Origin of the sequence: Bacillus vallismortis, assembly GCF_004116955.1 — a bacterium.
GTDB lineage: Bacteria > Bacillota > Bacilli > Bacillales > Bacillaceae > Bacillus > Bacillus vallismortis.
On the sequence record NZ_CP026362.1, the window covers coordinates 1,724,814 to 1,840,156 of the forward strand.

Sequence of the window (115,343 nt, forward strand, 5' to 3'; positions counted from 1 at the left end):
GAAAGAATACTTGAAAGTACGCCTTGGTTTGTTGTGAATCCTGATTGAAATACAAGCGCCGCCTCCGTTTTTTTAAAGGCTGCGAGCTTTCTCTCAAGCTCTTGGTGCATGGTAAATGTGCCTGCAATTGTTCTCACTGATCCGGTGCCGGCTCCAAATTGCTGAACGGCCTCCTGCGCAGCTTTGATGAGTCTTGGATGTGAAGTAAAACCGAGGTAATTATTAGAAGAAAGCTGAATGACGTTTTTATGATTGACTGTGACAGAGGGCCCCTGCATTGATTCAAGCTGTTTTATGTCTTGCCATGTATGGTTTTCTCTCATTCTATCAAGCTCTGTTTTTAAAAACTCAAATTCCTTCGTCATGTTTATCCCCCTTTTGTGGAATTAAAATCACTTTTCCGCACTGGCCGCTTCTCATCAGCTCGAACCCTTTCTCAAACTCCTCTAACGGAAACTGATGGGTAATAACAGGTGAAAGATCGAGCACGTTTGAGCTGAGCAATTGAGATACCTGCCGCCATGTCGAAAACATTTTTCTTCCTGTGATTCCTTTGATCGTTAGTCCTTTAAATACCACTTTATTCGTCAAATCAATTGTCACCGGATGTTCCGGCAAGCTAAGAATATGGAATTTTCCGCCATTCGCAGCCATCGCCAAACCTTGCGCGATAGCAGAGGGGTGGCCCGACATCTCGCAAACGAGATCCGCTCCTTCTCCATCGGTTAAAGCGCTTACAATTTTGAGCGGATCTTCTTTTTCAATAGAAACAGTACGTGTGGCACCCATTTGTTTGGCAAGCGCCAATCGGTATTCATTTTTATCAACCGCTATTACTTGGGAAGCACCTGCTGCTTTTGCAACTGCAACAGCCATAAGACCAATCGGTCCGCATCCGATGACTGCAGTTGTTCCTCCTGCGGGCTGGCTCTCGAGCACTGTATGAACCGCATTTCCTAAAGGCTCTTGAATGGATGCAACCGCCGGGTTCATATCAGCGGGATTCTTCCAAACGTTATCAGCCGGAACTTTCACATACTCCGCAAAACAGCCTGCCGTGTCTACCCCGATAATAGCTGTATGGGTGCAAACATGAGCTTTTCCGGTTACGCAAGGCACACATTTACCGCAGACGATATGCGTTTCCGCAGACACATATTCTCCCACTTTTACATTCCTGGCATTCTCTCCTACAGCTTCAACAATGCCGCTGAACTCGTGGCCGAAAACATAGGGAGTTTTGATTCTCTGGCGTGCCCATTGATCCCAATTATAAATGTGCACATCCGTGCCGCATATGGAAGCAGCTTTCACTTTTATGAGGACTTCATGTTTATCGATCTCAGGAATGGGAACTTCAGTCAGCACAGCACCGAACGTCCCGTCCTTTTTCATTAGAGCTTTCATCTTTCCACCCTGCATGTACAATCCTCCTTAACAAATTCTTGTTACATTCGGATTGTACCATGATATGGAATAAGCGTAAACAGCACTGTCTTTCTGACGAAGACAAAAGTGTTCGTCTTGAAAAATGGGCGTAATTTTTTTCTGAATCGTTCTACGTTATTCCTTACTTTTGTATATTCATCATTTATATGTCGAAAATATTATCGGAAGAAAATATCACAACAAATGAAAAACAACCTGTCTGCATGACGCAAACAGGTTGAGAATGCTTTATTTGTTTTTAGCGAGGCTCCACGATTAATTTAATCGCCGTTCTTTCTTCCCCATCGATCTGAATATCTGTAAAAGCAGGAATACAAATCAAATCAACGCCGCTTGGCGCCACAAATCCCCTGGCAATCGCCACAGCTTTTACAGCCTGGTTTAATGCACCCGCTCCAATCGCTTGAATCTCGGCGGCTCCTCGTTCTCTTAACACGCCTGCAAGCGCACCTGCCACTGAATTTGGACTCGATTTTGCTGAAACTTTTAAGATTTCCATTTCTGCTCCCCCTTAGTTTTACAATGGATAAGTGAGTGTTCATTAGAACAATCATTATTAGATGTTGCTATCCAAAAAGCCATCCCCACAATGCTTTTCAAAAATAGCGGGCTACCTTCCATTTTTACTATATTCACTAAGGAGTCGCTATATTCCTGCTTTTCTTTTTAATATTTTTATAAAATAACCACATGCTCAATTATTCAAAGAACATGTGATCATCATTGATCAAAATCCGCTCAATTTTGACAGCCTTTTTGGTTTGGTCGTCGATGTCAATCACTACTCCGCTTAATGTTGTTTTTCCTTCAGCGACAGTAAATCGTACTGGAAGGTTCGTTTTGAATCGCTTAATAATCGTTTCTCTGTCCATCCCCAGTATACCATCATATGGGCCAGTCATTCCTACATCAGTAATATATGCCGTCCCCTTCGGCAAAATGCGGTTATCCGCTGTTTGCACGTGTGTATGAGTTCCGACGACTGCGGACGCCCGTCCATCCGTGTACCAGCCGAGTGCAAGCTTTTCACTTGTCGCCTCGGCATGGAAGTCGATAAAAATGTACGGTGTTCTTTTTGCAGCTTCGGCAATTAACTCATCCGCTTTTAAAAACGGATCATCAAGCGGCGGTAAAAACGTGCGTCCTTGTAAATTAATAACAGCAAGCTCTTTGCCGTTTGCTTTCACATATGTGATCCCTTTTCCCGGTGTTCCTTCAGGAAAGTTTGCAGGACGAACCAAGTTCGGAACGTCATCTATAAAATCAAAAATTTCTTTTTTGTCCCATGTGTGGTTTCCCATCGTGATTGCATCGGCGCCAGCCTGGATTAAACTGTGATAAATTTTTTCCGTGAGCCCTTTCCCATGTGCGGCGTTTTCACCATTAATAATGGTAAAGTGCGGCTTATATTTTGTTTTTAGCTTTGGCACATATTCTTTTACCATGTCACGGCCTGGTGAACCGACAACATCTCCAATAAATAACATTCTCATTTTGTAAATCCCTTCTATTCTTAAAATTCTTTCGCCGTCAAAAAAATAAAGTGATGCTTAGCGCATCACTTTATTTTGCATACTCAACGGCTCGAGTTTCTCTGATTACTGTCACTTTAATATGACCTGGATAATCGAGCTCGTCCTCAATTCGCTTACGGATATCTCGCGCCAGTCGATGAGCTTCAAGATCATTAATTGAATCCGGCTTCACCATAATACGCACTTCGCGTCCAGCCTGAATGGCAAATGATTTTTCAACACCTTCATAGGACTCAGAAATTTCTTCGAGCTTTTCAAGTCTTCGAATATAATTCTCGAGCGTCTCACTTCTCGCGCCTGGTCTAGCAGCGGAAAGCGCATCAGCTGCCGCTACCAACACAGCGATAATGGAAGTAGGCTCCTCGTCCCCATGGTGTGATGCAATACTGTTAATCACGACTGGGTGCTCTTTATATTTAGTCGCAAGCTCTACCCCGATTTCAACGTGGCTTCCTTCTACTTCATGGTCAATTGCTTTTCCGATGTCGTGAAGAAGGCCCGCACGTTTAGCAAGCTTTGCGTCTTCTCCAAGCTCCGATGCCATTAGACCGGCCAAGAATGCGACTTCCATGGAATGCTTAAGCACATTTTGACCATAGCTTGTACGGAACTTTAAGCGGCCGAGGATCTTGATGAGATCTGGGTGGAGACCGTGAACGCCAACCTCAAATGTCGTTTGCTCACCCATCTCACGAATATAGTCATCGACCTCGCGGCGAGATTTTTCAACCATTTCTTCAATCCGTGCCGGATGAATACGGCCATCCTGAACGAGTTTGTCTAGAGCGATCCTTGCTGTCTCACGTCTGATCGGATCAAATCCGGAAAGAATGACAGCTTCAGGGGTATCATCAATAATCAGGTCAATTCCTGTCAGCGTTTCAAGCGTACGAATATTACGCCCTTCCCGCCCAATGATACGTCCTTTCATCTCATCATTTGGAAGATTAACAACTGATACCGTTGTTTCAGCAACGTGGTCCGCTGCGCAACGCTGTAAGGCGAGTGAAAGAATGTTTTTCGCTTTCTTATCCGCCTCTTCTTTCGCGCGGTTTTCAGTTTCTTTTGTCATGATGGCGATGTCATGTGAAAGCTCGTTTTCAACCCGTTCAAGAATGATTTGTTTTGCTTCATCGCGAGTCAGGCTCGAAATTCGTTCCAACTCTGACTGCTGCATACGAATCATCTCATCCACTTTGCTTTCCATCTCTTCAATATGTTGTTGTCGTTCATTCAGAGAATGATCTTTCTTCTCCAACATCGCTTCCCGTTTATCAATTCCCTCATGTTTGCGATCAAGGTTTTCCTCCTTTTGGAGTAAACGGTTTTCTTGTTTTTGAAGCTCATTTCGTCTTTCACGAACTTCCTGTTCAGCATCTATTCGAAGTGTGTGGATTTCATCCTTTGCTTCAAGCAGAGCTTCTTTTTTCAGTGCTTCAGCATCACGCTTTGCATCTTCAAGAATTTGCTCGGCTGCACCGCGTGCGCCCGCAATTTTCGCTTCGGCAATGGTTTTACGAACAAAGTAGCCAACAACTAAACCGAGTAGAATCAGCAAAATGGAGATGAGAACCATCATAATTGGGGTCATACTTTCACCTCCTCTTGCTATGAACTTGGTTGTTGCTTCATTAAGTGTCGGCATGTACATTGTCTAGTTTTCTCAACATACAGAACCTTCACAGGGAATGAGTATTTTCATCGCCCTTGTCAAGTTTAAATGGTTTAACAATCATGTTAAAAAAACAATGTTACAACTTCATTGTAAATGTGTCGGAAATACTTGTCAAGCTTGCCATCTTAACGTTTGCAGAGCCGACGTCTTATCCCGTGCCGAATGCAATTCATCCAAAAGAAGATCATGAATCATTCTTGATTCAGAAGCTGGTATATTCTATTGTTCACTTGGCCCAGTTTAGCGTTATTTTGAATGTTTGACAACAAAATTACAATGGTTTGCCCAGATTTACTAAAGCTGTTTAAGATGTTGAAGCCCGGCATGACACCATGGTTTGAGTAGCTTCCGGGAGCAATATAAAATCCCATACCGTATGTGGAGCTGCTTCCCGGCGTAAACATCTTTTTATAGCTTTTTTGCGAATACAGTTTGCCGTCTATCAGCGCTTGGTCAAATTTGTACATATCTGAAGCGCTCATATAAATATCACCGGCCCCATACAGCTGGGATAAATCGGGCATATACGGTGTAATCGGCTTGCCGCCCTTCAGCTTATAACCGACAGCCGGATAAGGTTCTTTATGATATGTTTTGTAAAAGCCTGCATGCGTCATTTTCGCTGGTTTAAAAATATGATTCGTTATGTATTGTTCATATGACTCACCGCTTACTTCAGCAACAATATAAGCGAGAACGGAATAATTGGAATCCTGATAGTCCCATACGCCTGGCTGACGTTTGATTCCCTGACGTTCTATGTCTTTTATTAAATCGTCCGGAGTGATTGCACCGTTTCCTTCAACATGCCCGTGTATTCCCGATGTATGTGTGAGCAGGTTTTTCAAAGTAATCGTTTGCCCGTTAGGGAATTGAGGTAAATACGCGCTTACCGGATCACTTGTCTGAAGTTTTCCCTTTTCCTCTAGCTGCAAAATAGCGGTTGCAATCAGCGCTTTTTGTGACGAACCGACATAAAAAGAGGTCAATGGATTATTAGGGATGTGATATTTACGATCGGCATAACCAAAACCTTTATGTGTTACGATTTCTCCATTTCTGACAATCATGGCTGTTCCGCTGAAGCCGATCTCATTTAAATAATGGCTGATTTTTTGATTACGGTCCACTGTTTTGATTTGTTCCTCTGTTTTTTCGGCGGTTTTCTTTATAACCTCTTTTTTCTGACCGCTATCTGAAGCTGCTGCAGTTTCTTGAGATGGCTCGTTCCCTTCACTATCTCGGTGAAGCGCATTCCAAATCGTAAAGCAAATCATCGCTGCTAAAAAACCAAGCAAAAGTTTGCCTCTTTTATTTAGTTTTCTCCGTCTGCGTTTCGCAGTTCGTCTGCTGGCTGGGCTTGTCATTCAGTTTTTCCTCCCAAAATAAATTCCATTTTGCACACGTTTTGTTAGACGAATGAAGCACCGAAAAAGTTGTCAAAAAAAGCAATATTTTTTATCATTTTTTGCAAAAATAAAAAGACTGAGTTTTTCACCCAGCCTTTTGTATCATTTCAAACTGATTTTATTTTTATTCTTCAAATTCAAGTTCTTCTTGTGCACCTTCAGCTTGCTGCTGAGCTGCTCCGTGATTATCCAAGCCGTAATGTTCGCGAATTTGTTCCTGGATCATTAGCATGATATCTTTATTTTCTTTCAAGAATTGTTTTGCATTTTCACGGCCTTGTCCGAGGCGCTCTTCTTCATAAGAGTACCATGAACCGCTTTTTTGCACGATATCAAGTTCAGTTCCAAGATCAATGATTTCGCCTTCTTTTGAAATGCCTTCTCCATACATAATATCAACCTCGGCTGTACGGAACGGCGGTGCCACCTTGTTTTTGACGACTTTGATTTTCGTTTTATTCCCCATTACGTCGTTTCCTTGTTTCAGCTGTTCAGCACGGCGCACTTCTAGACGTACGGAAGAGTAGAATTTCAGCGCGCGGCCGCCAGGAGTTGTTTCCGGATTCCCGAACATAACGCCGACTTTTTCACGAATTTGGTTAATGAAAATCGCGATTGTCTTCGATTTGTTAATGGCGCCTGAAAGCTTACGGAGCGCTTGGGACATTAAGCGTGCCTGTAAACCAACATGCGAATCTCCCATGTCGCCTTCAATTTCCGCTTTCGGAACGAGAGCTGCCACAGAGTCAACAACAACAATGTCAACTGCACCGCTTCGAACCAATGCCTCCGCAATTTCAAGCGCCTGCTCGCCCGTGTCAGGCTGAGACAGTAAAAGCTCTTCGATGTTGACACCAAGCTTTTGTGCGTATACCGGATCTAATGCATGCTCTGCATCAATAAATGCGGCTTGTCCGCCCTGTTGCTGAACCTCAGCAATCGCATGAAGTGCCACAGTTGTTTTACCTGAGCTTTCAGGACCGTATACTTCAATAATCCGTCCGCGCGGATATCCGCCAATTCCTAATGCCGTATCAAGAGCGAGGGAGCCGCTTGGGACAGTAGAAATTCTTGTATCTGTCTTTTCTCCCAGTTTCATAATGGAACCTTTGCCGAACTGTTTTTCTATTTGTTTAAGAGCCATATCTAAGGCTGCCTGACGATCACTCATTCTATTTTTTCCTCCTTTATGTTACCACTACATATACTATACCCTGTTTGAAGGGATTTGCCAAGAAAAAAGCGAACGCATATTCGGATTTTTTCGTGGCGGATTTCTATCAAAATACTATCATGTATCAGAGAAATCATGTTTTTTAGGAGGATAATGTGCTGAAAATATTATTTTTGCTCTAAAAGCTTCAAGATTAAATGGCAGCCGTATTTGGCGCCACGTTTTCTGATTCCCGTTCTGGACCCCGCAAAGTGAAACTCGTGAACCTCTTCTTTTCCATTTGCTGAAATGCCGATAAACACATGTCCAGGCTCATGCCCCTCTTGAGTATCAGGACCTGCTACACCGGTAAAACTGATGCCGATATCGCTGCCAGTGAGCTGTTGAACACCCTTTGCCAGCTCTAATGCGCACTCCTTGCTGACCGCTCCAAAACGGTCTAATGTTTCCTTCTTGACGCTAAGCACATGCTCCTTCACGTCGCTTGTATAACAAACGACGCCGCCGGCAAACAATGTTGAAGCACCGCTGAGATCCGTCAGCCATTCAGAAAACAGCCCGCCGGTAAAACTTTCAGCCGCGGCAATTGTAATGCCTTTTTCCTTACATGCTTTAGAAAGCTCTTTTACTAGGGAAGTATCATCATAGCCATAGAAAAATTCCCCTACACGTTCTAAGATAACAGCCTCTGTTTCTTTTAGCAGACGCTCCGTTTCCTTTTCGTCAGCATGTTTGGCTGTCAGACGCAGCGTCACCTCTCCGTCGGCTGCCAAAGGAGCGATTGTCGGATTGGTTTGTGCATCAATAATATCTTCCAAATCAGCTTCAAGCTGAGATTCGCCGATACCAAAAAAACGAAGAACGGTTGATACAATTTTTTCATTTGAGCCCATCTTTTTCAGCAGAAGAGGCTTTGCCTCGTTTTCAAACATGGGACGCAATTCGCTTGGCGGCCCAGGAAGAAGCATATAAAAGCGCGAATCGTGCTCTAGGAGCATTCCCGGCGCCATTCCGAAGTGATTTGCCAGCACGTCAGATCCTTCGATCACAAGCGCCTGTTTTCGGTTATTAGGTGACATCGTGCGTTTGGTCCGTTTGAAATAGTCCTCAATGGATTGGAACGCCTCATCATCTAACACAAGCGGATGCCCCAGCGCATTTGCAATCGTTTCTTTCGTCAGATCATCTTTTGTCGGCCCGAGACCTCCTGAAAAAATAATGAAATCAGAGCGTTCTTCAGCAATGCGAATGACCTGCTTCAGCCGCTCCGGATTATCTCCAACTGCTGTATGATAAAATACGTTCACTCCGATGTCAGCAAGCTGTTTGCTGATAAATTGAGCATTTGTATTGGCGATTTGGCCAAGCAACAGCTCAGAACCGACCGCAATAATTTCTGCTTTCTTTGGAAATTCCATGACGTAAGTCCTTCTTTCTTAATTAGTTGTTTTTAACGCTTCCCAGTTTTTGGAGAAATATTCCCAGCCTGAGACGACAGTAAAGAAGACAGCTACCCATAGCGCCAAGTCAGCAAACGGGAATGACACAAGTTCAAACGGAAGATTATGAAGAAGCAATGCTGAAACCGCAATGATTTGTGCCCAGGTTTTAATTTTACCAAGCATATTAGCAGCCACCACTTCTCCTGTTCCGGCTAAGACAAGCCTCAAACCTGTCACGGCAAACTCCCTGCTGATAATCACAATGACCATCCAAGCTGGAGCAAGGTCAAATTGAACAAGGATAATTAATGCTGCGGATACAAGCAGTTTGTCCGCAAGCGGATCAAGAAATTTCCCGAAGTTAGTCACAAGATTCAGCTTTCGGGCATAGTACCCGTCCACCCAGTCTGTTGTGGATGCAACAATAAATAGAATGGCACCGGCCAAATGTGCGACCGGGATCGATTCGTCTCCAACTTCTAGCCTGCCCCAGTCAAACGGCGCCAGCATGATAATCATGAAGATTGGGATTAATGCGATTCTAGCTAGTGTGATTTTATTTGGTAAGTTAAACATAAAGCCCCTCCAATTTCATACTCGGACGTGAAGAAAAGTCATCTGGTAATTAAGATGACTTTTCTTCCTTTTTATTTACAATCTTAATGGTTTGTGCCATCACTTTTTTCGGATCAAGTTCATAGGAAAGAACCTTGCCGTTGATTTTTATTTTCAGATTAGGTGCATATCCGGTGCGGATCTCAACTTGTTTCTGATCAGTTATATCTTTTTTATAGGTTTCATCTTTTTTCAGCGTTCCCTCTTTTAAAGAGCTGCTGTTTTCATCACGCACCCGAATCCAAGAGCTGTCTGATGCCTTTAGTTCAAGCTCGATTTTATCAGCGCCGGACACTTCATAAGTCGTTAACGATCCTTCAGTGCCAGTTGCTTTCATCTCCAGTTTTTCACTGTCATTTTCTTCTTTTTGATCTTCATTTTCTTTTGTTTCTTTTTTAGTGTCTTCCTCTTTTTCAGAGCTGTTATTTTGATTCTCTTTTAGCGCGGAATCTTTAGGGATTTCATACTTGCTTTCACTTTGCGTAATTGATTTTTCTGAAGCTGCATTGTTATCCTCACTGCTTTTATGATTCGCAAATTGTATGATCGCGTACACAATCGCAATCACGACAATCACGCCGAGAATCACAAGTATCGTTGGCAGCAATTCCAGCGCTCTAGATGCTGGCTTTGGCATTTCCTTTTGAAGCTTCATGCCGGAGATTTTTTCAGATACATCATCATGATACGTATTCGGGATATCTTTTTTATGCTCCTCAAACAGCTGATCGGCATCAAGTCCGACGGCTTCAGCATATTGCTTAATGAATGCCCGAACATAAAACTTCCCCGGAATAATGTCATAGTTTCCTTCCTCCAAGGCGGTTAAATACCTTTTTTGAATCTTTGTTGCCGCTTGGAGATCATCCAATGACATTGCTTTTTCCTCTCTGGCCTCTTTCAGCCGGATTCCTAGTTCAGTCACAACAAACACCTTCCAATTTTAAAAATCAAAGCTTGAAAACCCGGATTGATCAAACATTTGGGGTTCTTCAGCATGTTCATATGTAATAACCTCATCGGGGCCATTTCTCAGTTCAATAATATAATCAAAGTCATCTAGTGTATACTCTGTGTTTTGAACGAATATGTCCGGATGCTCCACCACTTTTGTTGCAGGCAGCCTCATGATTTCTCTGACCAGCTGGAGATGGCGTTCTGATCCTCTTCTTGTTGACACAATTCCGTCAACGATAAAGACATTTTCAGTGCTGTATTCATCGGCGATCAACTGGCTTCTTATCGTCTGCTTCAGCAAAGTTGATGACACAAACAGCCACCTTTTGCTTGCACATACACTGGAGGCCACAATCGATTCCGTTTTTCCGACACGCGGCATCCCCCGGATCCCGATTAATTTATGGCCTTCTTTTTTGAACAATTCCGCCATGAAATCGACTAATAAGCCTAGCTCGTCCCGTTCAAAGCGGAACGTTTTCTTGTCATCGGCATCCCTTTGTATGTAGCGGCCGTGGCGTACCGCAAGACGGTCGCGAAGCCTCGGTTCTCGCAGCTTCGTTACTTTAATTGTTTCCATCGTTTTTAAGATTGATTCTAATCGCTTGATTTGATCTATATGGCGGCACCTGAGGAGCATTCCCCTTCTGGAAAGGTCGACGCCGTTAATCGTTACAATGTTAATAGATAGCATCCCAAGAAGAGATGAAATATCCCCGAGCAGTCCGGGGCGGTTGACCTGAATTTCATATTCAAAATACCATTCGAGCTTTGCCAAATGATATACCCCCTTCATTGTGGCAAAATTTTACCTTCCTTTATCATAAAGCATTTTTCTCTAATTAGAAAGAAGAATGTTGCTGTGACGAGGAAAACATAAAAAAGAGAGGAAAAATCTCCTCTCTTGCTAGTGCGTGCTGTTATTTTCAACAAGCTTAACCATCATATTGGCAATGGCACGCTGTTCATCTTTTGATGCTACGCTCCAAAGATCTGCCAGCACTTTTTCCTGCTCGTTCTTAGATTCCACTTCATTTGCCAAGTAACCGCCGATTTCTGTCGCAAGTTCTGTAATGGTATCCTGGCTCATGCCTTTATCTTGCGCATAGTTCAAACGGTCGCCAAGGAAGTTTTTCCAGCTATCCCAGTTTTCTAATACTGACATGCTCTTTTCCTCCATTTCATGTGAAGTTACAAGCTTATTGTGTCCTTCAGAAAAGATACTATACACCGAATATTTTCGGATCAGCAATGCCAGCCGCCATTCACCGACAGAATGTGTCCGGTGATATATGACGCTTTTTCAGACAAGAGAAAAGCTGTTGCATCCGCAATTTCTTGCGGGCGGGCCAGCCGGCCGATCGGGATATCATCAGCAATCTCTTCTTTTTCAGGCGGAGAAAATTGATTCATCATATTTGTATCAACCGCGCCCGGCGCTACGGCGTTTACTCTGATTCCGCTTGGCGCCAGCTCCTTAGCCAGTCCTTTCACAAACGAGTGTTGGGCTCCCTTTGCCATGCTGTACAACACTTCACAAGATGCTCCAGTTTCTCCCCAAATAGAGCTGACAGCAACGATTGCCCCAGATCTATTCCGGATCATGCCTGGAAGAAGGTTTCTCGTCAGCATATACGGACTCGCCACATGGAGTTGAACCATTTCCTGAACCGTTGCATTATCTACATCCGTAATTAGCCCAAAATGGCTTCTTCCGCTATTTAAAATAATGGCATCAATTGGCTGAACAATTAAATTTGTCAGCTTATCTGCTCCTTCCGGTGCGGAGAGATCGGCTTGCAAGATCTCAGCATGCACCCCATACGCCTCATTAAGTTTTTCAGCAAGCTCCGCTGCCGCGTTTTGATTTGTATGGTAATGCAGCAGCAGATTGTATCCATCTGCCGCAAGCGTTTCGCTTATGCTTTTGCCGATGCCGCCACTTGCTCCGGTAATGAGTGCTGTTTTGTTCATCCTCTTTCCTTCTTTCCGCAGAAAAACACCCCTCACACTGGAGGGATGTTTTGTTTATGATTTAGGAACAACCTTGCAGACAGTCAGTCTATCCGCAGCCATTTCCTCTTGTATGACTTGCTGGACATCTTCAAGGGTAATTTGTTCGAGAACCGATACGACATCAAACAGGCTCATATCCAAGAAAGCATAACGGGTAAATTGATTTGCAATGTACTCAGGTGAATTCAGCGCTTTTAAAAATGTACCAATCTTTTTCTTTCTGGCAAGTTCAACCTTTTCAGCAGTAATCAATTCACCGGCGCGCAGAAGCATGCTTGAAATGTCTTCAGCCAATCGATCAGGTTCCGGCGTATCGCCGCCGATCGCCGCAAAACCAAACCCATATTCAGCAGTAAAGTCAAAGCTGAACGTTTCGTCAATATACCCTTTTTCATAAAGTGATTCGTACTGGGCAGAGCTTTTGCCGAAAAGAGATTCAAGCAATAAGTTCATAGAAAGTTCATGCTTTAACAGCTCTTTGCCTAATCTATACGGGTTCTTTGATTTTAGCCCGACAAGGCATTTTGGTCCCTGCACGTTCATTTTGATCTCTTTTTCTTTGCGGAACACCGCTTCTTGTTCCTGTACTTCCTCTCGTTGGATCTCCGGCTGGTCAGTATATGGCTTTCTCTCCTGATTTTCTCTTACCTGAGAAATGATCGCTTCAGGATCTACAGGCCCTACTATGAAGAGGAGCATGTTGCTCGGGTGATAAAACGTTTCATAGCATTCATACAGAAGGTCTTTCGTGATAGGCGAAATGCTTTCCACCGTTCCGGCTATGTCAATTTTGACAGGATGTTCTTTGTACATGTTTTCAATGACCCCGAAGTAAAGCCTCCAATCAGGATTGTCGTCATACATGTTAATCTCCTGCCCGATAATCCCTTTTTCCTTCTCAACCGTTTTTTCAGTAAAATACGGATCCTGCACAAAATCAATCAGCGTCTCTAAATTGCGTTCAACATTCGATGTGCTTGAGAAAAGATAAGCCGTTCTTGTAAATGACGTAAACGCATTGGCAGAAGCGCCCTGTTTGCTGAAATCTTGAAAAACGTCTCCGTCCTCTTTTTCAAACAGCTTATGCTCAAGAAAATGGGCGATACCGTCCGGCACATGAACCATCTCATTTTTGCCTAAAGGGACAAATCGGTTATCTATAGAGCCATACTTTGTAGTAAAGACCGCATACGTCTTGTTGAAGCCTTTTTTCGGCAAAACGTAAACATCAAGGCCGTTTGGCATTTTTTCATGGTACAGTGTCTCCTGAAGCTGTTCATATTTGATTGGTTTGATCAAGATGCACCCTCCGTCCCTTTTAAGAAATAAGTCGTATCAAGCTGAATCTTTTCGCCGGCTTTCATGATATCCTCTTTTGTGACCTGATCAATATTGGCGAGAAAATCTTCAATTGGAACGTCGACTTGGGCAGCGGCCTGCTGATATAAAAATTCCGATAAACCGTACGCAGTATCAATGGTTTCCAGCACTTGATTTCGAATGACAGCCTTTGTCTGAGCGATATCCTGCTCACTAAAGTCGCCGTTTTTCATTGCTTGAAATTGCTCAGCGATAATAGAAACAGCCTGTTCATAATTTTCCACTTCAATGCCCGACATCACCATCAACAAGCCTTTAAAGCTTTCTATACGCGAAGCGGCGTAGTAAGCAAGACTGGCTTTTTCCCGAACATTGATGAAAAGCTTGGAGTGAGAGAATCCGCCAAACAGCCCGTTAAACACTTGTAAGGCAGGATAATCTCGATCCGTATAAGTGATATTGGTGCGGTAGCCAATATTCAGCTTTCCTTGTTTGACATCTTCTTCATCAATCACTTCTTTAGGCTGTGCGTTTTGCTCGGCGTGATTGTTTTCCATCGCCCCAAGGCTGCGCTCTTCTGTTTGAAAATACTTGTCGATTGACGCTTGCACTTGGTTGCTGTCCACATCGCCAACGACATAAAGATCAAGCTGGTCTTGTTGGATAGCGCTTTTGTATGTTTCATATAATTGATCAGCCGTAATGGCTTCGACATCTTCAATTTCCCCGTTGACATGGAGCGCGTAAGGCTCGTTTTTGCACATTTCCTGTATCAGCCTTAAATTTGAGTAGCGCATTTTATCATCATAAACCGCTTGGATTCTTTGTTTGAGCGTCCGTTTTTCCTGAGTCACATATTGCGATTGAAAAGCGCCTCCCTCTAGAGCAGGTGAAAAGACGATTTCTGCAAGAAGCTTCAGTCCCTTTTCAAGAAGCGGCGTTTGGTCTTTTAAATACTTTTCATTCGGGATTTCAAGCCTGAACGTAATAACGTGCCGCTCTCCTTTTTTTGAAAGATCAGCCGAAACGGACGTGCCGTACAGTTCATCTAAATAAGAACGTAATTCTGCGGTTTTCGGATGGTTTTTTGTGCCGCGAAGGAGCACATGCGGAAGCAGCGCCCTTTTGGTGACTTGCTCCTTTGTCAGCGGCGCAAGCATTTTAAAAATAAGCGAGACGGTTTTGAATTTTTCTGTTTTTACAATGTGCGCGGTTAAACCGCCGTGCTTTGTTTTGATTTCATTTACATATGACATATGGAACCTCCTTCGTTCATTTCTTATTAGTATGTATTATGACCCATTTTCAGCATACGCAGAATCACTCTTTCATGTAATTATAGCAACTGTAGGATTTATAAGGAAACAATAACCTCCGTCTGAATGAACGGAGGCTGTTAGATTAATCCATTTTTCAACTAAAAGACAGCTGTTTGCGCCTGCAGAACCACAGTTGGACATTGCAGGAGAGAGAAGATTTTCGCTAATAGCAAAAAAGACGGTTGGCTAGACCGTCCCAGATTGTTGACAAAGTCATAAAACGGTTTTTGTTTTATGACTTTGTCATCTTTTCAGCGTGATTGAAAACCCCTGAAGTCTAGGAAGGACGAGCATCGGAGCAGACTTTCACAGGATGTGATGACGGCGGTGTTTAGGCAGGATGCCTAAGCATTTAACGGCCGTTCCTTTCCTAACACGTGAGCACCGACGCGCAGGCCTGACAACGAATGCGAGGGTTTGTCGACACGCTGAGACGGTTGACTAGACCGTCCCTAAGTTTTTTTCTTCCTCTTCACTTTTTTTCGTATCCACAGTGAAGATGACTAAGAATAAAGCAACGATGCTGCAAAACGCCGATAGAATGAAAATAAGCCAGTTTGCTTTAGACATTAATGCAGCAAAAACAGGGGGGCCGAGAGCTACTCCTATAAAGCGCATGCTATTGTAAAAGGAGGAAATGGTTCCGCATTCCTCACTTTCAATCCCTTCGGTTATCAGTGCATCTAAAGCAGGAAGCGCCATCCCGATTCCAATTCCGCCAAAACTTAAAAAGACAAATAAAAAATAAAAACTGTGGTTCCACCACAAAGCTATAAACGAAAGGGTTAACATAATCATTCCTGTAACCACACAAAACTTCATTCGGCCTTTATCTTTGCCAATCTTTTTTCCAGCTATATAGGAACTGGTTGATAAAAATAAAAGCGGGATTGCCAGTAAACCGCCTTTAGCCACTCCGTCAATGGCATACTTCTTCTCCAGCGTATCTGATAAATAAAATAAGACGCCGAATAGCAAAAACATAATGACACACCCGATAATAAAGACCGTATAAAGCCAGCGTCCGTCTTGCTTAAAGATTTTTCGCACATTCTTAATAAACTCAGACACCGCGGGCGCATCTTCATCTTTTTCAGGTTTGGCCACCAGAAACAACACGAGCAAAAAGCTGATCAAACAGAAAAACGGAATAAACCAAAACGGTACAAACCAGTACCAGGTAGCCAATAGGGCCCCGAGTATGGGACTCAGTACCTTCCCTGACGTGTTGGCGGTTTCAATATCGCCAAGACCGGCACTGACCTTTTCATCGTCTCCTTCAAACAAATCGCCGATAAACGGCATGACGATAGGAGCTGCCCCTGCAGAACCGACGCCTTGAAGTACCCGTCCCGCCAAAATCATAGCGTACGGGTTTTTCATATAGGTTGAGGCAAAAGCAGCCACCGCCCCTCCCAATCCTGCAATGAGGAGACACGGAAGCAATATTTTTTTTCTCCCGAATCGATCTGACAGATACCCCGCAATCGGAATGCAAATAATTGCCACCACCGAATAGACAGTAATGATTAAAGATACTTGAAATGAAGTCACCGAGAGTTTTTTCTCCATCATAGGCAGAACGGGAATCAGCATGGAATTCCCGAGTGTCATCACAAGCGGTACGGAAGACAATGCAATAATATGTTTCATTCCATTTTTCTTTCTCAACATTTTCACCCATTCACTTTCTTGTCATCCCTTATATGTTGCGTTAACCGGAGTGAAAGTATGTACAAAGAAACATGAATCAGCGCAAATAAAAAAAACAGACCCATCACAGGCGTCCGTTTAGAATCGTTTACGTAAAACATGAAATCTGAATTTATCCGCTCTAAAATAATTTAAGGAGTAAAGCACTGGTTTATCGTGCTGATCGTAATGGGTTTGTTTTAACTGCAAAAGAGCTGTTTCCGGATCGCATTCAAGCACTGGAGAAATGGTATCATGATAGCCGATTGGCTCAATATCAGTCACAGCATAGCTGATCACGGAGCCTGAATTTTTCTCAAGCAAATCAAACATAGATTCTTGCTGATGAGAAAAAGAATTCGGCAGAATATTCATCGGAATTTTGTCTATACAATACACAATCGGCTGTCCGTTAGCTGTCCTGACTCGTTCGAGGTAAAAAAGTTCTTGTCCCTCTTCCAAGTGAAATCTCTTGATATCATCCTCAGACGGCATAAGCACTTGCGATGATAAAAAAATCGTGCCAGGCGTCATATTCGCCTGTTCTATCATCTTGGTTACACTGTTCAGCTGTTCAATGCCCGAAAGAAATAACGGCTTAGAATGGACAAAAGTGCCTACACCATGCCTTCTGATAATCACATGCTCTTCTTCAAGGATCCGCAAGGCTTCTCTTAGCGTCGCTCTGCTGACACCAAGCTTTTTGGAAAGCTCAAATTCGGAAGGCAGCTTTTCCTTCTCAGTGTAGATTCCATTTTTAATATCCTCTTTGATTCGTTCAATTACTTTTAAATACAAGTGCCGATTATCAGCTTTTGTAGACATGTTTTCCCTCCGTAAACCACTTTCGATAAAAATTATTGAACAATTGGGACAACTATATCATGTTTTGTCGAAAAAATAAATAGAAAGGTTTTAGTTTACATAATGTTATTATCGGTGACCAAAGAAAACGGAACTCCCTTCATTAAGAAGAGAGTTCATCATATTTCTCTTTGGATAATAGAACTTCCCTCGGTTTGCTGCCTTCATATGGCCCGACAACGCCTCGTTCCTCCATTGCGTCAATGAGGCGGGCCGCTCTCGTATAACCGATTCTAAATCTTCTTTGCAGCATTGAAACAGATGCCGTCTGCATGCCGACGATTAATTCAACAGCTTCATCATAAAGTTCATCGGTCACCTCGGAATGGGTTTCCGTTGTCTCCTCAGGAATCATTTCCTCCTGATATTGCGCTTTCTGCTGCGTAATCACATGGTCGACGATCTTCTCCACTTCGTCATCCGACAAAAATGCCCCCTGTACACGGACAGGTTTATTAGCCCCGACAGGCAGAAACAGCATATCGCCGCGGCCTAGCAGCTTCTCAGCACCACCCATGTCAAGAATCGTCCTTGAATCCGTCTGTGAAGATACGCTAAACGCGATTCGTGACGGAATATTCGCTTTAATAACCCCAGTGATAACGTCAACCGACGGCCGCTGTGTTGCAATAATGAGGTGGATGCCGGCAGCACGCGCCATTTGAGACAACCTTGTAATTGAATCTTCCACATCAGATGAAGCGACCATCATGAGGTCGGCAAGCTCGTCCACAATGACTACGATATAGGGCAGCTCCGGCTGCTTCGCTTCTTCTTCATTGTTAGAGCGTTTTATATAATCATTGTATCCTTCAATATTTCTTGTACCTGTATGAGAAAATAATTCGTAACGCCGCTCCATTTCATTGACAACCTTTTTCAATGCCTGTGACGCTTTTTTCGGATCGGTTACGACTGGTGCAAGCAGATGCGGAATCCCGTTGTAGACATTCAGCTCTACCATTTTAGGATCAATCATCATCATTTTCACTTCATGCGGTTTCGCGCGCATCAAAATACTCGTAATAATGCCATTGACACAAACACTCTTCCCGCTTCCGGTTGCGCCTGCGACTAAAAGGTGAGGCATCTTGTTTAACTCCGCCAGTACAGCTTCACCTGAAATATTGCGGCCGAGTCCGATTAGCAGCTTTGCATCAGGCCTGTCATTCAATTTAGACTCCAGCACTTCCTTCAGCGATACCATCGCCACTTCTGCGTTCGGAACCTCAATTCCAATCGCTGATTTCCCTGGTATAGGCGCCTCTATCCTGATATCCTTCGCAGCAAGTGCAAGCGCTAAATCATCACTTAAATTGACAATTTTGCTAACCTTCACTCCGACATCAGGATATACCTCATATTTTGTTACCGCCGGACCGAGATGAACCTGCGTGACTTTCGCCTTTACCCCAAAGCTTTGGAAGGTGCGTTCGAGCTTTCTTGCATTTTCATAAATATTCTTTTTGTCAGCCTGCTGGCCGGTATGCTTTGGATCGGCCAGTAAATCCAGTGACGGCATTTCGTAATCTTTATTTTCAAGCTCCGTAAAGGTCATTGCGGGAGCGGAAACAGCCTCTTGGTCACCTGTCTCCGTTTGGATGTCCTGAAGCGGCTCTGATACAGGTTCAGCGCGTTGTTCTACGACTGAAGAATCTTCATCTTCGTTACGATCTGAAAAGCTTGAGATAATCGGCTCTGAATGAATGAGAGGCGATACCGTTTCCGTTTCCGGGTCCTCCTCATCATCAGAAGGCTCTTGTTCCATTTGCTGTTTATTGCGGACCCGCTTTTGCTTTTTGCTAGGAGCTTTTGTTTTTTTCGATGACTTCATATTTGTTTTGACGGATTTCATATCTTCAATAAATGCAAACCATTGCTCTTTTATAAAGCGGCCAATCGGGCTCATCCACTTTTTCAGCGTTTCTTGAAGAGATCGTCCCGTGACTAAAATCATTCCGATTAAAATCATGACAATCGCCATAATCTGAGAACCGGTTGACGCAAATAAAAAGTGTGAAGCCGCAAACAGCAACGCTCCGATCATCCCTCCGCCTAAATCAGGTGAAGCGGAGCTGCCATTCATATCCATCAAAAACAATTCCCACGTGTTGCGCACCACGCTTGCGGACTCAATCGACCCCTTGTGCGTCAAGTTTTTAAACAGCTGCACGTGAGAAAGCAGCAATATGCTTGCGATAATACAATACAATCCGGCCTTTCGTCTCGTTAATAGGCTTGGCGTTTTCTTCTTCCAAAACAGCGAGACTCCTAAGACCAATAAGCCTAACAAGCATAAAATAAACCATTCTCCAGCAAAAAAGCGGAACAAATAGATAAAGGTTTGCCCGACTACCCCCAGCTGCAGAATCGCGATAATGGAAATGGCGATACACAGCAATCCGTTTAGTTCGTATTTTATATTGAGCTGTTTCGCCTGTTTTTTTCTTGATTTTCGTTTTTTCTTTGCCACACTCATCACCTTACTGCGTTAAAAAATGTAAGTTCATACATAATGAAGAAAGCAGCCGTTTACAGGCTGCGTTTTTTCTGTAGGATTCCCCTATTATAGCATATTTTGCCCTTAAAAAAGGGTTGGAATCTTATACGTTTAATTTCAGCTTTTGTCCCGGAGAAATGTCTGGGTGCAGAAAATGCATTGGATTTGTGCTCATGATTTGAATGACTTCCGCTTCATTGCCTTGCATCTCGACAAGAAGCGGCACACCTTTATACTCAATCTGCTCGTGTATGTTTGTCTCTTGGTTCTGTTCTGCAAACACAATTTCCTGCGGCATCACGGTATACAGTATCATTGAATCATCCGTCCTTCTTCTTCCCTTGCTTCCTCAATGAGCTCATTCAGTTTATTGATCGCCTGCCCGACACCGCCTGCGTGATCGATTAATCCGTATTCAACTGCATCCTTTCCCACAACATTTGTTCCGATGTCGCGTGTTAAATTTCCTTTTGAAAACATCAGCTCTTTAAACTTCTCTTCGGTTATATTGGAATGGCTAGTCACAAAATTAACAACTCTTTCTTGCATTTTGTCCAGGTATTCAAACGTTTGCGGCACACCGATTACCAATCCGGTCAGCCGAACCGGATGAATGGTCATTGTTGCTGTTTCAGCGATATAGCTGTAATCACAGGATACGGCAATCGGAACGCCGATGGAATGTCCTCCGCCAAGCACAATGGAAACGGTCGGTTTTGATAAAGATGCGAGCATTTCTGCTATTGCAAGACCCGCTTCAACATCTCCTCCGACAGTATTTAATATAATCAGCAGGCCTTCAATTTTGGGATTCTGTTCAATTGCGACAATCTGCGGGATCACATGCTCATATTTGGTTGTTTTGTTTTGCGGAGGAAGCTGAACATGGCCTTCTATTTGTCCGATAATGGTCAGACAATGAATATTTGTATCTTGAGGCAGCTGGGGGAGCGCCGTTTCACCAAGCTGCTGTATTTTATTCATAATACTGTCCTTCGCATCATTTTTTTCAGGACGCTCTTCTTCTGTGTTTTCCATACGATGATCCATTCGCTTTTCACCCTTTCCGAGTTTCTCTTTGTATTATGAACAAAGTCACTACATTCAATCCCCGGTTTACAAGGCAAAAAATAAAGACCGGAGCAACTCCGGTCTTTCGTCTGACATTATACTTCCATAATAATTGGGATGATCATCGGTTTACGTTTCGTTTTTTCATATAGGAATTGGTTCAAAGCATCCCGCATCGCTTGCTTCAGCGTTGACCATTCAACATTTGATGTTTCAGTCGCTTCTGTCACGATGGAACGGACAAGTTCAGTAGCCTGTACGATAAGGCCTTCAGACTCTCTTACATAAACAAAACCGCGTGTGATAATTTCTGGTCCTGATACAAGATGTTTCTTTTGTTTATCAAGTGTAATGACAACGATTAAGATTCCGTCCTGTGAAAGCAAGCGGCGGTCTCTCAGTACGATGTTTCCGATATCGCCGACACCTAAACCATCAATTAAAACATTGCCATACGGAACTTTATCCCCAATTTTTACGTTCTGGCCGCGAAATTCAACGACGTCTCCTTTTTCAATTAAGAAGATGTCACTGCGCTTCATGCCGGTTTCTTCAGCGATTTTCGAATGAGCTTTTTGCATTCTGTATTCACCGTTTACAGGAATTAAATAAGTTGGTTTAAGCAGATTGATCATCAGCTTTAACTCTTCTTGTGAGCCGTGGCCAGAAACATGGACACGCTTTTGGGCAAAGATGACTTGCGCTCCGGCTCTCGCAAGAAGATCTACTGTTTTCGAATAAATGAGTTCCTGTCCAGGGATTGGTGTGGACGCAATGACAACGGTATCCCCTTCTTCAATATTCAGCTGTTTGTGAGCCTTGTTTGCCATTCTTGTCAGGGCAGCTAACGGTTCACCTTGGCTGCCGGCAGTAATAATGGCCACTTCACGCTTCGGATATTTTTTAACATCCTGCACAGAAATAAACAATTCATCATCCGCTTCAATATAGCCGAGCTTTCTTGCCAGCTGCAAGATAGATTGAAGATTTTTTCCGGCGATGGCAATCTTTCTTCCATTTTGAGACGCTGCATGAATGACTTGCTGGATCCGGTTAATATTAGATGCGAAAACAGCAACAATGACCCGGTTCTCTGAATTATACAGCGCGTCCGAAATTTCTCCGCTGACAGCTGCTTCCGAAGGTGTATGTCCCGGACGTTCCGCATTTGCACTGTCAGATAGCAGGGCGAGCACGCCGCTATTTCCGATCTTGGCGATTTCGCCAATGTCGCAGATTTGATTAAGTGCAGGTGTTTGGTCAAATTTGAAGTCGCCCGTGCATACAATAGATCCAAGTGATGTTTTAAAACTCACACCTACTGAATCAGGGATGCTGTGAATTGTTCTAAAGAACGATACTTTAGTCGATTCAAATGTAATGACAGATTTGGAGTGAATTTCTCTTAAATCAGATTTTCGGTTATGTCCGTATTGTTTTAACTTTTCTCTTAATAGCGCAAGCGTCAGTTTTGTTCCATACACTGGAACGGACAGCTTGTTTAATAAGTAAAAAACGCCGCCGATATTTTCATCATGCCCATGTGTTAAAAAGATGGCCTTGACACGGTCAGCCCGTTCAATCAAATATGATATGTCAGGAATCACTACATCAATACCGAGCATTTCGTTTTCTGGATGCATAAGGCCGGCATCAACGACAAATATGTCTGAGTCAATTTCGATGACATAAAGGTTCTTCCCAATTTCTCCGACACCGCCAAGGGCGATAATTCTAACGTTTTCTGTATTTTTCTTTTTCAAAATCTATATCCTCCTAGTCTCATACCCGTCCATCATCACTTGTTCCTATTATAACTGAAAGTAAATTTAGAAAACAAGATAAAGCAGAAGGTTTAGGGAAAACCAATATGTATAAGAAACGGTCAAACTCAGCTAAATGTGAGAATGACCGCGTTTGTTCCACTGTATGAATTTTTCTTACAGTTCGCTGATCGTGCTGCTTAAGCTCAGCCGTTCATCTTCGCTTAGCGGAATAAGAGGAAGCCGCACTGATCCGACATCAAGGCCTCTCAGCTGAAGCGCTGTTTTGACAGGAGCCGGGTTAGGCGCTTTAAACAGTTCCTTCATAATCGGCAGCAGTTTCTGATGGATCAGTGCCGCATTAGCTGTTTGCCCATTCGTATAATTTTTGATCATTTGCTGCATATCAGAGCCTGCAATATGGCTCGCGACTGACACTACTCCTCTTCCTCCGACTGAGAGAATAGGAAGCGTCAAGGCGTCATCCCCTGAATAGACAGAAAAGTCTTCCGGCGTTTCCGCAACAATTTTCGTAATCGCTTCGAGGTCTCCGCTCGCTTCTTTAATCGCAACAACATTCGGAATGTCTGACGCCAAACGAATCGTTGTTTCCGGAGCGAGGGAAGCGACTGTGCGGCCCGGCACATTATACAGCATGACAGGAAGAGACGTTTCTGCCGCAATTGCTTTAAAATGCTGGTACATCCCTTCTTGAGAAGGTTTATTGTAATACGGCGTAACGAGCATGACCGCGTCAACGCCAGCTTCTTCAGCTTTTTTTGTCAGCTTAATGGAATCTTTCGTGTTGTTGCTTCCAGTACCCGCGATAACCGGCACCCGTCCGTTTACTTCTTTTACCGTATATTCAAAAAGCGCAATTTTTTCTTCAGTGGAAAGGGTTGGCGACTCCCCAGTTGTTCCCGCCACTACTAAAGAATCCGTTCCGTTTTTTAACAAGTAATCAATCAGTGTAGACAGTTTTTGAAAGTCTACGTTCCCTTTATTGTCAAAGGGTGTAATCATCGCTGTAGACACATTTCCGAAATTCATTTTATTCACCTCATCATGATTCAATCACATTTACTTGGAAAGTTCAAACACTTCATGCAAAGCGTTTACAGCAGGAACTAAATCGGCTTCATGGACAAGCACCCATATCGTCGTATGGCTGTCAGCCGATTGAAGAATCGGAATTTCTTTATCTGAAAGAGCCGAAACAATTTTTGACGTGACACCAGGAACACCCATAATGCCAGCTCCGACTGCCGATACCTTCGCGCAATTTCTCGTAACCATCGGATCATAGCCCATATCCATTAAAATGCGCTGAGCTGTTTCTGTTTTATTCCCGGCCACCGTATATACGATTTCACTAGGTGTAATGTTGAAGAAATCGACACTGATTCCCGCATTCGCCATCGCCTTGAACACTTCAGTCTGAACGTTATACTGGCCGATTTTCGCTGGCACTTTGAACTGCGTGACATCTTTGACATGGGCAATTCCCGTAATTAGCCTTTCAAAAACATCGCTTCCGACTTTGGAAGAGTGATGTGATGTCACCAGTGTGCCTTTATCTTTTGAATAAGTCGAACGGACGCGGATCGGAACCTTGGCCTGCATCGCAATCTCCACGGCCCGCGGATGAATGACCTTTGCCCCTTGATACGCCAGGTTGCAAATTTCCGTATACGTCACGACAGGAAGCGGTTTCGCATTTTCTACTACTCTTGGGTCAGCAGTCATCACACCTTCTACATCGGTGAAAATATCGATGTATTCCGCGTCAACCGCTGCGCCGAGTGCGGCTGCGGACGTATCGCTGCCCCCTCTGCCGATCGTAGTTGTATCACCCTTTTCAGTTGCGCCCTGGAACCCTGCGACGACTACAGCGTCATGATTCGCGAGCACACTGAATAAACGCTCCGGTCTCATTTCAAGGATTTTTGCATTGGTATGCTGATCATTCGTTAAAAAGCCAGCCTGAGCCCCTGTCAGCGCAGCTGCATTCACACCGCTATCAAGCAGCATGCTTGTAAAGACGACAGAGGAAATGGTTTCTCCGCATGATAAAAGCAAATCCTGCTCTCTCGGAGAAATCGCTGACTGATCGCCGTAAAGCAGCCCAAGCAAAGAATCCGTTGCGTATGGGTCTCCTTTCCGGCCCATCGCTGAAACGATAACGACAACCTTATATCCTTCACTGATTGCTTCTTTAATATGCTCTAAAGCCAGTTTCCGGCCTTTATCATCTTTTACAGATGTTCCGCCGAACTTTTGAACAATTATCTTCACTGTTTTCACTCCAAATTATTCGGACGTAACAGAAGAGAGCAGGCTGATAGCGCCTTACTCTCTTCTATTCGTCTTTGGGAAATTCAATCTTTTATACGAGGTTTAGTTTTTTCAGGCTTTCTGCAATCTGAACAGAGTTCCATGCCGCGCCTTTTAACAGGTTATCAGAAACAACCCATAAATGAAAACCGTTTGCTCTGTCCAAGTCTTTGCGAACGCGGCCAACAAACACATCATTTTTGCCGACGGCATCAGCAGGCATCGGATAAAGCTGTTGGCTTGGGTCGTCCTGAAGCGTCACGCCTGGAGCGTCTTTTAAAAGATTTTTAATATCTTCAACCGTAGCGTCATCACGGTCTACCTCGATGTAGACGGACTCTGAGTGCCCAGTTTGAATTGGCAGTCTCACACATGTAGCCGCTACTTGAAGGTCAGGCATGTGCATGATTTTTTTCGTTTCATTTATCATTTTCATTTCCTCAAACGTATAGCCGTTATCTTGGAATTTATCAATTTGCGGAATCGCGTTGAAGGCGATTTGATAGTGCTTTTTGTCACCTTTTACAGGCATGATCGCAGGCTCAATTTCTTCTTGGTCTAAAATCGCCTGTGTTTGGCTGTAAAGCTCTTTTACAGCTTCATTTCCTGCTCCTGATACCGCCTGGTACGTTGATACGATGACTTTGTTTAAACCGTATGCTTTGCGGATTGGTTCAAGGGCCGCAACCATTTGGATTGTAGAGCAGTTCGGATTGGCAATGATTCCGTTGTGTTCACGCAAGTCTGCCTCGTTCACTTCAGGCACAACAAGCGGTGTATTTTCGTCCATACGGAACGCACTCGTATTATCGATACAAATAGCGCCGCGTTTTACAGCTTCTGGTGCCAATGCCTGTGATACGCTTCCACCGGCGCTGAACAAAGCAATATTTATCCCTTCAAAGCTCTCAGGAGTAGCTTCCTGAACAGTCAGCTCTTCGCCTTTAAACGTGACTTTTGTCCCCGCAGAGCGTTTTGAAGATAGCAATGTAAGTGTGTCCATTTCAAAGTTTCTGTCTTCAAGTGTTTTCAGCATTTGTTGTCCTACAGCCCCTGTCGCTCCGACAACAGCTACGTGTAAACCTCTTCCCATCTGTAAAACTCCTTCCGCCAATCAGCCTCATTGAATTGATTTGACTATGATTTTACGTTTTATTTTACCATAGAATATGCGGGTGATGACCGAATTTTTTAGTTTGGGTAAGATTTTCTGTAAATTTAGTCATTTCCCTGATAATTCTCAACCAGGACCGGCTGAAGCTGTTGATGCATAAGCGCCTTTTCAATGGTTTGCGGAAGCAGGTCCATTTTGGCTACCATTGAATTCGGTTTTTGAAATGGATCATCTTGCCCAAATGGAATAAAATAGATGTTTTTTGTTGACATGAGCCTCATTAAGTTTGTTCCGTTTAAACCGAGAGCATCATTTGTCGAGATGCCAAGAACGACCGGCCGATTGTTCCGGATTGTCGCTTTTGCCGCCATCAGCACCGGACTGTCTGTCATGGCATTTGCAAACTTGCTCATTGAGTTTCCGGTTAAGGGAGCAATGACCATGCAGTCAAGGGGCAGCTTCGGTCCAAGGGGCTCAGCCTTTACAATCGAATCGATGGCCTCATATCCGGTCAGGTCTTCTATTTTACGAACCCATTCCGCTCCTTCGCCAAATCGGGTATTGGTGGATTTTACATTAAACGTGACAACCGGCCGGACTTCCGCCCCTTCGTTGACCAGCGCCTCGATTTGCGGAAAAACCGCTTCATATGTGCAGTGTGATCCCGTGAGTCCAAACCCGATTCTTTTTCCTTTTAATGACGACATGCTTATTTCCCCTCCTCAGCTTGTATGTCAGCCAATAGCTTGCTCAAGACGTTCGCGAGGATTTGCCCAGCTGTTTTAGGAGCGACAATTCCTGGAAGACCAGGGGCAAGAAGTGCTTTAATTCCCTGTTTTTCGGCATATTTGAAATCCGTGCCTCCGGGACGTGAGGCCAGATCCAATATTAAGGTTTTTGGTGTCATGCTAGAAAGCACCTTTTGATTTAAAATCATACTCGGTATTGTATTAATACAAATATCTATATCTTTCACATGTTCTTTCAGCTCATCGGTATGAAAAGGAACGAGTCCCATTTCAGTAATACGCGCCAGATGCGCTGAACTTCTTGCCCCCACTTTTACGTTCGCTCCGAGCGCGGCAAATGTACGGGCAATCGTCATCCCGGTGCGCCCCAGGCCGAGAACGGCCACCTGAGATCCGTGTATCGTATAATCCGTGTGCTGAATAGCCAGCATAATCGTTCCTTCTACTGTCGGAATAGAATTGTATATCGCAATGTCATCCCGCTCAAACAGCTTAACAAGTTTTCTGTTTGCTTGAGCTGCAATGCTTTCTAAATAGGCGTTAGAAATTCCTGAAAAAATGATGCAGTGTGCAGGCGTTTTGTCGAGATGCTCCTGTTTTAACACAACCTCTTCATTCGAAAATACAGTCGATACGACACCTTCTCCTGTTGTTGCTGATACTGGGAGAATAACACTGTCAATTTGCTGAAAAGGAATTTCATCAATATAGCATTTTACTGCTCCAGTAAAACCGTGATCCAATTGGTCAAAACCAACAAGATAAATATCAGCCTGCTGTTCAATGAGCTTTCTTATAATTTCGAGCTGTCTTGCGTCACCGCCGATAACTGCAATTTTCAATCCGGTTAACATGTTAAACGTTCACCTTCTTTGTATATACTGGATCTCTAGTTGTTAAGCTCCCCTTCATCTTATGATGGAAAGGAAGGACCGGTGAATTAAAACGCGCTTTTTTCACACAAAAAAAACACCGGCTGCCGAAGCCGGTGTTTCATCAGTTTACTTTAGGGCGCGCTCTACATTCTTTTGGCTTTTTCATTCACTCTTGCCGAGGAGATATTTCCTCAGGTACGTCTAATATAATCATATCGGAGCCGATTTTTTGAATATGATGCCAGGGGACACGAATGCCATGGCCTTGTTTTCTCAAACCAAACCACTTAACTGTCGGAATGAGAAGTGCCGTAATCTGTCCATCCTGTTCATTAATTTCTAAATCTGTCTGGCCTAGCACTCCCAGCCGTTCAGCTCTCTTGATGTCTACAATTTCCTTCCCTGATAATTCACTGAGCCGCATGTCTGTCACCCCCTTGTACTATGTATGATTAAAGGGGGGGAAAAATGCCTGCTCAGGTTAAACGGCAGGCATTTCAGTTGTTGACAAGATCCTCAAACCCTTTTAGTTTTAGGGTTGCATTTTTTCAGCGTGATTGAAAATGGAAAACTAGGAAAGGCGCATTGGAGCGGAGCAAATGTTCTCATTCGTGAGCGCCGCGCGTAGGCATGACAACGAATGCGAGGATTTATCCATTTGCTGAAAAGCCTGCTCCGTTATGGTGCAGGCTTTTCCTTGTTAAGACGGTATATTGCCGGAAGGGCTGATGAGCGCCAATGCATAGTCTTCAGTAAATAACTGTCTGGCAAGACCGTTCACCCGCTCTAAGTTCACGGCGTTTAATTCCTTGATGATTTCATCTAATGTTTTATGTTTGCCAAGCAGCAGTTCATTTTTCCCATTTCGGCTCATTTTGCTGTTTGTGCTTTCTAAGCTCAGCATCAAGCTTCCTTTCATTTGCTCTTTGCTGTTTTCCAGCTCTTTCGAGGTAATCCCCTCGCGTTTTAATGTGGCAAGGGTTTCTTGAATGGTTTCTGACAGCTGATGAAGCTGATTTGCACCGGTCCCGCCGTAAATGGTAAGCATTCCGCTGTCCTCATAAGAGCTGTGATAGCTGTAAACAGAATAAGCGAGCCCTTTATCTTCGCGGACATCTTGAAACAGCCGGCTGCTCATGCTGCCTCCGAGCACATTATTCAGGACGATTAAATCATAAATGCTCTCATGGCCAACCTCTAGGCCTTTAAAACCAAGGCATAAATGAGCCTGCTCTGTTTCTTTTTTTCTCGTCAGTTTTTCCGTGTAGAACTCAGGCATCGCAAGGCCTGTCGCTTTGCCTTTCGCTTCGTATGATCCGAACCATTTTTCTACATCTTTGATAAAGCTTTCAGATATATTGCCCGCTACCGAAATCACCACTCGGTCCGGTGTATAATAATCATGCATGTATTGTCTGAGAGAATCACCGTTGAAGGAATCAAGCGTTTCTTCTGTGCCTAGAATCGGATAGCCTAAAGAATGATTGCCGTAAGTGGCTTTGCTCAGTAAATCATGCACAATATCGTCCGGCGCATCTTCGTACATTTTAATCTCTTCATATACTACATTTTTTTCTTTTTTCAGCTCGTTTTCATCAAACGTTGAATGAAAGAACATATCTGCTAATACGTCCAGCGCGTAATTCGCATGCTCGTCAAGCACTTTTGCATAGTAGCACGTATATTCCTTTGAGGTAAACGCATTGACCTGACCGCCAATACGATCAAAAGATTCTGCTATCTCACGTGCAGATCTTGTGCTCGTCCCTTTAAAGAACATATGCTCTAAAAAGTGAGAAATCCCGTTTATCTCCGGTGTTTCATGCCGCGAACCTGTGCCGATCCACACGCCAATCGCAACAGAACGGACTGTCGGGTTATTTTCCAGCACAACTCTTACACCATTTTGACACGTATATCGTTTAATCAAATTTGTTCCTCCTATTCAAAGACAAGCTGCCTGCAACTGTTACTTCAACAGTCTTGTTTCATCCATTAGTTCGGTGACTGTTCCAAGCGCGTATCCTTTATCTTTTATCTTTGTAATCAGCGCTTCAAGACTTTCCGCCGTAGGGTCAGTCGGATGCATTAAAATCATGGCACCATTATGTATCTTGCTTAACACTCTCGTTTGAAGTACAGACGGAGCCGGTTTTTGCCAATCGATCGTATCAACTGTCCACATGACTGTTCCCATCTGTTTCTCAGCTGCAATGTCAACGACCGCTTTTCGAAAACTTCCGCTCGGCGGAGCAAACCACTTCGGCTTAACACCGATCGTTTTTTCTATTTGCTTATTTGTCTTGTCGAGCTGTTCGGAAATTCTTTCTGTAGTCAGTTTGCTCATATCCGGATGATTGTATGAATGATTTCCTATCTCATGTCCATCTTCCGCAATCTTCTTAGCGAGCTGTTCATTTTTCCTCACCCAATTGCCTTCTAAAAAGAACGTAGCCTTGACCTGATGCTTTTGCAAAATAGGGAGCATTTTTTCTAAACACTCATTTCCCCATGCCACATTGATTAAAAAAGACACCATCGGTTTGTCTGGATTTCCTTTATAAATAGGCTCAGGCTGAAGAGACTCAAGATGAACAGTTGGTTTTACTTGGCTGTACACTAGATCGCTTTCCCGAAACTCGCCTTGCTTTTTCATTTTTTTATATGATTTTTCAATATTGACCTTTAACCCATTGTAACCGGGTATACTTTTCCAAACCTTATCGATTCTGGCATCCTGGGGCTTCACTTCGTACTCAGGCGCTTTTTGAAGCAATTCTTCATATAACGGGTCTTTGGATGCCGTGACAGTCACCGTATCTTTTTGCATTGCCCCTATATAATCAAGTGTATACGGATTTTTCATCATCTCAAATGAAACAAAAAACAGAAATAGAAACACGGCAAACGGCACAAATTTTTTGTACATGTTCTGTCCCCCCTCACCTCACATTATGAAGGAGAAGGACAAGGTAGAACCCGCCTGCTTTTTTAAAAGCTTCAAAATAAAGAAGCCGGGTCTCCCAGGCTCCTTTTATGTTTTCATTTAAGATTGTTGTTGTTCTTCTTTTTCTTTCTCTTCACGGAGCACCGCTTTACGGGACAAATTGACTCGTCCTTGTTTATCAATTTCAGTGACCTTAACAAGGATCTCGTCCCCGATTTTCACAACATCTTCAACTTTCCCTACGCGTTCAAGCGCAAGCTCTGAGATGTGCACCAAACCGTCTTTTCCGCTGAAAATTTCAACGAAAGCCCCGAATTTTTCGATTCGTTTCACTTTACCTAGGTAAAGCTGGCCGACTTCAACCTCTCTGACAAGGTCTTCGATGATTTTTTTCGCTTTATGGTTGCTGCTTTCATCTGTTGAAGAAATAAAGATGGTGCCGTCCTGTTCAATATCAATTTTAACACCGGTTTCTTCGATGATTTTATTGATTTGTTTTCCGCTTGGCCCGATGACATCGCGGATCTTATCAGGATTAATGGCCATTGTTAAAATCTTAGGCGCGTATTGAGAAAGCTCTTTTCGTGATTCGCTTAATGTCGCAAGCATGCTGTCAAGGATTTCCATTCTTCCTTTTTTCGCCTGCTGCAGCGCTTCTTCAAGAATCTCTCTGGAAAGGCCTTCGATTTTAATATCCATTTGCAGCGCCGTTACGCCTTTATCAGTCCCGGCTACTTTAAAGTCCATATCTCCAAGCGCGTCTTCCATGCCTTGAATATCAGTCAGAACAGTGTAATGTTCGCCTGATTTAACAAGACCCATCGCAATACCTGCAACCGGGGCTTTGATCGGTACACCGGCATCCATCATTGCAAGTGTGCTTGCGCAAATACTTGCTTGAGACGTAGAACCGTTTGATTCCAGCACTTCTGACACAAGACGGACAGTGTAAGGGAAGTCTTTTTCAGACGGAATAACTGGCTCAAGCGCTCGCTCACCCAGTGCTCCGTGTCCGATTTCACGGCGTCCCGGTCCGCGCATTGGCCCTGTTTCCCCAACGCTGAATTGAGGGAAATTGTAATGATGCATAAACCGTTTCGACTCTTCCACACCTAAGCCGTCAAGGATTTGCACATCACCTAGAGCGCCTAACGTACATACGCTGAGGGCCTGTGTTTGTCCCCTTGTAAACAGCCCTGATCCGTGCGTTCTTGGCAAGAGGCCGACCTCAGAAGAAAGCGGGCGGATTTGATCGACACCGCGGCCGTCCGGTCTTACTTTCTCTTCAGTAATCAAGCGGCGAACTTCATTTTTCACCATCTTGGATAAAATCTGCTTCACTTGTTTGATTGTGTCTTCATCATGCTCTTCATCCTCGAATTTTGCCACAACGGTATTTTTCACTTCATTAATGGCATCTTCGCGGGCATGCTTTTCATGAACCTGGATAGCTTTCAGCAGATCCTCTTCTGCTAAAGCTTTTACTTTTTCACTAAGCTCTTCATCAATTTCATATAGAGCAATTTCTGATTTTTCTTTGCCGACTGCGGCTACAATTTCTTCTTGGAATGCAATCAGGCGTTTAATCTCATCATGGCCGAACATAATGGCTTCAAGCATCGTTTCCTCAGGAACCTCGTCCGCGCCTGCTTCTACCATGTTAATGGCATCTTTCGTACCGGCCACCACAAGATTGATATCGCTTTTTTCAAGCTGATCGACTGTCGGGTTAATGATAAATTTGTCATCAATGCGCCCGACAGTAACCCCTGCAATCGGCCCTTCAAACGGAATATCCGATACAGAAAGAGCAAGAGATGAACCGAACATGGCAGCCATTTCAGAAGAGCAGTCTTGGTCAACACTCATGACAATGCTGATAACTTGAACCTCATTACGGAATCCATCAGCAAACAAAGGACGGATCGGACGGTCGATTAAACGACTGGCAAGAATCGCCTTTTCGCTCGGGCGTCCTTCTCTTTTAATAAATCCGCCCGGAATTTTCCCTACCGCATATAATCTTTCCTCATAGTTTACAGTAAGCGGGAAGAAATCAAGCGGTTTTGGCTCTTTTGAAGCAGTTGCTGTACTAAGCACTGCTGTATCACCGTAACGGATCATCACAGCACCGTTTGCCTGTTTGGCAAGCTGGCCGGTTTCAACGGTAAGCGTTCTGCCGGCCCAATCTATGGTAAAGACATGTTTTTCTTGTCCCATACAATTACGAACTCCTCTCTTCGTTGTGTGAAATAATCAATTACTCCTATTATGAACGAAATGAATTGAACATATCAATGTCAAAGTAGTATGTAAAAGGATTTCAATGATTTGTTATAAGTATTTTCGCTTTAATACGATAAAAAAGCGGGAATCCTCCCGCTTTTTACGATTATCGACGTAAGCCTAGTTTGTTAATTAACTCACGGTAACGAGTTACGTCTTTATTACGCAGATACGTAAGAAGATTACGACGCTTACCTACCATTTTAAGAAGACCGCGACGTGAATGGTGGTCTTTCTTGTGAGTACGTAAATGCTCGTTCAAGTTGTTAATTGAGTCAGTTAGGATAGCGATCTGAACTTCTGGAGATCCAGTATCAGATTCGTGTGTTTTGAACTCACTGATGAGTTGGTTTTTACGCTCTTGAGTAATTGCCATCCTGTTTCACCTCCAAATCATATTTAGCCCCAGTTACCTAGCAACCGTCGGTGACTTCGGATTGCCAAGCAATGGTTTTAAGACTACGAGAACTATCATACTAAAAATCAGGCCTATATGCAAATATTTTAGAATAAAATTTGTGTCCATTGCATGTTATTTCCGCAGATTGCTGAAATAACGGATGGCTTCCTGCTTATCCTTCTCAATTTGCTCTGTTAATTCTTTGATGCCATTGAATTTCCGCTCGCTCCGAATCCGTTTATACCATTCGATTTTTATAGCGGCTCCGTATACCTCCTGATCGAAATCAAACAAATTGACCTCGATTGAAGGCTGCTCCGGACGTTTTTCATAAAACGTCGGCTTATAACCGATATTGCAAACGCCATTGTAGACTTCGCCGTTCACTTCCGCTTTTACGGCATATACACCTGTCGGCGGTACGATATAGCTATTATTTAAACCGACATTTGCTGTCGGAAACCCGATGGTCCGCCCTCTCTTATCACCGTGAATGACAATTCCTTTGATATAATAAGGCTGTCCAAGCAAGACTTTTGCCAAGTCAACATCTCCGTTTTGAAGCGCGTTGCGGATATACGTAGAACTGATTTTTTTATCCTGTTCCGTTAATTTTTCAACCATTGTGCACTCAGCTTTTCCGTCTAAATCAAGCGGCATGGTCTCCATCGTTCCCTTGCCGTATTTGCCGTACGTAAAGTCAAAGCCCGCCACTGCGTGCTGCACATTAAGGCCGATAATATACTGGTCTGCAAACTGCTTAGGAGAAAGGGCAGCAAATGCTTCATTAAATGTAACAATATACAGAATATCTGTGCCTAATTGTCCAATTTGATTAATTTTATCTTCAAGAGGCGTAATCAGATCCTTTGGCTCCCGATTCCTGCCCAATACATGAGAAGGATGAGGATGAAAGGTCATTACAGCTAATGTCAGGCCCTTTTCTTCAGCTATCTGCTTCGCTGTGCCGATTACCTTTTGATGTCCCAGATGAACGCCGTCAAAATACCCTAACGCCATCACAGACTTTGCCTGCTCCTCTTTGATTAAATGATGAGGATGTGTAATATGTATCGTCTTCACAGAACGGTCACCTTTTTTCTATTGTTCGCTTTTTTGCATCAATACTTTTGCCGGCTTTAACAGCCCTATTTTAGCAGGATGGGGGAAATAGATCGCCAAACAGCTTCCGGATTCAGTAAAGACGGCAATGCGGTCTTCACTGGTCATTTCAGAAAACTGCTCGGGCGTCTCAAGCAAAGCCCCATTTTCTACTTTCTTAGCTAATGTATCACTTATGATCCATTTCGGCAAATGATTGAGCGCGCGTTCAATAGGAACTGCATGCTCTTCCACGTTTCCGGACTGAGCCTGTGCTTCCAGTTCATCAAAGGTAAAGCATTCGTCGAGAGAAAAATCTCCGGATGCTGTACGGATTAAATGAGACATGTGAGCCGGATATCCGAGCTTTTCCCCAATCATGACCGCCAGCGTTCTTACATAGGTTCCTTTGGAGCATGTCACTGTAAAACGGAAGCTTGCGGTTTCTCCATTATGTTTAATCTCTGTCGTCAAAGCAATGTCTTCAATGGTAATCATACGTTTCGGACGTTCTACTTCAATTCCTGCCCTAGCATATTCGTATAGCTTTTTGCCGTTTACTTTGACAGCCGAATACATGGGAGGAATTTGTTCTTGTTTACCCTTTAAGCTGTTTAGAACTTTTTCAACATCTGCTTTATCAATGTCTTGATTCACAGGCTTTGTTTCAACCGTTTCTCCTGTTTGGTCCTCTGTTGTCGTAGAAAAGCCAAGTGTGATTTCCGCGTCATATGTTTTAGATTTTTCAGTTAAGTATTCGACGATTTTAGTCGCCCTTCCCACACAAATCGGAAGTACGCCTGAGACTTCTGGATCGAGCGTTCCCGTATGACCTACTTTTTTTGTTTTTAACAGTTTTCGGATTTTCATGACACAGTCGTGCGATGTCATGCCAACCGGTTTATGTAAAAGGAGAACTCCATTAACCATTTGTCTTTCACTCCTTCTTTTGAGTTTTTTCTTTAAACGAAGAAAGAGGACAGACGATATACGCCTATCCTCTCCTTTTTTATTCAGATGGTTTCTCTGAATGCAATTCGTGAATCAGCGTTTCGATTCGATTTCCGTAATCGATTGATTCATCGAACTCAAATTCAATTTCAGGCGTTTTTCGAAGTCTGATGCGGCTGCCGATTTCTGATCGGATAAACCCTTTCGCCTTTGCCAGCCCTTTCAGCGCTTCCTCCCGTTTTTTCTCGTCACCGAGAACCGAGATATACACCTTTGCAATTTGCAAATCACCTGATACACGTACATCGGTTACTGTCAGAAAACCAATTCTCGGATCTTTCAGCTTGCGGCTGATAATGTCACCGAGTTCTTTTTTCATTTGCTCGCCGACACGGTTTGCTCTCATACTCAATTCAATCACCTCTAAGTTAAAACCACTCTGTCCTAGTGATCGTCCGTTCAATTTCAGGAAAAGAATCGATAAACGCTAGGACGCGCTGCAGCTCTTTTTCTGTTTGAACGCGAGAGGAAGAAACAGCGGCGATTCCGAAGCTGGTCCTTTGCCATGTGTCCTGATAGTCAATCTCCGAAATCGAGACATTGAACTTGTTTTGAACCCTGGTTAAAACACGCTTCAGAACGGCACGCTTTTCTTTTAACGATCCTGCATCATAAATGATGCATTCACATTCCGCAAATCCGATCACTTTCTTTCAATTTCTTGCATGACAAACGCTTCAAGGATGTCACCTTCGCGAATGTCATTGTATTTCTTAATTGTAATACCACATTCATAGCCTTGTGAAACTTCTTTCACATCGTCTTTAAAGCGTTTCAGAACATCTACTTCGCCTTCGAAGATGACAACACCATCACGAATTAAACGGAGGCCGCTGTCACGCGTAATGTTTCCTTCAGTAACATATCCGCCGGCAATTGTACCGATCTTAGATACTTTGAATGTTTGGCGTACTTCTACTTGACCAATTACTTTTTCTTCATATTCAGGATCAAGCATACCTTTCATAGCAGCTTCAATCTCGTCGATGACTTTGTAAATGATACGGTGAAGTCGAATATCTACATTTTCAGCTTCAGCCGTACTCTTAGCATTTCCGTCCGGTCTCACATTAAACCCGATAACAATTGCATTGGAAGCAGATGCCAAGATAATGTCAGATTCAGTAATCGCACCAACGCCTGTATGGATGATTTTCACTTTAACGCCTTCCACTTCAATTTTTTGAAGTGCAGCGGTTAAGGCTTCTGCCGATCCTTGAACGTCAGCTTTTACGATGAGGTTGATGTCTTTTACATCACCTTGTTTAATTTGCTCGAATAAGTCATCAAGACTGAGCTTCGCTTTATCGCTGCGCTGCTCTTCAAGCTGTTTCGAAGCACGGGCTTCCCCGACAGAACGTGCTGTTTTTTCATCCTTAAAGACAAGGAATTGGTCTCCCGCTTGAGGGACATCATTCAAGCCGGTAATTTCAACCGGAGTTGACGGGCCGGCCGTTTTCACACGGCGTCCAATATCGTTTACCATTGCACGGACACGGCCAAATGTGTTGCCGACTACGATCGGATCACCGACATGCAGTGTTCCAGTCTGTACGAGCAATGTCGCAACTGACCCTCTGCCTTTATCAAGTTCCGCTTCAATAACCGTTCCTTTTGCCTGGCGTTTCGGATTCGCTTTCAGTTCCTCTACTTCACTGACAAGCAAAATCATTTCAACGAGTTCATCAATGCCTTTTCCGGTTAAAGCGGAAAGCGGAACAAAAATGGTTTCTCCGCCCCAAGCTTCAGGGACAAGTCCGTATTCCGTCAGTTCTTGCATCACACGGTCAGGATTTGCGGCTTCTTTATCAACTTTATTCACAGCAACGATAATTGGAACCTCAGCTGCTTTTGCATGGTTAATCGCTTCTACAGTTTGCGGCATTACACCGTCATCTGCAGCCACAACGAGAATCGTAATATCAGTTACTTCTGCACCACGCGCACGCATTGTCGTAAATGCGGCGTGGCCCGGAGTATCCAAGAACGTAATTTTCTTGCCGTTCTCTTCAATTTGGTAAGCACCGATATGCTGGGTGATTCCGCCTGCTTCTCCTTCAACAACCTTCGTTTTACGGATGCTGTCAAGAAGCGTCGTTTTCCCGTGGTCAACGTGACCCATGATTGTAACGACAGGAGGACGAATTTCAAGATCCTCTTCTTTATCGGGCTCTTCATATTTTTCAAGTTCTGTTTCTTCAAGCACAATGACTTCTTCTGTTTCTACACCATATTCCGATGCAATGAGTTCAATTGTATCTTTATCAAGCTCTTGGTTAATGGTTGCCATTACACCGAGAAGCATCAGCTTTTTAATGAGTTCTGATGGCTCTTTGCCAAGCTCTTCAGCCAGTGCGCCGACTGTTAATGTTCCAGAGAATGTAATTTTCTCAGGAAGCTCTTTTTTCGGCTTTACAGGCTTTTGCTGATATTGGTTTTTATTGTTATTGTGGTTGCGTTTATTTTTTTTGTTGTTGTTATTTTTCTTGTTTTTGTTAAATTGATTATTCTGCACGTCATTCTTCTTTCCGTCTCGAATTTTGTTTGGTTGATTTCCAGCTGATTGCTGATTGATCCCTTGCGGCTGTTTGTTTTTGTTCGTTTGTGCTGGCTTTTGAGATGTAGCGGCTGCGCCGCCTTTTTTAAATTTGGCATCAAGCTGTTTAATGGCCTTTTCTTCAAGCATGGCCATATGATTATTCACTTCTAAATTCATGTTTTTCAGTGCGGTCAAAATTTCCTTACTTGAAACATTTAACGCTTTTGCATATTCGTATACTCTCATTTTAGCCATTCGTTCACCCCCAAAAATATTAATCGAGCAAGCTGATCAGCTTATTCGCAAAACCTTGGTCAGTGACGGCGACAACGACACGGGCTTCTTTACCGATAGAGCGTCCAAGAACCGCGCGACTCTCGACTTTTTTATAAGGGACTTTATAATAATTGCACTTGTCGGTTACTTTTTTCGCTGTGTTAGAAGATGCATCCTCTGTAAGCAGGACAAGCTTTGCACGCGCATTCCTGATTTCTTTGATTACCAAGTCCTCGCCTGACACGACCTTACGAGCTCGATTGGCCAGACCCAGCAAGGGAAACCATTCCATTCCAGACATTTTATTTTTTCACCTTTTCCGCCAGCTCCAGCAATTCTTCGAAAATCTGGTCATCGATTTGTGATTGAAATTGATTTTGCAAAGTGTTTCTCTTTTTTGCTGCTAAGATAGACTCTTTATCCAGCGTTACATACGCACCCCGCCCGTTCTTCTTTCCGGTCGGGTCTACGGAGATTTCGCCTTCTTTCGAACGTACAACTCGGATCAGTTCCTTTTTAGGCTTCATTTCACCAGTCACTACACATTTGCGTAACGGGATCTTCTTGTGTTTATTCACCTAAGGTCACCTCTTATTCATCCGATTCAACAGTTTCAGGCTCCGTAAAGAGCGGCTCATCGTCTTCATCTTCAAGTTCTCTCGGATAGATTTCAAGTTCTCTTGCGTCCGTTTCGCTCTTAATATCAATCTTCCAGCCTGTCAGTTTAGCAGCTAAGCGTGCGTTTTGTCCTCTTTTGCCAATCGCTAGAGACAGCTGGTAATCAGGAACAACAACAGTTGTCGCTTTTTCTTCCTCATTAACGATGACATCCAGCACTTTCGAAGGACTGAGTGCATTCGCGACAAATTCTACAGGATCACTAGACCAGTTGACAATGTCAATTTTTTCACCTTTTAATTCATTGACGATCGCCTGAACACGCTGACCTTTAGGGCCTACGCATGAGCCGACAGGATCCACGTCAGGGTCGTCTGTGCGAACCGAAATTTTTGAACGGTCGCCGGCTTCTCTGGCAACAGATTTCAGCTCCACAGTTCCATCATAAATTTCAGGCACTTCGATTTCAAACAAACGCTTTAACAGGCCTGGATGTGTTCTAGATACGTAAATCTGCGGGCCCTTCGTCGTTTTTTCCACTTTTGTGATAAATACTTTAATGCGGTCATGAGGCTTATAGCTTTCATTTGGCATTTGCTCATTAACCGGCAGCAAAGCTTCTATTTTGCCCAAGGACACGTAGATAAACTTATTGTCCAGCCGCTGGACGATACCTGTCATAATATCTTCTTCACGGTCGATAAATTCAGAATAAATCACGCCGCGCTCAGCTTCCCGCACACGCTGTGTGACGACCTGCTTCGCTGTTTGAGCAGCTATGCGCCCGAAATCTTTAGGTGTTACTTCGATTTCAACGACATCGCCGACCATATATTCCGGATGGATGCCCTGCGCCTCTTCAATAGAGATCTCCAGTCTTTGGTCGTATACTTCGTCAACGACATCTTTTCTAGCAAAAACACGGATGGAGCCTGTTTCACGGTTTAAATCCACCCGTACATTTTGCGCTTGATTAAAATTCCGCTTATAAGCAGAAATTAACGCAGCTTCGATTGCTTCAATGATAATTTCTTTACTGATGCCTTTTTCTTTTTCAAGAATCGTGAGAGCATCTAATAATTCACTGCTCATTTAACGGTCTCCCCCCTTAAAGCATTTGTATTCATTAGAATGTAACAGCTAGTCTTGCATTAGCTATTTTGTCATACGGAATATTGATCCGTTTCTTTCTTGTTTTGATCGTGATCTCAACTGTCACTGTTTGTCCATCAAATTCAGCCAGTTCACCTTCAAACACTTTTGCGCCCTCAATAGGCTCATACGTCTTAATGTACACATTTTTTCCAAGTGATTTTTCAAAATCGGCTTTTTTCTTTAGCGGACGCTCAGCTCCTGGAGATGAGACTTCAAGAAAGTAATTTTGGCTGATTGGGTCTGCCTCATCAAGCTTTTCGCTTAAAGCTTCGCTTACTTTGGCACATTCCTCAATATCCACACCGTCATCGGAATCAATAAACACGCGAAGGAACCAGCTTTGACCCTCTTTGACAAATTCAATGTCGACGAGTTCCAGCTGAAGGCTGTCTACGATTGGCTGAGCCATCTCTTGAACGGTGTCAGTCACTTTTTTGCTCAATGTTCTTCCTCCTTGTGCTGTCGATCTCATATTCGTCTCGTCACTCTGCATAAAAACCCTGCTTCAAAAGAGCAGGGGGCTAAAAGTAAACGATGAACATGTCGAGACAAAATTCTCCTGTTCAATACAAAAGAGCGGGTTTCCCCACTCTTTGCCTCGGTAATCGTTAGCATTTCCAATAAAACTATACCATAACCATATTTTTATTGCAAATGGATATACGCTTACTTTCACCTAAGCAAATGACAGAGACTCTGATGTTACAATGTCACTTTTTGCGCTTATGTATACATAGAAGCAGAATTTCCAAAGAAACTCTGCTTTCCATGTTAAAACAGTGACAATTGGTTTTGATCAGGCAGTGATTCCAGACAGCCATGGCGATCTAAATACTCTAAAATCGTTTTGGACACTTTCCCTCTTTTTTGCAAATCTTCTTTAGAGAGGAATTCGCCTTCTTCACGAGCCTTTACAATATTCAGAGCTGCGTTCGTCCCTAGTCCTGGAATGGAGTTAAACGGCGGGATCAGGCTATTGCCGTCTATGATAAACTCAGCAGCGCTGGAGCGATATAAGTCGACTTTTTGGAATGAATAACCCCTCTCACACATTTCAAGCGCTAGTTCTAACACAGTGAGAAGGTTTTTTTCCTTCGGTGAAGCATCAAGTCCTTTACCGTTAATGTCCTCCATTACGGCTTTGATTGCTGTAGAGCCTTTAATCATCGTATCGATATCAAAGTCGTCTGCACGAACAGTAAAATAAGCCGCATAATACAATAGTGCGTGATGCACTTTAAAGTAAGCGATACGGACCGCCATTAATACATAAGCCGCGGCATGGGCTTTCGGGAACATGTATTTAATCTTTTTACAAGAATCAATATACCAGTCCGGGACATTGTTATTTTTCATTTCTTCTTCCCATTCAGGCGTTAATCCTTTTCCTTTACGCACAAATTCCATGATTTTAAAAGCAAGGGACGGCTCAAGGCCTTGATAGATTAAATAAACCATAATGTCATCACGGCAGCCGATCACTTCACTCAGCTCGCAGATATTATTGTGGATGAGTTCCTGCGCATTGCCGAGCCATACATCAGTTCCGTGAGACAAGCCTGAAATCTGAACGAGCTCGGAAAAAGTTGTCGGCTTTGTATCTTCAAGCATCTGCCGCACAAATCGGGTTCCGAATTCAGGGATTCCAAGAGTACCTGTTTTACAGCCAATCTGTTCTTCTGTAACACCGAGTGATTCGGTTCCCTGGAAGATCTTCATTACTTCAGGATCATCAGTTGGAATGGTTTTCGGATCGATTCCGCTTAAGTCTTGTAGCATCCGAATGACGGTCGGGTCATCGTGTCCGAGAATATCCAGCTTTAACAGGTTGTCATGGATGGAATGGAAATCAAAGTGCGTCGTTTTCCACTCTGAACCTGTGGCATCTGCCGGGAACTGAATTGGTGAAAAATCATAAATATCCATATAATCCGGAACTACGATAATACCCCCAGGGTGCTGTCCAGTCGTCCGTTTGACACCTGTACATCCCTGTACGAGCCGATCTACTTCGGCCCCGCGCATATGAAGATTATGGTCTCCGGCGTAGCCTTTTACATATCCGTAAGCTGTTTTTTCTGCAACGGTTCCTATCGTTCCCGCTCGATATACGTTGTCCTCTCCGAACAATACTTTTGTGTAATTGTGTGCTTGCGGCTGATATTCCCCTGAGAAGTTCAAATCGATATCGGGTACTTTGTCCCCTTTAAAACCTAAGAACGTTTCAAACGGAATATCATGGCCGTCTTTTTTCAGAGGCGTTCCGCAATGAGGACAGAGCTTATCAGGCAGGTCAAAACCCGAACCGACAGACCCGTCATTAAAGAACTCAGAATGCTGGCACTCAGAGCATACATAATGCGGCGGCAGCGGGTTGACCTCAGTGATCTCAGTAAGCGTCGCAACCAATGAGGAGCCTACGGAACCACGGGAACCTACGAGATATCCGTCATCCAATGAACGCTTTACAAGTTTATGAGAGATCAAATAAATAACAGCGAAGCCGTGGCCAATGATACTCTTTAATTCTTTTTCAATCCGCGCTTCCACAATGTCAGGCAGCTCTTCTCCGTAAATGCTTTTAGCACGCTGATAGCTCATTTCTCTGATCTCTTCATCAGCGCCTTCGATTTTCGGTGTGTACAAATCGTCTTTAATCGGCTTGATGTCATCGATCATAGAAGCAACCTTTTGGGTATTGGCGACAACGATTTCTTTCGCTTTTTCGTCACCTAAGAATGAAAATGCTTCAAGCATTTCGTCTGTCGTTCTGAAATGCACTTTCGGCAGTTCATGCCTGTTCAGCGGATTAGCCCCGCCTTGGGAGGAAATTAAGATCTTCCTGTAGATTTTATCCTCATCATTCAAGTAATGAACATTCCCCGTAGCCACAACCGGTTTATTAAGCTTTTCACCCAGTTTCGTGATATTGGCAATAATTTCTTTCAGCGCTTTTTCATCGCGCACCAGTTCAAGCTCCAGCAAGTGACGGTATACTTCCGGCGGCTGGACCTCAAGATAATCGTAGAATGACGCGATATCTTCCACCTCTTCAGGCGATTTTTGCATCATGCCTTCAAAAACCTCTCCCCTGTCACAGGCTGAACCGATGAGAAGTCCTTCCCTGTATTTCTCAAGCTGAGATCTTGGGATACGAGGCACTCTGTAAAAATAATGAATATGTGAAAGTGACACAAGCTTAAATAAATTTTTAAGCCCCGTGCTATTCACAGCAAGTAATGTTGCGTGATAAGGCCTCGATCTTTGATAAGCGTTGGACTGCCCCATATTTTCATTCAGCTCATCATGGTACTGAATGCCTTTTTCAGCTGCGTCCTTCAGCATTTTCAGGAGCAAATAAGCAGTGGCTTCAGTATCGTAGATCGCACGGTGATGCTGTGTGAGTTCGATATCAAACTTTTTACAAAGTGTGTTCAAACGGTGGTTCTTAAATTCAGGATAGAGAAAACGGCCAAGCTCAAGCGTATCAATGACTGGGTTTTTAGCTTTTTCGACTTCAAGAAGCCTTTTATAAGCTACGTTTAAGAATCCCATATCAAAACTCGCATTATGGGCGACAAGGATATCATCGCCGATCCATTCTCTGAAATCTCTTATGACATCTACGACGTCTGGAGCGTCGCGAAGCATATCATCGGTGATGCCGGTCAGCTCTATGATTGTGGCTGAAAGCGGACGATGCGGGTTCGCAAACGCCTCAAATTTGTCAATAATTTCTCCGTCTTTTACTTTTACTGCAGCCAGCTCAATGATCGTATCGTATACAGCAGATAGGCCAGTCGTCTCGACGTCAAACACAACATATGTTTCTTCCTCAAGCAAACGATGTGCAGCATTATAAGCGATTGGCACGCCATCATCAACGAGGTTCGCTTCCATCCCATAAATCATTTTAATTCCATGCTTTTTAGCGGCGGAATACGCATCAGGGAAGGATTGAACGACAGCATGGTCCGTCAAAGCGATGGCCTCATGACCCCATTTTTTCGCCTGTTCGACGAGTTTTCCGATACCCGTAACAGCATCCATTTGGCTCATTGGGGAATGCAAGTGCAATTCCACTCTTTTTTCTCCTTCAGGAGCCGAATCTTCACGGGTTTTCGCTTTCATTTCGTTCACGTCATTTGCGATCATAACGAGATCTCTGACAAAAGTGTCATTTTGAATGCTGCCGCGTGCTTTTACCCACATACCTTTTTTCAGAGACTTCATCAGTGCCGCATCTTCTTTTTCACGTGCAAACATTTTGATTAAAATACTATTTGTGTAGTCTGTAATTTTGAAGATACACAACGTGCGCCCGCTTTTCAGCTCTCGGGTCTCCACATCAAACACGTAACCTTGGACCGTAATTCTCCGTTCTTCGTCCATAATGCTGTCAAGTGTCCGGATTTCTTCGTTATCTTTAATTTGATAACCGATAACAAGAGGCCCGGATGGCATTTGGTCTTCATCACTTTCTTTATCTTTCTTCTCCATTTCAATCAGCGCCTGCATGGCTCGCTCTTGATCTTCCGCAAGCTTTTGCTCCCGAAACTTTTGAACTTCTTGTTCGGATACAAAGATTTCGGCATCAAGCTGAAGGTCCGGGAAACCAAATTGGCGGTAGCCGTCTTGAATCATGGAACTATATTTGCTCTTAAGAGCAGCTGCTTCCGTGTCCGTTTTTGTTTTGACAATCAGCTTATTGCCCTTCAGTTTCGGTTTTTGCTGGTTTAATAGGCTGATAATCGGCGGTGAAATGCCTTGCAGTTCTTCAATGCAGCGTGACCAGTAGTCTTGTACAATACTTTCACTGATCTCGGCATCTTGCACTTCGATTGAAGATGTCACTTTTGCTATGTGGGCAAACGATTGCGTCAGCCTCGTTGTTAATGTGTCATATATTTGAAAAGGCAGCAAAGATTTAAATTGAAAATGAAAATGCCAAGACTTTGAAGCTTTGTGTATCGCCAGCTTTTTAATCTCGCCATCTTCAAAATATGTCATGAAGGTATCATCTGTCATATTAATCTGCTGCAGAAGAATTTGAAACTGCCTTCTGTTGACTGATAACTGTTCCATTCAGACAGTATCCCTCCCTAAAAACATCATAAGTGAAGGTACCTCAGGCAATGAGGTACCTTCTATTATTTCTATTTTAACATGTTTTTTGATAAATCGTTATGGTGATTACTGCTTGCTGATAAATGCAGATAATTCGTCTACTGAAATCTCAGTTGACTCACCTGTTTTGCGGATTTTCACTTCGACAATTCCTTCGTCCGCACGTTTTCCGACTGTGATGCGGATTGGAAGGCCGATAAGATCTGAATCAGCGAATTTTACACCGGCGCGCTCAGCACGATCGTCAAAGAGCACTCCATAGCCTTCCGCTTTTAAATCGGCATACAGCTTTTCAGAAAGCTCTCTTTGCCCATCGTTTTTCATGTTCAATGCAAGAATATGAAGATCATACGGCGCAACGCTTTTTGGCCATATTAATCCTTTTTCATCGTGATGCTGTTCAGCTATAGCAGAAAGCGTTCTTGACACACCGATACCGTAACAGCCCATCAACATTGGCTGCGCGCGGCCGTTTTCATCTAGGTATGTCGCATTCATCGCTTCTGAATAGCGTGTTCCAAGCTTAAAGACTTGTCCGACTTCAATTCCTTCTGCAAAACGGATTGTGCCTTTACCATCTGGTGAAGGGTCTCCCTCTTGAATAAAACGAAGATCAGCAAACTCTTTAATGTTCGTGTCACGGTTTACATTGACATTTTTATAATGATGATCTCCTTCATTTGCACCGGCAACAGCATTGACCATAGATTTGACCGCAAGATCAGCATATACTTCAATATCTTGTTTGACACCTACAGGGCCGACAAAGCCCGGTTCTGTTCCAAGCTGCTGAATAACCTCTTCATGTGAGGCAAGCTCCACAACTTCCGCTTGAAGCAAGTTTTTCACTTTAATATCGTTAACTTCATGGTCGCCCCGTACAAGCACTATGATGAAACGATCGTCTGCTTTAAATAGGACTGACTTCATGCAGGCTTCAGCGGAAACCTGTAAAAACGCAGTCAGTTCTTCAATTGTTTTCACGTTAGGCGTGTGGACTTTCTCTAAAGCTTTAGGCTCTTCCTCAGAAGGGACTTCTTGATAAAGAACTTCAGCCATTTCGATATTAGCCGCATACTGTGATTCATCGGAATACGCAATTGTATCCTCTCCGATGGCAGAAAGCGCCATAAACTCGTGCGTATCCTTTCCTCCCATTGCGCCTGAATCTGCGATAACAGGCCTAACATTAATCCCGCAGCGGGCGAAAATATTAGAATAGGCCTCGTACATTTTTTGATACGTTTCATCCAGGCTATCTTCAGATGCATGGAAAGAATACGCATCCTTCATAATAAATTCGCGGCCTCTTAACAGGCCGAAGCGAGGACGTTTTTCATCTCTGAACTTAGATTGAATTTGATAAAGAGTCAGAGGGAGACGCTTATAAGATTTAACCTCATCGCGTACAAGTGAAGTGATAACTTCTTCATGCGTTGCCCCTAAAGCAAATTCACGGCCATGACGGTCTTGTAGCCTCATCAGCTCAGGACCATACGTATACCATCTTCCTGATTCCTGCCATGTTTCAGCCTGCTGCAATGCGGGCATAAGCATTTCCACGGCATCAATTTTCTCCATTTCTTCACGAACAATCTGCTGAATGTTTTGAATCACTTTATATGCCAGAGGCATATAGCTGTATACCCCGCTCGTATTCTGTCTGATAAATCCTGCTCTCAGAAGAAGCTGATGACTTTTTGCTTCGGCATCAGCTGGAACTTCACGGAGCGTAGGAATAAGCGTCAAACTTTGTCTCATTTCTTCGCACCTCTGATTGATTTACTTTTCGTTTACAAGAACAGCCGCTGGATATCATTCCATGTGACAACCAGCATAAGAAGCATTAGGAAAGCCACCCCGATAAACACAACAAAAGCTTCTTTTTCCCTGTTAATCGGTTTGCCCCGAATCGCTTCAATAAAGAGAAATAACAGTCTTCCACCGTCAAGTGCCGGAATCGGAAGCAGGTTGACAATCCCAAGGTTAATGCTTAAAAACGCAGCAAACTGGAATAAGTTCACTAACCCTGTTTTCGCCACCTGGTCTGTCATGTCATATATGCCGACAGGACCTGACAGCATGTCAAGTTTGAATTGGCCAGTTACTAATTTGCTTAAGTTGGTTAAAATGGCTTTAGTGACATCAACTGTTGATGTCGCGCCGTAAGCAACCGCTGAGAGAACGCCTTTTTCAGTCGGCGCATAGGAGCCGAAACGTCCGATAGTTTTTTTGTTCTCATCTTTCACTGCTTCCGGAGTCACTGAAATATGAAGCGTTTTGTTATCTCTTTTTACGGCAACATCCATTTCTTTTTCCGGATTTTCCTTTACAGCGGATACAATGTCCGTCCAAGACCTCATTTTCTCTCCGTTAATGCTTTGAATATAATCTCCTTCTTTTAGCCCTGCTTCGGCTGCCCGCCCATTGTCAGTCAGCTGTCCCAGCATAGGATCATTTGAAGGTACGCCTTGAATGAGCCCAAGCATCACTAATATGACGTAAGCTAAAATAAAGTTCATAATCGGCCCTGCAGCAATTGCTTTGATTCGCTGCCACACAGGTTTGGAACCAAATTGGCGATTATACGGCGCAATTTGCACTTCTTCTCCGTCTACAATGAAGAAGGATGTTTCGCTGACAGTGAAGCTGGAAAGTTCATCCTCTTTCCCCTGTTCATAGCCAGTAATCTTCATGTCATGCTCTAAATCAGCAGTTTCTACTTCAATGACTAGAGCATCCGGGTACTTTTCCTTTTGATTGATAATGACTTTCTCAACTTGATCGTCTTTATTAAACAAAAGCCCTACCGTGTAACCGGGTTTTACCTCAATCATTTCCGGATCTTCTCCGGCCATACGGACAAATCCGCCGACCGGTAGCAGCCTAATCGTATAAACTGTTTCATTTTTTTTGAAAGAAAAAATCTTTGGACCGAATCCGATCGCAAATTCACGGCAGAGAATTCCCGCTCTTTGGGCTAGCAATAAATGGCCCAGTTCATGGAAGAAAACGAGCGCTCCGAAAATAATGATAAACGCTATAACTGTATTCACGAACATACCACCTTATGTGAGTATTGAGTTGACGTATCCCCGGGTATCTTTGTCCACTTCTTGAATGTCCGCCAGGCTCGGTTTGCTCATTACCTGATGGCGGGATAGTGCCTTTTCGATACAGTCTTCAATAGCCAAAAACGGTATCTTGCCTGCTAAAAAGGCAGCGACAGCTACTTCATTCGTCGCATTTAGCACTGTCGGCATTGTTCCTCCTATTTTACCTGATTCAAAAGCAAATTGTAAGCAGCGGAACCTGTCAAAATCAGCTTTCTCAAAATGAAGGCTGCCGATTTCCCATAATTCAAGACTTTTCGCATTCGGTAATGGCGACCGATCCGGATAGGTGAGGGCATATTGAATTGGAACCCTCATATCGGGAGTTCCAAGCTGTGCGATCACACTTTTGTCATGAAACTCAACCATTGAATGGATGATGCTCTCTTTATGTAAAATGACATCAATTTGTTCATATGGTATATCGAAAAGCCAATGTGCCTCGATCACCTCTAATCCCTTATTCATCATTGTAGCCGAATCGATCGTAATTTTTGCACCCATTGACCAATTCGGGTGTTTTAATGCGTCCTCAACTGTTACTGATTCGAGCTCCTCCCGCGTCTTGTCCCGAAAGCTTCCGCCGGAGGCCGTAATGATGAGGCGTTCAATATTTTTTGCCTGTTCGCCTTGGAGTGCTTGAAAAATCGCCGAGTGCTCACTGTCGACAGGCAGCAGCGGAACATCATATTTCTTCGCATGTTCTTTAACTATATGCCCTGCAGTGACGAGAGTTTCCTTATTTGCAAGCGCAATTGTTTTTTTCTGTTCAATTGCCTTTAACGTCGGGACAAGGCCGACGCTTCCGAGCAAAGCGTTGACAACAATGTCAACCTCTTCGAACACCGCTGCTTCTATCAGTCCTTCTTCTCCCAGCCCAATTTGGCATTCAAAAGAAAAAGATACTTGTTTTAATTGATGATATGTATCCAGATCACCGACAGAGACAAATTTCGGCTGAAAGGTCTCTATCATCGGAACAGCCTTCTCAATATTTTTGCCAAACGACATAGATACCAGCTGAAATTGATCTTGATGCGTACGCAATACATCGAGCGTCTGTTCGCCGATTGACCCTGTTGCTCCTAAAAGACAAATATTTTTCAAAGTGCCACTACTCCTATTCTTTTTGCTGCATGATCATTCTTATATTCATATTAGACTTTTTTATGAAAAAAGGGCAAGCAGAAAGTACAAGAAAGGCATGACAAACAAGAAACTGTCAAAACGGTCCAAGATACCGCCATGCCCTGGAAGAATACTCCCGGAATCCTTAACATCGTAATGTCTTTTCAAGGCGGATTCCACTAAATCTCCAAGCTGTCCGAAAATAGATAAAAACAGCGTAATCAACAGCAGATAGATATACGGGATCGGAAGGTGTACAACAAGTTGAAAAATCGTCGCAAGTACAAGCGAGATGACAATTCCGCCTGCGAATCCTTCCACTGTTTTATTCGGACTGATTTCAGGCCACAGTTTTCGCTTACCAAGCGCTTTTCCGACAAAATATGCACCGGAATCAGTAGACCAAATCACAATACAAGCGTAGAAAATGTATATTAACCCATATTGGTCAAGATTTCTGATTTCTATAAAATAATGAAAACACATTCCGATATAAATTGCTGCAAGCGTAATAAACCCGACTTCATCAAACGTAAAGGTGTTTTTCACCAACACTGTGTAAGTCAGCAAAAGCAGTACCGCGAACAAAGCGATTTCCATTTTTGAAATACCGTGCGCCTCTAAAAACGAGTACTGGCTTGGCAATAAGAACATCCATAATAAGAAAAGACCGATCAAACCCGGCAGTGAAACCATCCTCAGCTTTTTCATCCGTAAAAGTTCAAAAAGCGCTACACTGCCCATTACATAAACTAATATGGTGAACGGCAATTTCCCGACAATAACCAAAAATAAAAATACAATTGCTGCCAGAACACCTGTCAAAATTCTTTGTTTCATGTCCACCATCCTCTAAATTCCGCCAAACCTCCGGCCCCTCTGCTGATACTCTCCTAACGCCTTTAAGAAGTGATCTTCCTTAAAGTCAGGCCACAGGACGTCAGTAAACACAAATTCGCTGTAGGCAACCTGCCATAGCATAAAATTGCTCAGTCTAATCTCGCCGCTCGTCCGAATTAAAAGTTCAGGATCCTGCAAAGATTCAGTCATTAAGTAATTAGCAAAAAGTGATTCATCAATATCTTCAATGTGCAAAGACCCGTCCTTCACTTTTTCCGCAAGCGATTTTGCAGCAGTGACAATTTCGGTACGACCACCATAATTGAGAGCAAAATTAAGGATCATCCCATCATTTTGCGCCGTATCCTGTACAGCCTTTTCAATCGCACGTAATGTGTGCGCCGGCAAAGCCGTTTCATCCCCTATAATCCGGACCTGTACATTTTCCTCAACTAGCTCTGGGAGATACGTATTTAAAAATTCTTCAGGAAGCTTCATTAAAAAATCGACTTCCATTTTCGGCCTCTTCCAGTTTTCCGTTGAAAATGCATACAAAGTCAGTACTTTGACACCAAGTTCGTTCGCAAGCTTCGTTGTCCTTTTTACCACCTTCATCCCTTCATGGTGACCTGCAATTCGGGGAAGAGAGCGTTTTTTAGCCCAACGGCCATTTCCATCCATGATAATGGCAATGTGTTCGGGAATTTCTCCCTTAAGTATGTCTTCTTTTGTATAACGTTCTAAGTTGGAAGCCGCAGTTTGCTGATTCTTCCAATTTTTGAGTATGTTGAGCATGAGATTCCTCCGTCACCCAAAAAGGTTGCATTCCCTGCTGATAACCGATGTAATCAACAGTATTAACAAAAAAACCCCCTGTAAACATGAGAGGGTCTTTTCACTATTATCTATTGTACATAGTTTTTCATTAAACTTCCATGATTTCTTTTTCTTTGTCTTTTGTGACACTGTCAATTTTTGACACATATTCATCTGTCAGTTTTTGAACGTCTTCAGTGGAAGCACGCAGTTCATCCTCAGTAATGTCTCCGTTTTTCTCAAGTTTTTTGAGATCATCGTTAGCATCACGGCGAACGTTACGGACAGCTACTTTCGCCTCTTCAGCATATTTTTTTACAACTTTCACTAATTCCTTACGTCTTTCTTCTGTTAATGCAGGAATCGCAATTCGAATCATATTTCCGTCACTTGTCGGCGTTACGCCTAAGTCAGCTTTTAAAATCGCTTTTTCAATATCACCGATAGCTGTTTTGTCATAAGGCGTTACCACAAGCATACGAGCTTCAGGCACGTTAATAGAAGACAGCTGATTTAAAGGTGTCTGTGCTCCGTAATATTCTACCGTTACTTTATCTAGCAAAGATGGATTGGCACGGCCTGCACGTACAGTAGCCAATTCGCGCTGATAAGCAGCAATTGCTTTTTCCATTTTTTCTTTTGTTTGAGTTAAGACTTCTTTTGACACGTTATTTCCCCCTCACGATCGTTCCGATTGATTCACCGATAACGGCACGTTTGATATTTCCTTCTTCCATAATAGAAAAGACGATAAGCGGAATGTCATTATCCATGCATAAAGATGATGCTGTAGAATCCATGACTTCCAGGCCGTCTTTTAGAACGTCAAGATAAGAAAGTGATTCATATTTAACAGCTGTTTCATCTTTTCTAGGATCCGCATTATACACACCGTCAACATTATTTTTAGCCATTAAAATAACGTCTGCTTCAATTTCAGCAGCCCGCAGTGCAGCTGTCGTATCAGTTGAGAAATATGGGTTTCCTGTGCCCGCAGCGAAAATAACGACACGTTTTTTCTCTAAGTGGCGTATTGCTTTTCTTCTTATGTACGGTTCAGCAACTTGTCTCATTTCAATGGATGTTTGCACTCTGGACTGGATTCCGAGTGTTTCCAAGCTGTCTTGAAGAGCAAGCGAGTTCATAACTGTCGCCAGCATTCCCATATAATCAGCAGTTGCACGGTCCATACCCAGGTCACTTCCTGTTTTTCCGCGCCATAAGTTGCCGCCGCCTACTACAACAGCCACTTCGACTTCAAGCTCAGCGATTTCTTTCACTTGCTTTGCAATGGATTGAATGACAGTTGGGTTAATTCCGTTACCCTGTTCTCCTGCCAATGCTTCTCCGCTAAGCTTTAATACGATACGTTTGTATTTTGGTTTTTCCATGATAACCTCCAAGTGTAAACATTGCCGTTTTCTATTATGCAAGAGAAAAAAAGGTTTGTAAATATAGTTTTAAAAATAGGGAACACAATTGTGTCCCCTATACTGCCTGAAAAGACGCGACTTGGCCGCGAAATCTTTTCGCCATTATTTTTTCACTTGGTTCATTACTTCTTCAGCAAAGTTTTCTTGACGTTTTTCGATGCCTTCTCCAACTTCATAGCGGACATAAGTTTGAACAGTTGCATTTTTCGCTGCGACAACTTGTTTCACTTTTTCATCTGGGTTTTTAACGAACGCTTGATCTAAAAGACAAATTTCTTCGAAGAATTTGTTCAGACGGCCTTCAACCATTTTCGCTACGATGTTTTCAGGTTTGCCTTCTTGAAGGGCTTGCTGAGTTAAGATTTGGCGCTCATGATTTCTTTCTTCTTCAGATACTTGATCACGAGAAATGTAACGAGGGTTAACCGCAGCAACGTGCATAGCGATATCTTTCGCAATTTCTTCGTCAGTTGTACCGTTCAGAACAGTTAATACACCGATGCGGCCGCCCATGTGAAGGTAAGCACCGAATGCAGAGCTGTCGTCTTTTGTAAGAACTGTAAAGCGGCGAAGAGTGATTTTCTCACCGATTTTAGCAACTGCGCTTGTGATGTACTCTTCAACAGTAGCACCATTTTCCATTTTTTGACCCATTGCTTCTTCAACATCTGCTGGAGCATTTGTAAGAAGGTGGTCAGCTAACGTGTTAAGAAGCTCTTTGAAGCCTTCGTTTTTCGCAACGAAGTCAGTTTCAGAGTTTACTTCTAGGATAACACCTTTGTTGCCGTCAGTTTTAATAATAGTAGAACCTTCCGCTGCGATACGGTCAGCTTTTTTCGCCGCTTTCGCAATTCCTTTTTCTCTTAAAAGGTCAATTGCTTTGTCCATATTTCCGTCAGTTTCAGTTAACGCTTTTTTACAATCCATCATGCCCGCGCCAGTTTTTTCGCGCAGTTCTTTTACTTGCTGTGCAGTAATTGCCATTTGTATTCCTCCTTATATGTTTAAACAAGAGTATGTATATTACACATTTTTCTTGAAAAAAGGTGATAAAAGGCAGTCCCTCTTATCACCTTTTAAATAGGTTACGCAGTTGTTGTTTCTGTTTCTGGTGCAGTTTCTTCAGCAACTTCCGCTTCTTCTTCGCCTTGCTTCGCTTCTAAGATTGCATCTGCCATTTTAGAAGTTAGAAGTTTAACAGCGCGGATAGCGTCATCGTTCGCTGGGATTACAACATCAATCTCATCAGGATCACAGTTAGTATCAACGATACCAATGATAGGGATGTTTAATTTGCGAGCTTCCGCAACAGCGATGCGCTCTTTGCGAGGATCGATGATGAATAATGCATCAGGAAGATCCTTCATATCTTTAATTCCGCCTAGGAATTTTTCAAGACGCTCTAATTCTTTTTTCAATTGAACGACTTCTTTTTTAGGAAGCACTTCAAACGTACCGTTTTCTTGCATTTTTTCAATGTCTTTAAGACGTTTAATACGTTTTTGGATTGTTTCAAAGTTTGTTAATGTACCGCCCAACCAGCGTTGGTTGACATAGTACATGCCAGAGCGCTGAGCTTCTTCTTTAACAGAATCTTGAGCTTGTTTTTTTGTTCCGACGAAAAGGATTTTTCCGCCTTCAGCAGCAAGATTTTTAGTGAAGTTGTAAGCTTCCTCTACTTTTTTGACTGTTTTTTGAAGGTCAATGATATAGATTCCGTTACGCTCCGTGAAAATGTAACGCTTCATTTTTGGGTTCCAACGGCGTGTTTGGTGACCGAAGTGAACACCAGCTTCAAGCAATTGCTTCATAGAAATGACTGACATGTTATTTCCTCCTAATATAATGGTTTTTTTCCTCCGCTTAGGTCATTTTTGTGCAGAACTGCCGCCTGCAGCACCCTCTGCATAAATCGTTAAGCGTGTGTATTTAACACCAAGACATAATATAACACAGCTTTATCCGACAATCAAGAATCCTTTACACCTTTGGAGCGAAATTTTAAAAATAGCTCAATTTCTGTCTTTCCGCTCTTCAGTTTCTGAGCGATTTGACTGGCTGAATACCCCTGCTCATATAAATCTATGACCTGGTCTTCAAAAGTTTGGACATCGCTGTTTACGCTCTCTTCCTGACGCTCAACTTCAGTAATCAGGCCTTCAATATGTTCAGGAAGATTCTCTTCTTCTTGAACTGTACTCCGCTCTGAATATGTTTTAGCGTTCTGAAGGTGTGGCATTTGGGCTTCTTCATCGGCTTGGCTTGGAAGTGAATCGGTATTTTCTATCAGTTTCTCATTTTCTTCTTTTAATTCAAGAAGAAATGCTGCCAAGGTGTTTTCTGTCTCTTCAAGTATCTTCTTTTGCTGTTTTTCTGTTTCTTTCACAGCCGCGAGCCTTGTATATAGGATCATGACAGCGTACAGAAGAACGCCGTGGAGCGCAAAGCTTAAAAGCCATAATAGTGTTGACATGTTTTTCACTCGCTAACCATGAAATTCTTTATTGAATCACTTTTTCAAGCAAATTCTTTAATTTAAATAGTGCCTTTGAATGGATTTGTGATATGCGGGACGTAGAAAGATTTAATACTTGTCCGATTTCTGTCAATGTCAACTCCTCTTTGTAGAACAAACTGACTACCAGCTGTTCTTTTTCAGAGAGTTCGTGAATTTTTTCTGCAAGCTGCGCAATCAGTTCATCCTTCATAATCTTTTCCTCAGGCGGAACATTTTTGTCATCTCTGATCATGACCTGAATGTTTTCACCATCATCTTGATCATGGAGCTTTTCATCAATTGACAGCAGATTGGCAAAAAAGCCTTCATTCATTGTTGACACTACATCCTGTACCGTCATTCCGAGTTCCTCTGCAATTTCTGCGGGCGTTACGTTCCGAAGATAGCGCTGTTCAAGCTTTTCAATTGTCGCTTCAACCTTCTTTGTTTTTTCACGTGAGGTTCTGGGCAGCCAATCTTCTTTGCGAAGCCCGTCTATGATTGCACCGCGAATTCTAAACGAGGCGTAGGTATCAAATTTTAAGTCCCGGCTGGGGTCAAATTTTTCAAGGGCATCATATAAACCAAGCATACCAAGGCTCATTAGATCGTCTTTATGCACTGATTTCGGCAGTCCGACAGAAATTCTGCCTACATGATATGTGACAAGCGGCATGTAACGGCGCATTAAATCGTCACCGGCTTTAGGATCTTTCCACTCTTTCCAGCGCGTCCAAAGCACCTGATCTTCATAATTCAAGGATTGCATCGTTATCCCCCTAATACCTTTATTAAATCGTTTTTTCACCTTGTTTAACAGTTCGAATATGCAGCATGCAGGACTTCGGTTCAAATTCTATCGTCCGGCCGCTTGAGCCGCCCGTATCTTCACTAATGATAGGAATTTTATATAAAGACAGCTGTTCCTTTATCGCTAATACATTTCTCGGTCCGATCTTCATCAAATCATTTGTTGATTTAAATTTAAACATTTCCGATCCGCCGGCTAACTTTGCTTTTAATGCAGATTTCCTGCACCCCGCTTCTACCAGCATATCAATTGTGGTCTTCACGGCAGTATCAGCGTACTTGGCCCGGTTGAGTTCGGCAGTTTTCGATAATGTTGAATCCGGCAGCATGACGTGAACAAGACCTGCTGTTTGCTTTTCTTTATCATAAAGCACCAGCCCCACACATGATCCCAAGCCAGAGGTCCGGATGGTCTCCGGGAAGCGGGCGATCTTCACATCAGCAATTCCAACCTTTACAACAACAGCCTCGGTTGTACTCATAATGATGCACCCAAGGCGACAAAGAGCTTTTCAAATGAATCATAGTCCGGCAGCATAAACATATGCGCTTTCAGCTCCTGCTGATGGCTTTGGTCAAAAATTGACGTGTCGACAACAATAGCATGTTCTCCAACCTGACTGAGCTCCATCAGCCCTTCGCTGATCACAGCGCCGAACATGTCCAATGAAACTTCAGGTACGCTTGGGTAAAGCTGGAGTTTCGTCAAATCCGCCAAGGCTGTTAAATATGACCCTGCTAAAATATTGCCCAGTTCATGCAAAGCGGATGAGCTCATTTGATCTTCACCTAAATCCTCTATATCAAATTCGGGGTTTCCAATCAGCTCTCTGATAAACTGCTCCGCCTGATAAAAAGGCATTATAAAGAACATTGAACCCGTTAAATCGCCTTCCATCCTTAAGAAGATGCTGGCAACCGGGGTATCGGCGCCGCCGAAAAAATCGACAAGTTCATCGAAAGACAGCAGCTTTGCAAACGGGACTTCCATATCTATCTTTCTATTTAACAGCTGGGCCATTGCAGAGGCGGAGTGGCCGGCGCCAATATTGCCGACTTCCCGCAAAATGTCCATCTGCTCTTCTTTGATTCCATTAAAAATACTCATGTCATAACCCCTTTAAGATTAAGCTTGATCGGGCACAGCGGACTGAGATGATTCTTTATCCAAAACCGCGTTCGCATCAATAATATTTAAGAGCCTGTTCTCTTGTTTCACAATCTGTTCGATTGCCACATCCATATCTTTCTGGACGCTTTCTGGAGCAGATTCTATTTCATTTTCGTGTACGGTAATCACATCATTAGCTTCATCTACAATCCAGCCAACTTCAATATCACGATAAGCAATAATGATAATTCGTGTTTCATCTGTAATTTGATACTCTGGCAAATTCAGGCGCTTTCTTAAATCAATAACCGGAGTCACCACCCCGCGCAAATTGATTACCCCGCAAATATATGGTTCGACGCCAGGCACTCTCGTCGGCTTTTGCCATTTTTCAATTGATTTCACCTGAGTGACGGAAATGGCATATTCTTTGCCATTTACCACAAAAACAATCATTTTTTCCCCTGTTTTAATTTCTGCAGTCATGTGAGACACCTCCTCGAATGGTTAAATAATCAGTGCATTACAATCAATAATGAGCGCTACTTCTCCGTCTCCTAAAATAGTAGCTCCGGAAATTGCAAAGACGTTTGTTAAATAATCTCCGAGTGATTTCAGCACAACTTCCTGCTGGCCAATAAAGGAGTCCACTACAAATGCAGTAGGTTTATCGCCTTTTTTCACGACAATGATATGGAGCTGTTCCGCATCTTGTCTTGTATCATTTATTTTAAACTCTTCTTTTAAATAAACGACAGGGACAATGTGCCCTCTAAAGTCAATCACTTCACGGTCATGTGTTTGTAAAATGTCTTTTCTGTTAATAACTGCTGTTTCAATGATTGAAGAAATCGGAATGGCAAATGTCTCTTCTTCCAATTTGACCAGCAGAACTGAAATAATGGACAATGTAAGCGGAAGCTGAATGCTGAATAGAGAGCCTTGGCCTTCTGCAGATTTCACACTCACTGAACCGCCAAGAGACTCCAGTTTATTTTTCACAACGTCAAGTCCGACGCCGCGGCCGGAAATGTCAGAAATTTGATCAGCAGTTGAGAACCCTGGAGCGAAGATCAATTCGTAAATTTGGTTATCTTCTAAGGTTTCAGCTTCTTTTTCCGTAACAACGCCGCGCTCAAGCGCTTTTTCAAGAATTTTTTTGCGATTAAGGCCTGCGCCGTCGTCCTCTACTTCGATAAAGACATGGTTGCCGCTGTGATAGGCTTTTAGCACAACTTTTCCTGATTCCGGTTTTCCCTTTTGCAAACGCGTTTCCGGAGACTCGATCCCGTGATCAATACTGTTTCTGATCAAGTGAACGAGAGGATCTCCGATTTCATCAATTACTGTTCGATCAAGTTCAGTTTCTGCACCGATGATCGAGAGTTCTATTTTTTTATTCAGCTCTTTTTGAAGCTGGCGAATCATTCTCGGGAACCGGTTAAAAACAGTTTCAACCGGAACCATTCTCATATTGAGAATAATCGACTGCAAATCTCCGGAAATTCTGGTCATTCGTTCAACTGTTTCAGTCAGTTCATTGTGCTCAAGCTCTTTTGCAATCTGTTCTAGACGCCCGCGGTCAATGACAAGCTCTTCAAATAAGTTCATTAAAGAATCCAGTCTGTCAATGTTGACGCGAATTGTTTTAGATCCCCCGGCGGTATGCTTCGCCTGGTCGTCATTTTTGGCAGGCTGTTTTTGTTTTTCCTGCTTTACCGATACAGGCGCTTGTGATTCCGCCGACTTAGATTCTCCCGGCTTTTCAGCTGATGTTAAAGGAGCCCCTTGAATGACTTCGACTTGCTCAATTTCTGAAACTCCATTGATTAATTGTTCAATCTCTTCAGATGATTGATGTGTTAAGAAGCAAACTTGAAAGTCAGTGCCGAAATCTTCTGTTTCAAGCACTTCCGCACTTGGGATTGTTTTAGCCACTTCTCCGACTTCATTAAGCTTTTCAAACACCATATATACCCGAACTGCTTTTAACATACAGTTTTCGTTCAGAGAAATCTTGATTTCATATCGTTTGAAACCTTGCTCCTCCGCTTCTTGTATGACAGTCCGTTCAAATTCGTCATATTCCCAATCAGGTGCTGAACTCTGTTCTTCTGCAGGCTCCGCAGAGGCAGCCGTTTCAGCATGCGTATTATTCACATCAAGCTTGGCGCTCACTTCTGAAATATCCCTTTTACCGTCTCCGCCGTCAATAATAGATTGGACCATAGCTTCCAGGTGGTCCAGAGCTTCAAACAAAATGTCAAGCCAATCTGCGGTAACTGCCATGTCTCCGTTTCGGAATGCATCCAGCACGTTTTCAAGCAGGTGGGTTAGATGTGCTAAATCTGTATAGCCCATCGTTGCGCTCATTCCTTTTAATGTATGGGCAGCCCTGAATATATCATGAACGAGCTGAAGGTCAGTCGGGTCTTTCTCTAAAAGGAGAAGCTTTTCATTACATGTTTGTAAATGTTCTTTACTCTCATCAATAAAGACATCTAAATACTGATTCATATCCATTTGAATCACACCCTCTCTTTTTTCACACAGCTTGTGATGGATGCTGCGATATCTTCCACATGTTTAATCTCATGAATGAGACCCGCTTTAACAGCAGCTTTTGGCATTCCATATACGACACAAGATTCCTCAGACTCCGCAATGGTTTTCACATTGCCGGCTGTAAGCATGTCTTTAAGGCCGGCAGTGCCGTCATTGCCCATCCCGGTCATGATAACCGCTATTTTTTCATAGTCTGCAAGCTTACCGACAGAACGGAATAAATAATCGGCTGATGGTTTATGCCGGCTTGGCGTGTCGAGATTATCAAGAACGATCTGGAGCCCTTCGCTATTTTTGATAACGGATATGTTTTTTCCGCCCGGCGCTATGTACACACAGCCGTTGAGAGCCGCTTCACCATCTTTTGCTTCTTTTACTTGAATGTCAGATAAATGATTCAGACGCTCAGCCAAAGAAGCAGTAAAACCTTCAGGCATGTGCTGCACAACAACCACCGGTGCATTCAACCCCTTCGGGAGCTTCGGTATCACCTTTTGTAACGCTCTCGGACCGCCTGTTGATGTACCGATACATACAATTTGTCTGCCTGTGCTTGTCCTCGGCTTGCTTACATCAGGCTTTACAGGACGTACGATAGGCTCAGGACTCGCTGCCTGCGAAACTGGGTGTTTTCCCTGACCGGAAAGTCCAGCCGCGAGGACACGCTCAACTAATTGTTCTTTAATTTTATACAGATCCAGAGAGATAGAACCTGATGGCTTTGTGATAAAGTCAAAGGCACCGATCTCCAAACAATTAATTGTGCACGCTTTTCCTTTCTCAGTCTGGCTTGACACCATGATGACCGGCAAGTTATAAATTTCAATAATTTTGCGCAGTGTGTCTGTCCCATTCATGACCGGCATTTCCACATCAAGCGTAATAACATCCGGTTTTAGTAACTCGATCTTCTTAAGCGCTTCTTCTCCGTTTCTCGCAGTTCCGATTACTTCAATCTGCTTTTCCTCGGTTAGAAAATCACTTATCATTTTTCTCATGAAAGCTGAATCATCAACTACAAGCACACGAATCAAATTAAGCCCTCCTCATTAAAAAAGAAGATAATTTCTCCATAAATGTCTGTTTGCCTTCTTTGTGTCTGGTTTCTTCTCTTTCAAACAAGGCGTCCGCTAATAGACGGACTGACCGGCTGGCTTTCGCCTGAGGACTTTTTATAAAAAAAGGAACCTGTTCGACAACCGCTTTGCTTACGATCGCATCATCAGAAATGGAACCCGCAAACTGAACCTGAACATCTAAAAACATATGAATCGTGCGGGAAAGGCGGGTAAAAGCGTCCAGCCCTTCCTTTTGATCTCGGCATCGATTGACAGCCACCTTCATTGAAAGCTTATTTTCTGTCAAAACTAAGTGCTTGACAGCGCTGTACGCATCCATGATGGCCGTCGGTTCGGGTGTTGTTATGATCAAAATATCTTCCGCTGATAAAATAAAGGGCAGCTGATCTTTTGATAAGCCCGCTCCCATGTCAAACAGGACATAATCGAACTGGCTTAACGCGTGAGAAAGCTCATTGGCAAAAAACGCCCATTTTCTCTGATCCAGCTGGAAAATCACATCCAGACCGGTTCCCCCAGATATATACCGCAAACCCTTTGGGCCAGTGGATAATGACTGCAGCAAAGGCTTGCGATCGGTTAATATATCGATAATTGTGGCGGATGATGAGTTTCCCATTAATATATCAATGTTCCCCATGCCGATATCAAGATCGATGAGCAATACCTTCTTACCTTTATCCTGCAGCGCAAGAGCCATGTTTAAGGTAATATTGGATTTTCCGACACCGCCCTTGCCGCTGATGACAGCAAGTGTTTTCGCTTTTTGCGAATAAACCATTGGCAGAACACGCTGACGCTTTTCCATTTTCGCCCGTAAAGTTGCTGCTTGGTCAAATCTGTTCATCTGCACAGCATCCTTACAAAATCAAGAGGTGATACAGTCTGTATATCCTCTGGCACATTCTGGCCGTTTGTCATAAATCCGACACCTATCTTGGTTTCTGAAAGTATATTAAATACAGAACCTAAGGAAGCAGTTTCATCAATTTTCGTAAAAATAAACTGATTGACAGGGACAGATGAAAACCGTTTGACAATATGCTTCATATCCTCATATTTTGCAGTCGCGGATAAAACGAGAAATGACTGAATACTGCTTTCAAAAGGGATTGTCTCTTTCAATTCATCAATGTACTGCTGCTCCTTGAAGTTTCTTCCGGCTGTATCAATAAACACATGATCATACTCAGTGAATAACTCTTTCGCCTTCTGGAATTCTTCTTTTGTATAACAAACTTCCAGAGGAGCCTGCAGCAGTTCGGCATATGTTTTCAACTGTTCAACAGCTGCAATCCGATACGTATCTGTTGTAATAAAAGCGATTTTTTTCTGTTTTTCAAGCATAGATATAGCAGCGAGCTTTGCCAGTGTTGTCGTTTTACCTGCGCCCGTTGAACCAAACAGCACGATATACTTTGAATGAATAGGCTCCTGCCACTTGTCTGATTCAGGCAATGCATTGCATAGTATATCCTCGAGTTTACCGATCACGTTATCTTCCGTCAGACCGCCAGCTTCCACAGAGCAGCGAAGCAATTTTTTCAGCGCGCTCGTCTTCATTGACTCTTTAATCCCGCTTTCTTGCAAAAGCTTTTCCGCTTTTCGCAGCGGCTCAGGAAGTACAGATTGATACGCTGAGAAATCACCAGGCTCATGCGGCGACGGAAATTGAGGGAGATATGTCCTCTCCTCTATTTTCGGACTGCTTACCGGAGTTTTTAATGTTTGTTGCGGCTCAACTTCCTTCTGAGGCGTTTTTTTATTAGGAAAGTCCTGATCCAATACAGCAATGACTTCAACAGCAGGCTTGTTGATGAGTCCAAACCACTTTCGCTTTTTAATCTTTTTTGAATTTAAGATGACGGCATCATTACCTAACTCTTTTCTGATAAGAAGTGCCGCTTCTTGCATTGAAGCAGCAGTAAATTTTTTTATTTTCATTAAATATCCACCACTCCAATGCTTTGTACCTCAACATTCGCCTCAAGTTCGTTATATGAGAGGACCGGAAGATCAGGGAAGTATCGTTCCAGAAGCTGTTTTACATACATTCTGACAGGGGGCGAGCAAAGAAGAATCGCTGTTTCCTGACGTAATGAGAGCTGTTCGGCTTCTTTAGCGACAGAGCGCACAATACTTTCTGAAATATCTGGTTCAAGCGACAAATAATTTCCGTGTTCCGTTTGCTGTACACCGTCAGCTATCGCCTTTTCTACACGACCCGAACAAGTAACAACCTTTAACACTTCATTTTCTTTTGCAAACTGGGCTGTAATTTGTTTGGCCAGCGCCTGTCTTGTATACTCTGTCAAAAGATCAGAATCTGTTGTTAACTTTCCATAATCAGCAAGCGTTTCAAAAATCGTTACTAAGTTTCGGATTGAAACTTTTTCTTTTAAAAGCTTAGCCAGCACCTTCTGAATATCACCGACAGACAACGGATTAGGCGTAACCTCTTCGACAAGAACAGGATACGTTTCTTTCAAGTGATCGATCAGCTGTTTCGTCTCCTGTCTCCCGATCAGTTCGTGGGCATACTGCTTAATCTTCTCCGTAATATGGGTGGAAACGACTGAAGCAGGATCAACAACTGTATAACCAAGCATGTCAGCTTCATCTTTTACCGATTCAGCAATCCATTTGGCCGGAAGTCCGAATGACGGTTCAACTGTTTCAATCCCTTCAATGAGATCATCTTCAGGCGTAGGCGACATCGCTAAATAATGATCAAGCAACAGCTCGCCTTTTGCTACTTCGTTCCCTTTAATTTTTAATCGGTATTCATTAGGCTGCAATGCTATATTGTCTCTGATACGCACAACAGGAATGACAAGGCCGAGTTCCAGGGCCAATTGACGGCGAATCATCACAATTCTGTCTAATAAATCACCGCCTTGATTGGCATCAGCAAGCGGAATCAAACCATATCCAAACTCAAATTCTATCGGATCGATGTGCAGAAGCTGCACAACGCTTTCAGGACTTTTAAGGTCGTCGACCTCAGCCTCTTCCTCGAGAATCTCATCCACTTCTTCTTTTTCCTTACCTGATTTAGATAGCATATATGCGCCGAAAGCAAGCAGCCCTGCAAGCGGGCCCGTCAGAAAAATGCCAATCGGAGTGAAAATACCAAGAAGCAAAATCGTAGATGCTGCGACGTATAAAAGCTTTGGATAAGCAAAAAGCTGACCTGTAATGTCATGCCCTAAGTTTCCTTCAGAGGCAGCTCTTGTCACGACAATACCCGTAGCTGTAGAAATTAACAGGGCTGGAATTTGCGAAACAATTCCATCTCCTACGGTCAGCATCGTAAATTTTGAAGCTGCCTCTTGAATGGACATGTCCTGCTGAAGCATTCCGATTACGATACCGAAGATAATATTGATCATGACAATGATGATTCCGGCAATCGCGTCACCTTTTACAAATTTACTTGCACCGTCCATCGCTCCATAAAAGTCAGCCTCTCTTGCCACTTTTTCGCGGCGGTGCTTCGCATCCTGTTCGGTAATCATCCCTGCGTTTAAATCAGCATCAATACTCATTTGCTTCCCCGGCATTGCGTCCAGCGTAAATCTTGCTGCAACCTCGGAAACACGTTCAGAACCTTTCGTAATGACGATAAACTGAATAATAATCAGGATGATAAATACAACAAGTCCAACTAATACATTTCCGCCGACAACGAAATTTCCGAACGTCTCGACGACTTTTCCGCCTTCACCATGTGAAAGAATTGAACGGGTCGTTGAGACGTTCAAGCCCAAACGAAATAGGGTTAAAAGCAGCAACAGTGACGGGAAAATCGAAAACTGCAGCGCTTCCTGCATATTCATTGTGGTGAGAAGCACGATCAACGCAAGAGAAATATTAATAATGATCAAAATACTTAACAGCCATGGAGGAAATGGAATCACCAGCATCGCCACAATGAGGACAACACTTATTAAAACGGATAAATCTCTTGTTGACATGCTGTTTTTTCTCTCCTTTTAAATCGAAAAATTCAATATACTTTTTGTTTTGTTTTATATACGTAAGCCAGAATTTCAGCCAGTACTTTAAAAAATTCTTCCGGCACAGCCTGATCAATTTCTACCTGATCATATAACGCACGGGCAAGCGGTCTGTTTTCGACCATCGTGACATCATGCTCTTTCGCAATTTTCCTGATTTTTAACGCGAGGTGGTCAACACCTTTTGCAACAATATAAGGCGCGTCCATTTTTTCTTCGTCATACTTCAGGGCAATCGCATAGTGAGTCGGGTTTGTGATAATGACATCTGCTTTTGGAACTTCCTGCATCATCCGCCTCATTGCCATTTCCCGCTGCCTTTGTTTAATTTTAGACTTGATAATCGGGTCTCCTTCAGACTTTTTGTATTCATCTTTTATATCCTGCTTTGACATTTTGATGTTTTTCTCATGGTCAAACTTTTGATATAAATAATCGAGACCAGCAAGAATCAACAAAGCCCCTGCACCGCTCAGCCCCATCCACAGGGTGAGTTTTGAAACAAAAGAAAGTGCTTCTTCGGGTGTCAGAAGCGGGAGCCGGAGAATTTCTCCATAATGCAGCCAAAGTACAGCAAAAGCAGCAAAACCGACTACAGTGATTTTCAAAATGGATTTAAGCAGTTCTACTATGGCCCGCATGCTGTAAATTCGTTTAAAGCCTTTAATCGGGTCCAGTTTTTCAAGCTTAGGCTTTATGACCTCTGTAGAAAATAAGAAGCCCACTTGCATATAGTTGCTGGCGACCCCTGCGACAAGAGCGACAAGCATAATCGGCGCAAGCACAAAGGCCGTATCTTTTAATAAGCTGATAAACAGCATATGAACATTTGATTCTGAGAGCTTCATTAAGAGCGACTTGGTATAAAATGTTTCTATAAATGACAGTAGCCTGTCCCTCATAAAAGGCCCAATCGCAATGAGTGAAAGGAATATCACTAATAAAGAAACGGCAGTATTAACATCAGCACTTTTGGCAACCTGTCCTTTTTTTCGCGTATCCTGCCGTTTTTTTGGAGTGGCTTTTTCTGTTTTCTCTCCCGCAAAAAACTGCAGGTCAACTCTAAGCTTCATTAAGAAACACCGACCAATGCTAAAAGATTCCGCATCGTTTCAATCGTTAAACTGAAGACATTTCGCACAACGACGAAGATAACAGACATACACACAATAAGCATGATAAAACTGACAGCGATCTTTAAAGGCAGGCCGACCACAAATACATTTAATTGCGGAACAGTTCGAGCCACAATGCCTAATGCTAAGTCAACCAGAAACAAACTGGCCACAACAGGCGCTGACATTTGAAAAGCGATAATAAACATCGCATTAAAGCTTTTGGCGATAAAATAAGCAAACTTCTCATCGCCGAAATTCGGAAATGCCTGATCAATTGAAATATACTGAAAGCTGTAGTAAATACCGTCGAGCAGCAAATGATGGGCATTGACACTGAGCATAAACAAAAGTGCCATTGTATAAATAAACTGGCCAATTAGCGGACTTTGTGCCCCGGTTTGCGGATCAATAACGTTCGCAATTGAAAAACCCATTTGAAAATCAATAAACGAGCCGGCAATTTGAACTGCGGCAATCATCATATAAGCAATTAATCCCAGACAGAGACCAACCAAAGCTTCTTTAAACGCCAGGAGCATATATTGCCCATCTATCTCTAAAGAGGGAGGCTTATCAATGGTGCTGAAACAAATGACCGCGAGAAAAAAAGCAAATCCAATTCGATGAACAGCTGGTACATTTCGGTGTCCGAATAGCGGAATCGTTACAAAAAAAGCAGAAATTCTAATAAAAACCAATAAAAAAGCAGGAAATAAATCAATAATCGAATTCATCTCTACACTACCCTGCAAAACGATTTAAATTAGAAAACAACTCTGTTGTAAATGAAAGAATGATAGACAGCATCCATGGGCCAAAAAAAATCAGGGCCAGGAGAACTGCCACGATTTTCGGAATAAACGCCAAAGTCTGTTCCTGGATTTGAGTTGTCGCCTGAAATATGCTGACGATTAAACCGACCAGTAAAGCAATAGCCAATAATGGCCCACTGATCATCAGCGTTACGTATACGGCTTTTTCCGCCATAGAAATTACAAATTCTGAACTCACGTTTAGCACCTACCCTAAAAGCTCTGAAGCAAAGATTTCACAATTAAATACCAGCCGTCTACTAAAACAAAAAGTAATATTTTAAAGGGCAGAGAAATCATAACTGGAGGGAGCATCATCATTCCCATTGACATTAAGACGCTCGCTACGACCATATCTATAATTAAAAATGGAATAAAAATCATAAAACCTATTTGAAACGCTGTTTTGAGCTCCGATATGGCAAAAGCGGGAACCATTGTTGTTAGCGGGATATCCTTTAATGATTCAGGTTTATCCATATTCGCGTAATTCATAAACAATGCCAGATCCTTCTGCCTTGTGTGTTTACTCATAAATTCTTTAATCGGTTCCTCAGCTTTCGTATACGCTTCGTCCAAACTGATTTTGTTGTCCATCAATGGCGTCAGCGCCTCTTTATTAATCTCTGAAAAAGTAGGAGCCATAATAAAAAACGTTAAAAACAGCGCCAGCCCGATCAGAACCTGGTTTGGCGGCATAGATTGTGTCGCCAGTGAAGTCCTGACAAATGATAGAACAATGACGATGCGAGTAAAACAAGTCATAAGAATCAATATTCCAGGCGCCACTGAAAATACAGTTAACAATAATAGTAATTTAACAGATGAACTTACGTTTTCCGGATCGCTTGAACTGAAAATATTTATAAACTCATTCATGATGACGTGGGCCTTTCTTCTTTCCTTCAGAACGATTTTGTTTTAACTCTTCAAGCTGCTCTTTTAACGCTTTTGAAAATGAAGGCAGTTTTTGCTGCGGCTGATGTTCAGCACCCTTCAGCGGCTTCACTAACTTTGTCCACTCTATTTTGCTTGACATTGCCTCTTCATGCTGGCTGAGAATAACCTCAATCTCTTTTTCATCTTCAATTTCTTTCAGCAGCTGGATCGTCTCTCCTACACCAACGACGAGCACATTGTTTCCGACTTTGATCAATTGGATGGATCTATTTTGCCCGACCGATGTGCCGCCAATATTTTCAACATATTGAAAAGGCTTGAGGAGCCGATTTCTTTTGTTCATAAGCTTTACCAGCCCGTAAATCAGTACGACAACAAACAGTAAAGCGAAAATCATCTTCACGAAATCAAAAGCTGAGACAGAAGGAGCAGCCGCCCCCTCCGTCTCATCAGCAGTTTGTGTTGTTTTTTCTTCCTTTTGCTCTGGCTTATCTGCAGTTTTTTCATCTTTCTTTTGAAACCATTCGTTTACAGTTGAATTGTCAGAGTCTGCCGCGGCAGCCGCAATCGGATGTACACTGAATAAAACGAAAAAACAAGTAAAAACGATGAAATATAGACTCTTTTTCAACAGTCGTACACCCTTTAACTTAATGTTTTGTTGATTGCTTCAAGCACACGGTCTGCCTGGAAAGGTTTTACGATAAAATCCTTGGCACCGGCCTGGATGGCATCGATAACCATTGATTGTTGTCCCATAGCTGAACACATGATGATTCTAGCCTGTGCATCAATTTCTTTAATTTCTTTTAATGCTGTTATGCCGTCCATTTCCGGCATCGTGATATCCATAGTAACAAGATCAGGAGTAAGCTCTTTATATTTTTCTACTGCTTGCGCTCCATTTTCAGCTTCCGCTACTACTTCAAAACCGTTTTTTACCAAAATGTCTTTAATCATCATTCGCATAAATGCTGCGTCATCTACAATTAAAATTCTGTGTGCCATAATCTATCTCTCTCCTTGTGTTTCGTTATTTTAAATTATTAATGCGCTCTGCCTGGCTTAAAATGTCAGTGACTCTTACACCGAAGTTTTCTTCAATGACAACGACTTCGCCTTTGGCAACGATACGCCGATTCACTAAAATATCTACCGGCTCACCGGCTAATTTATCAAGCTCAATAATACTTCCGGCAGAAAGCTCCAAAATCTCTTTTACACTTCTCTTCGTTCTGCCAAGCTCAACAGTGATTGAAAGCGGAATGTCCAAAAGCATATCCAGGTTGTTTACAGGGGCCTGAGAAGCCTCATTGGGATCAAACGCGGAAAATTCCACTGGCGAAACCTGAACTGGTGCTGCTTTTTTTGGTGTTCCCTGCCTTTTTGGCTGTTGCTGCTGTTGCTGCTGCGGTTCCATACGCGGCTCTGGCGTCACAGGCGCTTTCGGCTGCTCATATGTAACATCAGGCTGCGGCGCTGTTTCTTCCTCTGCACTTTCTGTGTTCATCAGATTTGCAATTAAATCTTTTGCAAATGACAGCGGGTACAGCTGCATAATACTGGAATCTATTAAATCTCCCACCTTTAAGTTGAAAGACACTTTCACCAGCATTTCATCATCAGGTATGCGGTCTGTTCCCTTTTCTTCAGTAACATCGAGCAATTCAACCCGAGGCGGTGAAATATCAATTTTTTTGCTGAATACAGTAGACATTGATGTGGCGGCTGATCCCATCATTTGGTTCATTGCTTCTTGAACCGCGCTTAAATGGATTTCACCCAGTGAAGGGTCCGCGCCTTTTCCGTCTCCTCCCATCATTAAGTCAGCGATAATTGCCGCGTCATTTTGTTCCACGACCAGCAGGTTGCTGCCGCTGAAGCCCTCCGTATAATTCACTTCAATCGCTACGTACGGTTCAGGAAATGCATCGCTGATTTTACTTTTAGGAATGACAGCTACACTCGGAGTCGTAATATCGACTTTTTGATTTAAAAGCGTTGACAAGGCTGTCGCAGAACTGCCGAATGAAATATTCCCGATTTCACCGATCGCATCACGCTCCATTTCCGATAAGTCATGTACTTCCGGAGCCTCTGGCTCATCCGGCGTACTGCCAGTACCGTTAAGAAGCGCGTCAATCTCATCTTGAGATAATCTATTATTCTCCATCTTGTTCACCTCTTAGGTCGTGATCTAAAATTTGCACTGCCTGCTTTCGATTCACCCGGCCGGCTTGTCCTAAAAATTTCGGCTTATCTCCGACCAATACAGTAAGAGGATCCGTGACTGAATTGTCCAAAGTTATGCAGTCTCCGACTTCTAAACTTAAAAACTCTTCTATTGTCAGTTCAGATGTGCCGAGTTCGGCCACGACAGGTATTTGTGCTGTCATGATACGTTTTTCAAGCGACTTTGTTTCCTCAGGCTTCGGCTCGTTTCTATCTGATTGCATCCAATAGTGGACCGAAAGCTTCGGTATGAGCGGCTCGAGGACAATGTGCGGGATACAAAGATTAATGACACCACTGATTTCACCGATTTGGGTATTGAGTGAGATCACCACGACCGTTTCATTAGGAGACACCATCTGAACGAATTGCGGATTCACCTCAAACTCAGTCATTTCCGGTTCAATATCAGCAATTGACTGCCAAGCTTCTTTATAATTTCCCAGTGCATTTTCAAATAAATTAGAAATGATTTTTGTTTCAATTTCTGTCAAGCTGTCTACCTTATTATGACTGAGTCCAATACCGCCCATTACTCGATCCATCATCGTATAAGCGATAGTCGGATTAACCTCCATCATAACTCTGCCTTCCATTGGATGGACGTCAAACAGATTCAGGATCGTCATATTCGGTATTGACCTGATAAATTCCTCATACGGGACCTGGTCAACTGAACTGACAGATATATGAATATAGGTTCTGAGCTGAGCAGAAAAGTGAGTCGTTAAAAGTCTTGCAAAATTGTCATGTATTCTCGTTAAACTGCGGATCTGATCCTTAGAAAACCGCAGCGCACGTTTGAAATCATAGACCTTCACTTTCTTCTCTTTTTCTTCTTTTTTCAGCTCTTCAGCGTCCATTTCACCAGTTGATATTGCGGAAAGCAGTGCATCTATTTCATTTTGGGAGAGAACTTCTCCTGACATCTTCCTCACCTCCGTATTCTGTCAAATGATGGTTTATTGCAGATTAAAGGAGGTAATATACACTTTTTCTACTTTTCCTTCTTGGAGGTAGCTATTGATTTTATCTTTTAGTTCCTTCTTAAAGGCTTCTTTTCCCTTGTCTCCCTCAATCGCATTAGCATTCGTATCAGCCAGCAATGATATTACAGCGTCCTTCACTTGAAAATCACGTTTCTCAAGTTCTTCTTTTGATTTATCAGAATCAGTTTCAAGCTTAATAGCAAGTCGGATAATGTTATCGGACTTTAAATTGGTTGTAATCTCTTCTACATCGACAGAAGATGCAACGATTTCGTCAATACTTTTTTCCGCTTTACTATCTTCGGACTCACCGCCTAGCACAAAATAAGCTGCCGCCCCAAGAGCACCAATTACGATAAGCATAATTAGTAAAATGATCATTAATTTATTCTTCATTCTGGTTCCTCTATTCCTTGATCCATTGAAAATATTTGTATTTTTCGGTAGAAAGATGCGATCTTTTCCATAACAGCTTCTTCATCTTCTTTTACGACAAACTTCTTGCCATTTGAAAGAGTGATAGTCGTATCCGGAAAGCATTCAATCTGTTCTATAAACAGCGCATTCAGTGTAAAGGGCTGCCCATTTAAACGGGTTACTTTAATCATAAAACAGCGGAGAAGCGATTATCGCCTCCCCTCCCTCCTTAACGTTTAAGGTTAACCAGTTCCTGAAGGATTTCATCTGATGTTGTAATAATTTTTGAGTTTGATTGGAATCCGCGCTGGGCAACAATCATTTCAGTAAATTCGTCAGTTAAATCAACGTTAGACATTTCGAGAAATCCTGACTTAAGAGAACCTGTTCCGCCATCGCCAGGCTGGTTGGCTGCACTGGCCGCTCCAGAGTTTAGAGATTCACGGTATAAATTGTTTCCGATTTTATCTAAACCATCGCTGTTTGCAAAAGTAACAACCCCGATTTGTCCGCCATCTTGTGTTTGGCCGCCTGCATCAACGATTGATACGTTTCCATCAGAACCGATGCTGAAGCTTTGTGCATCAAGAGGGATTTGAATCGTTCCCCCAGTCATATTTAACACATGGTAGCCATCACCAGTAACAAGTGTTCCTGTATTATCTAAATAAAAGTTTCCTGCTCGTGTATAAACTGTTCCGTCGCCTGTATCAATTTGAAAGTAACCGTCGCCGTCAATCGCTAAATCAAGGGTTCTTCCTGTGCTTTGTGTTGCGCTTGTTGAATGAATGGTATCAATTGTGCCGGATGATGAACCTAAACCGATCTGCTTAGAGTTCGTACCTCCAATTGCCCCTCCAGCCGCAGAACCGCCGGCAATCGTTTGGCTTACCATATCTTTAAAGGTAACGCGGCTCTTTTTGAATCCTACTGTATTCACGTTGGCGATGTTGTTGCCGATAACATCAAGCTTTGTTTGAAAGTTTTTCATACCGCTGATTCCAGAATAAAGTGAACGTAACATAATGTATTCCCCCAGATTAATTTTATTTAGAAGACTGTGCTACAGCCAACACATGAGACGGGCTGATTTCAGTACCATCATTAAGAACGAGATAATATTTTCCTTTTGACTGTTTTACTGAGCTTACTGTGCCTGTTTTTTCTGTTGCACTTCCGTCAGCAGTCCAAGAAACTTCTTTCCCCATCCAATCAAGATACGCGGTGAACGGATCTTGGTTTTCGACGAATTGAGTCATTGTAGTATTTAGATTCACCATTTGCTCCAAGCTTGAAAAAGTCGCCATCTGGCTGATAAATTCTTTGTCATCAACCGGGTTGAGCGGATCTTGGTTTTGGACTTGGGTCATTAATATTTTCAAGAACTCATCTTTCCCTAAGCTGCTATTGTTAGTTGACACGGTGCTTGTTTTTTCAGGCAGTTTATATTCTGAACTGATAGAAGTCATTCTTCTTCCTCCATTTTCGACACTTCATCGAGCAGTTCGCCAAAATCATTTGATTGCTTTTTCTGTTTTTGCTGTTTTTGTTCCTCTTGCTGCTGTCTCTGTTCATCAGTAAGCTGGCCATATAACGGCTGATCCCCGCTTTGAACCGGGAGCGTAAAACGGTCAATTTGAACAGCCATATTCGGCAGTGATTGCTTCAACTGAGGAAGATGCTGTTCTAGCAGTTCTTTTGCTGATTGGCTCGATGCAATAATTTTACTCTGAAACATCCCATTTTCATTTGTCAGTTTGATTGTGACAAATCCTAAATGTTCAGGATTCAGTCGGATGGTGAAGCTTCCCGTTGATCTGCCGAATGGCGTATATTTCATCTGCTTCCACGCATTGACCACTTGATCAGCCACCGTTTTTGTCTCGGCAGCCGGTAAATCAGATGAGAGCTGCTGCAAATCGAATGTTTGAACTGCTCCCGTACCCCTGTACCCTGAAAACAGCATTTGGAGTCCTGATTTACTATCTACGGGTTGAATACTCCCAGAAGCATCAGATCCGCTTTTGCTGCTTGAATTCTGCGAAAGCGGTGTGAGGACACGCTTTCCAAAGTCTTGCGATGATTCGGATGATTTCGATAACAAGAAAGCTTTCAGCTGGCTTTCAGCTAAATTCCATTCTTTAGTCCCTTTTTGGGGAAGCATAGACATTTGCTCCATTAAACTTTGAAAGCTTTTCAGCTCTGACGCTGTCATCGAGTAAAGTTTTGAACTCGACTCGTCTTTCGTGAACATTTGCTGTTTAAGATCCTGAATGAGCTGTTGGGATACACCCTTTTTTTCTAATGCAACAAGAAATTGTTCTCCATTCTTGTAAATGCGATGGGCTTCATCGGCATTCCCGCTGTCAATCAGCTTATTCTCTTCTAGCAGCTGGCTAATGAACATCTGAATAAGGGCAAGTTCTTTCTCATTCTCAGGGACTTCATTTTCCTGAGTTGATTGTTCTGTATCAACTTTCAGATTTTCATTACTGTCAGCAAAAGAATCATTTTCAATCAGAGCCGTTTTACCTTCCGAAAGAATGTTGCCTTCTGTCTCGCCGGACATTTTTGATTCAACCGCTTGCAGAAGATTCTGCAGCATTTGCTGAGCAGTTCCATCCAACTGCTTCCCTGTTAGTTTACTTAAGGTTTGCAGAAGTTCCGCTTTATGTTTGTCTTGATCTTCAGGGCTTGCTTTCAGCCAATCACTGATCTTATGAAGTGCATCTGCTAAAAGCTGATCTCCGGAATAAGGGGTTCCCTTCCCTTGTTCTGAGATCTCCTTCAAACCCGCCTCAGACATAAGCCAGTTTTGAAAAACTCCCTGGCTACTATTCATGGTTTTAGCCGCAGTACCTGCTGTAGTTTGCAGCAAAGGTCCCGCCAATTCAAGCAGCTTCACCTTTAATTCCCCCTATTCTTGGCTGGCAGCAATTTTTTCCGTATAGGTTGCCGCTTGCTCAGGAGTCATTTTCGCCAATATGTCGGCAAGCTGCTTTTTGCTTAGGCCATTCAATATTTTTAGCGCTTCCTGCTCATTTAATTGGGCAATAATTTTAGCAGCCTTTCCGCTATCCATGCTCTTATATACACTGATGACTTTGTCATCCTTAGAAGAATTCGAACTCGTAGTTTCTTCAGTATCATCTGATGATTTTTTTTGATCCTCCGCCGTCTTTTCAAGAGAACGTATCTTTTGGTTGAGCCTGTCGATTTCAGATTTACTCGTTTCTAAATCTTTATTCAATATGCTGATTTCACTTTTTTGGTCCTTAATGGTCTTTTCCAGAGCTGCCGTATTACTGCTATCCTTGCTTGACGCTGTGTCTTTTTTATTTTCGGTTTCAGGAACCAATTCTTTAAGAACCGGCGTTTTTGCCGCTGCTTCCTGTACCGGCTTTAAAACATTCACACCAGCAGCCCAAAGAACAATTCCCGCTGCGATGAGAAGAAACATCAGCGGAAGGATAATGATAAGCAAAACCGAACGGGACTTACCTGATTCTTTCTTTTTGCCTGACATTACATTCGCTCCTAATGGCCTTGAATCATAAACTGCTTGATCGAAATGTCATCCATTTCTTTCATCTCTGCAGCTTTGTCTTCAAGTGCAAACATTTTAAACTGTTTTTCACGCATTTTTTCAAACTTTTTTACTTCAATATTTTTCTCTGTCAAAATTTCTTGTTTTTGATTCATTTGATTTCGTTTCATAATGACAAGCTTTTGATAATGATAAATCGTGTTATCAAGATTTGACACAAATTGCTGGTAATGTCTCATTTCTTGTACACTCATGCCGCTTTTCAATTTCTCTTCCTTATTTTGTTCGAGCAGTTCCTTTTTGTTCATATTCTCATATAATTTCTCAGCAACATTTTCAAATTCAGAAACGGATTGCTGATACTCAGATAAGGATTGATCTTTCTCATTTTCTTTTAGTTCCAGCAGCTTTTGGAATCTAAATTGATAGGCCACGTTTATTCCTCATTTCCTGTCAAACTAGTTAATGCAGCAATGCTTTCTTCCAATAATGCCGCTTCGTCTGTTCCCTGCTTTAAAAATTGAATAAGCTGCGGATAAAATTGTATTGCTTCATCGATTTCTCTTGAGGATCCTCGTTTATAAGCTCCGATATTAATAAGATCTTCCGAATTTTGATAAGTCGATAAAAGCTCACGAAATTTGTTTGCTGCATTCAAGTGTTGCCTTGTCGATATGTTAGACATCACCCTGCTGATGCTCTTTAGTACATTAACTGCTGGAAACTGACCTTTATTCGCAAGCGCCCTGTCCAACACAATATGCCCGTCTAAAATCCCGCGAACGGTATCAGCAATCGGCTCATTCATGTCATCGCCATCTACCAATACTGTATAAAACGCCGTAATGGTTCCGTGCTCGTTTGCACCGGTTCGTTCTAATAAACGAGGTAAAATAGCGAACACAGAAGGTGTATAACCCTTTGTCGTCGGTGGCTCGCCGGCAGCCAGTCCAATCTCACGCTGCGCCATTGCCACCCTAGTGACTGAATCCATCATAAACATGACATTTTGGCCTTTATCACGGAAATACTCAGCAATTGCAGTTGCTGTATATGCCGCTTTTAATCTCATTAATGCCGGCTGATCTGAGGTGGCAACAACTACAATCGATCGTTTCAGCCCCTCTTCCCCAAGATCTTTTTCAATAAATTCACGAACCTCTCGCCCGCGTTCTCCGACAAGTGCAATGACATTTAAGTCAGCCTCTGTCTGCTTGGCGATCATCCCCATTAATGTGCTTTTTCCGACACCGCTTCCTGCAAAAATACCAATCCTCTGTCCTTTACCGACTGTCAGCAAGCTGTCAATTGACCTGACACCGACGCCCATCTTTTCTCGAATAGGAGGCCGCTTCATCGGATTGGGCGGTGATTGCTCAGTCGATACAGGCGAAAGCCCTTTCGGCAGGAGTTTTCCATCAAGCGGCTCACCAAATGCATCGATGACTTGTCCGATCAGTCCGGCTCCGACTTTAACCCGAAGAGATTCACCAGTGGCTTCTACAATACTGCCAGGCGCAATGCTTGCTGCCTCTAAATAAGGCATAAGCAAAATATTTTCTTCCTGAAAGCCGACTACTTCAGCTTTAATGACTTTACCTGATTGCCCTTTTGCATAAATCAGGCACACGTCTCCAATTGAGCTTGCAGGCCCTTTTGATTCAATCATCAGGCCGATTACCCGTTTGACTTTGCCATACCGTTTATACGAGTCCGTCATTTCTATACAATCTATCAGACTCTGTGTCTTCATTCAGCTGCACCCGCTTCCAGCGCTGTCAGAAGTTTTTCTTTCAATTGCATTAATTGAGTGTCAACACTCGCATCTACTCTGCCAAAAGGAGTTTCTATATAACATGATCCTTTTTGAGCTTTTTCATCAGCATATATGCCAAGCCGGCATTCTTTATAAAGAAGCTGCATGATTTCATCTTTTTGCTGAAAAACTGTCTCATAGTAATGCGGATCCACATATATTGATATATCGTCATATTCCTTTACTTCGTTTACGACCTGTTTCACAAGCAAGAGAAAGGCTTCTTTATCATCAGATTTTTGCTGCCACACTTTTTTAGCTAGTGCAACGGCAAGCTCAACGATTTCTTCAGAAGCGTCTTCAAGCTTATCCTCTACGGCTTTTCTGGACATTTCAGTTATGCTGTTCGCTTGGCCAAGCAGTTCGGTATACTGTTCAATTGCTTCAGCTCTACCTAATGCCATGCCTTGTTCAAAGCCCTCAGCTTTTGCTTCCTCAATCAGCTTCTGTTTTTCATCCGCCCAATTATTTTTTTCCTGTTCAATTTGACGTCGAATATTTTCTATATGGCTGTTGGCCTGCTCAGAAATCCGATCAGCTTCCTCTTTCACCCGTGCTATAAGCGCTTCTGGGTCCTCTTCAGCCTGCAAAAGGTGAGAATGATCGATATGCACCTCTTGTATAGAGAGTTTTCTTCTTTCCTTTTGTGGAGAAAAAGATGATTCTTGTTTAATGATATTAGACAATAATATCGTCCCCTCCGCCTCTTGCTATTACAATTTCACCGGCCTCTTCAAGCTTTCTGACGATGCTTACAATTCTAGACTGAGCTTCTTCCACATCTTTCAAGCGTACAGGGCCCATAAATTCCATTTCTTCTTTGAAGGTTTCAACCATACGCTGTGACATATTGTTGAATACAATTTCTTTGACTTCTTCGCTTGCAACTTTTAGTGAAAGGAGCAAATCGTCATTTTCAACGTCGCGAATGACTCTCTGAATCGCGCGGTTATCAAGTGTAACAATGTCTTCGAAGACAAACATCCGCTTTTTAATTTCTTCAGCAAGATCAGGATCCTGAATTTCCAATGAATCCAAGATGGTCTTCTCTGTTCCTCTATCTACCCCGTTTAAGACTTCCACAACAGCTTCAACTCCGCCTGTTTGTGTATAATCCTGAGTAAATGCAGAGGATAATTTTTGTTCTAGAATCTGTTCTACCTCATTGATAATCTCCGGTGACGTTCTATCCATAACAGCAATTCTTCTCGCGACCTCAGCCTGCACTTCAGGATTCAGCTCGGATAAAATTTGTCCGGCTTGCACAGGATCTAAATAAGACAAAATTAAAGCCATCGTCTGAGGGTGCTCATGCTGGATAAAATTCAAAATTTGTTCAGGCCCTGCTTTTCTGGCAAAATCAAATGGTTTCACCTGTAAAGAAGAAGTCAGCCTGTTTAAAATGTTTTCCGCCTTATTCTCTCCAAGCGCCTTCTCAAGAACTTGTCTCGCATAGCTTAGGCCTCCTTGAGAAATATAATCTTGCGCAATGGCTATACTATGAAATTCTTCTATAATTTCATCCTTTTTTTGATGATCGACACTTCGAACCCCTGATATCTCCAGGGTAAGCCTTTCAATTTCTTCATCGGTTAAGTGCTTATATACAGAAGCTGACACATCTAACCCCAAGGAAATCATGAGAATGGCTGCTTTTTGTTTTCCTGTAAGCTTATCTTGATCACGTCTCGCCATTTCTAATTCCTCCTAATCCTCGGCCAGCCAGCTTCTCAGCAGTTTAGCAAAATCTTCGGGCTTGTCTTTCGCCATCTTTTCAAGCTGTTTTCGTCTGACTGTTTCCTCTGTTTCATTTTCCTCTTCGTTGATATCAGGCAGGTTGATCGGTTCTTGAGGAACCTCATACTCATATTCCTCAAATTCATCCTCTTGCGCCCGTTTCTTTCTAACCAGCATTATAATGAGGACGATGATAGCAGCAATCAAAATACCTCCTGCAATATAAACCCAAATCGGTATACCTGAGGCTTCTTCTGTACCAGCATCCATATTTACTTTGCCGTCAAAAGGCTGAACGGATAAGACAATTTTATTATTGATGTCCTCGTCAGTAAGCTCTTGTTCTTGTGCATCCTTATCAATAGAAGTTCTGACTACAGTTGAAAGTATTTTTTGAATATCTTCTTGCCTTTCAGCTGAAAGCGACGCGACATCTTTAGCGTCCGGCGGCTCAACCATGACCTGGATTCCTAAATCTCTGACTTTATAAGGGCTTTCTGCGATTTCTTTATGGATCCGGTTAACCTCATAGTTGATTTTTTCGCTGCTTTTTTCATAACCTCCGCCTTCGGTGTTTTCCCCGTCAGCTTCATAATTTGTCACATCATCTTCACCGGTTCCGGCGACTCCGCCATTGGCGGCACCGTTACCCTGGTATGTTTCAGATACCTTTTCCGCGCTGACCGCAATGCCTGCCATGTTTTCTTTATCAACAGGTTCGACAATGTTTTCTGTGCGATTTTCTTTTGTGAAATCAATGTCTGCTGTAACGGAAACAACGACTTTATCTTGTCCCATCATCGTACCGAGCAATGTCTGAACATGCTTTTGAATGTCTTTTTCGACTTGAGATTTAATTCCCTGCTGTGAAGAATAACTATCCGCGTAGGACCCTGCATCGCTGTCTGATTTGTCGTAGTATGTAGAATTCTGGTCCATGATGACGATGTTATCTTCTTTTAGGTTCGGCACACTTTTCGACACCAGATGATACAGTCCGTTGACCTGGCTTTGATTAAGCGTATAGCCCGGTTGTACCTGCAGCACGATTGATGCGGATGCCGCAGATTGCTCCTCACCGACAAACACAGCGTCTTTCGGAAGGTTAATCATTACTTTTGAATTTTTAATACCGTCCATTTCATTGATCAAATTCGACAGTTCTGTCTGTGTCGCTTTCACTTTGACCATATCAAACTCATTGTCTGTCAAACCAAAGCCGGCATTCTGTCCAAAAAATGAATAATCAATTGATCCGGTTTTGGGAAGTCCTTCTGCAGCCAGCTGCACTTTCAATGAATCAACCTGATCCTCCGGAACGCTTATCACTGTTCCGCCGTTTGAAAGTTCGTTTGGCACTTTTTTCGCGTCAAGCTCTTCTTTGATGTGCCCCGCTTCTTCGGCAGACAAATCTTTGTACAGCGGCGCCATTTTTGAACTAGAAGCAAAAACACTGATAATAATACCAATAATAATAATTGCCGCTAAAGCACTAATCATGAATATCTTTTGTAATTTAGATCTATTTTTCCAAAACTCACTCGTTTTGTTTTTCATTTGCATTAGAGTACGATTCATGTTAACCCCCGGTCATTCCACTCTTTCTCTTAATCGTCAGACCCCCTACATTTGCATTCTCATAATCTCCTGATAGGCTTCCACAGCTTTATTGCGGAACTCTGTTGCAGCAGTTAGTGAGACGCTTGCTTTTTGAGCGGCGATCATGACCTCATCTAAATTCACATCTTTTCCTGCAGCCAAGGCATTAGTCATGTTGTCAGAAGCTACTTGGGAATCATTTAACGAACTAATAGAGTTTTTTAAAAGCTCCGAAAAGCTTGTTTGATTTGAAGAATCTGTTTTTTGGCTATTGTTTATTTGATTTGTTGCATTTTGAGTGTTTTGAGTATTTTGAACCTGAAAAGGAGAAATTGCATTAATCACGTTCGTTCACCTTACCTTCCGATTTCTAACGCCTTCATCAGCATTCCTTTTGTGGCATTCATTGCTGTGACATTCGCCTCATATGATCTTGTGCTGCTGACAAGGTCAACCATTTCTTTCAATGGGTCAACATTAGGCTTTTGTACATATCCTTCAGCGTTGGCATCAGGGTTTGTCGGATCGTAGACAAGATTAAAATCCGAACCATCTTCTGTGATTTTAGAAACCTTTACACCGTTTCCAGCATTACCGCTTCCGCTCATTTGAGAATTGAGAATGGAAGAGAACGATTCACCTTTTGACTGAAGAGAAACCATCTTTCTTCTGTAAGGCACCCACTCTCCATTTACCTGCTTAGCTCTTGTCGTATCTATATTAGCCAAGTTAGATGATACAACGTCCATCCTGACACGCTGAGCTGTTAAAGCTGATGCTGAAACATTTAAGCTGTGAAAAGCTGTCATTATTTCCCTCCTGTTAATACGGTCTTCAGCGAATTAAATTTACCGTTCATTCTTTGAACTAAAGCTTGATAGTTGATTTGGTTTTGCGCCAATTCTGTCATTTCTTTGTCGACATCAACATTGTTTCCGTTTTGCTGGTACGATGTATCCGCGCTCGTTACAATTGAATAATTCGAATCAGTATCAGAAAAATCAACATGACGATAGTCTGTTTTTGTCGCTTCAAGACGCGAGGATTCTTGATTCAATAAATTTTGGAAAGAGACTTTTTTTGCCTTATAGTTCGGTGTATCTATATTGGCGATATTATTAGTTATGACTTTTTGCTTAATATTCGCTCTGCTCAAGGCATTTTCAAGATTTTGTATCGTTCCAGAAAATAAGCTCAAATCCACTTACCTCCATTTCAGTTTTTTTCAACCTCAATATCCTTGTCGAGAATTGTAAAACTATATGCTTATTGTAAGAAATAACAGGCATAAAGTCTATGAAGTTCGTGTAAAAAAATGTCCTCACAATTATCTATTTTGTAACTAGGTATATAGTCCTAGATTATTAGAACTATGTTTTTCACCTTGATATAAGCCTGAAAATAGCAGAATTTCTGTTTTTTCGACATTTTTCTCAACTTTTTTAAGCCATTTTTATGGGAATTGTTAGATTTATTAAAAATATGACAAAGAAAGACTTTCAACCCAGGAAATAAAGCTTATCAATTTCCTTTATTTGAGTATAAAAAAAGAACCCCTTTAAAGGAGTTCTTTTTCGATGATTAATGAGATTTTAAATTTTCTAATTCAATTAGGAATTTGTTGTTAAGGACTTTAATATAAGTCCCTTTCATTCCTAATGATCTTGACTCGATGACACCGGCGCTTTCCAGCTTTCTCAGTGCGTTAACAATAACAGAACGGGTAATGCCGACGCGGTCTGCGATTTTACTTGCAACGAGCAGGCCTTCGTTTCCGTCAAGCTCTTCAAAAATGTGCTCAATCGCTTCAAGCTCACTATAAGAAAGAGAGCTGATGGCCATTTGTACGACAGCTTTGCTTCTTGCTTCCTCTTCGATTTCTTCTGCTTTTTCTCGCAAGATTTCCATTCCGACAACAGTTGCACCGTATTCTGCGAGAATTAAATCATCGTCATGAAATTGATCCTGTAAACGTGAAAGAATGAGCGTTCCTAATCTTTCTCCGCCTCCGATGATCGGTACGATTGTTGTTAAGCCAGCCTGGAACAGGTCTCTGTTCTCAACAGGGAAAGCGGTATATTCACTATTAATATCCAAGTTAGAAGATGTTTCAGGCACATTAAACAGATTTTTTGTATACTCTTCAGGGAATTGACGATCTTCAAGCATTTTTTTCATACGATCATTTTCGATTTGCTGGTTAATAGAATATCCAAGGAGTTTGCCTCTGCGGCTTACAACGAAAATATTGGAATCGATTACGTCCCGCAGCGTCTCCGCCATTTCCTTGAAGTTCACCGGTTTCCCTGCCGCAGCTTGCAGCATGGAGTTAATAATTCTTGTTTTTTGTAATAAAGCCATGATAAATAATCCTCCTAAATATTCCTCATATTAAATTTTTCACAATATAAATTGACTTAAATCTTTGTTTTTGGCTATCGTTCCGAGCTTATCTTCGACATACTGCGGTGTAATTGTTATTTTCTCCATTGTTACATCAGGAGCTTCAAACGACAGGTCTTCTAATAGGCGTTCAAGTATTGTATGAAGGCGTCTCGCACCGATATTGTCTGTGTCCTGGTTCACATGATACGCTACTTCAGCAATCTTATGAATAGCTTCGTCAGAAAATTCAAGAGATATACCTTCTGTCTGCAATAATGCCTGATATTGTTTCAGCAGCGCATTATCCGGCTCCACTAAAATTCTCACAAAATCGTGAACCGTGAGTTTGCTCAGTTCTACACGAATCGGGAAACGCCCCTGCAGCTCAGGAATCAAATCAGATGGTTTGGCCATATGAAACGCTCCTGCTGCAATAAATAACACATGGTCTGTTTTCACCGAACCGTATTTAGTGACAACGGTAGAACCCTCTACGATTGGGAGGATATCCCGCTGAACACCTTCTCTTGATACATCGGCAGAGGATGACGCGCCGCCGTTTTTTGCAATTTTATCAATCTCGTCGATAAAGATAATTCCGCTCTCTTCTGCTCTCTGAACAGCTTCCTGGCCGACTTCATCCATATCGATAAGCTTACTTGCTTCTTCATTCGTCAGGACTTTTCTCGCTTCTCTGACTGTCATTTTACGCCGTTTCTTCTTCTTTGGCATTAATCCGCTTAGCGCGTCCTGCATATTCATGCCCATCTGCTCCATACCCGAGCCCTGCAGCATGTCAAACATAGAAGGCTGCTGTTCTTCGACTTCTACTGTTACATAGTGGTCTTCTAGCTCTCCTAAAGCCAGCTGATGCGCCATGCGCTTTCTTTTTTCTTCAATGTTTGCTTCTTCCTGGCTCTCCGCTTCATCTTCGCCACTTGGCTGGTTGCCGCCAAAAAACATTTCAAACGGATTTTTAACGCCAGATTGTTTTTTCTTTCCAGGAACTAGCAGGCGTACAATGCGCTTATTTGCATTCTCTTCAGCCTGATCCTTTACTTCATTGATTTTTTCTTCTTTTATAAGCCGAACAGAAGTCTCCACAAGGTCTCTGACCATTGATTCAACATCTCTGCCTACATAGCCGACTTCGGTAAATTTTGTTGCTTCAATTTTGATAAATGGCGCACCTGAGAGCTTGGCGATTCGTCTGGCAATTTCAGTTTTTCCAACGCCGGTAGGCCCCATCATTAAAATGTTTTTCGGAACGACTTCATCCTTCAATTTTTCATCTAGAAGACTTCTTCTATAGCGGTTTCTTAATGCCACGGCGACAGCTTTTTTCGCGTTTTGCTGACCGACAATATATTGGTCTAACCGATCTACAATCTGCCTTGGTGTTAACGGTTTATTTTCCATGCGCCTCAAGTCCTTTCTATTCAAGTTCTTCCAGTATGATTTGATCGTTCGTGTAAACACAAATTTCGCCCGCTGTTTCTAACGCGGCTCTGGCAATTTCACTTGCAGACATATTTTCACCGGCATGTTTTTTCAAAGCTCTCCCGGCCGCTAAAGCGTAATTGCCTCCTGATCCAATCGCGAGAATGCCGTCATCTGGTTCGATTACCTCGCCTGTTCCCGATACAAGCAGCAAAGTATCCTGGTTCATAACGATTAGCATGGCTTCAAGCTTTCTAAGCACTTTATCGCTGCGCCATTCCTTTGCAAGCTCAACAGCGGCTCGTTTTAAGTTGCCATTATACTCTTCAAGTTTAGCTTCAAACTTTTCAAATAAAGTGAAAGCGTCTGCAACAGATCCCGCAAACCCAGCAAGAACCTTGCCGTTAAACAGTTTTCTCACTTTTCTTGCAGTGTGTTTCATGACAACAGCCTGACCGAATGTTACTTGGCCGTCTCCGGACATAGCACTTCGTCCCTTATGCTGCACGGCAAATATTGTGGTCGCATGAAAAGATGACATAAGAGGCCTCCTTTAATTTTTCTTAAAAGCTCTTGGATGGTGAGACATATATGTGTTTCTCAACATTTCCTTCGAAACGTGCGTGTATATCTGTGTCGAAGACAGATTGGAATGCCCGAGCAGCTCTTGAACGCTTCTCAAATCTGCTCCTTCGTTTAACAGATGAGTGGCGAACGTATGTCGAAGCATATGCGGATGGATATGTAAAGTACCGGACGCTTTTTGAACCAGCCCGCTTAAAATATGCCTGATGCCTCGGGCTGTAAGCGGTCCGCCTCTTTGATTCACGAATAATAGATCATGAGGTTCTTTTGCTTTCATCAGCAAGCACTGTCTTCCGCTATTCATATATAACTTCAACGCTTCGCGGGCGTAAGACCCAAAGGGGATATAGCGTTGCTTCTTGCCCTTACCGTGAACAAGCACAGTGTCCATAAATAAATCAACATTGTTAACAGTTATCGAACAGCATTCACTGACCCTCATTCCGGTGGCATAGAGAAGCTCCAACAACGCTTGATCCCTCATTCCGGCCGGCTGGCTTATATCTGAAACTTCAAACAGCTCCTCAAGCTCTTTTTGATATAGAAACTTCGGTATCCGTTTTTCTTGTTTCGGCAGATGAACAAGCTGAAACGGATTTTCTTCAACAAGCTTTTCCCGCATCAGAAACTTATAAAAGCTTCTTAATGCAGATATCTTTTTGCTTATCGTTCTTCTCGATAAACCTTTTTCATAGGCTTCAGTCAAAAAAATCCTAGTATCCTGATATGCAGCTTCTTCAAATCCATTTATACCTTGAACGCGCAGAAAAGTCTCGAATTCTTCAATTGAATCCACATAATTCACAATAGTATATTGTGAATAATTTTTTTCAATTTGTAAATATTCAACGAATAACTTTACGAAATTCTTAACATTCTCCATGCCTAAACCTCCCCAGAAAGGGCTTTTAAATGGTATCACAAATCGCGTTCAGGTTGCAATCAATACCTATATTGTTTTCGAAATTGTTTGAATTGTCTCAATTGCACGGTTCGCGTATTGTTCATTCCGCTCTTTTTTATTTTTAATTTTAACAGGCAATTCTTTCAAAAGCCCAAAGTTCGCATTCATCGGCTGAAAGTTCTTCTGGTTTGTTGTTGTAATATAGTGAGCCATACTGCCTATTGCTGTTTCCTGAGGGAAAGTGACCAGCTCTTCTCCTAGTACAAGTTTAGCCGCATTAATGCCTGCAATGAGTCCTGATGCAGCTGATTCCACGTACCCTTCTACACCCGTCATTTGGCCTGCAAAGAACAAATCAGTGCGGTTTTTAAATTGATAAGTCGGCTTTAACAGGCTTGGAGAGTTAATAAATGTATTTCTGTGCATTACGCCATATCTGACGATTTCTACATTTTCCAGCCCCGGAATCAATTTGAGAACTTCCTTTTGGTCTCCCCATTTTAAATGAGTCTGGAACCCTACAATATTATAGAGTGTCCCTGCAGCATCATCCTGTCTGAGCTGAACAACAGCATAAGGACGTTTTCCTGTAACAGGATGCTCTAATCCAACCGGCTTCATCGGTCCGAAAAGCATTGTTTTCTTTCCGCGTTTTGCCATTACTTCAATCGGCATGCATCCTTCAAAGAAAATTTCTTTTTCAAATTCTTTTAAAGGAACTGTTTCTGCTGATGTTAATGCTTCATGAAAACGGTCAAACTCTTCTTCTGTCATCGGGCAGTTTAAGTACGCCGCTTCACCTTTATCATAACGGGATTTCAAGTATACTTTATCCATATCAAGGCTGTCTTTTTCTACAATTGGCGCCGCTGCGTCATAAAAATATAAATAGTCTTCTCCTGTCAGCTCTTTCAGCTGGGCAGACAGCGATTCAGACGTTAACGGTCCTGTCGCGATAATTGTTGGACCTTCTGGAATTTCTGTCACTTCTTCATTCATAACGGTTACGTTCGGATGGTTTTTTACCCGATTTGTCACGCTTGCGGCAAATTCATGTCGGTCTACCGCGAGAGCACCGCCGGCAGGCACCGAACATTCGTCAGCAGCCGCGATGATTGCTGAGTCTAGCACCCGCATTTCTTCCTTTAATACACCGACAGCATTAGCAAGTGTGTTGGAGCGCAGAGAGTTGCTGCACACCAGTTCGGCAAATTTATCTGTATGGTGAGCAGGCGTTTGTTTAACAGGACGCATTTCATATAATTTGACTTGAATTCCCCGTTTAGCAAGCTGCCAAGCCGCTTCACTTCCTGCGAGTCCGGCTCCGATTACATTCACTGTTTGTTGGTTCATCTTTCACATCTCCTAGTTTATTATTCAAGGTCTTCTTTTAACACACAAAGAAGGTGAGCAAGACCCTGCTCACCGCTACTTCTGTGGTTCTTCCTTATAATCGCATTCCACGCATTGGACTTGTATGCCTTTTTTGAGTTTTTTCTCGACGAGCATTTTTCCGCATTTCGGGCATTTTCGTTCAATTGGTTTGTCCCAGGAAACGAATTCACATTCCGGATAACGGTCACAACCGTAAAAAATCCGTTTCTTTTTCGATTTTCGTTCAACAATATTTCCTTCACCGCAGCTCGGGCACTTCACGCCGATTTGTTTCACAATCGGTTTTGTATTCCGGCAGTCCGGGAAATTGGAGCAAGCTAAGAATTTACCGTATCGGCCCATTTTATATACCATTGGGGAACTGCACAGTTCACAATCTTCCCCTGCGTATTCAGGCTCGATTTCAACTTCTTTCATTTCCGCTTCAGCTTTTTTCACGCGTTTTTCAAAATCGGCGTAGAAGTTATCAATAATCTTAACCCATTCGGTATCGCCTTCTTCAACATAATCAAGGTCTTTTTCCATTTTCGCTGTAAATTCAACGTTAATGATTTCAGGGAAAAATTCCATCATCGAGTCTAATACAATTTGCCCCAGTTCTGTTGGAACAAAACGTTTATTATCCAAAGACACGTAGCCGCGCCGCTGAATGGTATCAAGCGTCGGAGCATATGTGGAAGGACGGCCGATACCGAGTTCTTCCATGGTTTTCACGAGCCTTGCTTCTGTATATCGCGGAGGAGGCTGGGTAAAATGCTGCTCCGGTTCTATATCTTTTGATAATACTGTGTCGCCTTCTTTTAAGTCAGGCAACATCCGGTTTTTTTCTTCCGTTTGGTCGTCTTTTCCTTCAACATACACCTTCATAAACCCGGAAAACTTGACTTTACTTCCATTTGCACGAAATGTCAAACCATTGTTCCCCAGGTCGACACTCATTGTGTCGAGAACTGCAGGTGCCATTTGGCTGGCAACAAAGCGTTCCCAAATTAATTTATACAATCTCATCTGATCTCTGCCGAGTACTGCTTTTAATTCACTAGGTTTTCTGAGAACCGATGTCGGACGGATGGCTTCGTGGGCATCCTGAGCATTTTCATTCTTTTTCGCAGGTTTTCGTTTGCCGCCTAAAAACTCTTTGCCGTATGCCTGATCAATAAATGCAGCAGCTTCATCAACCGCTGTATTTGAAATGCGGGTTGAATCCGTTCTCATATATGTGATCAAACCGACTGTTCCTTCTCTTCCAAGATCGATTCCTTCATATAATTGCTGTGCAATCATCATCGTTTTCTTCGCTCTGAAATTGAGTTTGCGAGCCGCTTCCTGCTGCAGGGTGGAAGTGGTAAAAGGCAAGGCTGGATTACGTTTCCGTTCCTTTTTCGTTACTTTTTCAACTGTATATTTATTGCCTTTGAGCTGAGAAAGAATGTCTTTTACGTCTGCTTCACTATTTAATGGAAGTTTTTTGCCGTTTTTTCCGAAAAAGCCCGCCTCGAACGATTCCTTTCCTTTTAAAAACGTACCGCCTATTGTCCAATATTCCTCCGGCTTAAAGTCGTTAATTTCCTTTTCACGGTCAATAATCAAACGGAGGGCAACGGATTGGACGCGGCCTGCGCTAAGTCCTTTCTTGACTTTTTTCCATAGAATAGGACTGATTTTATATCCTACAAGCCTGTCTAAAACACGTCTCGCCTGCTGTGCATCCACTAAATCCATATTGATCATGCGGGGATGCTTAAACGATTCCTTAATGGCGTCTTTTGTAATTTCGTTAAACACCACCCGGCAGTCTGAATCGAGATCTAAATCAAGGCTGTGCGCCAAGTGCCATGCAATCGCTTCCCCTTCTCTGTCGGGGTCGGCCGCGAGATAGACTTTTTTCGCTTTTTTCGCAGCCGTTTTCAGCTCTTTTAATACCGGGCCTTTGCCTCGAATGGTAATATATTTCGGCTCGAAATTCTGTTCTATGTCAACTCCCATTTGACTTTTTGGGAGATCCCGGACATGTCCCATTGATGCTTTCACTTTATATTTTTTACCTAAGTAACGTTCAATCGTTTTCGCCTTAGCAGGCGATTCCACGATGACTAGATAATCAGACATTTTCATCCCCCTCAAGAGGTGTTCTCTCTCTTTTCAAGTATTTCAATCTTATTTTTACTGCTGTCTTTATTTGGCTTCCAACATTTCATTCTTTATGATGAACATTATTATTTAAATAGAAAACAATATGCAACTTCAAATCCTCACTATTATTAAATATTACAACGCCATTTGTCAAACGATAATTCAAAAGGGTTCCGTATATTGAACGTTTCTCTCAGGAAGCTCCTCGAAAATATCCTCTGCTGACCATATGGCTTTAGCCCCCTGCTGGATCAGTTTTATAGGACCTCCGGCGTAAGGATCAAATAATGAACCGGGTACGGCAAAAACTTCTCTCCCTTGTTCCAGTGCTTGATATGCAGTAATCAGAGAACCGCTTTTTTCTTTGCCCTGCACGACAATAACGCCTTCACTTAATCCGCTGATGATACGATTTCTCATAGGAAAATGCCATTTTTGGGGTTTCGTTTCAGGTGGATGCTCTGACAGAAGGATATGGTGTTTCGCCATGTGATCTGCTAACTGAAGGTTTTCGCGGGGATAAATGTGTTGAAATCCCCCTGCAATAACGCCGATTGTCCGCCCCTTCGCCTTAATGCTTGCCGCATGGGACATTCCGTCTATCCCAGACGCCAGCCCGCTGACAATCACCCACTCTTTGCGGCAAAGCTCTTTTGTAAGGTGGTTAACAACATGTATCCCATAAGCTGTTGGATTTCTTGTCCCTACAATTCCAATTTTCCTCCCTTGAGAAAGAAGGGCCATATCACCCTTTGCAAACAGGACGGCGGGGGGATCATAAATCGTTTTCAGCCAGAAAGGATATTGTTTAGAAGAAATCGGGATGGGGATAATGCCTTGCCCACGGTAAGCAGCAAGTACACGCTGAAGCTTTGGATAATGTTCTTCAATTTTGTTCTTTAATGCAGCTGCCTTTTCTTTATCGCGAGTAACAGTTTCTAAAACAGGTGATGTCAGCGACATAGATGCATCGGCTTTCCACCATTTTAATAGAAGAGATGGGGATAATAGTTGATTGATTCTGCAGATCATTAAACAGGCAGCGGCCTGATCCAATATATTGACCTCCTTTTTGACAGAAAAAGCAGGAACAGCCTTGGCGGCTGTCCCTTTTTATTAATGCGTTTTGCAAGTCTCGAACAAGTTTTTTTCTTTCAGCACCTTAATTAAGGTTTCACCCATTACAGAAGGTGTCTCTGCAACTTCGATACCGCATGCATTAAGGGTTTTGATTTTTTCATCAGCTGTACCTTTTCCGCCGGAAATAATGGCGCCGGCATGCCCCATGCGCTTCCCTGGCGGTGCTGTTTTACCACCGATAAAACCGACTACCGGTTTTGTCATGTTGGCTTTTACCCACTCTGCCGCTTCCTCTTCGGCAGTACCGCCGATTTCACCGATCATAATGACAGCATGTGTATCAGGATCTTCGTTAAACGCTTTTAAAACATCAATAAAATTTGTTCCATTTACAGGGTCGCCGCCGATTCCGACAGCTGTAGATTGTCCTACACCTGCTTCTGAAAGCTGATGCACCGCTTCGTATGTTAATGTTCCTGAACGCGATACTACGCCTACATGGCCTTTTTTATGGATATATCCAGGCATAATGCCGATTTTACATTCTTCAGGCGTGATGACACCAGGGCAGTTCGGCCCTATCAATCTCGTTTTCTTGCCTTCCATAAAGCGTTTGACCTTTACCATATCCAGAACCGGGATATGTTCAGTGATGCAGATCACAAGATCAAGCTCCGCATCTACCGCTTCCATAATCGCATCAGCTGCAAACGGTGCCGGCACATAAATAACAGACGCGTTAGCACCGGTCGTTTGAACTGCGTCAGCCACCGTATTAAATACAGGAACACCTTCCGCTTCAGTCCCGCCTTTTCCAGGTGTTACACCGCCTACGATATTTGTGCCGTATTCGAGCATCTGTTTCGTATGAAATAAAGCGGTAGAACCTGTAATTCCTTGCACAATAACTCTTGTATCTTTATTAATAAAAACACTCATTATCTGGTCCCCTGCCTTTCATTCTTTCCTAAACTAAGGATACGATTTTCTGCGCGCCGTCAGCCATGGATTCCGCAGATGTAATATTTAATCCTGATTCACTAAGGATTTTCTTCCCTAGATCCACGTTTGTGCCTTCTAGACGGACGACAAGCGGCAATGTTAAACCGACTTGTCTTGTCGCTTCAACAACCCCTTCTGCGATGACATCACATTTCATAATGCCGCCGAAAATGTTGACAAAAATCCCTTTAACGTTTTGATCTGAAAGAATGATTTTAAATGCTTCCGTGACTTTTTCCGCGGTTGCACCGCCCCCCACATCAAGGAAGTTGGCCGGTTCTCCTCCGTAATGCTTGATAATATCCATTGTTGACATCGCAAGTCCCGCGCCGTTAACCATACAGCCGATGTTTCCATCAAGAGAAATGTAGCTTAGATCATATTTGGAAGCTTCGATTTCTTTCGGATCTTCCTCATCCAAATCTCTGTATTCCATAATGTCCTTTTGTCTATACAACGCATTGCTGTCGAAATTCAATTTCGCATCAAGCGCCATCACATTTCCGTCGCCGGTAACAACGAGCGGGTTGATTTCAGCGATTGAGCAGTCTTTTTCAACAAACGCTTTATATAGTCCAAGCATAAATTTAGCAGCTTTTCCCACGAGCTCTTTTGGAATATTAATAGCGAATGCGATTTCTCTGGCTTGATAGCCTTGGAGGCCGACAGCCGGATCAATAACAGCTTTTATGATTTTTTCCGGTGTTTTTTCCGCAACTTCTTCGATTTCTGTTCCGCCTTCTTCAGAAGCCATCAGAACGATTCTGGAAGTGGCGCGGTCAAGCACAAGACCCACGTAGTATTCTTTTTTAATATCGCAGCCTTCTTCAATAAGTAAGCGTTTTATTACTTGGCCGTCCGGACCGGTCTGATGTGTTACTAGAGTCTTCCCTAAGAGTTCTTCGGCATACGCTTTCACATCGTCTAATGATTTTGCTATTTTTACCCCACCAGCTTTGCCTCGACCGCCAGCATGAATTTGAGCCTTTACGACATAAACCGAGCTGGATAAGTTCTTTGCTTTCTCAACTGCTTCTTCTGCTGTAAAAGCCACTTTACCTTCAGGAACAGATACCCCATATTTTCTGAGGACTTCTTTTCCCTGGTATTCATGGATATTCATTTCCCATCCTCCTAACTTATGTAACAAAACTAAAATAGACTGCGCTTTCATTCTATAATAATACTGGAAGAATTGTCTAGAGTTCGATGCAAAATCTTTAAATCCTTCTAAACATTCAAACTTTTATTTTATTAAAAACATAAAATTTCAAACAGAGGATGGGGAATATTATTGTTATTTTTTGTTTTTTACGCTTTCGTCCAATCTGTAAATGAACGAAAAAATCTCTGCTACCGTTTCGTAAAGAGCTTCCGGGATTTGATCATCTACAGTCAAATGGCGCATTAATTCGACAAGGGTCCGATCTTCTTGTATCGGAACCCCTGCCTTTTTTGCTTCTTTGATAATGTTGTCGGCTACATGGCCTTTCCCTGTCGCAACCACTCTCGGCGCCTTGTCTTTTTGTTCGTCATAATGGAGAGCCATAGCTTTTCTGGCTGGCATCTGCTCTTTCATATTTTCACATCCACTTCCCGGTCACTGATGCTTGTTACATATTGGTCAATTGCAGCCTTCTCTTCGGTGTGAATTCTTTTTTTAGCGTTCACCCCTGAAAGGCTGTACCCCATTTCCATAAGACCCTGTTTAAGTGCAGGCACCATCGGATCGATCGCAGCCTGAAGGTCAAATTCAGTCTCAATTGTAATAGTCATGACTTTTTGCTGTATCAAGCAATCAACAACCGTTTCTTTTAACGTATCCAGCTGCAGCAAAAACAAAAGGCGGCAATGGGAAGGATCAAGCTTTCCATCGGCTTCTTTCTTGCCTTTGAACAGAACTGTCATATCCTGAACGCCTGACTTCGAAAATAGCGGAAATGACAGCACAATTTGGCTGTATGACGGGTGATGCTGCTGCATGAAAAGCTGGCCGTTTAATTTGTGAAAAAGCTGATCGGCTTCCTGTTTGATAGGTTCCGCTACCTCATGCGACCCTCTTGCGGCCTGAAGAGCCAGCTTGATGGATTGTATTTCATCAGGAGGGGCCCCGGCGCTCCCTTGTTCAAACGCTTTAATGAATGCAAGCTCGTCCCTTGCGCCGATTGCCATTTTCACTTTGGCCAAGAAAGAAAGAACATCTGCCTTATCGGCCAGACTAGGTGCAGTTTGCTGAACAGCCTTTAAAAAGACTTCGGCTTCCTGATCTGTGACTTGTGCAGCCTGTAAAACAGCTGAAGCGGCAGGTGACGGTGACTTACTGTCCCCCGATAAAGCAGCCGCCTTCAGCCAATTTGCTGCTTCTTTTACAAGTTGAAGATTGTTTTTTTCTGCAGATTCCGTCAGCTTTGTCAGCAGCTGCCGGGCTTCTTTCATCGGAATGTCCGCTACGGTTTTAGCGGGCGCTTCTTGTATGCTTCTCTGTTCCGCTGGATGGTTTACAGGCGGCAAGCCGGCCTTTTCGAGAGAGCCGGATGGTGCGCTAAGCTCCCTGTTTCCGGCTGTAGTGCCTGAAGAAGGCGCTTTGGTATTGTCCGTTATAGAGACAAGCTTATCGATCAGACGTTCTGCATGGACATCGACTTCACTATTAAAAAGCGTTGTAATAGCTTCTTTTAGCTTTGTCATCATTTGGCTCTGCTGAGGATTTTGATTGATAGCCTGAAGCAGCTTGGATACGTGCTGATGGAGCGGAACAGGCGATTTCACAGCATGTATGCCGCTCAAAACCTCGGGGTGAATGGGTAATTCACGTTTTAAAGCGAACAAGACCGTTTCAATCGCTTTTTTTGTATCTGACGCAGGCAGTGTATCCATCCAGCGAACAGCTGTTTTAATATCATTTTCTGTTACCGGTGTTTTGCTCTTCAGCATCGCTCCTGCCATCATTAGAGCAGCGTTTGTCTGCTTTACCGATATGGCATTCAGAAGCTTTCCAGCGGCTTCCTGAATGGTTTTGGGATGTTGGTCAAAGCTTTGAACGACCTGAAGACGGCCTGTTTGTTCTGACGTTTTTTTTTCGTAGGAAAACCAATAGTACGCCTGAGGACGAAGCTGAGTTTCAAGTTTTCCCTGGACAGTTTGATTGCCGACTTGGATCAATGCATGCTGATCGCCTAATAAACGAAGGACTTTTCCTAAAAGAAGGCGCTTCTCCCCGTTTTGCGCTTCGCTGACATTTGATGATTCCTGCGGGACTGCTGTATGTTTAAAAAGGTGCTGCAGCGCCTTTTGCATATCATTTCTTATATTCATTTACAAGAGGTGCCTCCTTGTCCATTGATTTATCTGGCAGATTGAACAGGAGCGAAAGTTTTGCGGTGCAATTCAGTCGGGCCGTATGCGGCGAGAGCTTCGAGATGCTCTTTTGTCCCATAGCCTTTATTTTTTTCAAAGCCGTACATAGGATAGGTTTTGGCATAGGCGCTCATCATCCGGTCTCTTGTCACTTTCGCGATGCACGCACCTGCCGCAATAGACACGCTTTTGGCATCGCCTTTTATAATTGACGACTGGTCTATGCCGATCGGTAGCGTCATTGCGTCAACAAGCAAATAATCAGGTGTATCTGACAAATCGTGTATCGCTTTCACCATTGCTACCTTTGAAGCTTCATATATATTGATTTCATCAATGACAGAGGCTTCTACAATTCCTATTCCGACCGCCAGTGCTTCTTTCATAATAAGCTCGTAATATTCGTCACGCTTTTTTTCTGAAAGCTTTTTGGAGTCTGTCAGCCCAAGTATTTCACATTCCTCTGGAAGAATGACTGCGCTGGCGACAACGGGTCCCGCCAATGGACCCCGGCCGACCTCGTCTACACCTGCGATCAAGCGAAATCCTTTGTTTCTTGCCAGCCTTTCAAAGGAAGTCATATTCAGCCATTGTTCTTTCAACGCTTTTTCTTTCGCCTGCTTTTTAAGCCATTGCTCTACAAGCGTTTGAACGCTCTTTCTCGGGTCGTTTTCGCATAGGGTGAGAAATGGGTCCTGCTCATCCTTCACTTCCTGCAAACGGTCTTTAATGTCCTTTACGGTTAATGTATTCACTTTCTCTTCTCCCTTACTGTATGTATCGGTTCGGTCAGGCAAAAATAAAGGCCCGCATTTCTGCGCGCCTTTACTTAGCGGGCTGTTCAAATGACAGCCTGCCGAACTTTTCAGTGCGGATATCGCGAATGATGACTTCAGTCGTCTTATCGTAGTTAATAAGCCCTCCGCTCATGAGACAGCCGCGCTTTTCACCTATTGCATTAAACAGCTCCGCAATGTCCTCTGGGATTTCCTCAAGGCCGTAACGCTCTTTAAGCCGTTCAGGATAGTGTTCTTCGAGAAAACGAAGACCAAACACGGCCACATCCTGCAGATTGATAATTGTGTCTTTAATAGCGCCGGTGACTGCCAGCCTCAAGCCGACAAGCTCGTCTTCAAATTTAGGCCATAAAATCCCCGGTGTATCTAAGAGCTCTAATTCCTTCCCGACTTTAACCCACTGCTGAGATGTCGTAATGCCAGGTCTGTCTCCCGTTTTTGCTATGTTTTTCTTTGCCAGCCGGTTGATAAGCGTTGATTTCCCGACGTTTGGAATGCCGATAATCAAAGCGCGAATTGCTCTAGGCTTCACACCTTTGGCTCTCATCCGGTCAAATTTTTGTTGGAGGATCTCTTTTGACACAGGCACAATTTGATTTAAGCCTTGTCCGTTTACAGAATTTATGGATAAAGAGCGGATCCCTTCCTTTTCAAAGTGCTCTTTCCATTGCTGTGTAACTGCCGCATCTGCTTTGTCAGCTTTGTTTAACAGCATAATTCTCGGTTTATTTTTTAGAATGTCTTCAATCATTGGGTTTCTTGATGACATCGGAATTCTGGCATCTACCAATTCATATACAATATCGATTAATTTTAATTTTTCGGTTACTTCCCTTCTTGCCTTGGCCATATGGCCCGGGAACCATTGAATTGTCATGTGACACGAACACCGCCTTTATCTCTTCAATATGCAAGATTCTTTGTTGTCCTTTATGTATTTTACGATGCCTGTCCGGCATTTTCAAATTGTGTATAAAAAAAGAGCTTGTTACAGGTAACAAGCTCTTTTCGTCGTTATCATTATCGTCTGATCTCTTTAATACGAGCCGCTTTTCCGCGAAGTTCACGCAGGTAGTAAAGCTTAGCACGGCGTACTTTACCGTAACGCACAACTTCGATTTTCGCGATTTTTGGTGTGTGTACAGGGAAAGTACGTTCAACACCAACACCGTAAGAAATCTTACGAACTGTGAACGTTTCGCTGATTCCACCACCACGACGCTTGATCACAACACCTTCAAAGATCTGGATACGCTCACGGTTACCCTCAACAACTTTAACGTGTACACGTAAAGTGTCACCAGGACGGAACGCAGGAAGATCAGTGCGAAGCTGTTCTTTTGTGATATCTTCAATTAGTTTTTGCATCGTTTTCAACTCCTTCCAACAGATGCTCTTGGCCACATAACCCGGCACAGCGGAACATCGTTTTCAAGCTTGCAGCGGATAAGCCCGCTTTAAGCCACAAGTAGTATCTTATCACAATTTCATAGTCTGTGCAATAAAATCTATTCTTTTTCCCATTCAGAAATCCATTTTCTTTGCTGGTCTGTAAGCGGATAGTCTTTCAGAAGATCCGGGCGTCTTACATAGGTTCTTCTGATTGATTCTTTATTCCGCCATTCTTTGATTTTTGCATGGTTTCCTGACAGAAGTGTTTCAGGCACCTTTAAACCTTTGTAATCTGCCGGTCTTGTATAATGCGGGTGCTCTAAGAGGCCGGTGCTGAATGAATCCTCAATATGGGAAGCCTCTTTGCCAAGCACACCCGGAAGCAGTCGTACCACACTGTCTGCAATCATCATTGCAGGGAGCTCGCCGCCGGTCAGGACAAAATCGCCAATGGATATTTCATCCGTTACCAAATGCTCGCGAATGCGTTCATCATAGCCTTCATAGTGGCCGCAAATGAACAGCAAATGCTCTTCCTTCGCTAATTGTTCGGCTTTGTTCTGGGTGAAACGCTCACCTTGCGGGCAAACGAGGATAATACGCGGAGCAGCGGCCGCCTTTGATGTCAGGTCCTCGACCGCGTCAAAAACAGGCTGAGGCTTGAGAACCATGCCTGCGCCGCCGCCATAAGGATAATCATCGACAGTATTGTGCTTATTATCAGAATACTTTCGGAAATTTACGACCTGAAACTGCACCGCGTCTTTATCCTGCGCTTTTTGAAGAATCGATGAACCGAGCACACCTTCAAACATGTCGGGAAACAACGTCAAAAAGTCGATTTTCATTCGTCTATTAATCCTTCCATGAGTTCAACCTCAATTTTCTTTTCGCTGACATCGATATGTTTGACCACTGATTCAATGTAAGGAATCAGCGCGTCTTTTTTCCCATTTCGGCCGATGACCCACACGTCATTAGCTCCAGGCGTCAAAATTTCTTTTACCTTTCCGATTAGTTGGCCGTCCCCGGTAAATACTTCACACCCAATGATTTCGTGGAAATAAAATTCTCCCTCATCCAGCTCTCCTAAATCTTCTTCTGGAACTTTAATGATTGCGTTTTTCAGCTCTTCCACTTCATTCAGGCTTTGTCTTTCTTTAAACTGCAGCAGATGAAATTGTTTATGCAGTCTATGCGTGTTTACCGTTACTTCAACGGGTTCGTTATGTCCGTCCCTAAACAAATACAGCGTGTTGCCCGGCTTGTACCGTTCCTCGGCAAAATCTGTTTTCGAAATCACCCGTACCTCGCCTTTAATTCCGTGGGTATTTACGATTTTACCTACATGAAACCATCGCTTTGTCATATGATCACCTCTGGCGAATTTCAATTACTTGTCCGTCTTTTATGACGATGGTGTTTGCTGCTGTTTTCTCATGCCAGTTATCTCCGGCTTCAATTGTCAGCAGCGCATCGACTTCCTTTTCTTTCATCTCACTGCCAAGCGGCAATGTATGTACTTGAGCAATTTGAAAATCGATTATTTTTATGTTATCTTTCCGCTTTTCTATTGCCTTTTTAAATTGTTCGATCATATCAGGGTTTTGCTGTTCTTTTTCATGTTTTCTTAGCTGAAAATAGAGCTGGCTGCATTCTCGTTCAAGCATTTGTTTCTTTTCGGCAAAAGAAGCTAAAAGCTTTTCCTTGCTGTGCTCGGTTAAGACTTGCATAACGGCTACACGGTGAATAATTTGCATCGCACCAAGCTCCCCGCTTTTAAAACTTTTTTTGGCTCAGGCCTCTCTATTTTGCCTAAGCTTCTATCAGTTTACCCTTTTTTTGCGTGTAAAAAAAGGGGAGGTGCCGGCCCTCTCCCTTTTAGTCAAATATCTCAAATTGAACTTTCTTAGAAGACTGTGCGCCAGCTGCAAATACAGCTGTTCGAATCGCTTTTGCAGTCCGGCCTTGCTTTCCGATAACTTTACCGGTATCTGACTTATGGACAGATAAGCGCAGCGCAATCTTTTGATCGGTTTCTTCTCTTATGACGCGAATGTCATCTGGATGATCAACAAGCGGCGTCACAATTTGGACAATCAAATCTTCCAAGTGTCGATCAGTCATTACTTGCCTTGTTTAGCGTTGTGGAATTTTTCCATGATTCCTTGGCTAGAGAACAAGTTGCGAACTGTATCAGATGGTTTCGCTCCAGTTTGAAGCCATTTAAGAGCAAGCTCTTCGTCGATTTTTACTTCCGCTGGTTTTGCAACCGGGTTGTATGTTCCGACTGTTTCGATGAAACGGCCGTCACGCGGTGAACGAGAATCTGCTACAACAATACGATAGAAAGGAGATTTTTTTGCTCCCATACGTTTTAAACGAATTTTTACTGCCATTTTACTAGCACCTCCGAAAATATTTCAACAAGATAGTATATTAACAATGATAAAAGTGTTTGTAAAGTGTTTTTTCTTAACAACGGTTTTATCATGTATAACCGATTACATAAAAGGTAGCTTAAACCCTTTTTTCTTGCCTTTTGACATGTTTGTCATCTGCTTCATCATTTTTTTCATTTCGTCAAACTGCTTAAGCAGACGGTTGACTTCCTGAACGGATGTCCCGCTCCCTTTCGCAATCCGCTTCCGCCGGCTGGCATTAATGATATCCGGTTGTTCTTTTTCACGAACAGTCATCGATTTGATGATCGCTTCCACATGATTCAGCTGTTTTTCATCCACTTGGATGTTTTTCAGGCCTTTCATTTTGCCGGCACCTGGCATCATTTGCAGAAGCTCATCAAGAGGCCCCATGTTTCTGACCTGCCCGAGCTGCTCCAAAAAATCGTCCAATGTGAAGCTCATGGTTCTCATTTTTTGTTCCAGCTCTTTGGCCTTATCTTCATCGACGCTGGCTTGTGCTTTTTCAATTAATGTCAGCACATCGCCCATACCGAGAATCCTTGATGCCATGCGTTCAGGATGGAACGGTTCTAACGCATCAAGCTTTTCGCCTAGACCAGCGAACTTAATCGGCGTGTTTGTGACCGCGCGAATAGAAAGCGCAGCACCGCCGCGTGTGTCGCCATCAAGCTTAGTCAGCACAACACCGGTTAAACCGAGCTGTTCATTAAAGCTTTGGGCGACATTCACAGCGTCCTGTCCGGTCATTGAATCGACAACCAGGAAAATTTCTTCCGGATTCGCGATTTCCTTCACGCTGGTGAGTTCATCCATCAATTCATGGTCAATATGCAAGCGGCCTGCCGTATCCAAAATGACATAGTCATAATGTTCTTCCTTGGCTTTTTCAATAGCCTGTTTCGCTATTTCTACAGGACTGACCTGATCACCAAGTGAGAAAACAGGCATGTCAAGCTGTTTGCCGAGCGTTTCCAGCTGTTTAATAGCGGCCGGACGGTAAATATCGGCAGCAACCAGCATCGGTTTGCGATTATGCTTTTTGCGCAGCAGGTTCGCAAGCTTACCGCTTGTTGTCGTTTTACCGGCACCTTGGAGACCGACCATCATAATAACAGTCGGCGGCTTTTTTGCAGCGGCGATTTTGCTCTCTTCGCCGCCCATCAGCTCAGTCAGTTCCTCTTGAACAACTTTAATGACCTGCTGGCCGGGCGTCAGACTTTTCATGACGTCTTGGCCTACAGCGCGTTCACTTACTTTTTTGACAAAATCCTTGACTACTTTAAAGTTAACGTCAGCTTCAAGCAGCGCAAGACGAACCTCACGCATCATCTCTTTGACATCTTGTTCGCTGACTTTCCCTTTTCCGCGAATTTTGGAAATCGTCTGCTGCAGTCGGTCGGCTAATCCTTCAAATGCCATAGTTTGCCGCCTCCTAATCTAATTTCTCAAGCGCTTCAATCAGAGCTGTAATTTCTTCCTCTTCTATTGAACCGGAAGCAAGCTCCTTCAGCTTATTAAACATCTCTTTACGCTCCTGAAACTTTTTCAAAAGGAGCAGCTTTTCTTCATATTGTTCAAGCATCGCTTCTGTTCGTTTGATGTTATCATAAACAGCTTGTCTTGAAACCTCATATTCTTCGGCTATTTCGCCTAGGGAGAAATCGTCCAAATAATAAAGCGACATATAGCTCTTCTGTTTTGACGTCAACAACGACTGATAAAAATCAAACAGATAATTCATTCTCGTTGTCTTTTCAAGCGACATTTGAGCTCTCCCCTTTGTTAAGTCAAATCCCTTTACGATAACTTAGTTTACACGGTTTCATGAAGACTGTCAAGTTTTTATCTTGTCAAAGCAATGATTGCTTTTTTTCCAAAATACACTAAATATTATCCATTTTATTCCGATATTATATATGAACCCTATTTAAAAGGAGGAGTTTATATGAAAAAAATCGGTTTATTGTTTGCGCTATGCTTGGCAGCTGTGTTTACACTCATTGTCCCGGCACAGCAAGCAGACGCTGCTGAGGCGCCTTATAAGGCTTCGATCACAAATATCAGCACAGATGGAGGAGTTTACGGTAAAATCAATTACGGCCAAGGTCAATATTGGCGAGTCAAGTACAATATCACCGTAAGCGGCAAATTACTCGATCAAAACGGACAGCCAGTGCCAAACGCTCCAGTACGATTTGAGGCAGATACGAAAGTCGGAAACACAACAAAAACAGCTTCAGGAACAACCGATGAAAACGGAACATTTGAGGTTCCAATGTATTTGGGGCCAGCCGCTGGGTACTATACGTATTACACATCTGTTTCCGTTCATTACTACGACATCATCCCATTCAGAGTTTATTCAGAAGATGCGAGAATGGTATCCACAGATAACAGCCTTTATCATTTCGCCTATCAAGTGAGAAGATAATAAAGGAAAAAGGCCCTTTTTCGGGGGCCTTTTTTTCTTAATCATCGGCGTTTTCCACTAAATCTGAAAACAGGCCGTATACATACGATTCTGCGTTGAATTCCTGAAGATCATCCACTTTTTCACCTAATCCGACTAGTTTAACCGGAATATGGAGCTCGTTGCGGATCGCGAGAACGATCCCGCCTTTTGCCGTACCATCGAGCTTCGTTAAAGCAATACCCGTAACATTTGTTGCTTTAGAGAACTCTTTCGCCTGCGCCATCGCGTTTTGGCCGGTCGTGGCATCTAGGGCAAGCAGCACCTCATGCGGCGCTTCAGGCACTTCTCTCTCAATGACGCGCTTCACTTTTTCAAGCTCTTTCATCAGATTCACTTTGTTTTGAAGACGACCTGCCGTATCACAGATTAAAACATCAGCATTTCTTGCTTTGGCAGCATGGACAGCATCGTAGATAACAGCCGCGGGATCGCTTCCAGCCGTTTGCTTAATGACAGGCACTCCCGTACGCTCTCCCCATACTTCCAGCTGTTCAATAGCACCCGCTCTAAATGTGTCTCCGGCAGCAAGTACGACAGACTTTCCTTCTTGCTTTAATTTATGGGCAAGCTTTCCGATTGTTGTCGTTTTGCCGACTCCGTTTACACCTACGAGGAGGATTACATTTAAACGCCCATCCTGGATATTCAAATCAGAAATTTGCCCATCACCGCTATTATAAATGTCGACCAGCTTCTCGGAAATCACAGACTGGACTTCCGCCGGATCTTGAATATTTCTTCGTTTCACTTCTTTTTTCAGCTCATCTATTAATTCCATAACGGTTGTAAAGCCGACATCCGCGCCGATAAGAACCTCTTCAAGCTCTTCAAAGAAATCCTCATCCACTTTACGGTAACGGGATACAAGATCATTCACTTTGTTTTGAAAGGAGTTTCTTGTTTTTTCAAGGCCATCCTTAAACTTTTCAGATACGGAATCTGTTTGTTTTGTGATTTTCTCTTTTAATTTTTTAAAAAAGCTCATCTTTTACCCTCTTTCCTCGTTACTGAACGAATTCTTTTGTTTCTTCCAGCTTAACTGAGATTACCTTGGAAACACCAGACTCCTGCATGGTTACGCCGTATAGCACATCCGCTTCCTCCATCGTCCCTTTTCTGTGGGTAATCACAATAAACTGGGTATCGCTGCTGTATTTTTTTAAATACTGTGAAAATCGGAACACATTCGCTTCGTCAAGCGCAGCCTCTACTTCGTCGAGGACGCAAAACGGTACAGGGCGAACCTTTAAGATTGAGAATAAGAGCGCTATAGCAGTAAGCGCACGCTCTCCGCCTGACAAAAGATTTAAGTTTTGCAGTTTTTTCCCCGGCGGCTGTGCGATAATCTCGACTCCTGAGTGAAGCAGATCGTTCGGATCGGTGAGCCTCAGTTCAGCTCGTCCTCCTCCGAATAAGGAGCGGAAGACTTGATCAAAGTGTGATCGGATTTGGACGAATGTGTCATTAAAGCGCTTTGTCATTTCTTCATCCATTTCTTCAATCACTTGGAACAGGGTATTTTTCGCTTCTGTCAAATCTTCTTTTTGTTCTGACAGAAACTTATACCGTTCGTTGACCCTCTCAAACTCATCTATGCTCCCAAGGTTTACAGTACCAAGTTCTTCAATTGCGAGCTTAATCAGCTTCACGCGCTTTCTGGCTTCTTCTGGATCGCTTTCAAGCTGATAGGTCTCTTTTGCCCCCTCGAAGGACAAGCTGTATTCCTCCCGTAAGTACTGGAGCAAATTATCAAGCTCAACTTCCATTCGGCCCAGTTTGACCTCTTCGTCTTTTAGAAGCGTTGTTTTTTGTTTATACAGGCGTTTCATTTCTTTCAGCTCACGCTCATATGTATCAAGCCCATGCTGAAGCTTGATACGCTGGTCGCGCCTTGACGCAATCAGTTCAATCGTTTTCGTTTTGTCATTCAATTTATGTTTTGCAGCTTCTTCAAGCTTTTCTTCGCCGCTGGTGCTTGATGACATCTCTGACGTTAAGAAGCTTAAGTCTTCTTTCGCTTCTTTTAACGCAAACTCTGTTTCTGCGAGCTCTTTCTTACGTCTGGTAAGGTTGTCTTCTTCACTCTGGCATGCCTGCTCTTTTTTGGCCGCTGTGATCTTCAGCTCAGTCAGCTCATTGGAAAGAGACTCTTTCGTTGAGGATTGCGTTTGTTTTTGTTTTGTCAGCCTATCTATATCCTCTTCAAGCTGCTTCATCTTTTCCGATACGGCAGAAAGCTCTTCTTCCAGCTTGCGTTTGCGCGTTCTCTTCTCTTCATCGCTTTCTGACAGAGCGGATTTTTCTTGATCATAGAGCTCTAAATGAGTGTTGATATTTTTCTCGGCAACTTGAAGTTCGTACAGCTGGCCTTTTACATCCTGCTGCTTTACTCTCAAGCTTTCCCCGGCTTCTCTTAAGTCAGCCAGTTTTTTCTCCATATCCTGAAGAGATTGCTTAAGTGTTTTCACTTCTTGTTCAAGCAGCGCTGTTTTCTCTTCCATTTCAGTGAGCCGTTTGCTCACATCTTCAAGCTCACGGCTTCTCCCGAGCAGCGAGTTATTTTTCTTTTTAACCGCTCCGCCCGTCATTGAACCACCCGGATTCACGACATCTCCCTCAAGGGTTACGATGCGGTACCGGTGCCCGAGAAGCTTCGCAAGCTCGTTTGCTCCTTTTAAATCCTCTGTGATCAGCACAGTTCCAAGAAGGTTCTGGATGATGCGCCGATACGCAGGATCAAATGTGACAAGTTCACTGGCGACCCCGAGAAACGACGAGTGCTGCGCAGCTGTTTCCGCGTCCCGGCTTTGAAGCTGCCGGTCTCTGATTACAGAAAGAGGCAGAAACGTCGCCCGGCCGAAGGAATTCTGTTTTAAATATTGAATCGCTTTACGGGCAGACTGTTCATCGTCGGTGACGACATGCTGGGCAGAAGCGCCGAGCGCAATTTCAATGGCCGTTTCATACTTCTGTTCTGTTGAGATCAGCTCTAGGACCGCTCCGCGAATTCCGCCGAGCCGCTCTTTCGCTTTCAGGACTTCTTTAACACCTTGATAAAAGCCGGAGAAATCACCCTGCATCGTCTCAAGCATGTCCTTTTTCGATCTCGCTTGCTGAACGTATTGATATGCCTGATACAGAGCGGATTCATTTTTTTCGTATTGGCGCTTTTTCTGCTCATATTTTGTCTGCATGTCACGATATGCGCCGACTTGGCTGTGAATCTCCTGCTCAATTTTGGCAAACTCCGTTTCACATGCGGCTTTTCGCGCAGAAATATCGCGCCGTTCCTCTAGATGCTTTTCATTGTTGTCCGCAAGCCTCTGTAATGTGACAGCGGATTGGGACATCTGGTCATCAAGCAGCTGGAGCTCGTTGCGGGTCGAAGCCTGGCTGTTTAACAGCTCAAAGTAATCGCTTTTCAGCTGCTCGATTTTTTCTTCGACATTTTCATTGTGAAGACTGAGAGCCTGCTGTTTTTCTTTTACCTGAGCTCTTAACTGTTTCACCTCTGCCTGAAGCGTTTCAAAGACAGCCTCCTGCTTCGCAAGCTCTTCTTTCAGGACCGCTTCTTTTTGCTGGTACTGAACAATGGCTTCTTCAAGCTGTTCTCGGTTTTGCACAGCGTTTTTCTTGCGTTCTTTTAGGACTTCTTTACGGCCTTCAAGCTTTTCCAGCTCTTCACTTGTCACCAATAAGACCTGCTGGAGCTCATCTACTGATTCATCCAGCGCTTGAATTTTGTCTCGCGCCTCTTCAATTTTCGCTTCTTTCGCAGAAATCGCAGCCGATTCAGCGAGCTCTTCTTCCTTTGCGAGCTGCACTTTCTCTTTTAGAGCTGACCATTTACCATGCAGTTCTTCGATATCATAGGCAGTCAGCGCTATTTCAACATGTTCCAGCTCTTTCTTTTTCTCCAGATAGTCTTTCGCTATCGATGCTTGAATTTTAAGAGGTTCAACCTGTCCTTCAAGCTCATGTAATATGTCTTCTACCCGGTTTAAATTGTCCTGTGTCTCAAACAGTTTATTTTCTGCTTTTTTCTTTCTCGTTTTATATTTAAGCACTCCGGCCGCTTCTTCAAAGATACTGCGGCGATCCTCCGCTTTACTGCTCAGGATCTCTTCCACTTTTCCTTGGCTAATAATAGAAAATGCTTCTTTACCGAGGCCAGAGTCCATAAATAAATCAATAATATCTTTTAAGCGACACGGCTGATTGTTAATCAGAAACTCACTCTCGCCTGATCTGTATACACGTCGTGTCACGCTGACCTCATGGAAGTCAATCGGCAAGAAATGATCATCATTATCAAGGGTAAGTGTAACTTCAGCCAAATTTAATCGCTTTCTCGAATCACTGCCGGCAAAAATGATATCTTCCATTTTTCCGCCTCGAAGAGACCGTGCCGATTGTTCTCCAAGAACCCAGCGAATGGCATCAGTGATGTTGCTTTTTCCGCTACCATTTGGACCGACAACCGCTGTAACGCCTTTTACAAAATCCACGGAAATCCGTTCTGCAAATGATTTAAATCCTATAACGTCTAAACGTTTGAGGAACATAGCGATCCTCCTTATGTAATAAGTATTTCAATTCTATCATAAAACATGGATAAAATAAGACGGCATACATACTGAAATCCCCCTTATGATTCAGGGGGATTTTATTGTTTCGTATGATATTTTTGCAATTTAGCTAAAGCTTCTTGAGCTGCATGCTGTTCGGCTTCTTTCTTTGATCGGCCGTTTCCGACTCCGAGTGGTTCACCTTTTAGCGATACGATGGCTTCAAATTCACGGTTGTGCGCAGGCCCTTTTTCGTTAGAGATTTTATACTCCAGAGAGCCTTTGCCGTCCCGCTGCACGTATTCCTGCAGCTGGCTTTTAAAATCCATCACATGAGAAAAAGCACCATCGTTAATTTTAGGGAACACATAGACTTTTAAGAAACTTTCGACCGGCTCTAATCCCTGGTCAAGATACAAGGCTCCGATAAATGCCTCAAATACATCCGCCAATAGGGCAGGACGCTTTCTTCCGCCTGTCATTTCCTCACCTTTGCCCAACAGGACAAGATCGCCGAATGACAGTTCGTGAGCCAATGAAACGAGAGATGGTTCGCATACAATCGCGGCTCTCAATTTCGTCAAATCTCCTTCACTCATAGCCGGATACTTGGCAAATAAGAATCTGGAGATCGTCAGTTCCAAAACAGCGTCACCTAAAAATTCAAGCCTTTCATTATCTTCATACGGCTTTTTCCGATGCTCATTCACATAAGATGAATGTGTAAATGCTTGATACAAAAGCTTTTCATTTTGAAAGTGAACCGAAATCCGTTCTTGAAACTCTTTAAATTGTTCTACTTTTTTATAGAACTTTTTTTTATCTTTATAATGTGAGTGTTTTGACATAGTAACCTCCATAGGCACATCAGGTTCACCGCGCTTCTCTGACTAAACCGGATACAGCGCGCGTAAAAGCGGCATGCTGTAATAACTGCACGAATAAAGGGCTAAAGCCCCGCATCTCGGCGGGACTTTTAGCATTAGCTTATTGCTGGTTTTGTATGTAGTTCACAGCGTCGCCGACTGTTGCAATCTTTTCAGCATCTTCGTCAGAAATCTCCATATCAAACTCGTCTTCAAGTTCCATAACAAGCTCAACTACATCTAGGGAATCAGCACCTAAGTCTTCCTTGAAAGAAGCTTCAAGTTTGACGTCTGCTTCATCAACGCCAAGGCGATCTACGATGATTTTCGTTACACGCTCTAATGTATCTGCCATAGCAATTCACCTCCCCTCAAGTATTATAGTGGATTCGTTTTTAAAAAACTAGAGAAACTATGATGAAATTTTCGAGAAAAAAACTTACATCACCATTCCGCCGTCAATATGAAGCGTCTGGCCTGTCATGTAACGTGCTCCCTCTGAAGCAAGGAACGTGACAACGCTGCTGACATCGCCAGGTTCACCAAAGCGCGCGAGCGGAATTTGTTTGAGCATTTCGTCTTGAACGTCTTCTGCAAGCTTATCTGTCATATCAGTTGAGATAAATCCAGGCGCAATCGCATTTACCGTAATATTTCGGCTTGCAAGCTCCTTAGCAGAAGATTTTGTTAAACCGATTACGCCAGCTTTTGCAGCCACATAGTTGGCTTGTCCAGGATTTCCGCTGACGCCGACGATAGACGATACGTTAATAATTCGGCCTGAACGCTGTTTCATCATTTGTCTTGTAACAGCTTTCGTGCAGTTGAAAACACCTTTAAGGTTAATGTTAATGACATCATCCCATTCATCTTCTTTCATTCTCATGATGAGATTGTCTCTTGTAATTCCCGCATTATTAACAAGAATGTCAATCGCAGAAAAAACAGATAACGTTTCTTTTATCATGTTTTGTACATCTTCAGGATTTGATACATCCGCTTTGACAGCAATTGCTTCTCTGCCCATTGATTTGATTTCATCCACCACTTCATTTGCTTTCGCTTCATTGCCGGAGTAGTTGACGACAACGTTCGCGCCGCTTTTTGCCAGGTCAAGGGCAATTGCGCGGCCGATTCCGCGGGATGCGCCAGTGACAATAGCTGTTTTGTCATTAAGCATTTTCATTCTCCTCCTTAAGCGTTTGAATTGCCAGCTCGATCGTTTCCGGATCTGATACAGCAATTGTTTTCAAGCGTCTGTTTACTTTTTTCACCAGGCCTGAAAGCACTTTTCCGGGGCCAATTTCAATAAAGGTCGTAACACCCTCTTCAATCAGCTTGTTAATGCTTTCCTCAAAACGAACCGGAGAGTAGAGCTGTTCAATGAGCTTCTCTTTGATTTCTGCTTTAGCGGTCATGACATCAGCAGAAACATTTGAAACGACCGGAACGCCAGCGTCTTGTATGTCACAGGAATCCAATACTTCTTTCAGCTTTTCCGCAGCTGGCTTCATCAGTTCAGAATGGAATGGACCGCTTACTTCAAGCGGGATCGCGCGTTTTGCACCGTTCTCTTTTGCCTGTTCACTTGCAAGTTCTACCCCTTTAGCTGTACCGGAAATAACGATTTGTCCAGGACTGTTGAGATTCGCAAGCTGAACCAGATGGCCTTCCTCCGTGACTTTATCGGTCACTTGCTTTAATGCTTCGGCATCCATGCCAAGAATCGCGGCCATGGCTCCTTCGCCAGCAGGAACTGCTTCATTCATAAACTCTCCGCGTTTTCTGACGGTATAAACAGCATCTTTGAAAGACAGCGCGGCAGACGCAACAAGCGCGGAATATTCACCAAGGCTGTGTCCTGCTGTGAAATCAGGTGTAATGCCAGATTCTTTAAATTTCTCAAGAACAGCAATGCTTGTCGTCAGCAAAGCAGGCTGCGCATTGTATGTAAGTGTTAATTCTTTCGCATCACCTTCAAAAATCAGTGAGCTTAGTTTTGTTTCCAATGTTTCATCCGCTTCATCAAACAGACGCTTTGCAGCAGGCACCTGCTCATAAAGCTCTTTCCCCATGCCGATAAATTGTGATCCCTGTCCCGGGAACAAAAATGCAATTTTACTCATGATGCAAAACCTCCAGACTATTCATCTGTTTTTTCTTCTTTTACTTCTTCCTGAATGAGCGCAGCCACATTTTGGCTGACCATCTCTCTTGCTTGGCGAATCGCATGAAATACAGCATTAGAATCTGAAGAGCCGTGCGCCTTGATCACAGGCGCTTTTAAGCCGAACAGACTCGCTCCGCCATAATTCGAATACTCCATTTTCATTTTCATTTCTTTCATCTTCGGCTTCAGCACAGCTGCCGCAAGCTTTGATGTGAAATTAGACGTCATGACTTCTTTCATCATTTTAAAAATAGACAACGCAGAACCTTCCAGCGTTTTGAGTGTAACATTCCCGGTAAAGCCGTCTGTTACTACAACATCCGCCACATCATCTAAAAGGTCTCGCGCTTCTACGTTTCCGATAAAATGAATATTAGCTGTTTCTTTTAATAATTGAAACGTCTGCTTCGTCAGTTCGTTTCCTTTTTTATCTTCTGTTCCAACATTTAAAAGCCCGACTCTCGGTGAAGTGACACCGCGCACTTGCTGAGAATAAACAGAACCCATGATGGCATATTGGACGAGGTGCTCCGGCTTGGCATCGACATTGGCGCCGACATCAAGGAGGAGAAATCCATCTCCTGAAACGGTGGGAAGCGTCGGGGCAAGCGCCGGGCGGTCAATCCCTTTAATTCGGCCGACAATAAACAGACCGGCTGTCATTAATGCGCCGGTATTTCCTGCTGAAATGCAGGCGTCAGCTCTGCTTTCCGCAACTTCCTGCGCCATAAGGACCATAGATGAGTTCTTTTTTCTTCGCACGGCGCGAACCGGTTCATCCGTTGGCTCAATCACTTCATCTGCGTGCAGCACCGTGATGCGATCTGATGTTGTTGTTAAATGTGATTCTATCGTTGTTTTGTCACCGACAAGTGTGATATGGAGATCATCAAATGCCTCTATACCCTTTAAAACTCCGTCAATAACAGCTTTGGGAGCGTGGTCTCCTCCCATTGCATCTACAGCTATTCTCATGCATGCTCCACCTTTATGATTGTTTTGAACGGTACATGTCAAAATGTCCAGAAAAAACAATTTCTTCGCCAACATAGCTGTTCACTTCGACAACTGTTCTTCCTTTTTCTTTTTCGACCGCCGTCACTTTCGCTTTCGCTACAACACGTTCCCCCTGCTTCACCTGTCTTGTAAAGCGGATGTCTGCGCTTGCGGTCAGTGCCAGCTCGTCATCAATAACTGCCACAGCCAAAGAATTCGCCTGTGCAAATAAATGATGTCCTCTCGCAATTTGATTCCGGCTGAACACATGCTCCTGTTTTATTTCTAAAATGGATATCGCTTGATCATCCAGCTCAAGGTCAATAATTTCTCCGATCACTTCGTCCAGTGACAGGGATTTCACTTCATCTTCAAGCGTTTTCTCTGCAACATTCTTAATTCTTTCTCTCAGCTCCGGTATCGAAAGCTCTAAGCGGTCCAAACGAATTGTCTGGATGCTCACCCCAAATTTACCCGCTAATTCTTCATCTGTAATAAAGGGGGTTGCTTGAATCGTCTGCTGAAGTAATTCCTGGCGTTCTCTCTTATTTCTTCTCATATCTAAACACCATCCGGACAATTAAGACTAGGTACTAATAGTAGTATATAATTTCATAGATTGGAATGCAACGATTGTTTCTAGCTGGACACTAAAAACTTCTGGTGACTAACTTAATTTTTCCCCGTCCATTACTCCGCTCTTCAGCAATTGATCTCTCAGCGCCCCATATTCCGGCTCCTTCCAAAACGCGTCAGAAGCCACAAGATTCGCGGCATCCTGCCTCGCCGTTTCAAGCGCTCTGTAATCATGAACCATGTCCGCCACCTTGAATTCAGGCATACCGCTTTGTTTTTTTCCGAAGAAATCTCCCGGTCCTCTCAGTTCCAGATCCTTTTCAGACAGCTCAAAACCGTCATTGGTCTCGGACATGATTCTCATCCGTTCTTTCCCTGTTTCTGATTTAGGATCGGCCATCAGAATGCAGAACGATTGGTGCTCGCCCCGTCCGACACGGCCGCGCAGCTGGTGAAGCTGAGATAATCCGAAACGGTCGGCGTCATAAATCACCATAATGGTTGCATTCGGAACATTCACGCCAACCTCAACAACTGTCGTTGATACGAGAATTTGACAGTGGTTCGCACTGAACTCCCGCATGACCTGATCTTTTTCATCGGAATGGAGCTTTCCGTGCATCAGGCCGACATTCCATTTCTCCCGGAAAATATCAGAAAGCATATTGTACACATCAATGGCGTTTTGCACATCAAGCTTGTCTGATTCTTCAATCAGCGGGCAGATGATATAAGCCTGTCTTCCCTGCTTTAATTCTTTTTCAAGGAATGACAAAATACGGTCCAGCATGTCATGCTTGACCCAATAGGTTTCGATCTGTTTTCGTCCCGCCGGCATCTCATCAATGACAGATACATCCATTTCGCCGAACACTGTGATGGCTAACGTTCTTGGGATTGGAGTGGCTGTCATAAAGAGAACATCGGGATCCTGTCCTTTGTTCCGAAGTTTTTTACGCTGCTCAACTCCAAATCGATGCTGCTCATCTGTAATGACGAGACTCAGCGCCTTAAACTCCACCTCATCCTGTATTAAAGCGTGGGTTCCTACAAGAATATCAATCTCTCCCGCTGCAAGACGCTCAAGCAGTTCTTTTCGCCGCTTTCCTTTGACAGAGCTTGTCAAAAGAGCAACGCTGATATCCCACTTTTCAAATAGTGAAACGAGCGAATCAGCATGCTGTTCGGCCAGAATCTCTGTCGGCACCATAAGCGCGCCCTGGTATCCGGATAAGATCGCGGCATACAGCGCAATGGCGGCGACTGCCGTTTTTCCTGATCCAACGTCTCCTTGAAGAAGACGGTTCATTCTGTACGGTGAAGACATGTCTGCCGTTATTTCGCGAAGCACGCGGGATTGGGCGTTAGTGAGAGGAAACGGGAGGCTGTTGACAAATTTCATGAGTTCTTCGTTTGAAAAACGCTGCCGTATCCCTTGAGTCTGCTCTCTTTCCGCCTTTCGAAACGCCTGCATTTTCAACTGAAACAACAAAAACTCCTCATAAACAAACCGGCGTCTTGCAAGCGTTAACGCTTCTCTTGTTTCAGGCTGGTGCATCGCTTTTAATGCCTGATGATAATCCGGCAGCTTATAACGTGTTCGTAGCTTTTCCGGAAGAGGATCGGAAAGCGAGTCTGCATACTGGGTCAGCGCTTGTTGAATAAAACGTCTCATCATTTTGACGGTAACGTTTTCTTTCACAGAATACACTGGTTCAATGCTCTTATCCTCTTGGTGCGGACCGTTTTTCAACTCCTGAACAGAAATGGTTTGGCGGTGCTTGTCCCATTTACCTGAGACTGTCACGACAGAGCCCAGAGAAAGCTTTTTCTTCAAATAAGGCCGGTTGAAGCATATGGCTGTGACCAAATAATGGCCGACAAGAACCCTAAATGTCAGTCTGTTCCGTTTTTTTCCGTAATAGGTAAGAGAAGGCTCCGAATGAACCTTCCCTTCGACTGTAACTCTTTCATCATGCTTGACTTCTTCTAAATCCCTCAGCTCGTAGTCATCATAGCGATAAGGGAAATAATTCAGAAGATCAGAAATGTCATAAATACCGAGTTCCTTCAATGTTTTTTCTGTTTCCGGCCCAATGCCCTTAATGTTGGCTATACTAGTTTGCTGATGTTGTTTCACGTGAACCTAGCGCTCCTCCAAAAATTTTTTTCTCTAATTCTCTTCCTGTCGGTGTTGCCGCCAAACCGCCCTGGCCTGTTTCTCTAAGTGCTGTGGGCATCGTCTGGCCAATTTTATACATGGCATCAATAACCTCATCACATGGAATGCGGCTTGTAATGCCTGCCAATGCCATATCAGCAGCAATCATTGCATTTGAAGCTCCCATTGCATTTCGTTTCACGCACGGCACTTCAACAAGCCCCGCAACAGGATCGCACACGAGTCCGAGCATATTTTTTAATGTAATGGCCATGGCCTCCGCGCTCTGTTCTGGTGTTCCTCCTGCCATCTCAACAATCGCCGCAGCAGCCATGCCTGATGCTGATCCAACCTCTGCCTGGCATCCCCCGGCGGCGCCGGAAATACTCGCGTTATTAGCCACGACAAATCCAAAAGCCCCGGAGGTAAACAAAAAGCGGATCATTTGTTCTCTTGTTGGGTTCAGTTTTTCTTTTACAGCAAATAACGTGCCGGGTACGACACCAGCGGAACCCGCAGTCGGTGTCGCACAAATGGTTCCCATGGCTGCATTCACTTCATTTGTTGCAACAGCTTTCGATACCGCATCTAAAATCAGCTGGCCAGACAGGCTTTTACCTGACCGAATGTAAGCCTGTAATTTCACGGCGTCACCGCCAGTTAAGCCCGTTTGGCTCGTAACTCCCTCGAGTCCTTTTTGAACCGCCGCTTCCATAACAGACAAATTGTGATCCATCTGCTGAAAAATCTCTTCTTTTGTTTTTTCTGTTACTTCCATCTCTTGAGCGATCATCACATCAGAGATGGATAGTTGCTTTTCTTTTGTTATCTCTAATAATTCCTTTACATTACGAAACATAACTGGCTCCTCCTGACCTTTCGCTAGTCAGCAATCTTTGTTACCTGAATAATATTCGGCAGCTTTGACAGCTCGTTGAGAATTTGTTCGTCAATATTTTGATCGACTTCTATTGTCATCAAAGCAAGCTGGCCGATATCCTTTCGGGCTACTTCCATATGGCCAACGTTGATTGAAAATTTCGCCAGGACATTGGCAACACCGGCAATCGTGCCAAACTTGTCATTATGAACAACCAATATAGCAGGATGATTTCCTGACAATCGGAGTTCAAAACCATTTAATTCTGTGATTTCAATCTTTCCTCCGCCAATCGAAATACCTGTCAGCTCAAGCTCTCCCTTTTTATCAGAAATGGTGATTTTGGCTGTGTTCGGGTGGACGGGCACAGCGTCTTCAACGCGAAACTCTATTTCAATTCCTTTATCTTCTGCAATTTGTATAGCGGTTTTAATCCGTTCGTCAAATGTATCAAAATCAAGCAATCCGCCGATAATCGCGACATCTGTGCCGTGGCCTTTATACGTTTCCGCAAAAGAGCCGTAAAAGGATACGATGATGCGCTCAGGCTCTCTGCCAAATAAACTTCTGGCCACTCTCCCGATTCTTGCCGCCCCCGCCGTATGCGAGCTGGACGGACCGATCATAACCGGGCCGATAATATCAAAAACGCTTCTGTATTTCATGCTATTCCTCCTTATGAACCAGAGTTTATAAGCGCTTTGCTTCTAGACTAATTGATCATATATAAAATGGCAAGCGGGCGCGTCACAGCGCTGCCGCACTTAAAAGCAGACATAAGAATAGAAGGGCGAATCGCCCTTCTATTCTGCTGAAACGATATAAGAATACAGCGGCTGTTTTCCGTTATGGATCTCAACCTCAATCTCCTCGTACTTTTCACTAAGGAACGCTTCAAGCTCCTCAGCTTCTTCCTGAGACGCATCCTCACCGTATAGGATGGTAACAATTTCGTCGTCTTCTCCGATCATTTCTGACAGCAGCGTTTTCGCGGCTGACAGCTGATCTTCAGCAGTGCCGATAATCGTTCCATTCAGAATTCCCATAAAGTCGCCTTTTTTAATATCCTTGCCATCAATATGGGTATCTCTGACTGAGTACGTCACTTGCCCGCTTTTCACCTGCTGAATGGCGCTAAGCATATTGGCCTCGTTCGCTTCAGCTTCTTGATCCGGATGAAATGCCAGCAGGGCTGACATCCCTTGGGGAACCGTTTTGGCAGGAATGACGAAAACCTGTCCATCCATTACACTTGCCGCTTGATTAGCCGCCATGATGATGTTGGAGTTATTCGGTAAGATAAACACTGTTTCCGCATTTACGGATTTCACGGCATCGACAATATCCTCAGTGCTCGGGTTCATTGTCTGACCGCCTTCAATCACAACAGAAGCGCCAATGCTTTTAAATAAGTCAGAAATGCCTTCTCCCATTGCTACAGTCACAACGCCATAGGGCTGCTTTGCCGGCGGTTTTTCGTTGCCAGAAGGCTTGCTTTCCTGGCTGATAAGAGAAGTATGTTGTTCTCTCATATTCTCTATTTTAATTTTGATCAATTCACCATAATGCTGGGCATAGTTTAATACATTTCCCGGTTCTTCCGCATGAATATGAACCTTCGCCAGCGATTCATCCGCAATGACTAACAGAGAATCACCGAACTGGCTAAGATCTTGTCTGAACGTACCTTCATTGAATTCTCGTTTTTCCTGATCGAGTCTAACCATCACTTCAGTACAAAAACCAAATTCGATATCTTCTGTATTCATTGCGCTTTGCGCGCTCTTATGATGCTCTGCGCTGACCATGTCGTCAAGTGACGGAAGAACAGCTTTCTGAGGCACAG

At 43.2% G+C, this 115,343-nt stretch carries 116 protein-coding genes (2 of these 116 cut by a window edge); 1 reads left to right on the forward strand and 115 read right to left on the reverse strand.

Annotated features, from left to right (window positions below; genetic code table 11):
• From BV11031_RS09450 to BV11031_RS09970, 103 genes are all read right to left on the reverse strand, one after another.
• A protein-coding gene (locus BV11031_RS09450; RefSeq protein ID WP_010328355.1) for a glycine C-acetyltransferase crosses the window boundary here: on the reverse strand, positions 1 to 365 show its start. Its footprint begins 814 nt before the window's first position; the window shows 365 of its 1,179 coding nt (coding positions 1–365); its start codon is at positions 363 to 365; its stop codon lies off the left edge, out of view.
• Positions 349 to 1,422, reverse strand: coding sequence for an L-threonine 3-dehydrogenase (gene tdh / locus BV11031_RS09455; protein WP_010328354.1), 1,074 nt, complete (start codon positions 1,420 to 1,422; stop codon positions 349 to 351). The genes BV11031_RS09450 and tdh overlap by 17 nt, the downstream gene beginning before the upstream one ends.
• 265 nt (positions 1,423 to 1,687) lie before the next feature.
• On the reverse strand, positions 1,688 to 1,948 hold the full coding sequence (spoVS, locus tag BV11031_RS09460; protein WP_003154135.1) for a stage V sporulation protein SpoVS: 261 nt from the start codon (positions 1,946 to 1,948) through the stop codon (positions 1,688 to 1,690).
• 199 nt (positions 1,949 to 2,147) lie between these two features.
• Positions 2,148 to 2,942, reverse strand: coding sequence for a 2',3'-cyclic-nucleotide 2'-phosphodiesterase (gene ymdB, locus BV11031_RS09465; RefSeq protein ID WP_010328353.1), 795 nt, complete (start codon positions 2,940 to 2,942; stop codon positions 2,148 to 2,150).
• 70 nt (positions 2,943 to 3,012) lie between these two features.
• Positions 3,013 to 4,575 (reverse strand): ribonuclease Y, encoded by a 1,563-nt coding sequence (gene rny, locus BV11031_RS09470; protein WP_010328352.1) that lies wholly within the window; start codon positions 4,573 to 4,575, stop codon positions 3,013 to 3,015.
• A 275-nt stretch (positions 4,576 to 4,850) separates the two neighbouring features.
• The gene (locus tag BV11031_RS09480; protein ID WP_129550746.1) at positions 4,851 to 6,026 is read right to left on the reverse strand and encodes a serine hydrolase domain-containing protein; all 1,176 of its coding nucleotides are present in this window, start codon (positions 6,024 to 6,026) and stop codon (positions 4,851 to 4,853) included.
• A gap of 166 nt (positions 6,027 to 6,192) precedes the next feature.
• Positions 6,193 to 7,239: a recombinase RecA gene (recA, locus tag BV11031_RS09485; protein ID WP_010328349.1), complete on the reverse strand. Its 1,047-nt coding sequence runs from the start codon at positions 7,237 to 7,239 to the stop codon at positions 6,193 to 6,195.
• A gap of 170 nt (positions 7,240 to 7,409) precedes the next feature.
• Entirely contained in the window at positions 7,410 to 8,660 is a 1,251-nt protein-coding gene (locus BV11031_RS09490; protein WP_121642595.1) for a competence/damage-inducible protein A, read from the reverse strand.
• 18 nt (positions 8,661 to 8,678) lie between these two features.
• The gene (gene pgsA / locus BV11031_RS09495) at positions 8,679 to 9,260 is read right to left on the reverse strand and encodes a CDP-diacylglycerol--glycerol-3-phosphate 3-phosphatidyltransferase (protein WP_121642594.1); all 582 of its coding nucleotides are present in this window, start codon (positions 9,258 to 9,260) and stop codon (positions 8,679 to 8,681) included.
• 49 nt (positions 9,261 to 9,309) lie between these two features.
• On the reverse strand, positions 9,310 to 10,224 hold the full coding sequence (rodZ, locus tag BV11031_RS09500; protein WP_010327981.1) for a cell shape determination protein RodZ: 915 nt from the start codon (positions 10,222 to 10,224) through the stop codon (positions 9,310 to 9,312).
• Between the two features lie 18 nt (positions 10,225 to 10,242).
• Positions 10,243 to 11,034 carry a DUF3388 domain-containing protein gene (locus BV11031_RS09505; RefSeq protein ID WP_010327982.1) on the reverse strand — a complete coding sequence of 264 codons (792 nt, stop codon included), beginning with the start codon at positions 11,032 to 11,034 and terminating at the stop codon, positions 10,243 to 10,245.
• 129 nt (positions 11,035 to 11,163) lie between these two features.
• Positions 11,164 to 11,421, reverse strand: coding sequence for a DUF3243 domain-containing protein (locus BV11031_RS09510; RefSeq protein ID WP_010327983.1), 258 nt, complete (start codon positions 11,419 to 11,421; stop codon positions 11,164 to 11,166).
• An 80-nt stretch (positions 11,422 to 11,501) separates the two neighbouring features.
• Complete coding sequence (gene ymfI, locus BV11031_RS09515; RefSeq protein ID WP_010327984.1) at positions 11,502 to 12,230, reverse strand: elongation factor P 5-aminopentanone reductase; 729 nt, start codon at positions 12,228 to 12,230, stop codon at positions 11,502 to 11,504.
• Positions 12,231 to 12,284: 54 nt separating this feature from the next.
• Positions 12,285 to 13,571, reverse strand: coding sequence for an EF-P 5-aminopentanol modification-associated protein YfmH (yfmH, locus tag BV11031_RS09520; RefSeq protein WP_010327985.1), 1,287 nt, complete (start codon positions 13,569 to 13,571; stop codon positions 12,285 to 12,287).
• The gene (gene yfmF / locus BV11031_RS09525; protein WP_010327986.1) at positions 13,568 to 14,848 is read right to left on the reverse strand and encodes an EF-P 5-aminopentanol modification-associated protein YfmF; all 1,281 of its coding nucleotides are present in this window, start codon (positions 14,846 to 14,848) and stop codon (positions 13,568 to 13,570) included. The genes yfmH and yfmF overlap by 4 nt, the downstream gene beginning before the upstream one ends.
• A 504-nt stretch (positions 14,849 to 15,352) precedes the next feature.
• Positions 15,353 to 16,564 (reverse strand): bacillibactin exporter BcbE, encoded by a 1,212-nt coding sequence (bcbE, locus tag BV11031_RS09535; protein WP_121643731.1) that lies wholly within the window; start codon positions 16,562 to 16,564, stop codon positions 15,353 to 15,355.
• A 138-nt stretch (positions 16,565 to 16,702) separates the two neighbouring features.
• On the reverse strand, positions 16,703 to 17,428 hold the full coding sequence (locus BV11031_RS09540) for a GntR family transcriptional regulator (RefSeq protein WP_010327988.1): 726 nt from the start codon (positions 17,426 to 17,428) through the stop codon (positions 16,703 to 16,705).
• A gap of 142 nt (positions 17,429 to 17,570) precedes the next feature.
• Complete coding sequence (gene spoIIIE / locus BV11031_RS09545) at positions 17,571 to 19,940, reverse strand: DNA translocase SpoIIIE (RefSeq protein WP_129550747.1); 2,370 nt, start codon at positions 19,938 to 19,940, stop codon at positions 17,571 to 17,573.
• A 130-nt stretch (positions 19,941 to 20,070) separates the two neighbouring features.
• Complete coding sequence (locus BV11031_RS09550; RefSeq protein WP_010327990.1) at positions 20,071 to 20,283, reverse strand: YlzJ-like family protein; 213 nt, start codon at positions 20,281 to 20,283, stop codon at positions 20,071 to 20,073.
• Positions 20,280 to 21,017 (reverse strand): translocation-enhancing protein TepA, encoded by a 738-nt coding sequence (gene tepA / locus BV11031_RS09555; protein WP_010327991.1) that lies wholly within the window; start codon positions 21,015 to 21,017, stop codon positions 20,280 to 20,282. The genes BV11031_RS09550 and tepA overlap by 4 nt, the downstream gene beginning before the upstream one ends.
• Before the next feature lie 116 nt (positions 21,018 to 21,133).
• On the reverse strand, positions 21,134 to 22,801 hold the full coding sequence (gene rnjB / locus BV11031_RS09560; RefSeq protein ID WP_010327992.1) for a ribonuclease J2: 1,668 nt from the start codon (positions 22,799 to 22,801) through the stop codon (positions 21,134 to 21,136).
• 177 nt (positions 22,802 to 22,978) lie between these two features.
• On the reverse strand, positions 22,979 to 23,851 hold the full coding sequence (gene dapA / locus BV11031_RS09565; RefSeq protein WP_010327993.1) for a 4-hydroxy-tetrahydrodipicolinate synthase: 873 nt from the start codon (positions 23,849 to 23,851) through the stop codon (positions 22,979 to 22,981).
• Positions 23,852 to 23,881: 30 nt separating this feature from the next.
• Positions 23,882 to 25,096 (reverse strand): aspartate kinase, encoded by a 1,215-nt coding sequence (dapG, locus tag BV11031_RS09570; protein WP_010327994.1) that lies wholly within the window; start codon positions 25,094 to 25,096, stop codon positions 23,882 to 23,884.
• A gap of 91 nt (positions 25,097 to 25,187) precedes the next feature.
• Positions 25,188 to 26,228 (reverse strand): aspartate-semialdehyde dehydrogenase, encoded by a 1,041-nt coding sequence (asd, locus tag BV11031_RS09575; RefSeq protein WP_010327995.1) that lies wholly within the window; start codon positions 26,226 to 26,228, stop codon positions 25,188 to 25,190.
• Between the two features lie 125 nt (positions 26,229 to 26,353).
• Positions 26,354 to 26,956, reverse strand: a complete 603-nt coding sequence (dpaB, locus tag BV11031_RS09580) for a dipicolinate synthase subunit B (protein ID WP_010327996.1) — start codon at positions 26,954 to 26,956, stop codon at positions 26,354 to 26,356.
• A gap of 2 nt (positions 26,957 to 26,958) precedes the next feature.
• Complete coding sequence (gene dpaA / locus BV11031_RS09585) at positions 26,959 to 27,852, reverse strand: dipicolinic acid synthetase subunit A (RefSeq protein ID WP_010327997.1); 894 nt, start codon at positions 27,850 to 27,852, stop codon at positions 26,959 to 26,961.
• Positions 27,853 to 28,039: 187 nt separating this feature from the next.
• Entirely contained in the window at positions 28,040 to 28,297 is a 258-nt protein-coding gene (locus tag BV11031_RS09590) for a YlmC/YmxH family sporulation protein (protein WP_010327998.1), read from the reverse strand.
• Positions 28,298 to 28,573: 276 nt separating this feature from the next.
• Entirely contained in the window at positions 28,574 to 29,803 is a 1,230-nt protein-coding gene (locus BV11031_RS09595; RefSeq protein WP_010327999.1) for a M16 family metallopeptidase, read from the reverse strand.
• A gap of 39 nt (positions 29,804 to 29,842) precedes the next feature.
• Positions 29,843 to 30,802, reverse strand: coding sequence for a polysaccharide deacetylase family protein (locus BV11031_RS09600; protein WP_010328000.1), 960 nt, complete (start codon positions 30,800 to 30,802; stop codon positions 29,843 to 29,845).
• Between the two features lie 117 nt (positions 30,803 to 30,919).
• Positions 30,920 to 33,040: a polyribonucleotide nucleotidyltransferase gene (gene pnp / locus BV11031_RS09605; RefSeq protein ID WP_010328001.1), complete on the reverse strand. Its 2,121-nt coding sequence runs from the start codon at positions 33,038 to 33,040 to the stop codon at positions 30,920 to 30,922.
• Between the two features lie 172 nt (positions 33,041 to 33,212).
• Complete coding sequence (gene rpsO, locus BV11031_RS09610; protein ID WP_003154182.1) at positions 33,213 to 33,482, reverse strand: 30S ribosomal protein S15; 270 nt, start codon at positions 33,480 to 33,482, stop codon at positions 33,213 to 33,215.
• A 156-nt stretch (positions 33,483 to 33,638) separates the two neighbouring features.
• A complete protein-coding gene (gene ribF / locus BV11031_RS09615; protein ID WP_010328003.1) occupies positions 33,639 to 34,589 on the reverse strand; it encodes a bifunctional riboflavin kinase/FAD synthetase in 951 nt (316 codons plus the stop codon).
• A gap of 18 nt (positions 34,590 to 34,607) precedes the next feature.
• Positions 34,608 to 35,537: a tRNA pseudouridine(55) synthase TruB gene (gene truB, locus BV11031_RS09620; protein WP_010328004.1), complete on the reverse strand. Its 930-nt coding sequence runs from the start codon at positions 35,535 to 35,537 to the stop codon at positions 34,608 to 34,610.
• Positions 35,538 to 35,616: 79 nt separating this feature from the next.
• Positions 35,617 to 35,970, reverse strand: coding sequence for a 30S ribosome-binding factor RbfA (gene rbfA, locus BV11031_RS09625; RefSeq protein WP_009967251.1), 354 nt, complete (start codon positions 35,968 to 35,970; stop codon positions 35,617 to 35,619).
• Between the two features lie 16 nt (positions 35,971 to 35,986).
• On the reverse strand, positions 35,987 to 36,265 hold the full coding sequence (locus BV11031_RS09630) for a DUF503 domain-containing protein (protein ID WP_010328005.1): 279 nt from the start codon (positions 36,263 to 36,265) through the stop codon (positions 35,987 to 35,989).
• Positions 36,262 to 38,412, reverse strand: coding sequence for a translation initiation factor IF-2 (gene infB, locus BV11031_RS09635; RefSeq protein ID WP_010328006.1), 2,151 nt, complete (start codon positions 38,410 to 38,412; stop codon positions 36,262 to 36,264). The genes BV11031_RS09630 and infB overlap by 4 nt, the downstream gene beginning before the upstream one ends.
• Before the next feature lie 19 nt (positions 38,413 to 38,431).
• A complete protein-coding gene (locus BV11031_RS09640; protein ID WP_003220946.1) occupies positions 38,432 to 38,734 on the reverse strand; it encodes a YlxQ family RNA-binding protein in 303 nt (100 codons plus the stop codon).
• A gap of 1 nt (position 38,735) precedes the next feature.
• The gene (gene rulR / locus BV11031_RS09645; protein ID WP_010328007.1) at positions 38,736 to 39,011 is read right to left on the reverse strand and encodes an RNase P modulator RnpM; all 276 of its coding nucleotides are present in this window, start codon (positions 39,009 to 39,011) and stop codon (positions 38,736 to 38,738) included.
• A 13-nt stretch (positions 39,012 to 39,024) separates the two neighbouring features.
• A complete protein-coding gene (gene nusA, locus BV11031_RS09650; RefSeq protein WP_010328008.1) occupies positions 39,025 to 40,143 on the reverse strand; it encodes a transcription termination factor NusA in 1,119 nt (372 codons plus the stop codon).
• Between the two features lie 34 nt (positions 40,144 to 40,177).
• Complete coding sequence (gene rimP / locus BV11031_RS09655; RefSeq protein ID WP_010328009.1) at positions 40,178 to 40,648, reverse strand: ribosome maturation factor RimP; 471 nt, start codon at positions 40,646 to 40,648, stop codon at positions 40,178 to 40,180.
• A 329-nt stretch (positions 40,649 to 40,977) separates the two neighbouring features.
• A complete protein-coding gene (locus tag BV11031_RS09660; protein WP_010328010.1) occupies positions 40,978 to 45,291 on the reverse strand; it encodes a PolC-type DNA polymerase III in 4,314 nt (1,437 codons plus the stop codon).
• Positions 45,292 to 45,399: 108 nt separating this feature from the next.
• Positions 45,400 to 47,094 (reverse strand): proline--tRNA ligase, encoded by a 1,695-nt coding sequence (gene proS, locus BV11031_RS09665; RefSeq protein ID WP_010328011.1) that lies wholly within the window; start codon positions 47,092 to 47,094, stop codon positions 45,400 to 45,402.
• Positions 47,095 to 47,126: 32 nt separating this feature from the next.
• Positions 47,127 to 48,395 (reverse strand): RIP metalloprotease RseP, encoded by a 1,269-nt coding sequence (gene rseP, locus BV11031_RS09670; RefSeq protein WP_082246277.1) that lies wholly within the window; start codon positions 48,393 to 48,395, stop codon positions 47,127 to 47,129.
• A 6-nt stretch (positions 48,396 to 48,401) separates the two neighbouring features.
• Positions 48,402 to 49,553, reverse strand: coding sequence for a 1-deoxy-D-xylulose-5-phosphate reductoisomerase (gene dxr / locus BV11031_RS09675; protein WP_010328013.1), 1,152 nt, complete (start codon positions 49,551 to 49,553; stop codon positions 48,402 to 48,404).
• Between the two features lie 60 nt (positions 49,554 to 49,613).
• Positions 49,614 to 50,423 carry a phosphatidate cytidylyltransferase gene (cdsA, locus tag BV11031_RS09680; RefSeq protein ID WP_082246278.1) on the reverse strand — a complete coding sequence of 270 codons (810 nt, stop codon included), beginning with the start codon at positions 50,421 to 50,423 and terminating at the stop codon, positions 49,614 to 49,616.
• Between the two features lie 3 nt (positions 50,424 to 50,426).
• The gene (locus BV11031_RS09685) at positions 50,427 to 51,209 is read right to left on the reverse strand and encodes an undecaprenyl pyrophosphate synthase (protein WP_010328015.1); all 783 of its coding nucleotides are present in this window, start codon (positions 51,207 to 51,209) and stop codon (positions 50,427 to 50,429) included.
• Between the two features lie 130 nt (positions 51,210 to 51,339).
• Entirely contained in the window at positions 51,340 to 51,897 is a 558-nt protein-coding gene (frr, locus tag BV11031_RS09690) for a ribosome recycling factor (RefSeq protein ID WP_010328016.1), read from the reverse strand.
• Between the two features lies 1 nt (position 51,898).
• Positions 51,899 to 52,621: a UMP kinase gene (pyrH, locus tag BV11031_RS09695; RefSeq protein WP_039073977.1), complete on the reverse strand. Its 723-nt coding sequence runs from the start codon at positions 52,619 to 52,621 to the stop codon at positions 51,899 to 51,901.
• A 144-nt stretch (positions 52,622 to 52,765) separates the two neighbouring features.
• Entirely contained in the window at positions 52,766 to 53,647 is an 882-nt protein-coding gene (gene tsf, locus BV11031_RS09700) for a translation elongation factor Ts (RefSeq protein WP_010331076.1), read from the reverse strand.
• 101 nt (positions 53,648 to 53,748) lie between these two features.
• A complete protein-coding gene (gene rpsB / locus BV11031_RS09705) occupies positions 53,749 to 54,489 on the reverse strand; it encodes a 30S ribosomal protein S2 (RefSeq protein WP_039073975.1) in 741 nt (246 codons plus the stop codon).
• Between the two features lie 143 nt (positions 54,490 to 54,632).
• Positions 54,633 to 55,136: a hypothetical protein gene (locus tag BV11031_RS09710; protein WP_010331077.1), complete on the reverse strand. Its 504-nt coding sequence runs from the start codon at positions 55,134 to 55,136 to the stop codon at positions 54,633 to 54,635.
• 28 nt (positions 55,137 to 55,164) lie between these two features.
• Positions 55,165 to 55,929 (reverse strand): RNA polymerase sigma-28 factor SigD, encoded by a 765-nt coding sequence (sigD, locus tag BV11031_RS09715; RefSeq protein WP_010331078.1) that lies wholly within the window; start codon positions 55,927 to 55,929, stop codon positions 55,165 to 55,167.
• A 22-nt stretch (positions 55,930 to 55,951) separates the two neighbouring features.
• The gene (cheD, locus tag BV11031_RS09720) at positions 55,952 to 56,452 is read right to left on the reverse strand and encodes a chemoreceptor glutamine deamidase CheD (protein ID WP_010331079.1); all 501 of its coding nucleotides are present in this window, start codon (positions 56,450 to 56,452) and stop codon (positions 55,952 to 55,954) included.
• Entirely contained in the window at positions 56,449 to 57,078 is a 630-nt protein-coding gene (gene cheC / locus BV11031_RS09725) for a CheY-P phosphatase CheC (protein WP_010331080.1), read from the reverse strand. Before cheC ends, cheD begins: the two co-directional genes overlap by 4 nt.
• Positions 57,079 to 57,096: 18 nt before the next feature.
• Positions 57,097 to 57,567, reverse strand: a complete 471-nt coding sequence (gene cheW / locus BV11031_RS09730) for a chemotaxis protein CheW (protein WP_010331081.1) — start codon at positions 57,565 to 57,567, stop codon at positions 57,097 to 57,099.
• Between the two features lie 21 nt (positions 57,568 to 57,588).
• The gene (gene cheA, locus BV11031_RS09735) at positions 57,589 to 59,604 is read right to left on the reverse strand and encodes a chemotaxis protein CheA (protein WP_010331082.1); all 2,016 of its coding nucleotides are present in this window, start codon (positions 59,602 to 59,604) and stop codon (positions 57,589 to 57,591) included.
• A gap of 5 nt (positions 59,605 to 59,609) precedes the next feature.
• Entirely contained in the window at positions 59,610 to 60,680 is a 1,071-nt protein-coding gene (gene cheB / locus BV11031_RS09740) for a protein-glutamate O-methylesterase CheB (protein WP_010331083.1), read from the reverse strand.
• A 1-nt stretch (position 60,681) separates the two neighbouring features.
• Positions 60,682 to 61,578 carry a flagellum location/number ATPase FlhG gene (gene flhG, locus BV11031_RS09745; RefSeq protein ID WP_082246411.1) on the reverse strand — a complete coding sequence of 299 codons (897 nt, stop codon included), beginning with the start codon at positions 61,576 to 61,578 and terminating at the stop codon, positions 60,682 to 60,684.
• Complete coding sequence (locus BV11031_RS09750; RefSeq protein WP_010331085.1) at positions 61,569 to 62,669, reverse strand: flagellar biosynthesis protein FlhF; 1,101 nt, start codon at positions 62,667 to 62,669, stop codon at positions 61,569 to 61,571. The genes flhG and BV11031_RS09750 overlap by 10 nt, the downstream gene beginning before the upstream one ends.
• Positions 62,669 to 64,702, reverse strand: coding sequence for a flagellar biosynthesis protein FlhA (flhA, locus tag BV11031_RS09755; RefSeq protein WP_010331086.1), 2,034 nt, complete (start codon positions 64,700 to 64,702; stop codon positions 62,669 to 62,671). Before flhA ends, BV11031_RS09750 begins: the two co-directional genes overlap by 1 nt.
• A 32-nt stretch (positions 64,703 to 64,734) precedes the next feature.
• Positions 64,735 to 65,817: a flagellar biosynthesis protein FlhB gene (flhB, locus tag BV11031_RS09760; RefSeq protein ID WP_010331087.1), complete on the reverse strand. Its 1,083-nt coding sequence runs from the start codon at positions 65,815 to 65,817 to the stop codon at positions 64,735 to 64,737.
• A complete protein-coding gene (gene fliR, locus BV11031_RS09765; protein WP_010331088.1) occupies positions 65,817 to 66,596 on the reverse strand; it encodes a flagellar biosynthetic protein FliR in 780 nt (259 codons plus the stop codon). The genes flhB and fliR overlap by 1 nt, the downstream gene beginning before the upstream one ends.
• 7 nt (positions 66,597 to 66,603) lie before the next feature.
• Positions 66,604 to 66,873, reverse strand: a complete 270-nt coding sequence (gene fliQ, locus BV11031_RS09770) for a flagellar biosynthesis protein FliQ (RefSeq protein WP_010331089.1) — start codon at positions 66,871 to 66,873, stop codon at positions 66,604 to 66,606.
• A 14-nt stretch (positions 66,874 to 66,887) separates the two neighbouring features.
• Positions 66,888 to 67,553, reverse strand: a complete 666-nt coding sequence (fliP, locus tag BV11031_RS09775) for a flagellar type III secretion system pore protein FliP (protein WP_010331090.1) — start codon at positions 67,551 to 67,553, stop codon at positions 66,888 to 66,890.
• Positions 67,546 to 68,205: a flagella biosynthesis regulatory protein FliZ gene (gene fliZ / locus BV11031_RS09780; RefSeq protein ID WP_010331091.1), complete on the reverse strand. Its 660-nt coding sequence runs from the start codon at positions 68,203 to 68,205 to the stop codon at positions 67,546 to 67,548. The genes fliP and fliZ overlap by 8 nt, the downstream gene beginning before the upstream one ends.
• Positions 68,206 to 68,219: 14 nt before the next feature.
• Positions 68,220 to 68,582, reverse strand: coding sequence for a chemotaxis protein CheY (cheY, locus tag BV11031_RS09785; RefSeq protein ID WP_010331092.1), 363 nt, complete (start codon positions 68,580 to 68,582; stop codon positions 68,220 to 68,222).
• Between the two features lie 25 nt (positions 68,583 to 68,607).
• Positions 68,608 to 69,747: a flagellar motor switch phosphatase FliY gene (gene fliY / locus BV11031_RS09790; protein WP_121642572.1), complete on the reverse strand. Its 1,140-nt coding sequence runs from the start codon at positions 69,745 to 69,747 to the stop codon at positions 68,608 to 68,610.
• On the reverse strand, positions 69,737 to 70,735 hold the full coding sequence (gene fliM, locus BV11031_RS09795) for a flagellar motor switch protein FliM (RefSeq protein ID WP_010331093.1): 999 nt from the start codon (positions 70,733 to 70,735) through the stop codon (positions 69,737 to 69,739). The genes fliY and fliM overlap by 11 nt, the downstream gene beginning before the upstream one ends.
• Positions 70,736 to 70,768: 33 nt before the next feature.
• Positions 70,769 to 71,191: a flagellar basal body-associated protein FliL gene (fliL, locus tag BV11031_RS09800; RefSeq protein ID WP_010331094.1), complete on the reverse strand. Its 423-nt coding sequence runs from the start codon at positions 71,189 to 71,191 to the stop codon at positions 70,769 to 70,771.
• The gene (swrD, locus tag BV11031_RS09805) at positions 71,188 to 71,403 is read right to left on the reverse strand and encodes a swarming motility protein SwrD (protein ID WP_010331095.1); all 216 of its coding nucleotides are present in this window, start codon (positions 71,401 to 71,403) and stop codon (positions 71,188 to 71,190) included. Before swrD ends, fliL begins: the two co-directional genes overlap by 4 nt.
• A 38-nt stretch (positions 71,404 to 71,441) precedes the next feature.
• Entirely contained in the window at positions 71,442 to 72,236 is a 795-nt protein-coding gene (gene flgG / locus BV11031_RS09810; protein WP_010331096.1) for a flagellar basal body rod protein FlgG, read from the reverse strand.
• A 22-nt stretch (positions 72,237 to 72,258) separates the two neighbouring features.
• Positions 72,259 to 72,681 (reverse strand): flagellar hook assembly protein FlgD, encoded by a 423-nt coding sequence (flgD, locus tag BV11031_RS09815; RefSeq protein WP_010331097.1) that lies wholly within the window; start codon positions 72,679 to 72,681, stop codon positions 72,259 to 72,261.
• Positions 72,678 to 74,117 carry a flagellar hook-length control protein FliK gene (locus BV11031_RS09820; protein WP_129550748.1) on the reverse strand — a complete coding sequence of 480 codons (1,440 nt, stop codon included), beginning with the start codon at positions 74,115 to 74,117 and terminating at the stop codon, positions 72,678 to 72,680. The genes flgD and BV11031_RS09820 overlap by 4 nt, the downstream gene beginning before the upstream one ends.
• 12 nt (positions 74,118 to 74,129) lie before the next feature.
• Entirely contained in the window at positions 74,130 to 74,738 is a 609-nt protein-coding gene (locus BV11031_RS09825) for a MotE family protein (RefSeq protein ID WP_010331098.1), read from the reverse strand.
• 11 nt (positions 74,739 to 74,749) lie between these two features.
• On the reverse strand, positions 74,750 to 75,193 hold the full coding sequence (fliJ, locus tag BV11031_RS09830) for a flagellar export protein FliJ (RefSeq protein WP_010331099.1): 444 nt from the start codon (positions 75,191 to 75,193) through the stop codon (positions 74,750 to 74,752).
• 2 nt (positions 75,194 to 75,195) lie between these two features.
• Complete coding sequence (fliI, locus tag BV11031_RS09835; RefSeq protein ID WP_010331100.1) at positions 75,196 to 76,512, reverse strand: flagellar protein export ATPase FliI; 1,317 nt, start codon at positions 76,510 to 76,512, stop codon at positions 75,196 to 75,198.
• Entirely contained in the window at positions 76,509 to 77,261 is a 753-nt protein-coding gene (gene fliH / locus BV11031_RS09840) for a flagellar assembly protein FliH (protein ID WP_121642567.1), read from the reverse strand. The genes fliI and fliH overlap by 4 nt, the downstream gene beginning before the upstream one ends.
• Positions 77,254 to 78,270: a flagellar motor switch protein FliG gene (gene fliG / locus BV11031_RS09845; RefSeq protein ID WP_010331101.1), complete on the reverse strand. Its 1,017-nt coding sequence runs from the start codon at positions 78,268 to 78,270 to the stop codon at positions 77,254 to 77,256. The genes fliH and fliG overlap by 8 nt, the downstream gene beginning before the upstream one ends.
• Before the next feature lie 12 nt (positions 78,271 to 78,282).
• Positions 78,283 to 79,890: a flagellar basal-body MS-ring/collar protein FliF gene (fliF, locus tag BV11031_RS09850; RefSeq protein ID WP_010331102.1), complete on the reverse strand. Its 1,608-nt coding sequence runs from the start codon at positions 79,888 to 79,890 to the stop codon at positions 78,283 to 78,285.
• A 45-nt stretch (positions 79,891 to 79,935) separates the two neighbouring features.
• A complete protein-coding gene (fliE, locus tag BV11031_RS09855; protein WP_010331103.1) occupies positions 79,936 to 80,256 on the reverse strand; it encodes a flagellar hook-basal body complex protein FliE in 321 nt (106 codons plus the stop codon).
• 11 nt (positions 80,257 to 80,267) lie between these two features.
• Positions 80,268 to 80,720 (reverse strand): flagellar basal body rod protein FlgC, encoded by a 453-nt coding sequence (gene flgC, locus BV11031_RS09860; RefSeq protein ID WP_010331104.1) that lies wholly within the window; start codon positions 80,718 to 80,720, stop codon positions 80,268 to 80,270.
• On the reverse strand, positions 80,720 to 81,109 hold the full coding sequence (flgB, locus tag BV11031_RS09865) for a flagellar basal body rod protein FlgB (protein ID WP_010331105.1): 390 nt from the start codon (positions 81,107 to 81,109) through the stop codon (positions 80,720 to 80,722). The genes flgC and flgB overlap by 1 nt, the downstream gene beginning before the upstream one ends.
• A gap of 383 nt (positions 81,110 to 81,492) precedes the next feature.
• Complete coding sequence (gene codY, locus BV11031_RS09870; RefSeq protein ID WP_003238551.1) at positions 81,493 to 82,272, reverse strand: GTP-sensing pleiotropic transcriptional regulator CodY; 780 nt, start codon at positions 82,270 to 82,272, stop codon at positions 81,493 to 81,495.
• Between the two features lie 39 nt (positions 82,273 to 82,311).
• Entirely contained in the window at positions 82,312 to 83,715 is a 1,404-nt protein-coding gene (gene hslU, locus BV11031_RS09875; protein WP_010331107.1) for an ATP-dependent protease ATPase subunit HslU, read from the reverse strand.
• Positions 83,716 to 83,731: 16 nt separating this feature from the next.
• Positions 83,732 to 84,277, reverse strand: a complete 546-nt coding sequence (gene clpQ / locus BV11031_RS09880; RefSeq protein WP_010331108.1) for an ATP-dependent protease subunit ClpQ — start codon at positions 84,275 to 84,277, stop codon at positions 83,732 to 83,734.
• Between the two features lie 12 nt (positions 84,278 to 84,289).
• On the reverse strand, positions 84,290 to 85,204 hold the full coding sequence (gene xerC / locus BV11031_RS09885; protein ID WP_010331109.1) for a tyrosine recombinase XerC: 915 nt from the start codon (positions 85,202 to 85,204) through the stop codon (positions 84,290 to 84,292).
• A 66-nt stretch (positions 85,205 to 85,270) separates the two neighbouring features.
• Positions 85,271 to 86,578: an FADH(2)-oxidizing methylenetetrahydrofolate--tRNA-(uracil(54)-C(5))-methyltransferase TrmFO gene (gene trmFO, locus BV11031_RS09890; protein ID WP_010331110.1), complete on the reverse strand. Its 1,308-nt coding sequence runs from the start codon at positions 86,576 to 86,578 to the stop codon at positions 85,271 to 85,273.
• A gap of 75 nt (positions 86,579 to 86,653) precedes the next feature.
• The gene (gene topA / locus BV11031_RS09895) at positions 86,654 to 88,729 is read right to left on the reverse strand and encodes a type I DNA topoisomerase (protein ID WP_010331111.1); all 2,076 of its coding nucleotides are present in this window, start codon (positions 88,727 to 88,729) and stop codon (positions 86,654 to 86,656) included.
• 186 nt (positions 88,730 to 88,915) lie between these two features.
• On the reverse strand, positions 88,916 to 89,809 hold the full coding sequence (dprA, locus tag BV11031_RS09900) for a DNA-processing protein DprA (RefSeq protein ID WP_010331112.1): 894 nt from the start codon (positions 89,807 to 89,809) through the stop codon (positions 88,916 to 88,918).
• Between the two features lie 60 nt (positions 89,810 to 89,869).
• Positions 89,870 to 90,772, reverse strand: a complete 903-nt coding sequence (gene sucD, locus BV11031_RS09905) for a succinate--CoA ligase subunit alpha (protein WP_121642564.1) — start codon at positions 90,770 to 90,772, stop codon at positions 89,870 to 89,872.
• 28 nt (positions 90,773 to 90,800) lie between these two features.
• Entirely contained in the window at positions 90,801 to 91,958 is a 1,158-nt protein-coding gene (sucC, locus tag BV11031_RS09910) for an ADP-forming succinate--CoA ligase subunit beta (protein ID WP_039073947.1), read from the reverse strand.
• Between the two features lie 174 nt (positions 91,959 to 92,132).
• Complete coding sequence (locus BV11031_RS09915; protein WP_010331114.1) at positions 92,133 to 92,414, reverse strand: FlhB-like flagellar biosynthesis protein; 282 nt, start codon at positions 92,412 to 92,414, stop codon at positions 92,133 to 92,135.
• On the reverse strand, positions 92,411 to 94,150 hold the full coding sequence (locus tag BV11031_RS09920; RefSeq protein WP_129550749.1) for a hypothetical protein: 1,740 nt from the start codon (positions 94,148 to 94,150) through the stop codon (positions 92,411 to 92,413). Before BV11031_RS09920 ends, BV11031_RS09915 begins: the two co-directional genes overlap by 4 nt.
• Before the next feature lie 29 nt (positions 94,151 to 94,179).
• A complete protein-coding gene (locus BV11031_RS09925; RefSeq protein WP_121642562.1) occupies positions 94,180 to 94,947 on the reverse strand; it encodes a ribonuclease HII in 768 nt (255 codons plus the stop codon).
• 70 nt (positions 94,948 to 95,017) lie between these two features.
• Complete coding sequence (gene ylqF, locus BV11031_RS09930; protein WP_129550750.1) at positions 95,018 to 95,866, reverse strand: ribosome biogenesis GTPase YlqF; 849 nt, start codon at positions 95,864 to 95,866, stop codon at positions 95,018 to 95,020.
• 143 nt (positions 95,867 to 96,009) lie between these two features.
• Positions 96,010 to 96,357 (reverse strand): 50S ribosomal protein L19, encoded by a 348-nt coding sequence (rplS, locus tag BV11031_RS09935; protein ID WP_003220825.1) that lies wholly within the window; start codon positions 96,355 to 96,357, stop codon positions 96,010 to 96,012.
• A gap of 140 nt (positions 96,358 to 96,497) precedes the next feature.
• Positions 96,498 to 97,229 (reverse strand): tRNA (guanosine(37)-N1)-methyltransferase TrmD, encoded by a 732-nt coding sequence (trmD, locus tag BV11031_RS09940; RefSeq protein ID WP_010331116.1) that lies wholly within the window; start codon positions 97,227 to 97,229, stop codon positions 96,498 to 96,500.
• Positions 97,226 to 97,750, reverse strand: a complete 525-nt coding sequence (gene rimM / locus BV11031_RS09945) for a ribosome maturation factor RimM (RefSeq protein ID WP_010331117.1) — start codon at positions 97,748 to 97,750, stop codon at positions 97,226 to 97,228. The genes trmD and rimM overlap by 4 nt, the downstream gene beginning before the upstream one ends.
• Before the next feature lie 4 nt (positions 97,751 to 97,754).
• Complete coding sequence (locus tag BV11031_RS09950) at positions 97,755 to 98,141, reverse strand: YlqD family protein (RefSeq protein WP_010331118.1); 387 nt, start codon at positions 98,139 to 98,141, stop codon at positions 97,755 to 97,757.
• A 121-nt stretch (positions 98,142 to 98,262) separates the two neighbouring features.
• Positions 98,263 to 98,508 carry a KH domain-containing protein gene (locus BV11031_RS09955; protein ID WP_039073942.1) on the reverse strand — a complete coding sequence of 82 codons (246 nt, stop codon included), beginning with the start codon at positions 98,506 to 98,508 and terminating at the stop codon, positions 98,263 to 98,265.
• The gene (gene rpsP, locus BV11031_RS09960) at positions 98,508 to 98,780 is read right to left on the reverse strand and encodes a 30S ribosomal protein S16 (protein WP_003220815.1); all 273 of its coding nucleotides are present in this window, start codon (positions 98,778 to 98,780) and stop codon (positions 98,508 to 98,510) included. Before rpsP ends, BV11031_RS09955 begins: the two co-directional genes overlap by 1 nt.
• Positions 98,781 to 98,885: 105 nt before the next feature.
• The gene (ffh, locus tag BV11031_RS09965) at positions 98,886 to 100,226 is read right to left on the reverse strand and encodes a signal recognition particle protein (protein ID WP_010327872.1); all 1,341 of its coding nucleotides are present in this window, start codon (positions 100,224 to 100,226) and stop codon (positions 98,886 to 98,888) included.
• A 13-nt stretch (positions 100,227 to 100,239) separates the two neighbouring features.
• Positions 100,240 to 100,572, reverse strand: coding sequence for a putative DNA-binding protein (locus BV11031_RS09970; protein WP_010327873.1), 333 nt, complete (start codon positions 100,570 to 100,572; stop codon positions 100,240 to 100,242).
• Between the two features lie 180 nt (positions 100,573 to 100,752).
• Here BV11031_RS09970 and BV11031_RS09975 point away from each other — a divergent pair, with 180 nt between their 5' ends.
• Positions 100,753 to 101,238, forward strand: a complete 486-nt coding sequence (locus tag BV11031_RS09975) for an Ig-like domain-containing protein (protein WP_010327874.1) — start codon at positions 100,753 to 100,755, stop codon at positions 101,236 to 101,238.
• Positions 101,239 to 101,275: 37 nt separating this feature from the next.
• On the opposite strand, the gene ftsY is transcribed toward BV11031_RS09975, so the two are convergent.
• The 12 genes from ftsY to BV11031_RS10035 form a co-directional block, all read right to left on the reverse strand.
• A complete protein-coding gene (gene ftsY / locus BV11031_RS09980; RefSeq protein ID WP_010327875.1) occupies positions 101,276 to 102,265 on the reverse strand; it encodes a signal recognition particle-docking protein FtsY in 990 nt (329 codons plus the stop codon).
• A 19-nt stretch (positions 102,266 to 102,284) separates the two neighbouring features.
• Positions 102,285 to 105,845: a chromosome segregation protein SMC gene (smc, locus tag BV11031_RS09985; protein WP_010327876.1), complete on the reverse strand. Its 3,561-nt coding sequence runs from the start codon at positions 105,843 to 105,845 to the stop codon at positions 102,285 to 102,287.
• Positions 105,846 to 105,946: 101 nt separating this feature from the next.
• Complete coding sequence (gene rncS / locus BV11031_RS09990) at positions 105,947 to 106,696, reverse strand: ribonuclease III (RefSeq protein WP_039073938.1); 750 nt, start codon at positions 106,694 to 106,696, stop codon at positions 105,947 to 105,949.
• 139 nt (positions 106,697 to 106,835) lie between these two features.
• The gene (gene acpP, locus BV11031_RS09995; protein ID WP_003154310.1) at positions 106,836 to 107,069 is read right to left on the reverse strand and encodes an acyl carrier protein; all 234 of its coding nucleotides are present in this window, start codon (positions 107,067 to 107,069) and stop codon (positions 106,836 to 106,838) included.
• 84 nt (positions 107,070 to 107,153) lie between these two features.
• On the reverse strand, positions 107,154 to 107,894 hold the full coding sequence (gene fabG / locus BV11031_RS10000; RefSeq protein WP_010327880.1) for a 3-oxoacyl-[acyl-carrier-protein] reductase: 741 nt from the start codon (positions 107,892 to 107,894) through the stop codon (positions 107,154 to 107,156).
• Positions 107,887 to 108,840, reverse strand: coding sequence for an ACP S-malonyltransferase (gene fabD, locus BV11031_RS10005; RefSeq protein ID WP_010327881.1), 954 nt, complete (start codon positions 108,838 to 108,840; stop codon positions 107,887 to 107,889). Before fabD ends, fabG begins: the two co-directional genes overlap by 8 nt.
• Before the next feature lie 17 nt (positions 108,841 to 108,857).
• Positions 108,858 to 109,859 carry a phosphate acyltransferase PlsX gene (gene plsX, locus BV11031_RS10010; protein ID WP_010327882.1) on the reverse strand — a complete coding sequence of 334 codons (1,002 nt, stop codon included), beginning with the start codon at positions 109,857 to 109,859 and terminating at the stop codon, positions 108,858 to 108,860.
• Between the two features lie 13 nt (positions 109,860 to 109,872).
• A complete protein-coding gene (gene fapR / locus BV11031_RS10015; protein WP_010327883.1) occupies positions 109,873 to 110,439 on the reverse strand; it encodes a transcription factor FapR in 567 nt (188 codons plus the stop codon).
• A gap of 108 nt (positions 110,440 to 110,547) precedes the next feature.
• Entirely contained in the window at positions 110,548 to 112,596 is a 2,049-nt protein-coding gene (gene recG / locus BV11031_RS10020) for an ATP-dependent DNA helicase RecG (protein WP_010327884.1), read from the reverse strand.
• Entirely contained in the window at positions 112,574 to 113,476 is a 903-nt protein-coding gene (gene sdaAA / locus BV11031_RS10025) for an L-serine ammonia-lyase, iron-sulfur-dependent, subunit alpha (protein ID WP_010327885.1), read from the reverse strand. The genes recG and sdaAA overlap by 23 nt, the downstream gene beginning before the upstream one ends.
• Before the next feature lie 23 nt (positions 113,477 to 113,499).
• On the reverse strand, positions 113,500 to 114,162 hold the full coding sequence (sdaAB, locus tag BV11031_RS10030) for an L-serine ammonia-lyase, iron-sulfur-dependent subunit beta (RefSeq protein WP_010327886.1): 663 nt from the start codon (positions 114,160 to 114,162) through the stop codon (positions 113,500 to 113,502).
• A 138-nt stretch (positions 114,163 to 114,300) separates the two neighbouring features.
• Positions 114,301 to 115,343: the 3' portion of a DAK2 domain-containing protein gene (locus tag BV11031_RS10035; RefSeq protein ID WP_010327887.1), read on the reverse strand. 619 nt of this gene lie beyond the right edge of the window; only the last 1,043 of its 1,662 coding nucleotides appear in the window; the start codon falls outside the window, past its right edge — the gene reads right to left on this strand; its stop codon occupies positions 114,301 to 114,303.

Excerpts from the sequence above, each read along its gene's own strand:
- tdh (WP_010328354.1), bottom strand. The coding sequence starts at position 1,422 with ATGCAGGGTGGAAAGATGAAAGCTCTAATGAAAAAGGACGGGACGTTC.
- spoVS (WP_003154135.1), bottom strand. The coding sequence starts at position 1,948 with ATGGAAATCTTAAAAGTTTCAGCAAAATCGAGTCCAAATTCAGTGGCA.
- ymdB (WP_010328353.1), bottom strand. The coding sequence starts at position 2,942 with ATGAGAATGTTATTTATTGGAGATGTTGTCGGTTCACCAGGCCGTGAC.
- rny (WP_010328352.1), bottom strand. The coding sequence starts at position 4,575 with ATGACCCCAATTATGATGGTTCTCATCTCCATTTTGCTGATTCTACTC.
- BV11031_RS09480 (WP_129550746.1), bottom strand. The coding sequence starts at position 6,026 with ATGACAAGCCCAGCCAGCAGACGAACTGCGAAACGCAGACGGAGAAAA.
- recA (WP_010328349.1), bottom strand. The coding sequence starts at position 7,239 with ATGAGTGATCGTCAGGCAGCCTTAGATATGGCTCTTAAACAAATAGAA.
- BV11031_RS09490 (WP_121642595.1), bottom strand. The coding sequence starts at position 8,660 with ATGGAATTTCCAAAGAAAGCAGAAATTATTGCGGTCGGTTCTGAGCTG.
- pgsA (WP_121642594.1), bottom strand. The coding sequence starts at position 9,260 with ATGTTTAACTTACCAAATAAAATCACACTAGCTAGAATCGCATTAATC.
- BV11031_RS09510 (WP_010327983.1), bottom strand. The coding sequence starts at position 11,421 with ATGTCAGTATTAGAAAACTGGGATAGCTGGAAAAACTTCCTTGGCGAC.
- ymfI (WP_010327984.1), bottom strand. The coding sequence starts at position 12,230 with ATGAACAAAACAGCACTCATTACCGGAGCAAGTGGCGGCATCGGCAAA.
- yfmF (WP_010327986.1), bottom strand. The coding sequence starts at position 14,848 with ATGTCATATGTAAATGAAATCAAAACAAAGCACGGCGGTTTAACCGCG.
- bcbE (WP_121643731.1), bottom strand. The coding sequence starts at position 16,564 with ATGAAACATATTATTGCATTGTCTTCCGTACCGCTTGTGATGACACTC.
- BV11031_RS09540 (WP_010327988.1), bottom strand. The coding sequence starts at position 17,428 with ATGTCTACAAAAGCTGATAATCGGCACTTGTATTTAAAAGTAATTGAA.
- BV11031_RS09550 (WP_010327990.1), bottom strand. The coding sequence starts at position 20,283 with ATGATACTGTATACCGTGATGCCGCAGGAAATTGTGTTTGCAGAACAG.
- tepA (WP_010327991.1), bottom strand. The coding sequence starts at position 21,017 with ATGGATCATCGTATGGAAAACACAGAAGAAGAGCGTCCTGAAAAAAAT.
- dapA (WP_010327993.1), bottom strand. The coding sequence starts at position 23,851 with ATGAATTTCGGAAATGTGTCTACAGCGATGATTACACCCTTTGACAAT.
- asd (WP_010327995.1), bottom strand. The coding sequence starts at position 26,228 with ATGGGAAGAGGTTTACACGTAGCTGTTGTCGGAGCGACAGGGGCTGTA.
- dpaB (WP_010327996.1), bottom strand. The coding sequence starts at position 26,956 with ATGTCGTCATTAAAAGGAAAAAGAATCGGGTTTGGACTCACGGGATCA.
- dpaA (WP_010327997.1), bottom strand. The coding sequence starts at position 27,852 with ATGTTAACCGGATTGAAAATTGCAGTTATCGGCGGTGACGCAAGACAG.
- BV11031_RS09590 (WP_010327998.1), bottom strand. The coding sequence starts at position 28,297 with ATGCGGCTCAGTGAATTATCAGGGAAGGAAATTGTAGACATCAAGAGA.
- BV11031_RS09600 (WP_010328000.1), bottom strand. The coding sequence starts at position 30,802 with ATGTACAAAAAATTTGTGCCGTTTGCCGTGTTTCTATTTCTGTTTTTT.
- pnp (WP_010328001.1), bottom strand. The coding sequence starts at position 33,040 with ATGGGACAAGAAAAACATGTCTTTACCATAGATTGGGCCGGCAGAACG.
- rpsO (WP_003154182.1), bottom strand. The coding sequence starts at position 33,482 with ATGGCAATTACTCAAGAGCGTAAAAACCAACTCATCAGTGAGTTCAAA.
- truB (WP_010328004.1), bottom strand. The coding sequence starts at position 35,537 with ATGGTTAATGGAGTTCTCCTTTTACATAAACCGGTTGGCATGACATCG.
- infB (WP_010328006.1), bottom strand. The coding sequence starts at position 38,412 with ATGGCTAAAATGAGAGTATACGAATATGCAAAAGCGTTAAATGTTTCA.
- BV11031_RS09640 (WP_003220946.1), bottom strand. The coding sequence starts at position 38,734 with ATGTCTGGAATGGAATGGTTTCCCTTGCTGGGTCTGGCCAATCGAGCT.
- nusA (WP_010328008.1), bottom strand. The coding sequence starts at position 40,143 with ATGAGCAGTGAATTATTAGATGCTCTCACGATTCTTGAAAAAGAAAAA.
- BV11031_RS09660 (WP_010328010.1), bottom strand. The coding sequence starts at position 45,291 with ATGGAACAGTTATCAGTCAACAGAAGGCAGTTTCAAATTCTTCTGCAG.
- proS (WP_010328011.1), bottom strand. The coding sequence starts at position 47,094 with ATGAGACAAAGTTTGACGCTTATTCCTACGCTCCGTGAAGTTCCAGCT.
- rseP (WP_082246277.1), bottom strand. The coding sequence starts at position 48,395 with ATGTTCGTGAATACAGTTATAGCGTTTATCATTATTTTCGGAGCGCTC.
- cdsA (WP_082246278.1), bottom strand. The coding sequence starts at position 50,423 with ATGGTGGACATGAAACAAAGAATTTTGACAGGTGTTCTGGCAGCAATT.
- BV11031_RS09685 (WP_010328015.1), bottom strand. The coding sequence starts at position 51,209 with ATGCTCAACATACTCAAAAATTGGAAGAATCAGCAAACTGCGGCTTCC.
- pyrH (WP_039073977.1), bottom strand. The coding sequence starts at position 52,621 with ATGGAAAAACCAAAATACAAACGTATCGTATTAAAGCTTAGCGGAGAA.
- tsf (WP_010331076.1), bottom strand. The coding sequence starts at position 53,647 with ATGGCAATTACTGCACAGCAAGTAAAAGAACTGCGCGAAAAAACTGGC.
- rpsB (WP_039073975.1), bottom strand. The coding sequence starts at position 54,489 with ATGTCAGTCATTTCTATGAAGCAATTGCTTGAAGCTGGTGTTCACTTC.
- BV11031_RS09710 (WP_010331077.1), bottom strand. The coding sequence starts at position 55,136 with ATGTCAACACTATTATGGCTTTTAAGCTTTGCGCTCCACGGCGTTCTT.
- sigD (WP_010331078.1), bottom strand. The coding sequence starts at position 55,929 with ATGCAATCCTTGAATTATGAAGATCAGGTGCTTTGGACGCGCTGGAAA.
- cheD (WP_010331079.1), bottom strand. The coding sequence starts at position 56,452 with ATGAGTACAACCGAGGCTGTTGTTGTAAAGGTTGGAATTGCTGATGTG.
- cheC (WP_010331080.1), bottom strand. The coding sequence starts at position 57,078 with ATGAGTATTTTTAATGGAATCAAAGAAGAGCAGATGGACATTTTGCGG.
- cheW (WP_010331081.1), bottom strand. The coding sequence starts at position 57,567 with ATGACTGCAGAAATTAAAACAGGGGAAAAAATGATTGTTTTTGTGGTA.
- cheA (WP_010331082.1), bottom strand. The coding sequence starts at position 59,604 with ATGGATATGAATCAGTATTTAGATGTCTTTATTGATGAGAGTAAAGAA.
- BV11031_RS09750 (WP_010331085.1), bottom strand. The coding sequence starts at position 62,669 with ATGAAAATAAAAAAATTTACTGCTGCTTCAATGCAAGAAGCGGCACTT.
- flhA (WP_010331086.1), bottom strand. The coding sequence starts at position 64,702 with ATGTCAACAAGAGATTTATCCGTTTTAATAAGTGTTGTCCTCATTGTG.
- flhB (WP_010331087.1), bottom strand. The coding sequence starts at position 65,817 with ATGAAGCTTAGAGTTGACCTGCAGTTTTTTGCGGGAGAGAAAACAGAA.
- fliR (WP_010331088.1), bottom strand. The coding sequence starts at position 66,596 with ATGAATTCGATTATTGATTTATTTCCTGCTTTTTTATTGGTTTTTATT.
- fliP (WP_010331090.1), bottom strand. The coding sequence starts at position 67,553 with ATGAATGAGTTTATAAATATTTTCAGTTCAAGCGATCCGGAAAACGTA.
- cheY (WP_010331092.1), bottom strand. The coding sequence starts at position 68,582 with ATGGCACACAGAATTTTAATTGTAGATGACGCAGCATTTATGCGAATG.
- fliY (WP_121642572.1), bottom strand. The coding sequence starts at position 69,747 with ATGGAGAATAATAGATTATCTCAAGATGAGATTGACGCGCTTCTTAAC.
- fliM (WP_010331093.1), bottom strand. The coding sequence starts at position 70,735 with ATGTCAGGAGAAGTTCTCTCCCAAAATGAAATAGATGCACTGCTTTCC.
- fliL (WP_010331094.1), bottom strand. The coding sequence starts at position 71,191 with ATGAAGAATAAATTAATGATCATTTTACTAATTATGCTTATCGTAATT.
- swrD (WP_010331095.1), bottom strand. The coding sequence starts at position 71,403 with ATGATTAAAGTAACCCGTTTAAATGGGCAGCCCTTTACACTGAATGCG.
- flgG (WP_010331096.1), bottom strand. The coding sequence starts at position 72,236 with ATGTTACGTTCACTTTATTCTGGAATCAGCGGTATGAAAAACTTTCAA.
- flgD (WP_010331097.1), bottom strand. The coding sequence starts at position 72,681 with ATGACTTCTATCAGTTCAGAATATAAACTGCCTGAAAAAACAAGCACC.
- BV11031_RS09825 (WP_010331098.1), bottom strand. The coding sequence starts at position 74,738 with ATGTCAGGCAAAAAGAAAGAATCAGGTAAGTCCCGTTCGGTTTTGCTT.
- fliI (WP_010331100.1), bottom strand. The coding sequence starts at position 76,512 with ATGAAGACACAGAGTCTGATAGATTGTATAGAAATGACGGACTCGTAT.
- fliG (WP_010331101.1), bottom strand. The coding sequence starts at position 78,270 with ATGGCGAGACGTGATCAAGATAAGCTTACAGGAAAACAAAAAGCAGCC.
- fliF (WP_010331102.1), bottom strand. The coding sequence starts at position 79,890 with ATGAATCGTACTCTAATGCAAATGAAAAACAAAACGAGTGAGTTTTGG.
- flgC (WP_010331104.1), bottom strand. The coding sequence starts at position 80,720 with ATGACAGCTTTTCACAGCTTAAATGTTTCAGCATCAGCTTTAACAGCT.
- codY (WP_003238551.1), bottom strand. The coding sequence starts at position 82,272 with ATGGCTTTATTACAAAAAACAAGAATTATTAACTCCATGCTGCAAGCT.
- hslU (WP_010331107.1), bottom strand. The coding sequence starts at position 83,715 with ATGGAAAATAAACCGTTAACACCAAGGCAGATTGTAGATCGGTTAGAC.
- clpQ (WP_010331108.1), bottom strand. The coding sequence starts at position 84,277 with ATGTCATCTTTTCATGCGACCACAATATTTGCCGTGCAGCATAAGGGA.
- xerC (WP_010331109.1), bottom strand. The coding sequence starts at position 85,204 with ATGGAGAATGTTAAGAATTTCGTAAAGTTATTCGTTGAATATTTACAA.
- trmFO (WP_010331110.1), bottom strand. The coding sequence starts at position 86,578 with ATGAACCAACAAACAGTGAATGTAATCGGAGCCGGACTCGCAGGAAGT.
- topA (WP_010331111.1), bottom strand. The coding sequence starts at position 88,729 with ATGTCTGATTATCTAGTCATCGTGGAATCGCCTGCTAAGGCGAAAACG.
- sucD (WP_121642564.1), bottom strand. The coding sequence starts at position 90,772 with ATGAGTGTTTTTATTAATAAAGATACAAGAGTTATTGTGCAAGGAATT.
- sucC (WP_039073947.1), bottom strand. The coding sequence starts at position 91,958 with ATGAATATCCATGAATACCAGGGAAAAGAAGTCCTCAGAAAATATGGG.
- BV11031_RS09915 (WP_010331114.1), bottom strand. The coding sequence starts at position 92,414 with ATGAAAGAGCAGATGCCAGCCAGAAAAGCTATGGCTCTCCATTATGAC.
- BV11031_RS09920 (WP_129550749.1), bottom strand. The coding sequence starts at position 94,150 with ATGAATATAAGAAATGATATGCAAAAGGCGCTGCAGCACCTTTTTAAA.
- ylqF (WP_129550750.1), bottom strand. The coding sequence starts at position 95,866 with ATGACAATTCAATGGTTCCCGGGCCATATGGCCAAGGCAAGAAGGGAA.
- rplS (WP_003220825.1), bottom strand. The coding sequence starts at position 96,357 with ATGCAAAAACTAATTGAAGATATCACAAAAGAACAGCTTCGCACTGAT.
- trmD (WP_010331116.1), bottom strand. The coding sequence starts at position 97,229 with ATGAAAATCGACTTTTTGACGTTGTTTCCCGACATGTTTGAAGGTGTG.
- rimM (WP_010331117.1), bottom strand. The coding sequence starts at position 97,750 with ATGACAAAGCGATGGTTTCATGTAGGTAAAATCGTAAATACCCACGGA.
- BV11031_RS09950 (WP_010331118.1), bottom strand. The coding sequence starts at position 98,141 with ATGCAAATTATTCACCGTGTAGCCGTTATGCAAGTCTTAACCGAGCAC.
- BV11031_RS09955 (WP_039073942.1), bottom strand. The coding sequence starts at position 98,508 with ATGACTGATCGACACTTGGAAGATTTGATTGTCCAAATTGTGACGCCG.
- rpsP (WP_003220815.1), bottom strand. The coding sequence starts at position 98,780 with ATGGCAGTAAAAATTCGTTTAAAACGTATGGGAGCAAAAAAATCTCCT.
- ffh (WP_010327872.1), bottom strand. The coding sequence starts at position 100,226 with ATGGCATTTGAAGGATTAGCCGACCGACTGCAGCAGACGATTTCCAAA.
- BV11031_RS09970 (WP_010327873.1), bottom strand. The coding sequence starts at position 100,572 with ATGTCGCTTGAAAAGACAACGAGAATGAATTATCTGTTTGATTTTTAT.
- BV11031_RS09975 (WP_010327874.1), top strand. The coding sequence starts at position 100,753 with ATGAAAAAAATCGGTTTATTGTTTGCGCTATGCTTGGCAGCTGTGTTT.
- ftsY (WP_010327875.1), bottom strand. The coding sequence starts at position 102,265 with ATGAGCTTTTTTAAAAAATTAAAAGAGAAAATCACAAAACAAACAGAT.
- smc (WP_010327876.1), bottom strand. The coding sequence starts at position 105,845 with ATGTTCCTCAAACGTTTAGACGTTATAGGATTTAAATCATTTGCAGAA.
- rncS (WP_039073938.1), bottom strand. The coding sequence starts at position 106,696 with ATGTCAAAACACTCACATTATAAAGATAAAAAAAAGTTCTATAAAAAA.
- acpP (WP_003154310.1), bottom strand. The coding sequence starts at position 107,069 with ATGGCAGATACATTAGAGCGTGTAACGAAAATCATCGTAGATCGCCTT.
- fabG (WP_010327880.1), bottom strand. The coding sequence starts at position 107,894 with ATGCTTAATGACAAAACAGCTATTGTCACTGGCGCATCCCGCGGAATC.
- fabD (WP_010327881.1), bottom strand. The coding sequence starts at position 108,840 with ATGAGTAAAATTGCATTTTTGTTCCCGGGACAGGGATCACAATTTATC.
- plsX (WP_010327882.1), bottom strand. The coding sequence starts at position 109,859 with ATGAGAATAGCTGTAGATGCAATGGGAGGAGACCACGCTCCCAAAGCT.
- fapR (WP_010327883.1), bottom strand. The coding sequence starts at position 110,439 with ATGAGAAGAAATAAGAGAGAACGCCAGGAATTACTTCAGCAGACGATT.
- sdaAA (WP_010327885.1), bottom strand. The coding sequence starts at position 113,476 with ATGTTTCGTAATGTAAAGGAATTATTAGAGATAACAAAAGAAAAGCAA.
- sdaAB (WP_010327886.1), bottom strand. The coding sequence starts at position 114,162 with ATGAAATACAGAAGCGTTTTTGATATTATCGGCCCGGTTATGATCGGT.